This window comes from Pseudoalteromonas sp. NZS100_1, from assembly GCF_015864285.1.
In the GTDB taxonomy this organism is placed as follows: domain Bacteria; phylum Pseudomonadota; class Gammaproteobacteria; order Enterobacterales; family Alteromonadaceae; genus Pseudoalteromonas; species Pseudoalteromonas arctica.
The window spans coordinates 1-91,431 of record NZ_JADYXN010000019.1 but is presented as its reverse complement, the minus strand read 5'-3'; the positions used below and the strand labels follow the sequence as shown (position 1 = coordinate 91,431).

Sequence of the window (91,431 nt, the reverse complement as noted above, 5' to 3'; positions counted from 1 at the left end):
TTGTTCTATATTCACAAAAAAATCCGTAGTTAGTTTCCTAACTACGGATTTTGCATGATCGTTTGGATCGGTCAACCGGTCATTTTCTTAACTGATCGGCATTAAGCGCATGCGCTCCTTTTTTAATACCTTAAAGTTAAGGATTAAGCAGGTAGTTTTTCTAGCCATACTTTTAACCAAGGCTCGGTTACTGGCCATGGTTCAAAATCTTCACATGCATCTATTTCTAGGCGGTTGCCCACAGGCTTTGCTTGTAAATCGCGTAGTAGCTCGTCAAAGCTTCGCCCTGCGCCACAAAATGTATCGCCGTAACATCTGTCACCCATTGCAATTACACCAAACGGTTTATCGGTAAGCATTGGGAAAGTGCTATTCATTGCAAAGTACAATCCTGCCAAATTACTCGGTACATCACCTTGGCCTGTTGTGGAGGTAACAATTAAAATATGCGATGCATTTTTTATATCATCAAGTGATGCTTCAGTAATTACTGTAGCAGTATGACCCGCTTGCTCAATTGTGGCAGCAACTTCGTCGCTTAAACGCTCTGCACCGCCATTAACGCTGCCTACAAAAATACTAATATGTGCCATTAATAATCCTTTTCTTGCTCTGGCCAACCTAGCTGCTTACATATTTCAAGCATGTCTTCACCTAGTGGCGCTTTAATTGTTATTGATTCATTACTATAAGGGTGCACAAAACTAAGCTCTGTTGCAAATAACATTAAGCGTCTTAGCTCAAAATGCTCTCTAAAAAATTGATTATGCTGGTTATCACCGTGATTTACATCACCAATAATAGGCAGTGATAAGTGCTTTAAGTGTCTGCGAATTTGATGCTTGCGCCCTGTTTTTGGAAAACACTCAACCAACGAGTAACGCACTGTTGGGTACTTACCAATAGGAATAGGCAATGCAACTTGGTGCAAGCAATTAAACTGGGTTTGCGCTTCTTGCGGTGCTTTGTCTTGATCTGCAAATTTATCGGCTATTTTATCAAGTTCTTCTTTAAGCGGTTTATCTAGAAATACTGACTCTGGCGCAAAGCCGCGCACTAAGGCTAAATAGCGTTTAGCAATAGTACCTTCAATAAATAGCTGGTTCATATCGCGAGCAGCTTCAGAGCTCAGTGCAAACAGCAATACGCCCGACGTAGGTCTATCGAGCCTATGTACTGGAAATACATGTTGCCCTAGCTGGTCACGCAACATTTGCATAGCAAACTGGGTTTCGTGTTTATCTAAAAACGAGCGATGCACTAATAAGCCTGAAGGCTTATTTATAGCCACATAGTTTTCATCTTGATACAAAATAGTCAGCTCGCCATATTCAATAGGCGCCGGACGCTCACTCATTTGGTTCTCCTAAAAAGGAATCAAGGGCTGTTAGCAATTCAATTATTTCATCGCTCCCTGCTTTATTCACAAGTGTCATTTGCGCCATAGGGGCAATAGCAAAGTTACGAGGCAGTGGTTGTTTATGTGTTATTAATTGCTGTATTTTATTAATAAATACAAATTGTAACCACTGCTCAAATGCCATTGTATCGTGACAAAAAGGAGTATTTGAAAGTAGTGCCTCAGCGTCTATTGGCTCACTTTGCCAAAGCGCATGTTTTTGTAAAAGTGCGGTTAGCTGCACTAAATAAGTTTGGGTTTGCTGGTACATAACCACCCTCTTTTATATATGTAATGCAATTATACCCTGTTCCCTCATAGGCGGCTATGACGTATAATTAACGTAATTTTGCAGTAAAAACAGTTGAGAAAACAATGAGTGATCAAATAGCTACATTAGGTCAGCTTTTAGATGGTGCGGGTACTCAGTGGCGTGCTTTTGATATTGGCAGGCACATTACTAAACTCGATAAAAAACAATTTTTAGCTATTGAACAAGCTCAAGTGCCTTACCCTTATCCTCTTGCTGGTCATGCTTGGCTCGCTATCCAATTTTGGGATACTAAAGCCAGTAAAGAACCTTATGTATGGTTTTTAAAGTTTCCACTTGATGAGCAAAGTATGCTTGTAAGTGCTAGCCGCGATCACTTTGCTGATATGGTTATTCAAGCGCTCGGCACTGAAATCACAGGTGAGCAAGCCGATAGAAAACTTGATAATAACCCTTATGTTTTTACACCAAACGCAAATAAATTAGCGGCATTTAACGCCCAAGTAAAAGTACTATTAAAACAGCCTGCGTCGCAGTATTACGAGCATGCACAGTTATACTTTAGCGGTAAAATTGGTTTTGATAATTGGCAAGGTGTTGCACTGCAGGGTATTGCCGATTTTGCACTACGCTTAGACAGCGATACAAACTTAAGTAATTTGCAAAAAGCATGGGCGCATTTACCTATTGAAGTACTACAACCACTCAGTGCCATGCTTGAACACGTTGAAATACCAACATCAATGAGTGAGTTACTTGTTGATTACACACAGGCCGCAATTAGTAATAACGATACATTAGCTATAACCGCAGCACTAAGATCTGTTTCAAAAGGTCAAGCTCAAGGGTTATGCGCTCAATTAGTTGATACTGTACTAAGCTCACAGGTAAGGCACGACTCTGACGTGTTACTAACAATAGCTGGGCGGTGTTTTAAGCAATTAGAAAACCCTGAACGCTTACATGTATTTATGGATAATTGCGCACATCATCAAAAAATTGATGAGTTGTTTCCTAGTATTTTTGCTGACTTAGTTGCAATACCGACTATTCGCCCGCATTTATTAGGCTTATTACGTAAAGAAAATCGTAGCGAAACCCTCGCGCGTGCAATTGGAAGGTTATTCTCTTAAATGGCAAGTTTATGGACGTTCATACTTATTGGTAGTGTAATTTACTTATTTTGGCTTAACCGAAAGGTTGCTGAAGCGGCGAACGTTCATGCTAAACGTCAAAGTGAGCAATTGCAGGTGCAGTTGATGAGTGTTGCATGCACAAAACGCCGCTTTGGTTTTTTAAAGAACGGCAAGCCAGGCATCAAAAGTGAATTTATATTTGAATTTTCAAGCGATGGTGAAAATGCTTATCAAGGTGTGTTAATTATGGAAAATGAGTTTTTGAAAAGTGTGGTTGTTCCACCGCATAAAATATAAAACTTAATATACTTTAGGAGTATTTGCCTTAAATTAATAAACTTAATTCAACACAAAAAACTAAGGCGTAACTAAAGTTACGCCCCAATTGGACTGCATCCTGCTAGATATCCATTATCTTAAATCCGTATTATCATCCCCTGAACGAGTAAACAACCTTGTTTACCCTCACATTGCATCCTGCAATATCCATAGCCACCTTGGCAAACCCACGAAATCTATCGTTTGGCTACATACTGTAGCATCATCCCTGGTAATCCTTTTAAGTAGCTCCTGCCACTTTTTGCATCCTGCAATATCCATAGCCATCTTGGCAAACCCACGAAATCTATCGTTTAGCTACATCCCGTAGCATCATCCCTGGTAATCCTTTAAAGCAGCTCCTGCCACTTTTGCATCCTGCAATGTCCACTTGCCATCTTGGCCGTCCTACGTAAACTAACGCTCCTGCTACTTCCTGTAGCGTCATCCGTGATTATCCTAAAGTAACTCCTAGCTACTAAGTGCTTCATGCACTTCCTTATTCTTCCTTGTATCCGTTTTAGCTTGTCCTTTATGCTTCCTGCTAGCGTCCGCTATGTTGCCTATTCCGTATCCTTGGCAGTAACTCAATCATTGAGCTATGTCGTCTTGACGAAGAGAAGTTTAAAGCAATCAGGGGGGAGAAATAGGACTTAACATTAAATAAATAAACGTCAAAAAAATGAAAAATAAAAATAAACTTTAAATAACAATAGCTTGAATTGAAAAAGGCTACTTATTAATAGCCTTTAACTGACAATGCTCACGATAATGTGAGATATATCTCACGGCCTTATGTCCGTTTGGGCGCATTGGCTTACATCATAATTTTAAATAGTTGGCTCAATTATTGATTTAAACAGTAACTCGCCCTCTACTTGGTTAAAAGTAAGGTGTTTAAATGCTTCAAACTTTTCGGTTTTAAAAAATTCAGTGTGTTCTCTACGCGTTACAAATACAGCCATCCCCGTTGACTCAGCGTTACATTTAACTAAATCATCAAGCCCTCGTAGTAAGTAACGACCAAACCCTTGCCCATGAAAATGTGGATCTACGGCAATAAAAGCTAAAAAGTAGTAATTGCCTTTCTCTTTAAGGGCATCTCTAATTGTTTGTTCTTTATCTATTAATTGATTTGTTTGTAAGTAGCCCGCACTCAGCATTAATTTTAAACGCCAGTGCCAATAACGCTGCGCTTGTAATTGGCTATTAGATTCAAATACACACGCTACTGCTTTTAATTTATCGTTGCGGTATAAACCAATTAATGGCTGCTTTTCTTGCCAAAAACTACTGAGCTCTTCGCGAATTAATGATCGTAATTTTTTTTCGTATACTGATTTATTTTCGTCATTGTAGCTAAGCATGTTTTGTAATACAGGATCGTCATGATAAGCCTGATAAATTAGGCTTGCTGCAGTGCTAATATCTTCTGCGGCTAAATACTGTACGCTGAACGTATCAGCTGACGTGGTTACACTCATTGTATTTCCTTTATTATTTTAGCTGTAGACTGTTTAACTTTATACCTAACTATATACCTAAAATTATTAACCGTAAATTCAGCGAGAGTTTAACTAGCTAGGAGTAGAGTTAATCCTTAGAATAAGTTTTCATTTAGTTAATACCAATTGCATTAAATGAGTGTTCTATTTATAGCGCTAAGAAAATAGCACAATAACAAGGCGAAAATTATGACATATAGTTGTTCTATATGAGTAATTTTTAACGCAGTAAGTGAGCTATTTAATACGCTAGAATGAGCATGTTTTTAATAAAACTGGTATAAGGAGCAATATCATGGATACGACTAAACACGACATCAATACACTATTTGCACAGCTTGGATTACCTAATTCTGATGAACAAATAGATGCATTTATTGCCTCACATGAATTAGAAGACACAGCACTACTCCAAGAAGCTTCTTTTTGGGATGAGGCACAACAGCACTTTTTAGCTGAATCGCTTGCACAAGACGGTGATTGGAGTGAAGTAATTGACGAGTTAGATGTACGCATTCGTCAAAGTAAGTAATTTTATTTAATGTACCCTCCCTTATTTATTGCTAACATAGCATCTGCGCAGCATTTATATGCTGCGTATTTATTTTATTAAAGAGTTATATATCTAATGAATTCAGTTGTATTTGATGCAATCAAAGCCCTTCTCGATGAAGGCAAAACCCCTACTGTAGCACTAACTAAAAGCCGTTTGGCGCAACCGGTTCCTATGCCGATGATTATTGCAGCAGTAAGCCAATATAAAAACAATCCTGATTCAATAAATAACTTCATGAGAAACCCACAGCAGTCAGATAGTACTGAGCTTAAAACAAGTCAATTAGATAGAATTGAGCAAAAACTCGATAAACTTCTTGCACTGCTAGAACAAAAATAATTTGAGACTATAAATGTTCGTTGTTGATTTAACTTTTGATTGCTACCAAGACACCACCCTAGAACAAGCCGAACAAGCAATAAATCGCTTAGTAAATGCACTGCGTTTTAATGGTCAAATAATGGGGGAAGAATTTCCAACCGTTTTAAAAGATGGATTTTTTATTACCCGTGTTATGTGCCCTACTGAAGATGCAATGCACCCGCTAAATAACAGCCCGTTTGTTAAGCACAGTATCGAAAAGTTACATAGTGCGGGGCTACTTGCGCCAAAAGTAAAAGTGATTGGGCAAGATATTCACTCCAACGGCGCTGATTGCTGTAAAGAACCATCAAGTTATATTTTATACACAACCTATGTGCATACGTGTAGCCCGCTTTATTGTGGTGATGACTTTTTGCCTGTGCCGTTATTTCGTATTCCGGCAATTGCTAATGGTGACTATAAAACGCTTATAAAATGGCAAGAAGATTGGCAAGCCTGCGATCAAATTCAAATTAATGGCGCAACCCGTTGTGAGTTTCCGGCACTTGAAGAAATATCGAGTATCCAAAGCGACTTATACAGACGCGGAAAAGACATAACAAAGCGAATTAGTTTTTTAACTGAAAAGCCAACCTATTATTATTTATACCGTGTAGGCGGCGTAGATAAAGCGTCTGAACTTGAACGAAAATGCCCTAGCTGCAATGGTGATTGGAAATTACCTGAATCGTGGTTTGGGTTATTCGACTTTAGGTGTGAGCCGTGTGGCTTAGTGTCTAATATATCGTGGGATTTTCAGTAACCATTAGGGCGTGTTGACCTTTGTGGATTGAAATTTGTTCAATCTAGGGACGATTTAATCGCGGCGCGAGGTTTGTAACCTAGTGGGCTAAGTAAAAACCGAGCAACAAAGAGTAAATCGTCCCTAGAAAGAACCCAAAGGGCAGCGCATGTTTGGCATTTATGCTTCGTTATCGCCTATTTATGGGGAATAACCACACTACATAGGCTCTGCCTTGCCTAAAAACCAAACATACAGCTGCAAAATCAATCACGAAAGGTCAACACGCCCTAGTAATGGCTCTAAAAATCAGCTTAGTGATAACGCTAAGCTGATTTATTAGATGCATTTTAAACCTCTAATGCCTTTAAAAAAGCATTAATGTTAGGTGCAAGTACATGGTGTGTTTTTTTGCCTACGTGCTCTAAACATACTTCACCAGTGTGCACCAATACACTCACTAGTAAATCATCTTGATCTGTTAAACCAATAAATACCGTTTCTGGCTGCTTGAGTTTGCGTTTCATTAAAACGTGACCCGTTATATTTTGCTGTAACAAATTAAAGTCTTCTTCGTTCCATGCTTGTAGTAATTCAACCTGATGCCCATCAATACTTGCTGAAATGCTTCCACCGTACATATGCCCATATAGCTCGCTAAGCTCTTTTGGAAACTCAAGCTCAAGTGCACTGGCTAAATCATTAAGCGAACCTGCAGGTTGCTGTCGCGCGCCCTGCCATTGAATGTTTCCTTGCTCGTCAACCTCACCAACTTCACATGGGCTTGGCCATTGTTCGTCGTGCGCAATAAGTGGGTACTTTGTAGTGTTTTTCAGGATATTTTCGCTAAATGTTTGATGAAGTTGTTCTATAAGCAATGCAACAGACATACTGTGAAACTCATTTAAATTAGATATAATGTCCCTATTGTAACTATTTAAGAGCAAACATGACAGATTACAGCAATTCTCCAGACCTTAAAGGTAGCGTATTAGGCCAATCTACTGAGTATGTAGATGTGTACACGCCAAGCTTGCTTTTCCCTATTGCGCGCAAACTAAATCGTGATGCTTTAAATATTGACGAAGCAGAGCTTCCATTTAAAGGCCAAGATATTTGGACAGGTTACGAGCTTTCATGGCTAAACAATAAAGGTAAACCGCAAGTTGCCGTAGCCTTATTTACCTTTGAGTGCCAAAGCAGCCATATTATTGAGTCAAAGTCGTTTAAGCTTTACTTGAATAGCTTTAACCAAACCCGATTTGAAAGCATTGATATAGTAAAACAGCACTTAATTGATGATTTATCAAACGCGGTTAACAGCCCTGTCAAAGTGACTTTATATAATCCTGATGATTACAATTGCTTACCGTGTACAGCGCTGCCAGGTGAATGTATTGATGACTTAGATATTGAAATTAATAATTACGATATTGATGCTAATTCACTTAAAGCAAAAAGTGATAACGTAGTTACTGAAACGCTCTACAGCCATTTACTTAAGTCGAACTGTTTAATTACCTCACAGCCTGACTGGGCAAGTGTGATTATACGATACACAGGCGAGCAAATATGTCGCGAATCGTTACTGCGTTACTTAATTTCGTTCAGAACACATAACGAATTTCATGAACAGTGTGTTGAACGTATTTATAGCGATTTAACAACACACCTTAATATTAAAGAGTTAGAGGTTTACGCGCGTTATACTCGTCGCGGCGGGCTTGATATAAACCCGTATCGCTCTACGCATTATAACGACACGCCATTTGCAGTTAAAATTAATCGTCAGTAGGTTATTTTAAACTGGAATATGAGTATTAAAAAAGGAGCCTAGGCTCCTTTTCTATTTGTATATTTAATTAATACCAATTCGCTTAATTAAGTGAGCTATTTTGAGGCTGGGAAAACGTGTTGATAGCTAGGCAAAAAATTCGCTATTTAGTTGTTCTCGGCAATTGCTCCTGCATTGCTCTACCTTCTGCATCCATGCAGTCGTAAATGAGAATCTTTTAACGCAAGTAGCGACACGTTTAGCCCCGCAAAATGATTAAGTATTATTGCGGATTGGTATAACTTCACGCTTAGTGGGTATAGGCATACCACACACATCAACGTAGTTATGTGCTTTAACAAACCATGGTTCAACACGGTTTTTACGAGCGCTGATTAAGTTTTTAAACACCGGTGAGTTTGTTTTCATCACTTTAAATATACTTTTATCGCTTTGTATATCGCCAAGCACTTGTATATTGGTAATTGGGTTAAATGCTTTTACTTCAGTTGGTGTACGCGCTAAACGATTTAAATGCTCTATACCTTCGAGCACTCGACCAAACACCGTAATGTTTTTATCAAGGTAGCGCGGGCCTTGCCCTATGGTTACAAAAAACTCCGTACTCGCACTATTTATATCGTTATCGCGCGCCATGGCAAACACGCCACTACAATGCACTTGCCATGTTTGCGTATGGGCTGAATTTTGAGCTACTGCAAAGCCGTTTAAAAAGCCTGTAACTGGTGCATATCCGTCGCCATTTAACTCAGTAATTAAAAGTGGTTTGTTTGTTGTTAAATAAAACTCAGCGGGAACTGTTTTATCTGCCGTTTTAATTAACTTTTTACCCGAGCTGTCGCCACCTTGCGCTACAAAACCTTCAACAAACCGATAAACGCTGGTATTTTTATAAAACCCTTCTCGCGCTAACTTTTTAATATTTTGAACGTGCTTTGGGGCAAGTTGTTCATTAAGCTCAATATACGCATCGCCCGTTGGCAGCGTTATCTTTAAAATATTTTGAGCGTTCACTACTCGCCAGTCATTATCTGCTGCACTAGCAATTACTTCACTCGCGCTCAATAAAGGTAGCTCTTGTTTAGCAACATCATCACCTAGTTGTTGAGCACAACCGCTCAATAAAACACTAAGCAGAGCTGGCAATATAATTTTTTTCATCGCTTATATCCTTATAATTATTATAGTTTTGGTTATTCCCAATCAAACTTATATAGCACATCAACATTTTGATATAGGCCGCTTGTTATCTCTATGTATAACTGTGAAAGTAACTGATATCGCACAGCCACTTCACTGAGCGAATCAAATACACCCACGCTATATTTAACTTGCAAACTGGGTGCTACGTATCCTGATATTTCTACTTTGGTACTATCACCACTACCTGATGAGCTTAAACTTACATCTGACAACCCAAAGGTTTCACCTACCTTAGAAACAACCCCTTCGCTGCGGCTAACCCCTTGAGAAAGTAATAACTGTGTAAGCATAGCATCGCTTGACGAACTTTCTCCATCGCCTAAAGGTTGGCCATTAAGTAAATATGCAAGTGCTTGTGCTTGATCCATCGCAGGCTCAGAAAATATCTTGAGCGTTGGTTGTTCAACATTACCTGTGAGCGTAACCCCTGCAATCACACCATTTGCAGTCGTATCTGGGTTACGTATTGCTTTAATATTTAAAAATGGTTGTTCAATTGAACCGCTAAAACCTACTTGCCCGGTGCTGATTATTAAATCTTGCCCAAAGGCTAAGTAAGTACCTTCAATTAAGTTAAGCTCACCTGTGGCTATAATTGGCGCACCTTGACTCATTTTTATCGCTAAATCACCCGCAACTTTTGATTCCAAGCCAAACGACTCTACTTTTACATCGTTTTTAACAATCACTTTTAAATCTATGTCGTAATCAAACGGGACTGTCTCGGTGGCCTCAGTTTTTTGATCAACAATAATTTCATCATCGCTAACTTGCACCGCGCCCTCAGGAAGCTCTTCAATCATTATACGACCGTAAGGCACAACTACCTCACCAGCAAGCTTGAGTGCATTATTAGCCAAGCCTATTTTTAAATCCGGCGATACTTTAAAAGTGACCCCTTGCTGCGCACGTACATAAAACTGCTCGCCAACTACCGCAACATTTACAGCAGGTTGCGCACCTTGCCAATCAACGTCACCGGTGAGATTTATTTTACCGCCTTGATTGTCGTTTAAGTTGCCTTTTATTGTGGCTGTTGTTTTATCAAACAATACGTTTATGTTTGATTTTTGCAGCGCTATAGGTAGTTGCTCGCCCTCTAAACTAATATCGCTCACATTAAGTTCGCCATTTAATAAAGGATCTTTTAACGTACCAGCTAACGCCACTTTCCCGCTAATATCACCTTTTAACTGCTCAAGGGTTTCAAGAAAAGGTTGTAAGTCTGAAAGGAGTATTTTATCGATATTAATGGTGCCATTAAGCGCTTGCGTATTTTGTATATCATCGATATTAATTTGTGTGTTTATTTTCCCAAGCACACTTGATTCTAAATTAGCTTCAAGCTTGCCAATTTGAGAATCCGAAAACGCACTAATGCTTAATGTTTCAATAGGTAATTTAAAACGATCTTCTTCAGAGGTAAGTACCGCTGTTAAATCAGTAGAATCGATATTTGCACGTAATGTTTTAAGCGCACCGCTTTGCCAGTTAAGTGCCACATCGCCAGCTATATTACCGCGAGTACGAATATTGTCAGGCAAAAAGTGCTTAAGTTCTTCAAGTGCTAAGTTGCTTAGTTTAGCATTTAACTGACCGAGATTTTTTGACTGCGCTAAGGTGTCTATGCATAATTTACTTTGCTCAGATGCCCAACAATGTGCACTCACATCAAAGTCGCCACTTTGCGTATTAACCATAATGGCAATATTTTTAGTATTACTAAAACTAAGCTTTTTATCGCTGAGCGTTACATTACTAAGCTCGCCATTCCAAGTGGTATTATTAATTTTGCCATTAACTTCAAGCTCTACACTGCCTTGCTCGGCATTTATAGATGCCGTAAGTTGGTGATCTGTTTTGTCGCCGCTAATATCAATTTTAACGCTATTAATTTGCTGTTCGGCTACAAGCACCGAACCAACACTTACCGAAACATCGGTTTGCCAATCGGCTGCGGTATCTAACTGCCCTTTTACTGATAGTTTATTAATGTTTATTTCATCAAAAATAAAGCGATCGAGTATTAGTGCTAAATCAACAGAGGGCGTTAACCTTTCCCCCCTTACTTTTAAATTTGCGTTGCCGTCAGCAGTAAATGGAATATTAGCTTTTTCATCACTTCTTAGCGTTACTTTGCCATCAACCCGCCAAGTATCATCAACTTGCCCGCTTAGTGCTAATTTATTGGTGCCGCTACTTAAATAAAAGCTATCAATATTAGCTTTTAACGTGTTGTCTAGCTTAAAGTTTGAGGCAAATTCTAGTGGCACGTCGTTAAGTAATCCGCTTAACTTTGTATTATTCATTTGTAGCTGCCACTTGTCGTCAGCTACATTAAACGAGCCTTTAAACTGTCCTGAAATATCACTGGTAGCGGCATCAGTTAAGTACTGCGCTTTTAAGTTAGCAAGCGTGCCATTAAAGTTAGCCTGTATGCCTTTTTGCCAATCAACATTGGCTTCTATAGTTGCACTGCTTTCGTTCGCTTTAATGCTTAGCGCTTGTAAAGTTGCTTTGGTGAGACTGCCTTTTAATTGGGTATTTAAGTCAACAGCTGGGTACGCGCCTAGTTGGCTATTCGCCTGTAGGCTAAGCTGATAGTCGTCAGCATTACCTTGTGCGTTAAGGCTAACATTTCGTACTTTAAGTTCATTACTTTGTGCATCAATAAGCCACAGCTTAATTTTTCCATTTAACTCAAATGGATAGTTTTTTTGCTTTAAATTTGCCGTTGCCGTTAAACTAAGCGGATATTGCCCCTGTGTTTCTAAATTTAAGTTTAGATTTGATAAGTCGCCATTCAACTGCAAATTGGCTTGGTGCTCGTCACTTTGTAAAACAACATCCCCTTTCACGGGCAAATTCCCTGCAAGCTCAGCATTAAGATGCGTATTAAGCTGCCACTGTTCATACTTTGCTGAGAATGACTCTAAATTAATAACCGCATCTTCCACACTTAATTGCAGCGAGATGTTTTCAATAACATGTTGGGCTTCGTTTTGCTCAATCGTAATTTTAGCTATTTCAAAGTCTTCAACAACTAAATCAAGTGGCGAAGTAAATTCTATATTAGGCAATGCGAGTAGGTGCGTTAAAGGCGCTTGAGTATTTTGCGCCGTTTGTGTTTTCGCATCTTGTTCTTGCTCTTTTAAGGCAAGAAGTATGGTGGGAATATTCAGGCTTTTAACCGTCAGCTTTGAACCCTCTGCTTTTGCTGAGAGTTTAAAATTATTAACGCTTACGTTTGCACTTGGATGCTCTAGAGTAAATTTATTGATCGCAATGTTTTTTACAGCAATATTAAAAGGTAAGCTGATTTTTTCGAGCGGCTCTGCAGCGGCTTCTTCTTGTGACTCTGCAGTTTTTGGTAATGTTAAATTTATAGATTTAGCACTTAAGTTATCTATACAAATTCCATCGCACTGCCACCAAAACAAATCAATTTTCAACTGTTGTGCATTAAAATCCAGCCCATTGTTAGTAAAGCGTACATTAAAGGCATCATTATAAATAAAACGGCCATCTTTAATTTCAATATGTAGTCCATCTACCGCTTTGTTTGCACTATAAGCAATAAATTGATTACCAGGTGCGGTAAATAACAAACAAAATAGTGCAACAACTAACGTGACAAAAATAGCACTTACGGCGGCTGTTATCTTTTTTAATACTGACATTAAATTTCTGGCCCTATGGTAATACTTAAACGTGTGCTTTTACTTTCTTTTGTTAATCCCCAAGCGTGGTCTATACGCACGGGGCCAACGGGAGTTAAATAGCGAAAACCAAAACCAGCACCTACTTCAAAATCATCAGAAAAATCATTAGTCGCAGTACCACCATCAACAAATAAAGCTGCTCGCCAATTTTTAGCAAACTGGTAGTTATATTCCATCGTGCCCGATAGTAAATACTTACCACCTATTAGCTCGCCGTCATCGTTCTCAGGCGAAATTGATTGGTACGCAAAACCACGAACGCTTTGATCGCCACCTGCGTAAAACCGAAGTGAAAATGGCACGTTGTTAATATCATCAACAAGCATTGCTCCTACATTCGCTTTTAAAAACACCAAGTGGCGGTCAAAATAAGTGCGTAGCCATGCATGTTGCATTTGCACCCTAATCAGATTAGTACTCGAAAGCACATCATCTAAGCCAAACTCAGCAGATATAAGCCACTGCTCTCCCCAATAAGGAGTCGTGCCGCCTTTTGATTTTTTGCGCGCGTAGCTAATGCCAGGCATTAACATTTCGGTACTTTCTTCGTCTTCATCACCAATACGGTAGGTTTCTTGGTCGCGGCGTAAAAATGCAGTACGCACCCACTTATTTTCGGTCAACCATTGGCGCTGAACTTGCCCCGTTAATATTTCACTATAAGTGTCGTTTGTGAGCTCATCTTCTAATTTATAACCGACAGAGAATCGCCATAAATCATCATTAGGATCATCAACCGGAATTGTATAAGCCATGGAAATATCTTGCTGCTTTTGTGCCACATTTAAATTAGTTTCGAGGTAATGGCCGTCTTCTGTGATCCACGGTTTACTCCATTTAAAACGCACCTTGGGCCCTAAGTCAGTACTAAAACCACCGCCAATTTCATAGCTGTTAGCTGGCTTGGGTAATACTTCAACTTTAATCGGTACTTGGCTGTTTTTGCGCGCTGCAATGTCAGCATAAACACGTATACTGGCAAAATAAGGGGTACTTGATAAATCCAAGTTATAGTCAGCAATATGTGTTGATTTATAAGGTTGGCCCTGCGAGAAAGGCGCTATAGAGCGTATGTATTTTTCAGCGGGTGTACTACTGGCAATTTGTATATCGCCAAACTCATACCTAACTCCGGTATCAATTATGAAAGTAATAACAGCACTATTTTTTTTAAGCGACACTTCTAATTTGCGCGCTGGCCACTTAGCATCAAAATAACCAAGCTCCAGCAACATAGATTCTATTTTTTTATGAGCAGAGTCATATTTACCATGATTTAAAACATCACCTTGCTTTAAGTGATTGCTTTTAATCAATGCCTGTAATTGGGTATCGCTTTGACCATCACCGTTTAGCGTAATATTAATTGCTTCTATGCGAGTTGCAGGCCCCCGTTCAACTTTAACAATTAGTTCGCTGTCGTCTTTATCATAAATAACCTCGACGGTCGGGCTATAATAGCCAAGTGCTTTGATGCTATTTTGTACTTGTTTTTGAGCATAACGGCGAAGTGTACGGGTTGGCTTCTCGCCAATTAACTGCTTGAGGTAAAGAGCTACGTTATTTTCTAAATCGCCACTTAACCCTTCAATTTCGTAATCTTCTATGACTTTTTCTGCCGCATAGCTATTTGTCGCAATTAAAGCGCTCACAACACACATGCAACGTAAAAACTTAATAAACAAGTAAATATCCTTACTTTTAATATCTTACAAAAAACTAGTTAATTACCCGCATATTAGCATAGCCATAATGAGCAACACATTAACTTAATAACAATCTAACGCGTAAATTTAACTTTGAATAAATATCAGCATAATTAAAATTAGTACGCGTTAAGACAATATTTTAGTTACAATAGTGCCTACGAATAAAAAATTAATTTTAAATGAGTTTTTAATGCAATTCCCTGATGATGATAACGGCCAACTTTTAGCCGAAATAGCCGCTGCTGGCATTGATTTAAATAAAATGCACCAAGTCGATTTTTTTATTTTATTTGAACAAGAAGCCGATGCTGAAAAATTTGCTAAAGAAATAGTCTCTGATGCATTAGTTCAAAATGCTGAGCTCGAAAAATGCAAAGACACTGGCGTTTGGGAAGTAATCACTCAAGTACAAATGGTGCCAGAGCACACCCTTCTAGGACAAGCAGAGCAATACATTGAAAGTATTGCTAATAGCTTTAATGGATACGGTGATGGCTGGGGATTAATGGACGGTGAAGAAGCTTAGTTGCCTTTTAATTGTATTAGTTCAATGTACTCTATCAGTTAAGCTTAGCGGCTTAACTGATTTGCCTTTCTAAAACCCCCTTTATAGTCAAATAGTTTATCAGCCACTTTCCAACCATACTTTTTGCTTTTTCGTGCAATAACAAAATCCGGTGGTACTAATTCAAATTGTGCGTTTACTACTTGCTCTGCAGTCTTAAAATTAATAGGTGTTTGCCCAAGTCCTACTCGTAGACCAAATTGCTTATTAAATATAAATTGCCCGCCTTTATTTGCGAGGTTATATACCTCATCGCAACTTGCGCCATCTTCATCAAAATACGTTATTTTAATTAAATCGTCTTTAATTTGAGTTACCGATAACCCACTACATCGAAGCACAAGTGCGTCTTTTAAGTTTAATGCATTACGTAGCTTATCATCAGGGTCAGCCATTACCGCGCCGCAATCATGGCATTGTCGTGCAGCAATATCATTTTGAGCGCCGCACTGCTCGCATTCTTTAAATCTAAAACGATAATCGCACTGCTCTTTATGGCCACTATCGTCTTCTAACAACCCTTTACATCGCCTGCCAAAGTGCTCTATTACTTTTCCAGCAGAATCAGTTTTACCCCAAAATATATTAGCAAACCCACAGCCAGGACAAAGTACCTGCACAGGCTCATTATCACTATCGCCTTTTTTATCGCCTACTTCTGGGTGAAATAAATTAAAACCATTGCCGGCATAATCTATTACTAAGCAATCCGTTTTTGATTCAGATAACCTCAAGCCTCGCCCCACAATTTGCTGATATAAACTAACCGATTCTGTAGGGCGTAAAATAGCAATAAAATCAACGTGCGGCGCATCAAAACCTGTAGTTAATACCGAAATATTAACTAAATACTTTAATTGCTTAGCTTTAAATTGCTTAATGATTTTATCGCGCTCAGTGTTTGGCGTATCACCTGTTATTAGCGCGCTTTGATGAGCTGGCAAATAGCTTAATATTTCCTGAGCATGCAATACCGTGGCGGCAAAAACCATAACACCTTCACGCTGCTCACTGTATTGAATTACTTGCTGTAATATAGCTTTCGTTGCGCGCTCACTGTTTTTTAAAAGCGCATTCATGTCATCAGTTGTATATTGCCCAAATGCATTGCTATCTAAGGACGAAAAATCATAATGGCTAATTGCTGCATCAACTTCGTTAGGCGGCGTTAAATAATTATGTTTGATCATATACCTGAGCGGCAATTCAAAAATACAACTTTTAAACGGGCTTTCTTTAGTCCCTTTAACAAAGCCATGATAATGATGATGGTATATCCACCCCGTTCCTAGCCGATAAGGTGTTGCTGTTAAACCCAATACTTTTAACTGAGGGTTATATTCTTTTAAACTACTTATTACTTTTCCGTACTGGCTTTTTTTATCCCCATTTACTCTGTGGCATTCATCAATAATAAGTAACGAATAATGCTCATTTAATTTATTTAAATTACGAGAAAGTGATTGCACACTGGCAAAGGTTACTTGATGGTTTAATGACTTTTCTTTTAAACCTGCTGAAAATATACTCGCCTCTAAACCAAAACTTTTATATTTTTGCGAATTTTGCTCTACCAACTCTTTTACATGAGCAAGTACTAATATTTTTTGCTTAGCAATACGGGCAAGTTCAGCAATAACCAAACTCTTACCTGCGCCGGTTGGTAGCACAATAACGGCAGGATCATTACTCTTTCTAAAGTGTAAAACGGTTCGTTCTACGGCTTCTTGCTGGTAAGGTCTTAGTTTATAGCTCATGGGAAAACAAATAGGTTTGAGTGAAGAGATTTTAGCAAATAATAGCTGGGAGTTTTAAACTTTAATTATATTTTATTGAGGGGGAAACAAAAAAGAGAAGCCGAAGCTTCTCTTATATTTAGCTTTAAGCTAAAAACTTCTCAAGCTCAACACCTTCAAACGCTTTAGGACGACGGCCACGGCCTGTCCATTCAATAGTCTCACCATTAAGTTCCATGCGGTACTTAGGCTTAACTTTAGTACGTTTGTCAGATGCTCCATCTTGTAAATCTTCTAGCGTAAGTCCTTTTTCTTTTAAAAGATCCAAAACTTCCTGTTTCGCTTTTTGCTGCTGGGTATATTTTGAAATTGCATCATTGATAAGCTGTTGGGCTTTTTCAAGATCCGTTAATGATGCTGTTTTAATAAAAGATCGGACTTCTTTCATTTATATCTCGCTAAATTGTGTGATTAGATTTATTTAAATATTCTTTTTTAGTATAAGGGTATTTTTCAAAAATAACTACGACACATAATTTATTAATGTATATAAAATTTATTTATAAAAAAACCGCGATTAAAATCGCGGCTTTTATCATTTTATATAAATAATAATTAGAACTTAGTAGTAAAGCTTAACTGGAAATAACGACCAGTAACATCATAAGCTTCACCAACAGTGTTTATACCTGATGCTCCACTTACAGAACTTTGGTTTGCTACAGGAGGTTGCTTATCAAAAACATTTCGAACTGACAAAGTAACGTCTGTTCCAGACGTGATGTTATAAGTACCTGATAGATCATGATAAATAACAGTCGGGAAGCGATTAAACTTTTCTAAAGGAGCACCAGTTGAGAAATTTTGGTTTCCTTCAATATTACTATCATTTGAACTTGCCCAGTACTTCATGCGCCATGATACTGCAAAGTCATCAACTGCATAGCCTAAATTTAAATTTGCACGATTAGTAGGAGTTAATACTTCACCTCTGTAATCTATCTCTTCACCAGATTCAATTGATGTTTCAGCATACTCATACAAATGATTCCAAATCAAGTCAGCTGATAATTGCCCGTAAGCAAATTCTTGTTTATAGCTTAATTCAATATCCAAGCCTTTTGTGCTTAAATCATTTTCATTGCTAGTACCAGAGCTAACTTCTGTCAAAGCACCTCTTGTATCACGTATTGCCCCACCACATGTCGCATCAAAGTCTGATGGATTAACACCGTAGCACCGGTTTAATACCGTTGTTCTAGCAGTGGTAGCAATAGCGTTATCTACAGCAATATCGTAGTAGTCAAGCGTTAATGAAAATTCATCAGTCACTTGCCAAATAGCGCCAACACTAAATGAATCAGATGTTTCTTCTTTTACATCTTCATTACCACCAACATAACCGCCAGTGCTTTGACGTTCAATAGTTGTTAAATTGAATGCGCCTTCAGTAGCAACTCGATTAGCCACTTCAGCGATAGAAAGACAGTTAGCCGCTACATTTCCGGTAGATGATGCAGTAATTGCATCACATGGATCTGCAACACCTGAAAATGTTTCACCTCTACCACCGAATAAATCAGCAATATTTGGAGTTCTAATAGCTCGCGCTGCTGATGCTCTTAATTTTACTGTATCTGTAGGAGAGTATTGTACACCTGCATTCCATGTTGTTTGTCCACCAACAATTTCATGATCTGAATAGCGAGCGGCTAAATCTAGTTCAACATTTTCGAGAACTGGTAATACAGTTTCAACAAAAACATCGTTAGTGTAGAAGCTACCATTCGTAGGCTCAGATTTATTTGTACTTGAAGCACCAGTTTGCGCTAAATCACCTGGAGAGTATGAACCTTTTTCAAGACGATGTTCTGCACCAACTGCTAGACCAACCATACCACCTTCTAGCTCAATTGGTAATTCACCTGAAAGGGTTGTTGAAAATATAAATTGCTCAACTTGACCTTGAGATTTTGCAGGTGATCTTACATATGCAACAGCTTCATCAGACAAAGTTCCTGCACCGAACAAATCTAAAGGCACACATCCTTGAAGTACTGCTAAATCATTAGAACATTGGACGTTACCTTCTGCGTTAGTGTATACATCTAATGCATTTGCAGCACGTTCAACATTTATTTGACCACCATTTTCTTGGCGCTGGTCAGTTTTACCCCATGAAATATAAGAGTTTAAAAGCCAGTTGTCATTAATTTCCCAATCTATACCTGTCGCAATACGGATAGTATCACGCTCTAAATCTGTTGAACGAGCACCAAACTCAACCATACGGCGAACTAACGTTGGAATATTATTATCCATTGTTAAATCAGGATTATCAGACATTAAATTTTGGCGTAAAAGGTCTGGAACTAAAGGGCTTCCCAGTTTAATCCCACCAACGCCACCACGTGAAGGTAGATATACATCATCCGTAGTAAAAGGAGTTGGTTCAATAGTCGAGTTGTATGTTTTAGATGAATTCCAGTTTACTTCCGTGAAAGAGTGAACACTATCTGAAATATCTTGTTTAAAATTAACTGCTGCGTATTTACGCTCAAGCGGAGTAACTAACTGTCGGTAAGAAGCACGATTGAATGAATTCTCATCACCTACATAAGGTGTCCCATCTGCATTGTATGCGCCAACACGGCCTTGAGGCGGATATGAAGAATTCTGAATACCAACATATTCACCACCCTCATCATTCAAAAATATAGCTTCATCATATCTTGAGAAGTCTCGATCGGATGACTTCAGACCTTTATCATCATCATATCCAGCAGCAATTGTTACACTACCTGAATCCCAACTATTACCAGCAGTAAGGTTTAAAGAATATTTTTCGCGATCAGACTCATCTGAAACACCTGTTTGAGCGTTAACTTCAACACCTTCAAAATCGCTTCGCGTAATAATGTTCACAACACCAGCAACAGCATCTGAACCATAAATCGCTGAAGAAGCACTTTTAAGAATATCAATACGTTCAATCATTGATGCTGGTATTGCATTTAAGTCAACCGCATAACCACTTGATGGAGAAACGCCTGATACAAAGCGACGACCATTCACTAATACTAATGTTCTTGAAGAACCTAAGTTACGTAAAGATGTAGTGTTAAGACCAACGCCTGTAGTACCAAATGCACTATTTGATTGGTTTGAACCAGCAATAGTGACCGGGGATTGATTCAAAACATCAGCTACATTCAATGCGCCCATTTGAATAATATCACTTCGGCCAATTGATGTGATTGGCACGGTTGTTTCAATATCAGTGCGCTTTATGCGTGAACCCGTTACTTGAATACGCTCTACTTTTTCAACACCTTCGTTTGCAGCGATTGTGTTCATAGAAAAAACAGCTGTAGATGCTGCACCAAAAGCAATCGCTAAGCGAACAGCTTTTGAAACTTGATTATTTAACATTGGATTCTCCCTAGAATACTATTTTAATTGTTTTGCCTTCAAAAACGGTCTGTAATTAATCACAGTACCTATTTTGATTCGAATAGTAGTCCTAACTTATGCAAAAGGTCAACACTTGGCTAACCAAATAAAACTCTTTATTTACAAAGCTTTAAAGTAACAAAAAACAAACACAATGCTCTTTTTGCATTATTGCATTATTGCAAAAACTTGATTTAGAATAAGTGCTATTTACTGAAGAAATCATATCTAAGTCTCGCCTCAAACAAGTTACTTACTTCCTTATTGTGGCGAATTATGTAGGTGTAAAAGCATGCAAAAAATAAATTACCTACATAAAATTAACAAAAATGATTGAGACAACTATAGCTATTCAACTATCTGAAAAAGTACTACTTGGCCTTTCTAAAAAAGAAAAAATCCATAAAGCTATATGTTCATTGATTTCAAAAATCGCACACCGATGGCAGGCTAACTAAAATAGCTGAGTCACTTTTTGTAGTAATTACTATTAAATATGTATAAATGCTTAGTCTGTATTTCAGAAAGTCGGCGAGGTAGGAGTGTTAATAACTCCTTATATAGATAAAGACGCTATGCGAGTGACGCAAGCTTAATACTGAAACGAAAAAATGAAAGAGCTGCTGTTATGCGTGATGTAATGTGATGCTGCTGATAGCTTTAAAACTCAAAGATATTAAAGCACCACCCTATTCATCAGATTAGAATATAATAAATTTAGAATAGGCTTTTAAAGGATACGAAGACGTTGTTAACGTAGCTTTGAAGTACGTAACCTCTTTATCAAAAAAAGTAATTGGCGTATCAGATATGATCAAGGTTGAGGCCTGTACTACCCAAGAATATATCCAATCACCACATTTTCAGCTTAAGTAATGAAAGATAATCTTTTGTTGGTATCCATTATGTTTTTAAACTTCTGAAGAACCGCTAAGTAAATCCAACAATTTCCAGTCTAAAGAAACGTAATATCAACTAGATGTAAAAATTTTTGCCTAGTTATAGCGAAATTTACTTATCGTTAAATAAACCCCATATATAAGCCGGTTCGTATAAAAACATATTAGGGCAAGTAAAACATAAAAAAGCCTACTGAAATTTCAGTAGGCTTTAATATTAAACACTTTCGTTTATAAACTTATTTACTAAAGATATTAGAAACGTAAGTTTAGTCCTAAGTTGAAACGTCTGCCGTATACGTCGAAAAACTCACCATCATCGTATGTGCCAGGGTTTCTAGGAGGTGTAATATCAAATAAGTTTGAAACACCTAATCTTACTTCAAGCATTTCGCTAACAGTATAACGACCATTTATTGACCATTCTGTATAAGAAGGAACATCATTATAGTTGTTATTTTCAGCAGTCCACTCTCTGTCTAATACTGTTGAATGACGGTATTTACCAATCATACCTACGTATAAATCATCGTAAGTATAGCCTACCGTTAGGTTACCCTGCCAACGAGGGTATCTTACTTCACCAACTGTAGGTGTTGGTTCATAGCCTTCGCTAGAAACATCTGTATTAAACTCTCTATGCTCAAGGTAACTTGCTAGTAAACGGAAGTTAAATGAACCGTAGCTCGTTTCATACTTGTATGTACCTTCTAAATCAACACCCTTAAGAGAGTAAGATGCTAAGTTATATGGTCCATTACGAACCTCAGAAATATCAAGAGTCGTAGGATCACGGTCAACTAAGTCACAAGCACTATTATCTAAACTAGACGCTTCGTAACAATCATCAATAACACGCTGTGCACCTAAAGAGTTAATTGCATCTTCAACGTCAAAACTCCAATAATCTGCAATTAACGTGATATTTTCAGTTGGGGTATAAATTACACCAAATAATGTATCGTCAGACGTTTCTTCTTGAAGGTTTGCATTACCTGAATTCACACTTGGCGGAGTAACACTACGCCAATCATCAGATGGTCTCCAATCTCCAACTGTAGTACCTGGATTTGGAATGCCTGCAGCTTGACAGTTAGCAATTAAGTTTGCTTTTTTGCTATCACTCGCTGTAGATATATTAGTTTGGTCACATGGATCGCCATAAGACGCGAATGACTGAGTACCAGCAGAATAAAGTTGAGATAATGATGGAGCACGAACCGACTTAGACTTTGTACCACGGAAACGAAGTTCATCGTTCATTGCATAGTTAAAGCCTACCTTCCAAGCTACATTATCGCCCACTGAAGAGTAATCCATGTAACGAGCGGCTAACTCAAGGCTTAATGAATCAACAAATGGTGCATCCACTAATAATGGAACTGACATTTCAACACCAATTTCATCAACTGTAAATTCACCATCCCATGCTTTTACAAAGTTACCAAACACTAAATTATTCTGCATTGCTGCACCAGGTTCATTAGAACCAGTTTCTTTACGATGCTCAGCACTTAAAGCAAAAGAAACACCACCGGCAGGCATATCAAAAGCATAACCTGAAATAACACCACCAATAACTTGCTGCTGTTTAACTTTAGAAATTGATGCTGAGGTAGTAACGTAATCTAAAGCTTCTTGAGATGCACCATTAAGACCGAACAGGCTCAATGCCTGACAACCATCTAACGCACCAACTAAAGAACCATCTGAATCACGGTCTGCACAACGAATTGCTCCGTCAATTTCTACCGCGTCAATAGCCTTGTTAAAGTTCTCAGTAAGGAATTCACCGTTCCATGTAGTGTCGTTTTTATTGCGACCGTAACTAAAATATACTTCGTAATCGAACTCTTCTAGTAGTAACCCTTGGAAAGAAAGAGTTGTATTAAGTGTTGTACGATCATCTTCATAGGTACGATTACCGAAACCCGAAGCTAGCTTATAAATTGTAACTGAATCTCTATTAGCTTCATCTAGCTGTGCTTTAGCAGCTGGGTCTAAAAATGCATTATCTGAACGAATCGATTCAGCAAGGAAAATTGGGCTACTTTCTGCATAAGCACTTGCTTTTGAAAAAGAAACTTCAAAATTCATTGAATGATCGTCAGCATAATTATTTACAATGTTTGTAAAAACATTGAAACGATTAAGTGGTGTTGCAAGATCTTGATGTTCAATAAATTTGTAACCATTAGAGAAGCCGTCACCAAAATATCTAAGTTGATTATTCGGTGCAGGTCTTGTTACACCACCAACTATAACGGGACTAAATTCACCATTATCACCAAATACAACATGGCCATCAGGTAGGAATGCATCACCTGCGCGATCGTAATAGCCTAGTGTTTGCAAACCGGCAAACTCACCTGTAGCTAAAATATTCTGTGGAATTCCATCTGTGTCAGAAACATTATCAGGGTTTAACATTCCAGAAACTGGGTTACGAAGAAAGTCACGGTCTTGAGCTTCAAGCTGTTCTGTTTCTGAGTAAGATAAGCTCGTAATAAAACTTATTTTGTCGCTTTCACCACCAAATGTGAATGAAAAAGACTCTTCTTCACCACCACTTTGTTCTGTAATAGATTTTTTGTAGTTGAAGTCCATAGTATCTTGAGACTTTTTCAAAATAATATTAACTACACCCGCAATTGCATCTGAACCATAAACTGCTGACGCGCCGCCATGAACAATATCCATACGTTCAATCATTTCAGTCGGAATGCCGTTTAAATCTACCGCAGGATTATCTACAGAAGCACCTACGTATCGACGACCGTTTACAAGTACTAAAGTACGACCTTCTCCAAGCTGACGAAGATCTGTAGTATTTATACCCGCACCAAAAATAGTGTTAGTAGTTGTTGTAGGTGCAGAGCCTACGCCAGATGAAGGCAGTTTTTGTAACAAATCTGATATGTTTGTGATGCCGGCATTAGATAGCTCTTCGCCGGTGATTGTAGTTACAGGAGTAGGTGAAACCTCTGAAAAACGCTTAATACGCGAGCCTGTAACCTCTATACGTTCTACTTTTTCAACGCCTTCTTCTGCCGCAATTGAATTTGCCGAAAAAACAGCTGTTGATGCTGTACCAAAAGCAATCGCTAAGCGAACTGCCTTTGAAATTTTATTGTTTAACATTTGATTCTCCCTAGAATACTATTTTATTATTTATGCTTAATTTTTAAAATTAATGCGCAATAAAGCCACTTAATAAGACTAAAAATGCCTATATGAAGGTACAGTAGGACTTTATTGTGTGACGGATGATAGTACTAGAGAAACAAAGAGGTCAACACATTATTAACTTTAAACCAGCAAAAATAACAAATGTATCTTTCACCATTACATTAAAATCAACAGTAAGCAGCTGATTTTATTGAAAAAGTATTATGTGTATATTTAAAGCTTATATCACCTTAAAATAAAACACTTAAATAACAACAACTTGAATGTTTGTAAAGATTTGTAACAAAGCATCACTAAAATATATAAAAACATTCATATTTAGTAGACTTATCTAAAGCTGCAGGTTTAAAAAAGTGTCTCTTTTATTTAAGGTGAAATAAAAAACAACCTTACTATCAATTAGATAACCTCACTTTTATACCTTAACAATAAGATATATATGCGATTACTTTAATCTTTTCGAGTATATGACTTATAGTATGCTTGTAAAATTTATTATAGGAATGGACCCAATTAATGTGTAAACATACATAATTACTTACTCCTTCCTTATTTTGCAATCTGAGTTGTAAATTTTATGTTTTTTAACTTAGATATGTGGAAAAACCTTTTGAAGTAATCACTTAAATTTTATCCTGATCTTTTTAGGATAAGCAGATTATAACCAAGCTACCTGTTTGGCTTTTATGTAAATACCCACTACTGCCTGCATTTAATTTGTTTGAGAAATTCAGTTTAGAGCTATTGGGTACACATGTCAGATTATAAGTTTGGTTATATTATTTTGTAATTTGGCCTACATCGTGTTTAACCTGATTTATTGAGCTAGCCAGCTGCAAATCATAAATAAACTTTCTTTAATATGTCGTAAAAATATTCATTATCATTTTTATACTCGAAAAGAGCATCGACTGATGAGTGTTTGTTTAATGAGAGGAAATTATGAACTCAATTGTGAAGGTAGTGCTTGAACATTTGGTTGTTAACTGGCCAATATTACTTCTTAATACTTGTTCTAATGATATTTGAACCATCTCTTTATTTACTAATTTGATAACATTCATCTGAGTATCACATTAACCGGTAAATCAAAGTTAAAACATCCAAAATCATCAGATAAGCTACATGTATCTGATACGGCCTTAACTGTTAATATTGAATGTACTTAAGAAGAGTTACCCCCTATTAAGTGTAATGCGGAATACCCTCTATATTCATATTTACAGATACTTTTGCCGGGAGCCTCTACAATGATTATCGCTAGAAATAGAACAACTATAGTTTATAGTTACTCAGAATAAATAAGCTATAAATTATAAATAACGACAAACACTTAAAAACTTATTGCGATTAAAATCAACCACTTAAATAAACCAAGAGATGAATCATATATAATAGTTTTGTAAAAAATACGTTATTGAAATACGAGAAAACACCAACTAAATACAAAGTTACCACGTTAACAAGGTTTAGCAGATAGTCGAAATCCAATGAAATAATGTAGCCTGGAGGAGGGGTAAGTTTAATAGCAAATAGTTTACTTAATATAGATAACCTGTCCGCATTATTATTAGTACTAACACATCAAGATTTCAAAAATAAGTTAAAGTATTGCAATTAAACTTAGTAGTAAAATTAGTTCCTATCTTGGTAAATATTTCCTCTTTTGTTAATTTCTCTCATTGCCTCTTGGTTTTTTTTGCGTCTTTCTTCTGCCAACTCTTTTGACATGCATGTACGCTTTTTAATATTACTACCTGTCACCGCTATTTTTTCGCATACCATATTTTCATTACTGCTTAGAGAGTCTTCACTCAGTGAACTACAACCAGATAGAAATAGTAAACTTGAAATGATTATTACGATTAGCTTTTTCATTTTATTCCCTTAAAGTAAAAGCGCTAATATTATGAATATTAGCGCTTTATTATTGTTTTTCTGAACTCTAGAACTTAGCGTTAAGAGTCAAGAATATATGACGACCAGTTGTATTGTAAGTACGAGGGTCTGTATTATCGTTAAACCCTGTTGCTGCATACGGAGGATCTTCATCAAATACGTTATTAATACCAACAGTAGCTGTGTAGTTATCAAGGAAGTAACTAAAGCGAACATTGTGTATTACTTGTGAGTCAACGGTTCTAATAACATCATAAGAATCAAGAGTACCACCGATATTAACGGCTTCAGTTCTAAATGAAGAGTTAACATCAGCTAAATCATCAGGGTCAATATTTGTAAAGTTTTCTTCAACTTCACCAATGTAACGCAATGCATAAGTTGCAGACCAATTCTCTTGAGCTAACGATACATTGAAGTTAGTTTTCCACTCAGGGAAGTTACCATCACCACTATTTCGGCGGTAGTAGCCAGCATTTTGAAGTGTTGAACCGTCGGCTTGAGTTATTGTGTAGTCGTCATAGTAAGTTGCATCTAAGCTTGCTGATAATGAACCAATTGACGTATCAGTTGTATAAGCAACATTAAAGTCGTAACCAGATGACTCTACACCACCAACATTTATGTTTCTGTTATCAATGTCACTTGAGTTACCAGCTAAAATACCTGATGTATAACGAGTTATTTGATCACAGTATGTACCGCTTTCAGCACACTTGTTTAAAATTAACTGCTCGCCTACAGAGCTAATTGCATTTTCCAGCTCGATATCCCAGTAATCGATTGTGAAAGATAAACCATCAACAAACTCAGGGCTATAAACTACACCAACTGTAAATATATCAGCTTCTTCTGGTTGCAACTCTGGGTTACCACCAAGAGTAGAAGATAATTGGTCACCAATAGGTTCAAAACCAGCTGCTGGTACGCCGTCAGCTATACAGAATGATGTAGGGTTAGTAGCACACGGGTCCGAAACTTCAGGGCTATTATCTGATGCGCCAGAGAATAAATCAGAAGTTGAAGGTGCTCTAAATGCAGTAGATGATGTTCCTCGGAACATAAGGCCGTCCATAGGAGACCATTTAATTCCTACTTTATGGTTTGTAGTATCGCCAAAAGTATCATAATCAGAATAACGAATTGCTAAATCTAGCTCTAACACTTTTGCAAAAGGTGCGTCATATAATAGCGGTACATTAAACTCAGCATAAGCCTCATCTACAGTGTAGCTGCCTGATGTTTCTTGACGGCTAGATCCAGATGTAATTCCTAATGCTATTAGTGCATCAGGGAAATCACCACCTTTCTCTTCACGATGTTCTAGACCAAATGCCATACCTAAACTACCTGCTGGTAATTCAAATGCACTACCAAACACACTACCACTAATAATTTGCTGTTCGTTTGAACCAAAATCGTGAGCTTCAAACGAAATAAAATCTAACATTTCTTGAGTAACTTGAGTATCAGTTCCTGGGATACCAAATACATTTAATGATGTACAACCAGCGATAGGATCATCTACAGTTCCACATACAATGCTACCGTCAACGTCTTGGAATGAAGGACCTACGGCTTGTGAAACTTTTTCAAAGTTTACGCCACCAGCTCGTTTAGTTGTAGAATCACTTGAACCAAAGATGTATGAAACTTCATAACCCCAATCGTCATTGATATCGCCTTCAAAACCAACTACTGCGCGAACTGTATCTACGCGAAATTGAGTATCTCGACCGCCAGTTTCAACCATACGACGGCGCCAATCAGAAATCTCAACTGAGTCACCATTTCTGTCTTTAGGACCAAATTGTTGGTTATAGTAGTTATCTGCAGAATAATTTGCATTTGTCACACCAAAGAACGCAAGTGGTGCTAGAGGTAATGGAGCAAGCTTAGTATCTGAAATACGGCGGTTTAAACTAACTTCTGAAAAGAAACGAACATGATCAGAAAACTCATAGTTACTCTGAACAAATACGCCATATCGCTCAGCCGGAGTTAAGTGAAAGTTTACAGGCGCAAAGTTGTAAGTATCTTTATCCCAATCCCAACAATCATAACCAGTTGGATTAGAAAAATCGCTTGGATCTGATTGACCAGGACCATTAGCTGCACCGTGAGTAAAAGAAGAACAATCTTCACCAGCTACTGAACCATCAATACCGTTGTAACGACCCCATGGTGGAGCTGAAGAACCACCTTTAGAAAGCTCACCTGTATGATCCATGTCTAAAGAAAATTTAGACCAGTCTCTATCACCAGAAGACTGAGAACCCTGCTGAACGTAATATGCACTAGCTACCACGCTGCCTTTATCGCTTGTTAAACCTACAGTAAAATCGTAGCTTTTAGTTTCGCCATCACCGCCATGTGTCGAAGCATCGTAACTTGCTGTAGCTTCAAAACCTTCAAAATCATCACGTGTAATAACGTTAACTACACCGCCAATAGCATCTGAACCGTAAATTGCAGAAGCACCATCTTTTAGAATTTCAACTCGCTTGATAATTGCTGTAGGGATTGTACTTAAATCTACAGAAGAGTTTGCACCACTACCCGACGCAACCATTCTACGGCCGTTTAATAATACTAGCGTTCTTGAAGAACCCAAACCGCGTAAAGATACACGCACCGCGCCTGAGCCACCATTATTAACAGAAGCATTAGTACCCGCACCAGCAACTGAAGGAATTTCTTGAAGAATGTCACCTACGTTACCAATACCTGAAGCAATTAGGTCATCGCGTGTTAATATTTGTACTGGATTCGCACCTTCCATATCAGTTCTTTTGATACGTGAACCAGTTACTTCAATTCTTTCTACTTTATCGGCGCCTTCGGCTGCCATTGTATTACCTGAAAATGCAGCTGTTGAAGCTGCACCAAATGCAAGTGCGACACGCACTGCTTTAGCTACTTGATTGTTTAACATTTGATTCTCCCTGGTGTCACTACTTTATAGTAGTAATCATTATTTATTTTAGTTACATAAGATTAACAGTAACTAAAGCAAATAATAAACAAAAACCACCAAAAAGCCAACAAAAAGTTAACAAACCTTTGCAGAAAAAGAAATATTTGCGAATATAATAATCAAAATCGCAATAAACTAGAATAAATAAGATGTGGACAGTATGAAAACACAGATATGTTGCTATTTATGGTGTTATTAAAAAAGTTCCTCTTGTAAATTTAACCCAAAATAAACACTTGAGTGCGAAACAAGATCAACCATTTCAATTAACGGTACAATCTGTTTTTCTACATAAGTTGCATAGTCATAGCTATGAAAGCCTTGATATAGTTCAACTCCAGCAGTTGTGTAAACAAATGTAACAAATTCACCCCTATTGACCGTAAATTCGCTATTTTTTTTCTGGTGTTTCTTAACTGCCTGAATATGAGGAGGGATATTCTTTTTATAATCGATTAAGTTTTGACCTAATCTCTTTTTAAATATGAGTAAATCATCAAACTCACCTTGGTATAGCTTTGTTGTATAGTCTTTTACAAGGTCATTTATGTTTAAATTTCCATCAAAAAGACTAGTAAATAGATCGAACTGAAATTGTTGAGCAAGTTTTGTCCAATCACTTCTTACTGTTTCTAATCCTTTAAATACTAGTTTTGATTCGTTTGGTTTAATTAATTTACCGACATAGCGCTTTTTAGAGCCAACTAGCTTCCCCCTTATGGTTGGCAAAAAGAAAGGGCTATAAAGAGATTCAAATTCTATTTCTAAATGACTTGTTAAGTTGTGCGTTTGTTTAATCTCGTTAATCCAATCTGTAGTTATCTTTTTAGCTAAAAACACGCCAATTTCATTACACTCGTCGTGGGTTAAATTATCATCCAACTTAATAAATGTAGAATCGGTATCGCCATAAATAACGCTATAACCAAGTTCCTCTATCCACCTTTTAGTTTGTAGCATTATTTCGTGCCCTCTTAACGTAATAGAGCTCGATAACCTAGGATCGTAAAACCGACATCCTTTTGAGCCTAGAACGCCATATAAACTATTCATTATTATTTTGATTGCTTGAGAGAGCATTTGGTCTTGGTTGTCTTTGGCAAGCTGCCTTTGAGACGCTAAGCTTTTAACGAGTAGAGGGAGATGGTGTTTGTCTCGCGAGAATACGGCTTCATTAAATCCCTGCACACTATGTTCAGGATTTTGCAGACCTTCTATTAGTCCGAGAGGATCAATGTAGAAAGTTTGCATAATACTGGGGTACAAGCTTTTAAAATCTAAAACAATGACATTTTTATAAAGCCCAGGAATAGACTCCATTACATAACCGCCTGGGCTTTCAAATGTAAGTCCATGATCGCCCATATTAGGGGCAACATAACCGCTGCGATGCAGTAGTGGTAAATACATATTAATAAAAGCAGCGACAGAGCCGCCCTTTTTTTCAAGCTCTAACCCCGTAAGCTTTGTTCTTACAATAGAAAAATCGAGTAGCTTTAATTTATCAAAAATTTTATTTACCAAAATACAATCTTGTCGATTATATTTTGCTAAAGAAAGTTTCTCTTCGTTAAATTGCCTAATAATTTCCTGCAGACTATTACCCGAATCGATTAATTTAGACTCACCCAACACTTGATTTGAAACATTAGCTAAAGAAAAACTCTCAAAGCTATATGTACCATTTTTTAAAGTGTCTATTCCATCAACCACACATCGCCCAGGGATCGATACTCGAGTAAAGTGTCCTTTGCGAACATATAAAGGTTGATCTCCCCTACCCAGTAATAACTTAATGCCTAATGCTTCAGCTCTTTCATGAATAACCGAAAAATCGAACTCAATTACATTCCACCCAATTATGACATCAGGATCGCTAAGCTTAATAAAATGCTCTACCCCCCTTAACAGCTCAGCCTCATCTACACACCAAATAATATCAAACTCTAGGTTTTCAGCTTCTCTATCTGGCTCGCCAATCATTAAAACACAGTCTAAATTACAGCCCACAAGTCCAACAGAAAACAAAACGCCACTTTCGTTACATTCAATGTCTAACGACAGCTTATTAAGAGCTGGGGAATACTCATCATTTGCTTTTAATTTTGCCTCTGTTACTAATGTATAACCATTTTGATAAAAAACATTACCCGTTATCCAAGCTCCTCCTTTTATAAAACGTTCCATTAAGTAGCGCTCTATTGGTCTAATATCTTCTTCAAATAATACAACTCCACGTTGCTTTAAAGCTTTAGCAGCAGAATAAAAATGTTTAAGTGATTTGAAGTAACAGGCCGACATATCTTCTTGCTGAAAGTTTCTTAACCCAAGACTTTTAATATTAAAGATAAGTGACTCAGCTGCTAATATTTTATGCGCTATTTCAGCATCTTTACTTTTGATAAAAAACAGCGCATTTTCGTTAACTGATATAGTTTTTATAGGCCCTTTATCACTACAAAACCACGCTTCGTAGCAGATGCCGTTAGCAGTATCATAAGCATGAGAAGAAACAATAAAACCGGCTGTTAAGTACATTATTACTAAACCTTATTCATATATATGTAAGTTTTTACTTAATTCAAAATGCTTTAAAGCCATACATTCAACCTAAATAAACACTCAGATACTTTATTTGCTAAATTAATCTCATCACTTCTTGTAGTTACACTCTTATAACTCTAAAATCCATAGCACTGTAATTATATACATACTTTAGGTAAATCATCCCATGCTTTCTGACTCACTAAAAAAAACAATTAGGCAAGTACACCAGCATGTGGCTAGTAACCTAAACGATTATCGCCCTCGTAGCAGTCAAAACTACCTTGTAGCCGAAATAGCAAAAACGCTTGCTGGCGAATACCATAAAAAGCAGCGCATTTGCGTAATTGAAGCAGGCACCGGTACAGGTAAGTCTCTTGCCTATTGTTTAGGCGCATTACCGCTTGCCTTAGCGCAAAAAAAGAAGCTAGTTATTTCTACCGCAACGGTTGCACTGCAAGAACAATTAATAGCAAAAGAACTCCCATTTTTTAAAAAGCATTCAGGCCTCGACTTTAAATTTGATTTAGTAAAAGGTCGCCATCGTTATATTTGTGCCCACAAATTACATAATGCTGTAAACGGCGATAGCCAAACACAAATGGACTTTATGCCAACGCTTACTTCACCATTGAGCGCAATGGAAACCAAGTGTTTGAATGAGCTATATAACGCCTATGTAAATAAAAAATGGCAAGGCGATAGAGACAGCTGGGCTGATACAGTACCCGACAGAGTGTGGAACTTAATAGCCTGCGATAAGCATTCTTGCCAACGCCAAATGAAAGCACACCAAACGTGCCCGTTTCAGCTTGCTCGTAATCAATTAATGCAAATGGATGTGCTGGTAATTAATCACTCTTTATTACTTGCTGATTTAGACCTAGGCGGTGGTAAAATTTTACCAGAGCCCGACAACACTATTTATGTTATTGATGAAGCGCATCATTTAGCGCACATCACACGCGACTTTTCATCAGCTGCTGCCACAATTAAAGGCACGATAGAATGGCTTGATAAGCTCACCAAGTTTAGCGGGAAAATGGCGAAGGTTTTAGTGGGGCAAAGAGCTATTGGGCAAAACTTTAAACTTTGCGACAGCATTAATGACGCTAATAAAGATTTAAAAGTAGTGCGTGATATTCTCGACAATGCCGATTTTGAGTACTCAAAAGACGATACTTACCGCTTTGAACACGGTGAAATTCCAGAGTCACTGCACAGTAAAGCTAAAGATATTAGCGAAGCCACGCAAGATGCGCTGCGCTGCTTAAACAAAATGCACGACACACTCACCCAAGATGTAAGTGACGGCGATATAAAACCTTACGTTGCCGACCCAATACTAGGCGAAAGTGGGCAATACATAAACCGATTAGAGCAACTCAATAAACTTTGGTTTAGTTACGCTAAAAAAGGTGAAGGTGCTCCGCATGCACGGTGGATAAAACGCCTTGAATATAAAAGCCATCACGATCACTTATTAAGCGACTGCCCTATTGAGGTCGGTTACTACCTAAAAGATAAATTATGGCGCGAATGCGCGGGCGCTGTTTTGTGCTCTGCTACATTAAGTGCACTGGGCTCGTTCGATCACTTTGCTTACGAAACAGGGCTTGCTAAAGAAGAAGGCGTTAAATTTATTAAAGTACCTTCTCCTTTTGATTACCCAAAACAAGCCACTTTACGTATTCCGGTATCTAAAGTAGAACCAACCGATAAAGACTTTAGTGATCACCTAGCTAAAACATTACCAGAGTACCTAAATGATAAAAAAGCGAACCTTGTACTATTCGCTTCTTATTGGCAAATGGACCACGTAACAAAGTTTCTTAGAACAAAAGGTTTTAACTTATTAGTACAAGGTGAAATGTCGCGAGAAGCGTTGCTTAAATTACACACCAAAAATGTAGACGAAGGCAAAGGCAGTATTTTATTTGGAACACAAAGCCTTTCGGAAGGCCTTGATTTACCTGGTAAATATTTAGAGAACTTAATAATTACTAAAATTCCGTTTGCTGTACCTACTTCGCCGATAGAAGAAGCGCAAGCAGAATTTGTACAAAGCAAAGGCGGTAACCCGTTTTTAACGATTACCGTACCAGACGCCGCAAAGAAATTGGTACAAAGCTGTGGTAGACTGCTGCGAAAAGAGAGTGATGAAGGCTGTATTACTATTCTCGATAGACGCTTAGTTACTAAGCGATACGGTAAAGCCATGCTCGACACCCTACCACCTTTTAAAAGACAAATAGATTATTAATGTTTGAACTCGCACTTGATCCAACAACCTGGGCTGTTTTATGTGCTGTTGCACTTGCCGCAGGTTTTATAGACGCTATCGCCGGTGGCGGTGGTATGTTAACTGTGCCCGCTTTATTAACTGCAGGCTTACCTCCACATTTAACATTAGGCACCAATAAACTAGCAGCAAGTTTTGGCTCCTTAACAGCAAGCTATACCTATTATAAAAAGAACTTATTTAGTCCTAAGTTTTGGGCTGCCTCCGTAATTGCTACTGCAATAGGTGCATTGATAGGGACTGTTATTGTTGATCATTTAAGTATCGACTTTTTAAACAAACTACTCCCAATTATTATTATTTTAGTTGCCGCCTATAGCTTATTTGGTAATTTAAGCACCACAGAAGGCGATGAACTGCCTAAACTCAACAAAGCGATGAAAATAAAACAATGGCTACAGGGTTTAGCATTAGGCTTTTTTGATGGTTTAGCAGGCCCAGGTACGGGGACATTTTGGACCGCTTCTAATGGCATGCTTTATAAAATGAACTTGCTACTCAATTGTGGTTTAGCGCGTTCAATGAACTTTGTTTCTAACTTTATATCGCTCATCACCTTTGTAGCACTCGGCCATGTGAACTTTTTACTTGGCATAACAATGGGCTTTTTTATTATGCTAGGCGCATGGTTTGGAGCACATTCAGCAATACGTTTTGGTAGTAAATTTATTCGCCCTGTATTTAATACTATGGTTATACTTTTAGCATTAAAACTAATTTACGAGGCTTACTTTTAATATGCATTCAATGGCTTTAGATAAACTACGCCAACAAGTTGCAACGCTAAAACAACAAGCTGAGCAATTTGATAAAGCTAAACTGTTTTCTAAAAACCGTTATATGCAGGCGCAACCGAGCTTGTTTGACCGCGCAGTTTTTAGTACAAAAAGCATGAACCTAGCCGATTACGTAATAGAAATTGAAGACGAAGTGTCAAGATTACCGCCAAGCGAGCATCGCCATGCTTATACCTACGCACTTGAACGCATTGGCGCACAAGTACAAGCCGTATTTAACGTTATTAAATCAACGCCTATTTGGGTTAAAGAAAACAAAAGCCATTATAAACCTCGCCCTAAGCAAACTGTTTATAAGCACGCTGTACAAAAAATAATGCAATCGTCGCACGAGCTTTACGACGAATTAAAGCAAAACCATGAGTTTGAACGTCGGTTAGTACTCATGATTGAAGAGCGAAAAATGCAAATGGATAAAGCCTCGCCTACTAAAGCACAAAAGCTTAACCTTGAAATATTAAGCACACATGCTCGATTGGGCCGCTGCAGAAAAGCAATTTCTGCCACTGAGGACAAAATACAACAAGTAGAAAAACAACAACTGCGTTAAGGCGCACTTTACTATGCAGCTTTATTATCATCCATTGTATTCAGACCTTATACTGCCAGAACGTCATCGGTTTCCTATTCAAAAATATAAGTTACTTAAAACCGAAATAGAAAGCCTCGGTGTTTTGGCAAGTGCCTTTCAAGAACCTAAAAAAGCAAACGCATCTCAACTTGCGCTATGTCATAGCCAACGTTATATAGATGACTTTTTAGCTGGGACTCTAGGGCGTGTTGATCTTTGTGGATTGAAATTTGTTCAATCTAGGGGCGATTAAATCGCGGCGCGAGGTTTGTAACCTAGTGGGCTAAGTAAAAGCCGAGTAACAAAGAGTTAATCGTCCCTAGAAAGAACCCAATGGGCAGCGCATGTTTGGTCTTTATGCTGCGTTATCGCCTATTTATGGGGAATAACCACACTTCATAGGCTCTGCCTTGCCTAAAAACCAAACATACTGCTGCAAACTCACCCACCAAAGGTCAACACGCCCTAGGCGATAAAGCAATTAAAAAGATGGGATTCCCCTATTCGCTACAACTTGTAGAGCGTACTCTTTTATCAATTGGCGGGAGTATTCAAGCAGCTGAAGCGGCTTTTAGTCACGATCTAACCTTTAACTTGAGCGGTGGTTATCATCATGCCTATAGCGATTTTGGCAGTGGTTTTTGTATTTTTAATGATTTAGCTATTGCCGCTACACATTTAATAGATACAGAGCAAGCTGACACTGTTTTAATTTTTGATTGCGACGTACACCAAGGCGATGGTACAGCCCAAATCACTCAAAACCATGACCAAATTATTACTTGCTCAATTCATTGTGAACAAAACTTTCCTCGAAATAAACAACAGTCTACTTACGATTTTGCATTACCCGCTAAAACAACCGACGATGAGTACCTTGCTACATTAGAGCAAGCACTCTATTTTTGCGTGCGCATACATAACCCTGATATTATTTTGTATAATGCAGGCGCTGATATTTACACTAAAGACGAGTTAGGCTTGTTTAATATATCGCTCAATGGCGTATATGAGCGCGACTTGTTTGTTCTCAACTTCTGTAAGCAACATCAAATCCCACTAATGTGCGCTTTAGGTGGCGGTTATCAGCGTAATTTGAGTTCACTAATTAATGTTCATAAACAACTATTTAAAGCCGCTATCGATTTATAGTAAGCCTTAGTATAGACTCAGTTAAACGGATTATTTTAAAGCGGTGGGAATATGCGATTACACGAAGACATACACAACTATTACGAAAAGATTGTAGTTGAAGAAATCATCAAACTTAAACTTGATGAAAAATATGATGAAGATGTAATGGCTGACTTTTGTTGTACGGTACTAAATCAGCTCCCGCCACGATATATTCGCTACGATGTAGATATGGCGTTTTATTTACCGCAATCAGAACGCATACATATGGAACAACGTGTGCAAACAGCAATAAATGTCGCCATTAGCCAAATATCAAAAAAGAAAGAATTAAATGACAAGCCCACTTGATCAAGCCCCTACACATATTAAACTTGCAGTAGATTTAATTATGATACTAGAGCAGCACGATGTTGCTCCAGAAGAGGTCTTAAAAGCACTCGATATTGTAAAAAGCGACTTTGAAAAAAAGCTAGAAAAGCCATAACTCTATTCTATTATTTGTATGTCGTGCTCGGTAACGCTACCTTCGTGCTTAGTGCAATCAATTTTAACTTCACCAAATGTACGTCTAGGCGAAGTTGAACGACGACAGGTCATATTTTGTGCTTTAACGCCAAATTGCGTTATATACAACGCAACTGTTTCGTCTATTTGTTGTTTTTGCTGCGTAGTCGCTGCACTGTAAAATACATCGTATTGCGCAGACCAATTTTCAACCCCCGCTTCTCTTGCAACACCTAGCCAGCCCATCCCTAGTTTAGTAGATTGCTCCAAGTATTGGCCTTTCAAAAACATAAACGCCAACGTGTATTGTGCGCTTTTATAGCCTAGCCCAGCAGGCTCTTTTAAATAATTGAAAGCGGCCTCAAACTGTCCTTTTCGATACGCTTTAATACCATTGTATTCATTCTTTTTCATGGTGGTATCACTGTAAAGGTTGATTGAGCTTGAATTACATCCACCCAAAAAAGTGATAAATACCATAGAAACTACTGAGAACGTTTTCATTCTTATCCTTAATTTATTATTTTTATATGCCGGTTCCGAATATGGCTTACAGTGTTTATAAACCCTGCTATTCTAAAATCCAATATGCATAATTAAAATACTATCATGACCTTAGCAAGCTTACTGCGATTATTTTTTCTGGCCGCTATATGGGGCGCTTCTTTTTTATTTATGCGAATGGCAGCTAACAGCTTGGGGCCAGCGGTATTAATTGAGTTTAGAGTAGGCTTTGCTGCAGTTACTTTATTTATTGTTGCCTTGTATTTAAAGCGCCGTTTAGCGTTTACTGAACACAAAAAACACTTTTTTATTATAGGCGCGTTTAATTCGGCTCTGCCGTTTTTATTTTTTGCCTATGCAGCACAAACTATAAGCGCTTCTACTTTATCAATTTTAAATTCAACAACCCCTATTTGGGGCGTAGTAGTTGGTATTTTATGGACAAAAACAAAGCCTACCAAAAGTATGGTGCTTGGTTTATTGCTTGGCTTGATAGGTGTTGCAATACTCGTTGGCCAAAATCACTTTGTATTAAATAGCCAATCAATCATAGCTATAGTAGCGGCATTAAGCGCTTCACTTTGCTATGCCATTGCATCGCATTACACTAAAAACGCGCCTAAACTGGCCCCATTCGATAATGCCCATGGCTCAATGTGGGCGTCGAGCTTTATGGTATTACCGCTTATCTTATTTATGCCAATACGAGAAATACCAAGCACCAACATTATGCTAGGTGTATTAGTACTGGGCGTAGTATGTACCGCCCTTGCTTATATTTTATTTTTTAAATTAATCGACGATATTGGCCCAACCTCAGCACTCACGGTTACATTTTTAATTCCATTATTTGGCATATTTTGGGGGCATTTATTTTTAGATGAGCAAATAGGGCCAAATACATTACTAGGCGCACTATTTGTAATTGTAGGCACTATGCTGGTTACTGGTTTTTTACCACGAAAAAGGCACTTAGCTAAAACAAGCTAAGTGCCTTAAAAGTACATACTACTTCTTACGTTAAGATTTACTGCTTATTCACTACTTTGGGATTGCTGAATAAGTAATAGCAGCTCTGCAGTGGCGGTTGCATCGGCAAGTGCTCGGTGATGGCTGGTTAAATTTAAATTAAAGTGCGATGAAAGATTGCCCAGCGAATACGACTTTAAGCCTTTAAACGCTTTGCGCGACTCAACCACTGTGCACATTTTTGGCATTTTAAAAAAGTGCCCTGCCATCTCGCATTCTTTTTTAATAAAGCCGTAGTCAAAATTAACGTTATGGGCTACAAAAATACTGCCTGCAAGTTTATCTAACAATGGCTGTGCTATTTCGGCAAATACAGGGGCATTGCGCACCATGCTGTCGCTAATACCGGTTAATGACGTTATAAATCCGGGTATGTGCCGCTGTGGATTTACAAGTGTCGTCCAGGTGTCTATCACTTTGCCGTGCTGTACTTTTATAAGGCCAATTTCGGTAATGCGGTTGCCGCCTTTTAAGCCGCCCGTGGTTTCTATATCGACCACACTGTAAATACGGTTAGAATCTACAAACCATTTAACGGCGGCAATGTGTACCTCAAAGCCCACATTTTTTAAGTTATCAATGGTGGTTAATTGGTTGCGCCTAAGTTTGTCGCCCGGTGCTTTTACTTCTTCAAAATGTACTTTGCCATTATTGATAACCATTAAATCGGGGTAGCCGTCTTTTAGTTGTAAATAATGCTTACTCATATTGGTTAAGTGAGTAATTAATGCATCAAGTGGGCTATTTAAAATGAGTGCTTCTAACGGTTGTAGTAGCTCTTTATGCCATCTAAATAAACCATTAGGTTGATCAAAGTATTGCGCTGCATTTTTGCATACTAAATTAAGTAATGCTTGCGACGTTTGGCACTGCGCTAAGCACTCATTTATTTGTGCTTGTTGCGCCTCATAAAAATTACCAAGCCTTAATACTTGCGGATAAATATCAAACTCATTACATGGCGGGTAAGGCGACTCTACAAATAACTCGTGCCAAAATACTAAACCAAACAAACTTTGCCAAAGCGTGTTTTCGGTATTAAATACAGCCATACCTTGGCGAGTATAATAATCGTTTACGCCCTGCTCTACTTCACCTCGATACAGTTCATCTATTTCTAGCACGCACTGGGTATCGCTAAGCATGGCACTTAAACGCGACCGTGTTTTTTTATTAAACTTACGCATTAAAAAATCGTCAGCAAAATAAAGTAAATCATCAGTAAGCGGATTTTCAATAATCGCTTCTAATCGTGCTTTTACCCACTCTTTATTACCAAGCCTGTATTGCTCTCTTATTTGAATTTCTTGTGCTTCGCTATCATCCACGCACCCTTCAAGTAAGCTAAAAGCAAGTTCGCTATCAACTGCCTTTAGTTGCCTATAAAGCCTTACTAATAATTTGTTTTTTAACGCAACAGCAATGGCACCGTGCGCAGCTTGCATTAAAACCTGCGGCGCTAAAACAATATAATCGCTCTCATCTGTTATATTTTTAAATGCTAACCGATAACGGTTTAATAAATAGTTCGATTGCGCTTCATCAAGTGTTTCAAAGCGCGACAAACTCTCGCTGTGCTCTTCGCGCGTAGCGGTTAAACCTAAATCTCGCATTACAAAACGATTTTGATGATTCACATCACCACTGCTTAATTTGCCTGCAAATAAAAACTCAAAATACTCGTAGTAATCACTGCGGTTATTAATTACATACTGGCTATAAAGTGGCGCAAGCTCGTGTGGGCATGTTTTAAAAAACTCACGGGCAATATCCACCAGCGCGCCTTTAGCGGCACTTTTTTTAAAGCTTATTTGCTCACTGTAATTACTTAGTAACTCCAGCAAAGCAGGTTTGGTTAAGTGAGCCAAAAGCTGTGAGTAATGCTGCTCGTTTGGCTCAAATAAAATACCGGCTTTTTTTAGCGTATAAATAGCCTGATGCGGCGAGGTTATTTCTTCATAATTAAGTGACTGCGCTTGCACCAAATAAGGCTTTCGCGAATACACACGCGCCAACATGCACTGGCTTTGCTCATCTAGCTGATTAATTTTACTAATAAATTCACTGTGTTTAGGCTCAAGTAAATGCATACATTTACTTGTTACAAACTCAATAAGCTCTCTAAAATGCGCTAAATAGTATTTTGCTGGTAATTCTTTTTTCATAATATCGCCACAACTGTATATAAAAACAGTATCTAGTATTTGCGCTTATTATTCAATCTTAAACTTGTAATCAATAATGGTTATATTAGGCATATATAAATAGTAGGCATTGCATTGGCTACCTTACGCAGAGGTAAAAATGAATGGATATACTGACGATATTCGTGCACTTACTTTTTAAAGTAAATATTTGTGGGATAGGTAGGGTTACCTTTGCGTTATTCATTTTGGGAAGAAGCGTATTATCGGCAGCAAGAAGCCAAAGGAAAATCCCATAACACCATTGGATAAGAATACTATTTAGGTGCTGGAAAACACATACGCCCTACGATGAATCAACTTACTTAACCGCATTGTAAAAGTAAGGGATCACCGCTTTTAAAATTTGCGGTGGAAAGTGAGCTTTAGTGCTTGCTGTCCACCTCAGGGCGTGTTGTTAAATTTCAATAACTACCAATCAGATCCATTTTCTTCAATATCGACTTCAATTCCAGAACTAGCCGCGGGGATATACAGTGAGTTCTGCTCAATATTATTCAATTCACCAGATACAAACTCATAATAAAGTTCTAACTCTACAGTAAATAATAACTCAACATTCTCCGTTCTTGTTGAATGTCCAAAGGTATATACATGCCCCTCTTCTCTGTCATACGTGCCATTATTAAAGTCAGGTCCTGTTACTGTAACCTCGATCTTCAAAGGTATTTCAAAAGTTAATGAACACTCTTCATCGTTAATTGATATTACAGAAGGATCTATTTCGCCAACTTCAAGTACACTGATACCATCTACTTCGGCATCTTCCCATGATGAGGAGTTATAAAAATCGCAGTCATCCATATATTCTGATATTTGCGTTTTCAATGCTTCAGACTGTTCAGCAATATACTCTTTAATCTTCACTGTTCTTACACTTGTATGCTCATTATATAAATCTAATAATTTTTCTAAGTTATCAATAGCAATGAGCCTATTATTACCTTCACAATAGGACTTCAAATCAACATCATCTGAAATAACATATAATTTATCATCTGGTTCGAGACAAGACTCAAGCGATAGTAATGATATTGCATCAGGAAACTCTGCCTTTTTCTTTCCTTCCCCAAACGGTGGCTTCATCTCAAAATAAAGCTCTAATAATTTCTCACTATCTATAGAGTCTGCTTCAACATATTCATAATTACAGGCTTGGTTATATGCATGAAACACATTACTAGCTTTTTCATACACTTCATCTTCAGCAACATCTGCAAATAGAGAGGAAAGTTGTTGATCTTCAATTGTTGAAAGTATGTTTGCTTTTCTCTTGAACTGCTTCAAGGAATTAAGAGAGTCCTTTATTGATAGTTTAATACGGTTATCTACTTCTCTCTCAACTACGCTCGTCAAATAATATTGAATTTCATTAGATTTACATAGCTTTTGTAATGACTTAAAAGATTGAGAGTGGAAATTAAAGTTTGATTTAACAAAATACTGAGTATCAATAAATATTTTTCGAGTTTCGAGCATACTGTGCCTTTTGAAATTTAATAAATTAGTCTACGACATTTGTCGCTTTATAAACCGACAAATGTACCTATATTCAATGTATTTACCTTAACCACCAAATAACCACATGTAAACAATTACTTAACTTCAGAACAGGTTATGTAATTGCAAAAAACACCAAGATGAGTGAGATCAGTAATGTTGGTAAACAGGCTCTGACCATAAAGTGCATATTATTTATTGAATATTCAGTCTGTGTTATTTAAAAGGCGGTTACTTAAATTAAAACCTTTAGAAAGGCTCAATTTATACCCGCTAAATCGTTATACCTGCACAAATGTATTCAGCCATAGCGCTTTACGATATTATGCTCCTTTATATTTAATTTAACTTTCAGGGCATATAATGACAACGCACACATCGCCTACTCACTCAGCCAACACAGCTGAAAACACCTCCCTTTTTTACGTAATTTTTATATCGGCCGTGGCTGCTATTGGTGGCTTTTTATTTGGTTTTGACTCGGGCGTTATTAACGGCACGGTGTCGGCACTCGGTAATGCATTTAATTCAAGCAGTGTGGCTACGGGCTTTAACGTAGCGTCTGTGTTACTTGGTTGTGCCTTAGGTGCGCTTGCTGCGGGGCCGCTGGCTGATAAGTTTGGCCGCCGTGCAATTATGATCATCACTGCGATTATTTTTGCCATTAGTGCGTTTGGGTCAGGCATTAGCGAAAGCTCTGCGGAGTTTATTTTTTATCGTTTATTTGGTGGTTTAGGGATTGGTGCAGCATCGGTATTAGCGCCAGCTTACATTGCTGAAGTTGCGCCACCCGCACTACGTGGTCGATTAGCTACATTGCAACAACTCGCTATTGTACTGGGTTTGTTTGCTGCTTTTTTAAGTAACTATTTAATTGCTGATGCAGCAGGCAGCGCGCAAAATATTTTAATGCTTGATATAGCCGCTTGGCGCTGGATGTTTTGGGCTGAGCTTGTACCTGCTGTACTGTTTTTAGTCGGTGTGTTGTTTATTCCGGAGTCGCCTCGTTATTTAGTGGCGCAAGGTAAAGTAAACGCTGCAAAAGCGGTATTTAGCAAAATTTCAAACGACAATGCAGATAAGCAAATAAGCGATGTTAAACGCTCCTTGCATAGCGATACAAAACCAAGTATTCGCGATTTATTTATTGATGGCAGTAAAAAAGTACACCCAATTGTTTGGGTAGGTGTGGCGCTGAGTGTATTTCAGCAATTTGTAGGTATTAACGTGGTGTTTTATTACGGCTCTGAGCTTTGGCAAGCCGCTGGGTTTGATGAGTCACAATCGTTATTTATAAATGTATTAGCGGGCACTACTAATATTGTATCGACCTTTATTGCCATTGCGTTAGTTGACAAAGTTGGCCGTAAACCACTGCTGCTTGTAGGCAGTATTGGTATGTTTATTAGCTTAAGCGCGCTTACTTATATATTTGGCAGCGCAGGCCTTGATGAAGCAGGCAAACTTGCGCTTAGCGATAACATGGGTACGTTTGCACTTATTATGGCAAATTTATTTGTGGTATTTTTTGGTTTAAGTTGGGGCCCTATTGTATGGGTATTATTAGGCGAAATGTTTAATAACCGTATTCGTGGTGCAGCGCTTGCTGTTGCTGCCAGTGCGCAGTGGATTGCTAACTTTGCAATCACCATGACCTTCCCTATTATGCTTGCCAATATAGGCCTTGCCGGTGCATACGGCTTTTATGCGTTATCAGCACTTATAAGCATCTTTTTTGTTGTTAAATACATTAAAGAAACGCGCGGTAAAACGCTCGAATCTATGTGATTTTTTAAAAGCGGTGATATTAGTCGCCGCTTTGCCTTTTTATAAAGCAGCGTTATCTAGGGTCTTATATGGACTCCCTGTATAAATAACCTAAAAGTTAAATAGCAATCTTTGCTCATTTATTTTAACTTTATAGCCATTGCTCTATTACCTTTTATTATAACTAATCTATTTAAATTCCTTTTTAGAATATCAATAATTAGCTATTGTCCGCCCATTCCAACTTTATGTGTCTACTAAAATGAAAAAACAGTTAATATCAGGCTTAGCTTTAACGTGTGCGTTAGGTTCGTTCAGTGCATTTGCTACTAATGGGTATTTTACACACGGCTACGGCATGACCCACAAAGGCATGGCTGGCGCAGGTGTAGCGCTGTCAGAAGAGTTAATGTCTGGCGCTAATAATCCTGCTACTTTTTTGCCAAACGGAACACAGCTATCTCTGGGCTTAGAGCTTTTTTCACCTGAGCGAAAATACACTGCATCGAAAGTAGATACTTTTTACCCTGACGCTTTTTATCTTGAAGCAAAAACACAAAAAAGCGATAACTCCGTATTCGCAATTCCAGAATTTGCTATTGGCCACCAATTAAATGAAAAAGTAAATATTGGCTTATTAGTGTATGGCAATGGCGGTATGAATTCTGAGTACGGCGCAGAGTCCGCTCCTGAAGGAACCTTTTATGGTGGTACGGCAGGCGTTGATTTAAAGCAGCTCTTTATTAGCCCAACAGTAAGCTATAAGTTGAATGAACAAACACGCCTTGGTGTATCCCCTATTTACGTGGTGCAGCAGTTTGAAGCACAAGGGCTTGAAAACTTTGCTCCTTTTTCGCAATCACCAGAAGCGCTTACAAATAATGGCACCGATACAAGCACAGGCCTAGGCATTCAACTAGGTATTAGCCAAGATATAAATTCGTCATTAAGCTGGGGGGCAAGTTACCGCTCATCAGTGTCTATGCAAGAGTTTGATAGCTATAAAGGTTTGTTTGCAGAGCAAGGCGGATTTGATCTGCCAAGTTCGTTTCAAATTGGTGCAGCTTATAAACTTACACCTAGTAATCAGGTGGTATTTGATTGGCAAAAAATAAATTACAGCGAAGTAAAAAGTATTTCAAACCCAGTCGATAACTTGATGTCAGCGCCTTTAGGAGCTAACGCCGGCGCTGGATTTGGCTGGAACGATATGACTATTTATAAGCTTGGCTATCAGTGGCAGCGTACATCGCAACAAAAAATTCGTTTTGGGGTGTCTTACACCGAGCAACCTATTCCTTCGTCGCAAGTTATATTAAATATTTTAGCGCCGGGCGTTCAAGAGTGGCATTTTACAACGGGCTTTAGCCATTCTTTTACCAACAAGGTACAATTAAACGCTATGGCTTTTTATTCGCCAGCTAAAAAAGTAACGGGCGCTAACTACTTAGCGCCAAATCAACAACTATCAATCGAAATGAAACAAACCGGTTTAGGTGTTTCTATTGTTTGGGAAATTTAAAAAATGGTAACAGAATTCACCCCCGTATCGGCTGCAATAGGCGGTGCATTAATTGGTATAGCGTGTACGTTATTACTGGTTTTATACGGAAAAATTGCAGGCATATCGGGCATTGTTAAGTCTGTATTTGCTAAAGCAAATTCGGGCTCGCGTTGGCAGTTATACTTTATTTTAGGATTGTTGTTGGCAGGTGTAGCTGTAAGAGTATTTGCTCCTTCTTTATTAGAAGGCGAATTACAGTTGCCGCCTTGGCTTATTATTGTTGCGGGGCTTTTAGTTGGCGCTGGTACAACTTTAGCTAATGGGTGCACAAGTGGCCATGGTGTGTGCGGCATGTCGCGCTTTTCTACTCGCTCTTGGGTTGCAACATGCACATTTATGCTTGTCGCCTTCATTACAGCAAACCTTGTAGGATAAATAATGAAAGCAATTATGATGGTTGTTATAGGCTTTATATTTGGCTTAGGACTTATTATTAGCGGGATGACAAACCCCGCTAAAGTGATTAACTTTCTTACCTACGGGAACCAATGGGACGCAAGCTTAATTATAGTGATGGCTGTTGCCATGCTAATAATGATGCTTACATGGTTATGGGTTGCAAAAAAAGAGAAGCCACTTATTTCAGGCACATTTAATTTAAGTGATTTAAAAAAAGTTGATTCGCGCTTAATTATTGGCTCAGTACTTTTTGGTTTAGGATGGGGTTTAAGTGGCATATGCCCAGGCCCGGGCTTGGTTCAATTGGTATCTCTTAAAATGGAGTTTTTATTGTTTTTTGCAGCCGTGCTAGGCGGTATGTGGTTAGCCAAAAAAGTATAATATTTGCTGCCGACTAAACTCGGCAGCTACTTTACCCAAACAAAGGTACATAACTTGCTGCAATATATATAAAACTATATTGAACAGGTTTAAGTTATGCTAAATAAAGCGCTGGAATTTTCTAACAGCACACCTTGGTTAAGCGCAGCGTCCTCCCTTTTACTTATAGCTATACTACTGTTTTTAATTCGTTTTTTTGTAATGTACTGGCTAAAAAAATGGACTTCAAAAACCAAATTTATATTCGATACTTTACTAATAGAGTCAATATCTAAGCCGCTAACACTGTGCACAATTATTGTGCTACTCACCATTTTAGAGCACGACACCTTCATTATTAGTACTTCTATTTCTCAACAGATCCCTTTTAATAGCATTAATATTGTATTAGCGCTGCTTGCACTTATTATGTTTTTAGACCGCTTTATTATTGGCACTATTAATTACTATGGCGAACAATCTGCCGTGGTTTTTAATTCCAAAAGCATAATTAAAGGCGTGATACGCGTTACATTATCGTCAGTAGGATTACTGGTGTTAATGGGCACGTTAGGTATTTCTATTACGCCTATTATTGCCTCGTTAGGAATTACATCACTGGCTGTTGCCCTTGCTTTGCAACCTACCCTCGAAAACTTTTTTTCTGGCGTGCAGCTAGTAATAGATAAACCTATAAGGGTGGGTGATTTTATTGAGCTTGAATCTAAGGAGCAAGGCTTTGTTGATCATATAGGCTGGCGATCTACATGGGTTAAAATGCTACCCAACAATATGATTATTATACCTAATAGCCAATTATCTAAGTCGCGTATTATTAATTACTTTTACCCTGAAAAAGAGCTAAGCGTGCCTGTTGATATAAGCGTGCATTACGATTCAGATTTAGAATTTGTTGAGCAAGTAACACTTGAAGTGGCTCGTGAAATACTTATTTCACACGAATGGGGTGTTGATGATTACAATACCTTTGTGGTTTTTCATACCTTTGACAGATCAAGTATTAACTTTACGGTTATGCTGCGCGCAAAAGAATACTTTAATCGCTTTTGGGTTAAATCTGCTTTTATAAAAGCCCTGCATAAACGCTATAAAAAAGAAGGTATTGTAATCCCCTTCCCTATTACGGCTATTAACACGACTCAAGAAGCAGCTAAATTTAATAGTGATAAAAAGGTGCAAGGCAACACTTAAAAAAAGCGCGAGTAACTCTCGCGCTAATAAGTATTAAAACTTGTAAGTTATTTGCCCAATAATTTCACGAGGGCTGCCAGGAAAGTGGCCGTTCCGCTCACTAAACCCACTTACAGCATATTCTTTATCAAACAGATTATTAATATTTACACTCAATAACACGTTATCAAAGCGACTCGTCCAGCTCATATCAAATACGGTAAATGGTTTTACTTTTTGACCACTTGTACTAAGTTGCTCACTTACGTAATTTGCACCAAAGGCAATTGATGAATCAATCGAATCCAGTGCGTAGCGAGTCCATAAACCTGCCTGGTGGCGTGGTGCATTAGCAAAGCGCGAACCATCTCCAAATGTATTTGAAAGCGTATCACCCGTTACGCCGTCTACCACTTGCGTATCGTTGTACGCGTAGTTAGCCGTTACGGTCCAGTGCTGCGACAAATCGCCAACTAAAGTTGTTTCAAATCCTCGGCTTTCTACTTCACCTATATTTAAAAGTGCAGCAATGCCATCCCCCGCGCCAGTATCGTCAGGGTTGCTCATTACCACGTTTTCTTTATTAATTTGGTAAATTGCAAAGGTGCTCATTATTTTGCCGTCAAGCCATTGGTTTTTCATACCCAGTTCGGTTTGCTTGCCGGTTTCTGGTTCTAAATTACCTTCGCCCTCTACATCTTCTTGGTCGGCTGACGATGTAGGGTTAAAGCTCTCTGAGTAGTTAATATATACCGATGTGTTTTCTACTGGCTGATAAGTAACAGCAACGCGCGGCGTTATGTCGTTATCTGAGTAACTAAAACCAGTTTCTTGATTAAACTCTTTAAAATGGTCATAGCGCAAACCTGCAATAATTGTCCACTGCTCGCCTACGCTAATTACGTCTTGTGCATACACACCAAATCGGTCGGTATCAACGCCATCGCGGTTCATGTCGGTAAGGTTATAAGTGCTTGGGTCGGTTTCACCGTAGTTTAAATTAAAAATATTTAAATTAGCGACGCCATCGGCCTCATATCGGGCACGTAAGTAGTCATATTCGGTATCAACGGTGTGGTAATCACCACCAAATAAAAACTGATGGGTTAATTGTCCTTGTCCAAAGTTATAAACAAAGTCGGTGGTTAAGCTTGCTTCTTTATTGGCACGAAATTGCTTACGGTATTCTCGTTTGATGGTTTCGTCATCAATGTTTGCTTCGCCATCACCATTTACATCTACCCAGCTTTGCGACTCATGGTAGGCTTGGTCTCGCTCGTTATCCATGTAGCGAAACGTAGTACTTAAAGAAAAATCATCATTAAAATAATGGCTAAGTTCTGCTTGAAGCACCAAAGCTTCCATATTTTGATAATCAACCGCTTCATTAGCGTTATAACTTGGGTCAACTAAAAAGTTGCCGTTGTCATCTACCGGTACGCCCCGTAAGCGGTTACCGCCCAGGTCTTGTTTTATGTAGTCAACACTTGTGGTTAAGGTTGTTGAATCACTTAAATCAAATAACAATCCGCCTGTTAGCTCGGTATTAGCTGAGTCTGCATTGTTACGATAGCTGTCTTGCTCTTCATAATAACCACCCAATCTATAAGCCATTGTATCGTTTAAACCACCCGTCATATCGAGTGATGCACCACGGGTGTTGTAATTACCCAAAGTAAGCTTTAATTCGCGTTTTTGTGTGTAGCTTGGCTTTTTAGTTACGTAATTAATCATCCCACCAGGTTCGCCACCGCCATACAAAGCAGAGGCAGGCCCTTTTAATACTTCAACACGTTCTACATTAAATAACTGCGGTACACCAAAGCCCGAATATGGGTCGCCACGCACACCATCGTAAAATACATTTGCGTCATCTCTAAAACCACGAAAAGTTACGCCTGAGTAGCTATATTCGCTCACTCCCGCAATAGATCGGTACAAATCGGTAATGTCACGCGCTGCTTGGTCAATAATAAGTTGCTCGGTTAATACCTGCGCAGATTGCGGAAGCTTAATAAGATCTAAATTAGTTTTAGTCCCAATTTTACTTTCGGTTTCTAGGTAAAATTGCTGGGCACGGCCAGTTACTTCAATAGTTTCAATGTCGTCGTTTTGTTGTGAAAAAGCTATATTAGAAAAAACAGATAAAGACGCAGCAATACTTAATGCCAAATAATTAGGGTTAAACATGATAATTCCTGGGAGAAGTGTAGATAGCCAACAACCTAAATGATAACTTTTATCATTTTCATAATCAACACAAGGGCGGGTTTAATACATCTAAATATTAGAACTAATATTACTTAAAACAGAGCGCTAGCCCTTTTATTGCAGTTAAAATAAAACCCCTACTGCACTAAATGCGGTAGGGGTTATTAAGTAGTTCTTAAATTAGTTTTAGCGTGTAATTTACCCAGCAATATTGCTAATTTGAATTACTGGAGACACGTTAGTAAAGTTAACTAAATCAGCGGCTATTGCCTCTTGATGAGGTGCAAAGGCTTGCTGAAAAGATTCTACCGATTCAAACACTAAATGCCCCATAGCAATATAAGTTGGCGCTTCGCCCGGTGCGCCACCTGCTAAACCTGCATCTGCACTACTTGATATAAGCGCTTTACCAACTAACTCTGCAACTAGGGGTAAATGTGTTTTACAGTAGTAGTCCATATCGAAAGTAGCACTTTCATTATTTGGGTATAATACGCTTACTTTAATCATTACATTCTCTCTTTTATTTACTAAAAAATTTAAAGCGTCTTTTGAAACAGTATGAATCATACATAAGTAAAAAGCGCATAAGTGAGCAGTCGCTCAATTATGTAGCATTCATGCTCATAGCGCCAGTAATTTGATTGCAGTGCTTATTTTAATTAAGGTGATACTTCGCTAATTTACTTAAGTGCGGGTCGTTTTTTTAAAAGGTTTGGGCGGCAAAGACTCTACAAAGTTAACGCACGTATTTACCCAATATGCTAAATCAGAATCAGACTCAAAACCTTCAGGCAAAATATAAACCAAGCCCTTAACTGGTTTTACTGTAAGGTCGCTCTTCTAATCCTCTGTCAAACGCCATTTTAGTATCTCTTTTTTTAATAAACACATTACACACTTAATAACGGTAATAGCACTTAAACCTAAGTGAATAAAATAATAAAAGGTGGTTGGGAAAGGTATACAAAGAGTAGGTATAAAATTATTTTGGACTTACAGTTTATATCAAACCGCACTAATCAAAGCTGATTGAGCTGACACTAGTGCGGTTCAAAAGTAAGTATAAAACTAACTAATTCAATTTTAATAAACCAAAATGCTTATGCAGACAGTTGCACTTGAGCATCTGCTGCAGATACTTTTTTCATGCTGCCTTGTTGTTCAAGACGAATATGCCAGCTAAACGCTTCTTCAAGTAAATGAGGGGTGTGCCCACCACGCTCACAAGCGCGATTGTAGTAATCTAACATATCGTCACGGTAATCTGGGTGCACGCAGTGCTTAATGACTTGTATTGCTCGCTCACGCGGCGCTAAACCGCGTAAATCAGCTAAGCCTTGCTCGGTTACTAAAATATCAACATCGTGTTCGTTATGATCAACATGACTGGCCATAGGCACTACGCTTGAAATAGCGCCATTTTTAGCAATCGATTTAGTCACAAATATTGCTAAATGAGCATTACGAGCAAAATCACCAGAGCCACCAATACCATTCATCATTCGTGTGCCACAAACATGTGTTGAATTTACGTTGCCATACATATCAAACTCAAGCGCGGTGTTTATTGCAATAATTCCCAAACGGCGCACTATTTCAGGATGGTTAGAAATTTCTTGAGGGCGTAACACTAGCTTGTCTTTGTATTGTTCTAAATTATTAAATACTTGCGCATTACAACGCTCCGATAAAACAATTGAGCTGCCCGATGCAAAACTAAGCTTACCTGCATCAATTAGGTCAAACGTCGAATCTTGTAGTACTTCAGAGTACATTGTTAGGTCTTTAAAGTCAGAATCGAGTAGTCCCATCATCACAGCATTTGCAATGTTACCAATGCCTGCTTGTAGCGGTCCTAAATTAGCTGGCAATTTATTTTGAGCCACTTCTTCTTTAAAAAAGTTAACTAAATGGCGCGCAATAGCGGCGGTGTCTTCATCAGGGTCGGTAACGGTAGAAAACGAGTCGCTTTGGTTAGTAAAAACAATACCAACAATTTTTGCAGGATCGATAGGAATTGCAGTGCTGCCAATTCTATCATCTACTTTAACTAACGGCATTGGTTGACGAGTAGGACGATACGAAGGAATATATATGTCATGCAAACCTTCAAGATTCGGGTTATGCAGCATATTAATTTCAACAATGACTTCTTTGGCAAAAATAGCAAAACTCGCTGAATTACCAACCGATGTAGTCGGCACAATATGCCCTTTTTCGGTAATGGCAACGGCTTCAATAACAGCCACATCAGGCATGGTTAATTGATGGTTACGTAAATGCTCAACTGTTTCAGATAAATGCTGATCAATAAACATTACTTCACCGTTATTAATCGCTTTACGTAAAGTGCTGTCTACTTGAAAAGGCATACGACGCGCTAAAATGCCCGCTTCTGTTAATAGCTTGTCGAGATCATTACCTAATGACGCACCCGTCATTAAATTTATTTTGATTGGATTTTTTTTGACTTGCTCAATTAATGCTCTGGGTACTGCTTTAGCTTCTCCGGCGCGAGTGAAACCGCTCATCCCTACAGTCATTCCATCTTTAATAAATTGGCTTGCTTGTTCTGCCGGCATCACCTTGTCGTGCAGGTTACTATTGCGAATACGTTCCAAGTGCATACTGAGCTCCTCTCTAAATTTGACATTATTCTAATCCTAACTTCGTACTACACAATCTAGACTTAAGTCGTATTTACGAACCGAGGATGAGCAACATGTTTAAAAGGGAGGCTAATTTACTTTTAATTAATACTATCATGTAGTTATTAGTAATATTTTTAACAAAAATGACATAACAATCTATAAAGTAATTTATAAAGTAATCTATAAATAAATAGTATTATTTAATTAGAGGAATTCTTTTTGAGGAATTAAGTTTATTAGTTCAAACACCCAAATGAGGAATTTGGGTGGCAGTCTTACCAGCCACATCTCGGCACACACGTCACAAACTGTGGCTGCTCCCTTCCGGGCCTGACCAGGTTCGCCTGCTAGTGTTGCGAGAGGACCAATAAGACTACCATTGAGGGCCTTGGTTGGCGCGGGAGGGATTATCTCTACTTTTGCTCTGTTATTCAAGGGATAATCTAAAAAGAAAGTGCGATTGCATACTTCATATACAATCGCGGCGTATTTAGCTATTTTAGTGCGTATTAATTGTTCTCTAACTGCGCTTTTATATTACGTAATGCTGCTTTTACTTTTTTCATGTTTTCTGGACCCATACGTAAAAGCTGCTTTTGTGCATCTGGTAATTGCTCCCACTCCGAAAACGCATACTGGTAAGTTACTGAATCACGAAGTAACGGCAAGTCACCTTCAGGCTCTGGCGTATCAAGTAATAAATCGATTGCATCGGTTAGCGTTTGATTAAATTCGTCATCGCCGTAACCAATTTCACTGTATGCATTATTAATAAGTGGCTTGTACTCTTCGTACATGCGAACGGCTTGCGCTGCACTCATACTGGTAAATATTTTCACATACGGTGTATAACGCTCGTAGCTGTTAGGGTTAATCGTTAAGATATCACCTTCATTCACGCTAAATTTTTCTTCTGGCTGTACAACAGGCATGTGTTTTTTAGCTATTTTTCCTTTTGCTAAGTTATCTACATATACCACACCACGACGAATAACATCGTCGGTCACCATTAAGCTCATTACTGAGTCGCTTAGGTACTCGTCCATTTTAGCAACAACAACTGCATCACTTTCGTTAAGCGTTGGTAGTGGCTCTACTTCTGGCACAGGCTCACTTGGACTTTGTGCTGGTACTTCAAGCTCTGCTGGCTTTTCTGGATTTACAGACGGCGCATCTACCACGGGGTCGTTCTCGGGTTTAAGCTCCATCATAGGTTGTTCTTTAACTGTGGGCTCTACCTCAGTGCGTGTTGCTTGCTCGTCACTGGGTGTTAGCAATACGAAGGCGGCCGCACATGCTACGACTATTAAAATAATAACGGCGAAAAGAATATTGTTATTAGGTGGACGTTTTTGAACATCTGATGCTTCTGGTTTATCTGACATACGAACTCCATAAAAATTAAAATGCGATATCACTTAGAGTACGCTAAGTGGATTAAATTCATTCTTACACAAATACTATTACATTTTATAATACGGCAATTATAGCAAAGTAAGTTAAGTACTAAATTGGGTGATTAAACAATGTAATAAGTATTAGGGCAGTTATCCTTTGATTCTTCTAGCTTAAAGACTTACAGTTAATAAATAAAGTAAAGACGTAGAACAGTTTAACCACCAATATGAAAATCAAGCAAGTTGATCCACAAAAACCTAAAATTGCCTTATTACTCACAGGTGGTGGCGCACGTGCTGCTTATCAAGTGGGTGTCCTTAAAGCGCTAGCTCATAGTATGCCTCGTACTGCTCCATTGCCATTTAGAGTAATAAATGGCACCTCTGCTGGGGCTATTAACTCAGCTGCGTTAGCATGTTACGCCTCCTGTGCGCATTTGGCTGTACGAAAGCTTGAATCAGTTTGGAAAAACTTTTCAACCTCTATGGTCTATAAAAGTGATTTTTTAAGCGTATTTGGTCATATTGCGCGTAATATTTTAACGAGCTTTCAGTCAGAACATATTAACCATCCACCAGCGAGTTTGCTAAATAATCGCCCTCTACGTGGTTTGCTCAATGAGATTTTAGACTTACACCGGATAGAGCGTAACTTACACCGAAATTATTTAGATGCGCTTTCAATTACGGCTTCTAGTTATACCACGGGCGACTCTGTTGCGTTTTTTCAATCAAATACACAAACACCATGGCAACGCGCTAAACGCGAAGGCCAAGCTACGCGTATTAACGTTGAGCATTTAATGGCATCAAGTGCGATTCCTATGGTGTTTCCAAGCGTAAATATTTATAACCATTACTTTGGTGATGGCTCAATACATCAACTTTCTCCGCTGAGTCCGTCGATTCATTTAGGGGCTGAAAAAATATTTATTATTGGGGTCGACCAGCCTAAAGAGCTTCACCCACCGGGTTACTCCCCTCATTATCCTGGCTTATCTGCTGTTGCAGGGCATTTACTCGACAGTGTATTTACCGACACAATGCAGTCGGATTTGGAGCGTTTGGAACGTGTAAATCGCACTTTAGGACTATTACCTGCACGCGATAAACACCAAGAGCTAAAACAAATAGATACCTTTGTTATTAACCCTTCGCAAAACTTTAATGCTATTGCTGCGCAGTATTACGACGATATGCCGTGGGCGATTAAAGTATTGCTGCGTACAATCGGTGTTAAAAAACATTCGCAATCGAGTTTAACCAGTTACCTATTGTTTGAAAAACGCTACACCCAGCATCTAATGCAAATTGGCTATGAAGATGGCATGGCGCAGTTACCTAAAATGCGTGAGTTTTTAGAGTTAGATTAAGCCCAAACAGGCACGTTATTCTATTCCGTCGAGCAGGTAGTGCTCTACCCGCTCTACTCGCCTTGGTTTACCTTGTAGTACTAAAACGTCGTTAGCTAACAAGGTTGTTTGCGCTGATGGCGTGTCTATTTCGGCTCCTTCTCTGCGCAGTGCTTTTACGAGTACTCGACGTTTTTCTAAATTTAGATCTTCAATTGTTTTATTAACCGCATAAGCTTTGCTTGGCAGCGCAACTACATGTAAGTATTCTAATCGTTCACTTGAGGCATCTTCGCTATCTTTAAAATACCCTGCGTAAAAGCTTTGCATTAACGGATAACGATTACGGCGCTCTTTACTTACTCTACGCACAATACGCGTCATCGGTACGCCCGACATAGACAACACATGCGACACGAGCATTAAGCTCGCCTCTAACGACTCTGGCACTACTTCGGTTACGCCTAGCCCTTTTAAATAATCTAACTGGCTATCGTCACGGGTACGAATGAGTATTTTAACGTTGGGCGCTATTTGTTTTATGGCATCAATAACAACTTGTGCGTGATCAAGCTCTGTAAAAGTAATAATAACCAAGCGAGCTCGCTCTACTCCTGCGCATTTTAAAATATCTTTTTGTTTAACATAGCCAAATATAACAGGCTCACCCGCCGCTTTGCCTTCTTGTACTAAAATTGGGTTACTTTCAATGGCAACGTAGTCTATTGCTTCGGGCTTTAAAAAACGCGCTATAGTTTGCCCAACTCGCGAAAAACCACAAATAACAACATGGTCGCTATAAAGTGTACTACTTTGTGGCTCACTCTCCAGCGCTAAACTAGGGAGATCGAGTATACCCAAACGCTTTAAAATAAATGGCGTTTTATCAATCAAAAATGGTGTAAATGCCATTGATAACACACCAAGGGCAATTAAAAATGAAACTTGCTCTGAGTTTAATAACTGATGCTGGCCAGCAAGTGCGATAAGTACAAAACCAAACTCCCCCATTTGCCACAGCATAATGCCACAGGCGAGCGAGTCTTGGTTTCGCTCATGCATTAGCCGCGCACTAAGTGCGACTACTGTAATTTTTAATACGAGTAACCCAAGCAATGCGCCAATAATTATTACTATATGCGCCAGTACAAATAAAATATCCAACTGCATACCCACAGTTACAAAAAACAGCCCCATTAAAATATCGCGAAATGGACGTATATCGGCCTCTAACTGATGCCTGTAATTGCTCTCACCTAACATCATTCCCGCTAAAAAAGCGCCCAATGCCATAGACAAGCCAAACATATACGTTAAAAAGCCCGCAAATAAGGCGACTAATATAGTGGTAAGCACAAACAACTCATCGGTTCGTACTTGCGCTATTTCTTTAAACACAATGGGCAATACCCATTTACCAATTGCCCAAAGAAGCACGCATACAAATGCGCCCTTACTTAGGGCAAACGCTAAAGCCCAGCCAATACTTTGAGAGTCGCTTGATGCAAATAAAGGAAGTATTATTAATAGAGGAACAACAGCAATATCTTGAAAAAGCAGTACACCAACGGCCAATTGCCCACGGCGCTGATTAAGCTCACCCGTTTCTTTTAATAGCTTAACCACTACAGCCGTAGAAGAAAGCGCCATAATTGTACCAATGGTAAAACTGGTGAGCAGGGAAAAGTCTAAACAATATAAAATAATAATGAAGAGTAAGCTGGTTATACCTACTTGTAACGAGCCCAGCCCAAATACTAGGCTTCGCATTGCCATTAGCCGCGAAATAGAAAATTCTAACCCCAAACTAAATAACAAAAACACAATCCCAAGCTCTGCTACAAACTCTATTTCATGAGATTGCGCTAGCCAACCAATACCATGACTACCGGCTAAAACCCCCGTTGCTAGGTACGCCAAAATAGGCGGCAAGCCAATGCGTTTAAAAAACCACACAAAAAGAACTGCTGCCACTAGCAAGCCAAAAATTTGAACGTTAATACTCTGCAAATTCGGCCTCACGCGTCAATTAAACCAAGGGACTTACTTTAAATATAGCAACCTTCTGTTTTTCAGCCAGTTTTAAAATATGGCACAAAAATCGCTTAGTAATTGCAAAGTAACACCCTCGGGGGAGAATTTAATGGAAAACGTCCATATTTTGACGCAGCGTGTGTCTGGTCGCGGTGATTTTTTGCCGTTTTCGGCTGAACATTCGCCAACAAATGAAATAACAGAAACACATAAACTCGTTACAGAGCTACAAACTAGCTTAGTGATTGAGGATGTTTTAGCTATATACGCAAAATTTACAAAACAATTGTTAAATTTCTCTGGTTTACAGTTTCAGTCAACACTGGGAACTACACAAACATCACAGAGTGATACAAATAGTACACCCTATATTTTTGATTTGGCGATTGGTAAAGAACACTTAGGGCAACTAATTTATTTTAGTAAATTCCCGCTTGGTCAAGCCATTGAGAAAAAGCTACATACTTTGCATACTGCGCTGGTTTATCCACTTCGTAATGCGATGATGTATAGCCGAGTATTAAAGCTTGCCACAAAGGATGCATTAACCGGCTTAAATAACCGTAGTCAGTTTAATGACTTTTTACTGCAAAAACTTGAAAACTGCCGTCGTTACCAGCGTCCATTTAGTTTAATGCTGCTTGATTTAGATAACTTTAAACAAGTTAACGACAACTTTGGCCATAAAATTGGTGACGATACACTTAAAGAGTTTTCAAAAGTACTGTGTAGCAGCATACGCGGCACTGATTCGGTATTTAGATTTGGTGGTGATGAGTTTGCTTTACTTATTGAAGACCCTGAGTTTACAACGAATAAAGTGATTGCTGAGCGGATAATGTGCTTAGTAAGAAAATCGCCCCTAATGTCTAAGTATAAAGTAACAACCAGTATTGGTTTTACTTTAGCTAACAGCCAAGACAGCGAAACTGAAATATTTGCTCGCGCCGATAAAGGTTTATACAAAGCAAAAGCATCTGGCAGAAACTGCGCAAAAGCATATTAGTCTTTACTTAACTGCATTAAATAAAAAGCCTAGCTTCCCCCGCTAGGCTTTGCACTTACCAAATTATAAATAAACAACGCGGCACAAAAACCAAAAAAGAATCCGCTAATTAAATTAAGTAATGCAGTAATAGTAGCAAGCGGTGTAAATAATACTAAAAGCAGTGGCAGGCTCACGCCTAAAATAAAAAACAATCCACCTTTACCTAACCAATAAGCTAATAAAAGCACTGCAGATACAATTCCACCCGCAACTGCATAACCTAGCGTAACTATATTTAGCTCAAGTAAAATATTAGCAATAATAGCTATAACGGCCGTTATTAGCATACCCACTGGCGCTTTAGTAACTAACGACAAACCAACATGCGGTTGTTTACTCATTTATTTACACTCCCAAAAAATACCATTTTCATCAATATGCTTAGCACTTATAAAATAACCAACCACTTGAACTAATTCATCATTATAAAAAATAAGCGGCACACTGGCGCGAAGCCAGGGCGCTATTTTTGCATCTTTAAACCAATGCTTAACTGTATTACTACCAGGCTTTTTAAGTGGTTTAATGCGTGCGCTATTGCAATCAAAACGCACTATTACTTGCTCATTAGCGTGTGGAGGTCTTACTCCACAACCGGTGCTTTTAATTAATAAGCGCCCGTCTGCCAGTTTTAGCTGTGAATGATTCAGCTCAATATCTGTTAACACTTCACTTGGTGTTACAAAATACAAATAACCTTGATGACGACGTATTTGCCCATCGAGCAAATCAATACGCATTTGTGCATCGTTTTTTGCGCACATTGCTTGATTAATAATTTGCTCGAGCTGCTTTTGCGATGGCATCACTTGTGTAAATAGTGCAAGCCACGCACGTACTATATTTGCAATGCGCGCTGCGCTGTATTCGCTTATCTGGCCAATGCAAAGTGCTTGATGCTCGTTAATACACTTATTTAAATCAAGCTGAGTATATTCATCAAGTAATGTTTGTTGCTGCTGTAGTAGCTCAATACTTCGTGCAGTGCATTGTTCAAACCCATTAAAGCGCTCAGCTAACACAGGTACTATTTTCGATCGTAAAAAATTACGGTCAAAGCTTTCATCTGTATTAGAGTCATCGGTTATGTGGTTAATATTAAACTGCGCTGCAAACGCTTCTATATCGCTGCGCGTTACACTTAACAATGGCCTAAAACATATACGCCCACTTTGCAGCAAGCGCTCTTTATACATAGAACCAAGCCCTTTTAAACCTGAGCCACGCTTTAAGCGCAGTAAAAACGTTTCTACTTGATCGTTTAAGTGTTGGCCCAGTAAAATAATACTGTCTTGTGGGCTTAGCTCATCAAGTGCTTTATAACGGGCGTCGCGTGCTTGGGCTTCAAGACTCGTGCGCGACTGCTGCTCAATTACAACTTTCGCAGCTTCAAAAGGCACATTAAGCTCAATGCATACGTTTTTGCAAAAGTGTTGCCAGTCATCAGCATACTGGCTCAAGCCATGGTGGACATAAATAGCCGATACATTAATTGCAGGGTTATCTTCTTTTAAAGTGCGCATTAAATGCAACAACACCACAGAATCAACGCCACCAGAAAGCGCCACTGTAAAAGCGGTGTTACCTTGCTCAATATAGCTATTTAATGATTTTTTTAATTGCTGATAAATTGCTGATGTATGCATATGGGCGCACTTTTATATAAAAACTCTGAACATTTTAAAGCAAAAAAGCCGCATAAGCGGCTTTTTTTAACATTTAATGTGTTTAGCAATAACCAAACGACATTAAACGTTTGTAACGTTGATCAAGCATTTCTTCAAGCGTAAGCGCTTGTAGGTCTGCTAAGTCACGTTTAAGGCGAACTTTTAAGTTACGTGCCATCGCATCGTAATTGCGGTGCGCGCCACCTAGAGGTTCATCAATTAAGTTACTGATTAAGTCTAGCTCTTTAACACGCTCTGCGGTTACACCCATTGCTTCTGCTGCAAGTGGTGCTTTGTCGGCGCTTTTCCAAAGAATAGACGCACAACCTTCAGGCGAAATTACAGAGTAAGTACTGTATTGCAACATGTTAACTCTGTCGCCCACACCAATCGCTAATGCACCACCTGAACCGCCTTCGCCAATAACCGTACATATTGTCGGCACTTTAAGTGTCGCCATTACTTTTAAGTTACGCGCGATTGCTTCAGATTGACCACGTTCTTCAGCGCCAACACCTGGGTATGCACCCGGCGTGTCGATAAAAGTCATGATTGGCATTTTAAAACGCTCAGCCATTTCCATTAAGCGTAATGCTTTACGGTAACCTTCTGGCTTTGGCATACCAAAGTTGCGTTTAATTTTTTCAGCAGTGTCACGGCCTTTTTGTTGGCCAATAACCATTACTGGTTCGCCATCTAAACGCGCAACGCCTCCTAAAATAGCCGGATCGTTAGCAAAAGTACGATCGCCAGCAAACTCGTCAAATTCCGTGAAAATGCGCTCGATATAATCTCGAGTGTAAGGACGCAACGGATGACGTGCTAACTGTGATACTTGCCAGGCGCCTAAATTAGAAAAAATCTCCTGTTTTTGCTTGGCGCTTTTTTCTTTTAATTTGCTGACTTCCTCTTCTAACTCAAGGTCTAATTCGCCAGCGCGGCTTATATTTTGTAATTCTTCAATTTTTGCTTCTAATTCTGCAATTGGAAGCTCAAAATCAAGATAATTGAGGCTCATGCTCTAAACTACCTAATTAGTTAAATTCTAGTTCTACGTCTTGCGCCGCCATGAGTGATAACTTATGAATTAAGTCGTCGCTCGGCGTAACACACCATTCGATCCCAAGAGTTAATTGCGCCAACGCATCTGGACGTTGGTAATAAACCTTGATCGGACACGTTCCCATTTTATAGGGTTCGAGTACTTTTTGTAATTTATCGAAGAAACCTGCCTCGACTTGCACCATGTTCAGCGTCATTTTAATCGCTTTAATGCGTTTTTCACGCGCTTGAGCAATGGTGTTTATTTCTCTGGCGGTCATTGTAATACCACCGGAGAAGTTATCAAAGCTGACCTGTCCAGATATTACCAAGATATTGTTAACTTGGAGCATATCTTGGTACTTTTCAAACTCGTCTGAATACAAGCGTACATCAATCCGTGCACTCTTGTCATCTAAAGTTACTAAGGCCCAACGATTTCCTTTTTTATTAATTAATACCCTAGAGGCAATCACTAAACCAGCAGCGGTTGCAAATACATCACGGTTAGTTGGCTGTAAATCAACTATTTTTCCGCTGGTATAATGCTTAAGTTCACGGCGGTACTGATTTATCGGATGCCCAGTTAAATAAAGGCCTAGCGTTTCTTTTTCGCCTTCTAACCACTCGTTATCGGTGAGTCCTGTGGCTTTAATAAAGGCTTGTTCAACCTCATCAGGCTCGGTGGCTAATAAACCAAACAAATCACTTTGCCCTAACAGCTCAGCTTTATTATGTTGGTCAGCCGCACGCATTGCATCCTTTAAGCTAGCTAGTAATGTAGCACGCCCTGGTTGTGTTTTTTCAGGCCCTAATTTATCAAGCGCACCTGAATAAATTAATTTTTCGGTTACGCGTTTATTTAAGCGTTTTAAGTCAACTCGGGCACAAAAATCGAATAAATCTTTAAACGGACCACCTTTAGCACGCGCTTCTAGTATTGCATCAACCGGTGCTTCACCCACGCCTTTAATTGCGCCAATGCCGTAAACAATTTCGCCTTGCAGGTTTACTGTAAACTTAAACTCGCCTGCATTTACGTCTGGCGGCAATAAGGTGAGCTTCATGTTTTCACATTCATCCACCAAAATAACTATTTTATCGGTGTTATCCATGTCGGCCGACATAACCGCAGCCATAAACTCTGCAGGATGATGCGTTTTCATCCACAGCGTCTGATACGATACTAATGCATATGCCGCTGAGTGAGATTTATTAAAACCATAACCTGCGAACTTTTCTACCAAGTCGAAGATTTTTATTGCGAGTTCGCCGTCAATGCCGTTATTTCTTGCGCCATCTTCAAATGTTGAACGCTGCTTTGCCATTTCTTCGGGTTTTTTCTTACCCATTGCACGGCGAAGCATGTCGGCGCCGCCTAGCGTGTAACCTGCTAGCACTTGCGCAATTTGCATTACTTGTTCTTGATACAAGATAATGCCGTAAGTTGGCTCGAGTATTGGTTTTAAGCTTTCGTGCTGATACTGCGCATCTGGGTATGAGATTTCTTCTCGGCCCAATTTTCGGTCGATAAAGTTATCTACCATGCCTGATTGCAGCGGACCCGGGCGAAACAAGGCCACCAATGCAATCATATCTTCAAAACAATCGGGTTTTAAACGGCGTACTAAGTCTTTCATACCGCGCGATTCTAGCTGGAATACAGCAGTCGTTTCAGCGCGAAGTAGCAACTCAATACTTTTTTTATCATTCAGTGGGATGGTATTTATATCAACGAGGTCTTTACCTTGGCGCTCCATGCGCACGTTGGTCATTTCGACCGCCCACTGCAATATAGTCAGTGTACGTAAACCCAAGAAATCGAACTTAACTAAGCCTGCAGTTTCTACGTCGTTTTTATCAAACTGTGTGACCGGAAACTTACCTTCGTCATCGCAATAAAGTGCAGCAAAGTCGGTAATAGTGGTTGGCGATATTACTACGCCACCCGCATGTTTACCGGCGTTACGTGTACACCCTTCTAGAATGCGACACATATCGATTAAATCTTTTACTTCGTTATCGCCATCGTAGGCTTCTTGCAAGCGCGATTCTATATCAAACGCTTTAGCAAGTGTCATCCCAGGATCGCCTGGAATCATTTTTGAAATACGATCAACAAACCCGTAAGGGTGCCCAAGCACTCGCCCTACATCGCGTATTACCGCTTTTGCAGCCATGGTACCAAAGGTAATAATTTGCGATACGGCATTTCGCCCATACAAAGCCGACACGTGATCAATTACTTCGTCTCGTCTATCCATACAGAAATCGACGTCGAAATCGGGCATTGACACACGTTCTGGATTCAAAAATCGCTCAAAAAGCAAGTCGAATTCAAGTGGATCCAAATCGGTAATTTTAAGGGCGTATGCAACTAACGAACCTGCACCTGAACCACGACCAGGCCCAACCGGAATATTGTTATCTTTACTCCACTGAATAAACTCCATTACGATTAAGAAGTAACCTGGGAATCCCATTTGGTTAATTACGCCAAGCTCTATATCAAGTCGCTCATCGTATTCAACACGTTTTACTTTTCGCTCTTCTTCGTCGGGGAATAAAAACTGCAGTCGCTCTTCAAGACCATCTTCTGACACTTTAACTAAAAACTCATCAATCTTGAGTGAGCCAGTTGGGTAATCAGGTAAAAAGTAAGTCCCTAGCTGAACCGTTACATTACAACGTTTAGCTATTTCTACTGTGTTTTGTAGGGCTTCTGGAATGTCGCTAAACAGCTCAGCCATTTGCTCTGATGTTTTTAGGTATTGTTCTTCAGAGAATCGTTTAGGCCTGCGTTTATCGTCAAGCGTGTAACCATCAAAAATAGCAACGCGAATTTCGTGCGCTTCAAAGTTTTCAGGCTTTAAAAACACTACTTCGTTGGTCGCTACAACAGGTAACTGCTCTTTTGTAGCAAGCTCTACCGCCATGTGTAAGTAGTCTTCTTCAAGCGGTCGGTTAGTGCGAACAAGCTCAAGGTAATAGTTATCGCTGAAATGCTGCTTATAAAAGCTAACTACCGACTCAATAACACTTGGATTATTTTTTAGTAACGCCTTACCTAAGTCACCATCTTTAGCGCCAGAGAGAATAATTAAGCCCGTTTTATGCTCCACCAGCCATTCTCGGTCAATCACTGGGCGATGAAACACATGCCCACGTTGATACGCTTTAGATATTAATAAGGTAATGTTTTTATAGCCGTCGTTGTCTTTGGCTAATATAGTTAAGCGGCTTGGCTCGTCAGGAAATTCTGGGCTACGAACCCAAAAGTCAGCACCCACAATAGGCTTAATACCGGCGTTATGTGTTGCGCCATAAAAACGCACTAAGCCACAAAAGTTCATTTGATCGGTAATCGCAATAGCGGGCATTTGCAGCTCTTGCGCTTTAGCAACTATTGGCTTTGTTTTAGCAAGGCCGTCAACCATCGAAAAATCTGAATGAACTCTTAAATGAACAAAATCAGGAGCAGCCATGCTTAACCCTCACCATTGGCTTGCGCCAATACACGCTGCACAGGTTTAAAGCTTTTACGATGCTCATCAATCGCGCCGTACTGCTCAAGCGCTGCAAAATGTGCTTTTGTTGGATACCCTTTGTGCCCTGCAAAGCCATATTCAGGGTGGCGTTTATCAAGCTCAATCATTTCGTCATCGCGTGCTACTTTAGCTAAAATAGACGCCGCTGAAATTTCGGCCACTAAGCTATCGCCTTTAACAATAGCTTGCGCTGGCATAGTGAGTTTTGGCAAACGATTACCATCTATAAATACAAATTCAGGTTGCGTACTTAATGCCTCTACTGCACGGGTCATAGCGAGCATAGTCGCGTGCAGAATATTTAACTCATCAATTTCTGTTGGATTGCAGCGCCCATAGGCATAACACAATGCTTTTTCTTTTATTTCAATCGCAAGCGCTTGGCGCTTTTTATCTGTTAATTTTTTAGAATCCGCTAAGCCAGCAATTGGTTTAGTGGGATCTAAAATGACGGCGGCAGTAACTACATCACCAACAAGCGGGCCGCGCCCTACTTCATCTACACCGGCAATTAAGGATACATTAGGTCTATCAATTTGCATTTATTAACTCCGCCACAGCATTAGCTGCTTGTTCGCTGGCATTTAATCTAATTTTTTCGTGAATAGCTAAAAAGCGTGCTTTTAGCTCAATGTTATCGGTATTAAGCATTGGGGTAAGCGCATTGATTAAATTAGCCACATTACACTCACTTTGTAAAAACTCAGGCACTAGCTCTTCGTCTGCTAATAAGTTAGGCAACGAAAAATACTTAATATTAAACGTAAATAAAGTTTTAAATATCCAATAGCTCAAAGGCTTTATTTTATAGCCCACTACCATTGGCTTTTTATAAAGCATGCCTTCGAGTGTTGCAGTGCCCGACGCTAATAAAATAGCATCAGCAGCTTGCATCGCTAATTTTGATTGTCCATCAAGCAGGTTAACATTAAGGTTTGGCGCGGTAGCGTTTAATATATCAGTAAACTGCGCTTTGCGTTTTTCGTTAACCAGTGGCACCACAACTTTAAGATTGGGGTTTTTAGCTTGCAGCTCTGCAGCTGTTTTAATGTAAGTTTCGCTTAGTAAACCAACTTCTGAGCCTCGGCTACCAGGAAGTAACGCCAGTACTTTGTCATCAAGGCTTAAGCCGAGTTCTGCACGTGCTTTAGTATCGTCGTGCTCAAGCGCTATATCGTCAGCCAAGGTATGTCCTACAAATGTACATGGCACTTGGTGTTTATCGTAAAACTCTTTTTCAAATGGCAGTAACGCAAGCACTAAGTTAGTGGCTGCACTTATTGTATGTATACGCTTTTCGCGCCACGCCCAAACAGATGGACTTACATACTGTACTGTTTTAATGCCCGCATCTTTAAGTGGCTTTTCAACGCGTAAGTTAAAATCGGGTGCATCTATACCAATAAATACATCAGGTGGGTTATCTACAAAATGCTGCACGAGTTGTTTACGTATTTTAAGCAACCGCGGTAAACGCCCAAGTACCTCAACAAGCCCCATTACTGAAAGCTCATCCATGTCGTAAAGTGTTTTACAGCCTTGCGCTTGCATTTTAGGCCCTGCTATCCCTTCAAAAATAGCATCCGGGAAGTGCTTTTTAAGGGCTTTAATTAAGCCTTCGCCTAAAATATCGCCCGACAGCTCACCTGCCACAATACCAATTCGTAGTTGTTTTTTATCTTTATTCATTTGATTTTATTTCACAAGTAAACCAGGCGTTCATGCTTGTTAGTTTACCGTGTTTTACTGTTTGGTTAAATGCTTTAAATAACTGGTTTTTTATCACTAAATTTAATTTATTGTATTGTTTGTTTTTAATACTGATGTAGCATATAAAATATATATTAAGTTTTACTAATATACATATTGACAAAAATTGCACAAACGTAAATAATATTACAAACTTTCAGTAATTACTGAAAGTTCATTAAAACTTAACTTTGCCAATTAAATGTTGCCCTGTTAATCCGTCACTCTCAAGGAGCCAATAATGATAGATGAAACCTTTGTGGATCTATCGCGATTACAGTTTGCTGTTACCGCTCTCTTTCATTTCTTATTCGTACCGTTAACGATAGGTATGACCTGGATTTTAGTTATTATGGAATCGGTTTATGTAATGACCGGTCGCGAAATTTATCGTGATATGACTAAGTTTTGGGGAAAATTGTTTGGTATTAACTTTGCAATTGGTGTGGCCACAGGCCTTACCATGGAGTTTGAGTTTGGTACTAACTGGTCTTATTATTCCCATTACGTAGGTGATGTTTTTGGGGCTCCCCTGGCAATTGAAGGTTTAATGGCATTCTTTTTAGAATCGACCTTTGTTGGTATGTTCTTTTTAGGTTGGGACAGACTCTCTAAACGCCAACATTTAGGTGCAACCTTTTTAATGGCCATTGGTACTAACATGTCGGCGCTGTGGATTTTGATTGCCAACGGTTGGATGCAAAACCCAGTAGGTGCTGAGTTTAATTATCAAACCATGCGCATGGAAATGACTAGCTTTGCAGAGCTTGTGTTTAACCCTGTAGCACAAGTTAAGTTTATTCATACGGTATCGGCAGGTTATGTAGCTGCATCAATGTTTGTATTGGGTATAAGTAGTTGGTACATATTAAAAGGCCGCGACCTTGCATTTGCTAAGCGTTCGTTTTCGGTCGCTTCTGGTTTTGGTTTAGCGTCAATTTTATGTGTAATTTTACTAGGTGACGAATCAGGCTACGAAGTAGGCGAAGTTCAAAAAGTAAAACTGGCAACAATTGAAGCCGAATGGCACACAGAAGAAGCCCCTGCTGCGTTTACCGCATTTGGTTTCCCTGATTCAGAAGAGCAAGTAACACATGCTGCGGTTAAAATACCTTACGCACTTGGGTTAATTGCAACTCGCTCGCTCGATGAGCAAGTAACCGGTATTAACGACCTAGAAAAACAACACGAAGTACGAATCCGTAACGGTATGATAGCTTATAAATACCTTATGATGCTCCGAAATGGTGAAGACACGCCTGAAAATATAGCGACATTTAACACTCTAAAAGATGATTTAGGCTATGGCTTGCTGCTTAAGCGCTACACACCTGATGTTGTGGATGCGACCGAGGAGCAAATTCAAAAAGCCGTTAAAGACTCTTTCCCTAAAGTAGGCCCTATGTTTTGGTCATTTAGGATTATGGTTGCCTGCGGTGTAGCCATGTTGGGTGTATTTATATTGGCATTTTACTACAACGCACATCGCGTTATTGAGCAAAAACGCTGGTTGTTATGGGCTGCCGTATTGAGCATCCCACTACCTTGGATAGCTATTGAATTTGGCTGGATAGTTGCTGAGTATGGACGTCAACCTTGGGCTATATCTGAAATACTGCCGACCTTTTTAGCCACGTCGTCATTAACAGTGAACGATATTTTAATTAGCTTAACTGGATTTATTGTTTTCTATACTGGTTTAGCCATTGTTGAAGGTTGGTTGATGATCCGCTTTGTTAAGCAAGGACCAAGCTCGCTACATACTGGTAAATATCATTTTGAATTGCCAAATAAAACTGATCAAACTGAAGGAGAGCAATCATGATTTTTGATTATGAAACATTAAAAATGCTTTGGTGGTTGATCATTGGTGTGCTGCTTATTGGCTTTGCTATTACCGATGGCATGGATATGGGCGTTGCTATGTTGCTTCGCCTAGTTGGTAAAACAGATTCAGAGCGCCGTACGGTAATTAATACCATCGGTCCACACTGGGATGGTAACCAAGTATGGTTTATTACCGCAGGCGGCGCGTTATTTGCAGCGTGGCCTATGGTTTATGCTGCCGCATTTTCGGGCTTTTACTTTGCCATGATGCTAGTACTCTTTGCTTTGTTTTTTAGACCACTAGGGTTTGATTACCGCAGTAAAGTAGACTCAAAACGCTGGCGTAATAACTGGGATTGGGGTCTGCTTGCAGGCAGCGCAATTCCAGCATTAGTTTTTGGTGTTGCTTTTGGTAACTTATTTTTAGGCGTACCATTTAATATTGATAACTTAATGCGTGTTAGCTACCAAGGTTCATTTTTTGGTTTACTTAACCCGTTTGGTTTGCTTGCTGGTTTAGTGAGTATCACTATGCTAATTGCTCATGCGGGTATGTGGTTACAGCTTCGTACAGCTGATGCAGTAGCAGAACGCTCGGGCCAATATGGTCGTTATTCACTGATTGTGTTTGTTATACTGTTTGCAGGCGCTGGTTTTTGGGTTGCTAATTTAACGGGTTATCAAATTGTATCTATGCCTGATACACAAAGCCATGCAGATCCTTTAGCTAAAGTAGTAACAACAGCGCAAGGTGCTTGGTTAAGTAATTACAGCGATCGCCCGTGGACAATGACCTTCCCTATATTAGCGTTTGCAATGGCATTAAGTGCTCTTATATTTTCTAAATTGAATAAGCCAGCACTTGGGCTTATTTCAACAAGCTTAATGTTAGTAGGCGTAATTATGACGGCAGGTGTTTCACTGTTCCCATTTATTATGCCATCAAGCAATAATCCTAATATTAGCTTAACAATTTGGGATGCGGTATCGAGCCATAGAACGCTAAATGTAATGTTTGTTGCAGTATCTATTTTTGTACCACTTATTTTAACCTACACCACCTGGTGTTACGTAAAAATGTGGCGCAGAGTGACAGTTGAAGAAATTGAAAATAACACTCACGGTAGCTATTAAGGAGACTAAACTATGTGGTATTTCGCTTGGATTTTAGGTGTACTTTTGGCCTGTACCTTAGGTGTGATAAATGTAATGTGGTACGAGTTTCATCAAAATAAAAACAGCATTGCTGATGATGAACAACCTATGCATGATTTATTAAACGAGGCTAACTCGACTAAAGATGACGACTAACCCTCGACCAGATCGCGCGCAGCAGCAGTCACTGCGCGCTTTTTTAAAGTTACAAAGTAAACCCGCTGCAGTGTGGTTAAAGTTAAGCATTGCACTGGGTACTTTTAACGCATTACTGATGATTGCAGGTGCTTATTTACTGGCTCAAGCTATTCATAATGTAATGTTTGAAGGCAGCAGCTTAAGCGGCGTTACACACTTACTGTGGCCCTTAGCAGCTATTACTTTACTGCGTGCAATATTTTTAGCATTAAGCGAACGCTTGAGTGCATATGCTGCACTTAAAATAAAATCGGCAATGCGCCAAACACTTCTAAATAAGCTCAGCTTACTTGGGCCAAGCTATATAGAACAACACGGCCAAGGCGCTACACTCAATACCTTACATAATGGTGTAGAAGCTCTTCACGACTATTATGCTAAATACCTACCTGGTGCTGCTTACAGCGCGCTTATCCCGCTGGCAATATTGGTTGTTATTTTTCCGACAGATTATAAAGCTGGGCTGATATTTTTATTAACCGCCCCGCTCATTCCTTTTTTCATGATTTTGGTAGGCTCAAAAGCCGAAGCTTTAAACCAAAAACGCTGGAAGCAACTTGCTGTACTGGGCAATTACTTTTTTGACCGCGTACAAGGTTTAACTCAACTCAAGCTATTTAATGCAACACGTACCGAGCTTAAACAAATAGCTAAAATTTCAGATGATTTTAGACACGCTACACTCGATGTTTTAAAAATCGCGTTTTTATCATCATTTGCACTTGAGTTTTTAGCCACCATTAGCGTGGCATTAGTCGCAGTAATTATTGGTTTTAGACTGTTTTTTGGCACTCTTGATTTTGCTACTGGCTTTGTGGTGCTACTTTTAGCGCCTGAACTTTATTTACCACTGCGCCAGCTAGGTAGCCATTACCATGCACGTTTACAAGGCATTAGTGCCGCTGCCGATATGGTTGCGATTTTAAATGCACCACTGCCAAGTGACGAAAATGCGTCAGTGACTACAAGCACGCCTGAAAACAATTTAACTTTAAATACAATTAGCTCAATAAGTATTACCGACCTTAATTTTATATACCCAGATAGTAACGAAGGCATTAAAAATATAAGTTTAACACTGCCAAATAAAGGATTAATTGCTGTTGTAGGCAGTAGTGGCTCAGGTAAAAGTACGTTGTTTGATTGCCTATTAGGGTTTCACCCTGAGGTGATTAACCACCTATCAATTAATGATCAGAGTTTAAGTACAACCGATATAACCTACTTGCAAAATAACATTGCGTGGATACCACAAAAAGCGACGCTGTTTTACGACACCATTGCTGCCAACATTAAATTGGCCAAACCAACTGCCACACAGCAAGAGCTTGAACATGCAGCAAAGCAAGCTGGTGTATTTGAATTTATAAATACCCTACCCGATGGTTTTAACACACTGATAGGTGAGCAAGGGGAAGGGCTTTCTGGCGGGCAAAAGCAACGCATCGCACTCGCTCGTGCATTTATAAAGCTAGCACCGGTTTTAGTGCTTGATGAGCCTACAGCGCACCTTGATAGCCAAACAGAGCTGCTTATTCAAGATGCTATTAATGAATACGCTAAAAATAACTTAGTATTAGTCATTGCTCATAGACTCAATACCGTTAAACATGCCAGCAATATCATTGTTATGCACGATGGAAAAATAGCTGAGCAAGGTCACTTTGAAACACTTGCAGCGCAAAATGGTGCATTTGCTGATTTATTAAAAACGGCTAAACAAGGGGTTGCGCATGCATAATTTTATTCGCTTATTAAAGCTTTGTGCTCCTCATTATAAAGCTATGCTATTGGGTACATTTTTAGCAACGATTACGGTATTAGCCAATGTGGGCTTGTTGGCTATTTCTGGCTGGTTTTTAGCATCAATGGCGGCTGCAGGTCTTGCGGGCGTGCAAATGAACTACTTTACTCCAGCAGGAACGATTCGTTTTTTAGCCATTGTACGAACTGCATCGCGCTATGGCGAACGCCTAGTTACTCATAACGCCACATTTTTATTACTAAGTGAAATACGTACCAATGTATTTGCAACGTTAAGCAAGCTTAACAATGTTGATTTAGCAATGAGCCGCAGCGCTGATCTAGTTAACCGATTACAAAACGATGTAGACGCACTCGACAAGTTTTATTTAAACGTTTTACTTCCTATGCTGGTCACTCTTTTAAGTGTGCCAATCATCATGCTGTTTATGTCGGCCTATAATGGCAACGTCGCCCTTATTTGCTTTACTGGCATTATACTTATTGGTGTGGTTATACCTGCCCTACTCAGCGCAAAGCTCACTAAAAACAGCCACAAAGAAACACAACTTAGTGCACAACTTCGCTCTGAGCTTTCAGATACACTCACAGGACTTAGAGAGCTTAGTATTTATCAAGCCCGTTCGCAGCAACTTAATAAGTGCGACGAATTAAGCGAGCAGTACAATCAGCAATTATTTATTCGCCACAAAGCACTGGCAAACTCAGATGGGTTAAGCTTGTTGGTTGTTCAATTAGCAATGCTTGCTAGCATAGTAACCATAGTTCCATTGGTTTACACCAACAGTATGGTAAATGTAGAACTTGCTATGTTAAGTTTATTTGTACTGGCAAGCTATGAAAGCGTATTGCTACTACCCAATGCGTTTATAGAGCTTCCTAGTGTATTAAAAGCAGCAGAGCGGTTGTTTACACTTGAAGATAAAGCCGCTAGCTCACAAGTTAAAGATACACATGTAGACGTTGATGAAAGCTTTAGCGCGCAAAACCACACGCTAGCACTTAACAATATTAGCTACCAATATGGTGAGCAAACAGCGCTTACTAATATCAGTTTTGAACTAAAGCCCCAGCAAAAAGTAGCAATTGTAGGTAGAAGCGGCAGCGGTAAAACGACGCTTGTAAATTTACTGACTGGTTTATGGCCTTTACAACAAGGCAGCATAACGCTAAATAATCAAAATAGCGTTGTTGACTTACATTCGTTAAATAATGATATACGCGCAAGTGTGATAAATATACTCGCTCAGCAGCACCATATTTTTGATGGCACACTGAGTGAAAATTTACGTTATGCCGCGCCAAATGCAACTAAAGAGCAAATGATTGAAGCGCTCTCATTAGCGCAATTAAGCCCATGGTTTAATGAGCTAAAAGAAGGTTTAAAAACACGACTAGGCACTGGTGGACGTAACGTATCGCAAGGTCAGTCTAGACGTATAGCTATTGCACAAGCTTTGCTTAAAAGTCCGGCTATTTTGGTTCTTGATGAACCAACAGAAGGTCTTGATAATCAGTCTAAGCAAGGGGTAATGCAAGCAATAATGCATGTTATGAATAACGCGAGCGTGCTGACAATTACGCACGATCCCGCTCTACTTGCTCAAATGGATAATGTTGTATGGTTGGAAGACGGTCAAATAGTCGCACAAGGCTCTCATAAAGAGCTCAGTGTGGCTTATCCTGGTTATGTTTCGCTAACTACCCGGTTTTAAAACCTTTACTGATACATCAATAACGCCGACCTTAGGGTCGGCTATTTTTTTAAACATACTTTTTGATAAATCAATAATACGACCTCGCACATACGGGCCTCTATCGTTGATTCTTACCGTGACTGATTTGTTATTAGCGAGGTTGGTAACAACCACCGTAGTACCAAAATCGAATTCTAAATGGGCTGCCGTGGCGGCTTGTTGGCTAAAGCGCTCTCCGTTGGCGGTTGTTCTTCCGTGGTATTTATCAGCATAAAAAGATGCTTTCCCAACTTGAGTGATTTCTCCAGCAGATGATTTAACAATAGGCTGGCTACTACAAGCGGCTAAAACTGAAGTAATAAAAAGAGTGACTACTAACTTAGGTAAACACATAGGACGGCTTTTATTATATAAATTACCCGCATACTAACTCAATTACCCTGAGTATTAACTGAATTAGCTTAAAGCAGGGCAATAAAAAACCACCTTCGATTTATCATCTAGGGTGGTTTTTTTAATGCTTAAAGCAAACCCGCGAATTATCTTACGATGCCGCGCTCTGAGTTTTTAACAAAGTCGACCATCAATTTCACAGCAGGATACTTTGCGGCATCTTCACTAAGCGACTCAATAGCTTCTTCAGCACCTAAGCTTTTACGATAAAATGCTTTGTATGCACGGCGTACAGCCATAATTTCATCACTTTCGAAACCACGACGCTTCATGCCTTCTTTATTGATAGCTGCAGGACCTGCTGGCATACCAATGGTAGTAACAAATGGTGGTACATCTTTGTTAACACCTGAATACATACCAATAAAGGCATGTGCACCAATTTTACAAAACTGATGAACACCCGAATTACCACCAAGGATAACCCAATCGCCTACATGTACATGGCCGGCCACACTTGCGTTGTTAGCAAAAATTACGTTATCGCCAATTACCGCGTCATGTGCAACGTGTGTATAAGCCATAAACAAATTATTACTACCAATTTTAGTAACACCTTGGTCTTGAATCGTACCACGGTGAATAGTGGCACATTCACGGATAACGTTGTTATCACCCATGATTAAAGTGGTTGGCTCGTTGTTGTATTTTTTGTCTTGGCAGGCTTCACCCACAGACGCAAACTGAAAAATATGATTGCCAGAGCCAATAGTTGACGGCCCTTTAACAACAACGTGAGACTCAATAATACAGTTATCACCGATAACAACATCATTGCCAATATAACTATACGGACCAACTGAGACATTGTTGCCTAGTTTAGCGCCAGGTTCGATTATTGCTGTAGAATGGATCACTATTAAAACTCTCTTCTCGCACACATAATTTCGGCACTACACACTATTTTGCCGTCGACTCTAGCTTCTGCAGCAAACTTCCAAATGTTGCGACGTTCTTTTAAAAACTCAACATGAAGATGCATTGTATCACCAGGAATTACAGGTTGTTTAAAACGTGCGTTATCAACAGCAGCAAACAAATACAATTCGTTTTCGCTACGGTTTTCTACTGTTTTAAAACCTAATAAACCCGTTGCTTGCGCCATTGATTCTAATATTAGCACACCAGGAAAAATTGGCTGATTTGGAAAGTGCCCAGTAAAAATTGGTTCATTTATAGAAACATTTTTAATAGCATGTAAAGACTTGCCAGGTGTGAAATCAATAACACGATCAATTAATAGCATCGGGTAACGGTGCGGTAATAAACTTAAAATTTCTTGAATATCAAGGCTATTTAATTCGTTTGCCAAAATAGCATCCTTATTAGTGTTCAACGTTATGACTTAGCCAATGCTTCAAGCGCTTTAAGACGAGATTTCATGTCTGAAAGGTTACGCAAGTGAGCTATTGATTTACGCCATTCTTTGTTTGTTGTATGGGGCATACCAGATGAGTAAATACCTGGTTCGGTGATTGATTTTGTCACCATACTCATGCCGGTAATTATAACACCATCACATACAGACATGTGACCATTAATTGCAACCATGCCACCAATTTGACAGTTCTTGCCAATGGTAACGCTTCCTGCAAGTACAGTGCAGCCCGCTATTGCGGTGCCTGAATTAACTTCAACGTTGTGCGCTATTTGACACTGATTATCGATAATAACATTGCTATGAATGATGGTATTGTCCAGTGCACCACGATCAATTGTCGTACTTGCACCAATTTCAACTTTGTTGCCTATGATCACTGAACCAAGTTGAGGTATTTTAACCCACTGCCCGCGCTCATTTGCATAACCAAACCCATCACTACCTACAACACTATTTGCTTGAAACAAACAATCTGAACCAATTTCAACATCGTGATAAATAGTCACACTAGGCCAAAGCTTAGTGCCAGAACCTATTTTAACACGTTCCCCGATAAAACTGTTCGGACCAATTTGCGCGTTGTCACCTATAACTGCATGAGCTTCAATGACTGCGTTAGCACCAATAGCGGCGCTATCACTAACAATCGCTGTTGAATGAACAGTTGCACTTGGATGAATACCCGTCGAGGCTGAGCGTGGTGTTGTATCCATAAATTGCGCTAATTTTGCGTAACTTACATACGGATTAGCAACAATAATTTTGCTACCACTAAAGTACTCTGCATCGGCTTGGCTTACTATTACAGCACTAGCTTGAGTAGTCTCAAGTTGCGATCGATATTTTGAGTTCGCTAAAAATGCAATATGCCCAGAATGGGCATTTGCAAGTGTCGCTATTTTTTTTATTTCTAAAGCGCCATCACCCTGAAGTTCGGCGCCTAGAAGTTCCGCAATTTGCGAAAGCGTATAATTTTGCATAGAGTGATTATTTCTTACTAACAGCGGCTACAACTTTAGATGAAAGATCAGTCACTTCTTTAGGGTTAAAGTAAATAGTAGTGTCTTTTACTTTAACTTCGTCGAAGTCGCCGTCTTTAGCAATCTCTTCAATTGTTTTGATGATTACACCTTGAACTTTAGCAAGCTCTTGGTTTTGACGCGCTTTAATCTCTTGCTCTAAAGGGCGACCTTGTTCAGCAAGATTTTTTTGCATGCCCTGAATTTTTTCACGTAGAGTATCTTTTTGAGCTTGGCTCATAGTGGTACTTTCACGTTTAAATTTTTCAGCTTCAAAACGAATATCGCCTTGTAACTTTTCAAGCTCTTGACGACGTTCAGCAAACTCAGTTTGTAAAGACTGTTCAATTTTAGCCATTTGAGGAATTTGCTTGTAGATTTCCTGCATATCAACAATACCTACTTTGTGTGCAAATGCATTCACAGAAGTACCCATCATTAAAGTTGCTAAAACTGCTACAGCTGTTGATTTAAATAATTTTTTCACAAAAAACTCCTTTAGAAAGTGTTACTAATGTTAAAGCTGATGGTTTTCGTATCGTCATCTTCTTCTTTTTGCAATGGATACGCAAAACTGATCAGCATTGGACCCATTGGAGAGATCCATTGTAATGAAAGACCGGTTGAAACCCTAAAGCGCATTGGGTCTGAATAGTCATCTAATTTAGCACGCTCATCGGGTGCTAAGTTTTGATAGCGATCTACGTTAAACTCAGTATCCCATACGTTTGCAGCATCAACAAAGAAGCTAGTACGTACAGAACTGGTATTTTCTTCATCTAAGAACGGCGTAGGAACAATTAGCTCCAAACCTGCCACAGCCTTAGCGTTACCACCAATACGGCCTTGTGGTATTAGAATATCAAACTCTGATGAACCACCAATGCTACCGGTTGTTGTACCGTCTGCACCTGGCGTACCCGGAATAGACTGCGGTATACGCGACACAGCACGTGGTAATATTGTATTACGGTCAAAGCCACGTAGTTCCATTTCCGTTATACGGAAGTACTCTTGGAATGGAAGTGTTTGCTCATACCCGTTTGTAGAACCATAACCATTACCATAACCAAGTGCTGCACGCGTTGAGAATACCCAACGGTGGTCATTTGATATAGGCCAGTAAAAACGCGAATCGTAGTTCAGTTTAAAGTACTGAAGATCTGAGTTAGGCGTTGTTGCTGTTAAGTTTAGAGTTTGACGCGAACCCGCTGTTGGGAATAAACCACGGTTAACGGTGATACGCGACCAGCCAACACTCAGCTCATACTTAGTAAAGTCAAAGCCTGCATCTGGGTTATCTGGATCTAAGAATGTTTCACGAAGTACACGCGTTTGCTCGTACTCTGCAATATCCGAAAGCTCTTCTTTAATCCAACGGGCGCCAAAGTTAACACGATTTACAGCATCAATTGGAAAACCAATATTTGTGCCTAAACCATAACTTTTCGATTTATATTCAACAAGACTGAATTTACTTGCATCGTAGTTTCTGTAAAAGATGCTACTGCCTTGCGATACACCATCTGGCGTAAAGTATGGGTCTGTGTACGATAAGCTTAAGCTTTCAGAACCTGTAGACGTATTAAGGTTTAAACCAATTTGGTTACCTGTGCCTAAAAAGTTAGATTCTGTTACACCAATATTAAACTGCAGACCTAAGTAAGAACCATAAGCAAGACCAGCATTAAAGCTACCTGCAGATTGCTCTTTTACAGTAAAGTCTACATCTACTTGGTCATCCACACCGGGTACAGGCACTACGTTAAAATCAACAGTTTCCATGTAAGGTAGACGTTGAATTTGCAGTTTTGAACGCTCAAGGTTTTGATTAGATAACCATGCGCCTTCAAGTTGTGTCATTTCACGACGAAGTACTTCATCTGCCGTATTTTGGTTACCACCAACAATAATACGACGAACGTATACACGCTTACCTGGATTAACCGATAGTGTTAATTGTACTTCTTGCTTTTCGTCGTCAATTTCTGGAATTGTACGCACTTCAGCATTAGCGTAACCAAAACGTGCTAAGTAGCTTTTAATAAACTCTTCAGATGAAGTAACTACAGAACCGTTATAAAGCTCACCCGCTCTAAGTGGGATAACACTTTTAATTAAGTCTTCACGGCCAAGCAAGTCACCAATAAAGTCAAAACCTTTAACTTTATATTTTACGCCTTCAGTTAAGTTAGCTGTAACGTAAACCGATTCACGTTCAGGGCTCACTGAAACTTGCGTTGAGTCGATATTAAAACGCAGGTAACCACGGTCTAAATAATAACTACGAATTTTTTCTAAATCGCCTTCAATGGTTTGCTTTTGGTAGCGATCGCTTCCCATAAACTGCCACCAAGGTAAATCTTGCTGCGATTCAGCAAGTTTAAGAAGGTCTTCATTAGAAAAAAGTTCATTACCCACTAAGTTAATTTGGCGGATAGAAGCAGCATCACCTTCATCAAACTCTAACTTAAGTTTAACGCGGTTACGTGGCAGCTTAGTAATACTGATATCTACTTTAGCGTTATATTTACCAATGCTGTGGAAAAACTCAACTAAGCCTTTTTCGATACTATCGATAACGGTTTTATCAAGTGGTTCACCTTGGCGAATATCTTGCTGATCAAGAGACTCATTAAGCTGCTCGTCTTTAATGTCTTTATTGCCTTCAAACTCAATAAAGCTGATGGTAGGACGTTCCGTTACTTTAAAGATAACGTTGTTGCCATCACGAAGTGCTTTTATGTTATCAAAGTGCCCAGAACGATAAAGTGACTTTATTGTTTTTGAAATCGTATAGTCATCAACATTATCGCCTACGTTAATAGGAATATGTGTTAGCGCTGCACCTAGTGCTACGCGCTGCAAACCTTCAACTTTCAGGTCTTCAACAATAAAGGAATTTTGGCCTAGGGCTGCAAAACTTGCACCCAATAAACTTGTTATTGCCAAATGTTTTTTTATAGCCATTTTATTATCTTTATCCTTTACAACTGTATTACCGCATAACACCTTACTAGTGGTGCTTTACAATCGTTTTCTAATTAGTAATTTGCCACGCTGTAACTACAAACGCGATACATCATTGAACAAAGCGAAACATGTTAGAAAAATGAGTAACAAGGCACCCACTTTAAAACCAAACTCTTGTATCTTTTCAGAGACCGGCTTTTTACGAAAAAGTTCAATTATGTAATACATTAAGTGTCCGCCATCAAGCACTGGTAGGGGTAATAAATTAAATACACCCAAGTTAACGCTTATTAAGGCTAAAAAGCTTAAAAAGGCCACTAACCCATAGCTTACGCTAGTTCCAGCGCCTACTGCAATGCCCACAGGGCCACTTAAATTTTTAACCGAAACCTGGCCTGTAATTAAATTACCAATCATGTCGAAACTGAGTGTAATTAAGCGCCACGTTTCTTTTGTGCCTCGCACGATACTATCGAGCGGGCCGTAATGTCTAGTCTCTACATAACCATCAGGCCATTGCTGTACAACAGGAGCAACACCTAAAAAGCCTTGCTCAATACCGTTATTATCAATGCGTCCTTTCGGAGTTACTATAATGGTTTGTATAGTATCTTGTCTTTTTACACTAAATTGTAAAGATTTGTTAGCTGATTGCGTAATAAGATTAACTAATTGCTGCCAATTGCTTATTGTTTCACCGTTTACAGCCAAAATTGTGTCGTTAACTTGTAAATTAGCGTGTTCTGCGGCTGAGTCTTTAGTTACGGCGGCAATTGTTAAAGTTGCTTGAGGTCTAAATGGCACAATACCTAACGAACTCAGTGGTGGTACGTCTCGTTGGTCAAGCTTCCACCCCTCTAAATTAAGCGTTTTAACGCGTGGTTGAAGGTTTTTATCACGAACAATAACTTCAACGCTTTCTTCGCCTAAGTTAGACATAAGCGCAAACGTGGCATCTTGCCATGTCGTTATGTCATCATCACCAATTTTTATAATATGTTGAGAAGGCATAATACCCGCCTGCTCTGCGCGACTGCCTTCGGTTATGCTGCCAACAACTGGCTTAACCGATTGCACTCCTACCATATACATCACCGCAAGAGCAAAAATGGCAAACAGAAAGTTAGCCATTGGTCCCGCAGCAACAATAGCAATACGCGCTTGTACAGATTTAGAGTTAAACGATAAGTGACGTTGATTTGCTGGTACGTCATCAACTCGCTCATCAAGCATTTTTACATATCCGCCTAATGGAATAGCGGCAATCACGTATTCGGTATTATATTTGTCATGCCATTTTAACAGTGGCTTACCAAAACCAATTGAAAAACGCAGCACTTTAACGCCCATTTTTCGTGCAACCCAAAAATGGCCATATTCATGTATGGCCACTAAAATACCAAGCGCTAAAATAAATGAGCCAAGATTCCAAAAAAAATCAAACATATTAATGCGCCACTTTTGTTATAAATTCTGAAGCGCTAATACGCGCTAATTTATCACACTCTAAAATTTCATCTAGGCTTTGCACATTGGTGTAAGTTGCAGCTTCTAGCGTCTGTGCATTTATTTTGTATATATCGGTAAAACCAATTTTACCGTTTAAGAATGCGTCCACAGCTATTTCATTTGCTGCGTTAACCGTTGTTGTCGCACCCTGCCCTGCACTACACGCATCAATCGCTAATTGTAAATTTGGATAACGAGAAAAATCAGGTTTAGTAAACGAAAAATCACAAATGTCAGAGAAGTTTAACGGTTTAACACCCGCATTAATTCGCTCAGGATACGCAAGTGCATGGGCAATTGGCGTGCGCATATCGGGGTTACCCATTTGCGCTAAAATAGAACCATCGTGGTACTGCACCATTGAATGAATGATACTTTGTGGATGAATAACCACATCAATATCACTCGCATCACAATTGAATAACCACTTAGCTTCAATAAACTCTAAACCTTTGTTCATCATAGTTGCGGAATCTACTGATATTTTTTGACCCATCGACCAGTTAGGGTGTGCAACGGCTTCACTTACGGTTACATCTTTTAACGTATTTATATCACGCGTTAAAAATGGGCCACCAGAGCCGGTAAGCAAAATTTTACTTACGCCATGTTGCTGTAGTTTTTGATCGCCTTTGGCATTTTGTAACGAAGACGGTAGGCATTGAAAAATTGCATTATGTTCGCTATCTATTGGCAGCAAAGTGGCTTTATGTTGTTTAACTTTATCAATAAACAACTGACCTGACATAACTAAAGATTCTTTATTAGCTAGTAGTACTTTTTTACCCGCTTCAACAGCACTTAATGTAGGTAGTAAACCAGCTGCACCTACAATTGCCGACATTACAATGTCAACATCAGGATGAGCACATAAGTCACTCATTGCTTGCTCACCGTGCATAACAAGAGTTTGGCACTGAGTATTGGCTAAATACGCAGATAATTGCTCTGCGGCCTGCTGGTTAGCCATAATCGCATAAAGCGGTTCATGTTCAATACACAACTCCGCCATTTTCTTTGCATTCTGTCCTGCAGCCAAAACAAAAACATCAAATAGCTCTTTATTGCGCGACACAACATCAAGTGTACTTAAACCAATTGAGCCCGTTGCGCCTAAAATAACCAGCAATTGCTTTTGGCTCATAAACTAAGAGTCCACGCATAGCACATAACAAACATTGGAGCAGCAGCCGTTAAGCTGTCAATTCTATCTAAAATACCGCCGTGTCCTGGTAAACATCGACCGCTATCTTTTAAACCAGCTTCACGTTTAAACATGCTTTCCAGTAAATCACCTACCGCAGAAAACAACGCAATAAATGCTGTCATTATCGCGTACACAGGCCATACAACTAAATCAACATCGGTAAAGTGACAAAATGCTAATACAAAAATAATAGAAGCGACTACACCGCCTGCTAACCCTTCAATTGTTTTATTAGGGCTTACTTTAGGCATTAACTTATGTTTACCAAAACTTTTACCCGTAAAGTAAGCACCCACATCTGCGCTCCATACAATACCGAGTACCACTAAAATTAGCACCGAACCAAAATGAGTTGATTCAGCATATTGCGCGCTACGTAGTGTATTTAGTGCAAGCCATAACGGCACAAGCGTTAATAATCCTGCAATGCCGCGCATAACTAGGCCTTCATTCCACGCTTTAGCCATTTCTGGGTAGCGCCAAATTAAATAGCTAGCAACAATCCACCAAGCAAACGAAAGCGTAAATACGTAATTTGCATCACCGACTAGCTTGCCATTTTCCCATAATGATTCAATAGGCCAATGTAAATTAAGCAAGGCAAGTAAAGCGCCAATAAACACAACAAAGGCAGCACGTTTAAGCTTGTCGCAAAGGCCCATAAATGCAGACCATTCCCATGCGCCTAATAATACAATTGCACCAGCAAAGTAACTAAATAACGTAAGCGGTGTATAAAAAACCAAAGCCAATGCTAATGGAGCTAGCACTAGAGAGGTTAAAATTCGTTGTTTTAACAAAATGTGACCCTTATTCTATTTAGGTTTGAGCGAGTAATTGTTTTATTTGTTCGCCCGTACAACCAAAACGTCGCTCTCTGGCAACGTAACACGCAATGGCCTCAGCAAATGCTGCTTCATTAAAATCTGGCCAAAGTGTCTCGGTAAAGTAAAGTTCTGCATAAGCAACTTGCCATAGTAAAAAATTACTAATACGAACATCGCCACCAGTGCGAATAAGTAAATCAGGTTCTGCCTGATCTGCCATGCTCATATGCTGTGCTAAGCGCTCTTCTGTAATATCTTCTGCGTTTAGTGTGCCCTGCGCAACTTGCAAAGCAAGTTGTTTTGCCGCATTGGCAACATCCCAACGACCACCGTAATTAGCTGCAACATTTAAACGCAACCCGGTGTTATTTTCAGTCAGCTTATGCGCAGCGTCTACCTTGCTACGTAATCCTTCAGAAAATCGTGATAAGTCTCCAATAATGGTCAGTTTTACATTGTTTTTATGAAGCTTTTTAACTTCCTTTGTTAAAACAAATAAGAAAAGCTCCATTAAAGTGTTTACTTCGTCTTCAGGGCGGCGCCAGTTTTCACTACTAAAAGCAAATAAGGTTAACGATTGTATCCCTAATTTAGTACAAAACTGAACAGATTGACGAACTGCGTCTACGCCTTTTTTATGCCCATACACACGAGGTCTATTTCTAGCTTGCGCCCAACGTCCGTTCCCATCCATGATGATAGCAACATGTTTGGGTAAACATTGCTGTGAAATTGTGTCAGCATCTAGAACCATAAATATCGAGTATTCCATAAAAAAACGCCGCCTAGTATACCCTAGACGGCGTTTCAAAACTAATAAAATTAGCTGTTTAGATTTCCATCAATTCTGTTTCTTTAGCAGCTAATAAAGTATCCATTTCTTTAATAAACTTATCAGTAAGCTTTTGAATCGCATCATCCGATTGACGCGCTTCATCTTCAGATATGTCTTTATCTTTTAATAAACCCTTTACATCGCCATTAGCATCACGACGAATGTTACGAATAGCAACACGACCGCCTTCAACTTCGCCACGTACAATTTTGATTAGGTCTTTACGACGCTCTTCTGTAAGTGGAGGAAGTGGTACGCGAATAACAGTACCTGCCGACATAGGGTTTAAACCTAAGTCAGATGCCATAATTGCTTTTTCAACAGCTTGCGCTAAAGACTTATCAAATACACCAATAGCAAGTGTACGAGAATCTTCAATTGTTACGTTAGCAACTTGGTTTAAAGGCGTTGGTGCACCGTAGTACGACACCATAATGCCATCTAGGATTGCAGGATGTGCACGGCCAGTACGAATTTTAGATAATTGGCTACCTAGTGCAGTTACACTTTTTTGCATGCGCGCTTGCGCGTCTTTTTGAATATCGTTAATCACGGTTTAATCCTAATTATTTGATTATTTCATCTGAGGCTTGTGAAGAAATAAGTGTACCTTCTTCTTCACCCATAATTACGCGTTTTAGCGCGCCTGATTTATTCATGTTAAATACGCTCAATGGCATATTGTGATCGCGGGCTAGAGTAAATGCCGCTAAATCCATAACTTTTAATTCTTTTTCAATGATTTCATTGTAGCTTAAGTGGGTATAAAGCGTCGCATCTGGGTTTTTAACAGGGTCATCACTGTATACGCCATCAACCTTAGTCGCTTTAATTACTGTATCCGCTTCAATTTCGATACCGCGTAAACATGCTGCAGAATCGGTAGTAAAAAATGGGTTACCAGTACCCGCTGCAAAAATGACTACGCGACCAGTTTTCAATAAACTAATTGCTTCAGCCCAGTTATAAGCGTCACATACACCATTAAGCGGAATAGCCGACATAAGACGACAATTTACAAATGCACGGTGTAGCGCATCACGCATTGCAAGGCCGTTCATAACAGTTGCAAGCATACCCATGTGATCGCCTACTACGCGATTCATACCTGCTTCTGCAAGTGATCCACCGCGTAAAAAGTTACCTCCACCAATAACTAAACCCACTTCTACGTCGAGCTCTACTAGCTCTTTAATTTCTTGTGCCATACGGTCTAAAACTTTAGGATCGATGCCGAAGCCTTCGTCTCCCATTAAAGCTTCACCACTTAATTTGAGAAGAACACGTCTAAAAATAGGTTTGCGATTGATAGTCATAGTATTGGGGCCAACTTTTATTGAATTATGGATAAAAAATAACCGCGCTTATGTTAAACATAAAAGCGCGGTTATTTTAAAGAATTTCTAGCTGCGAAGCAAAACCAAATAGTACTTTAATTGCATCTAATTTCATTATCCTTCACAAATAGTAATCTTACTTAGCTTTAGCAGCAGCAATTTGAGCAGCAACTTCAGCAGCAAAATCTTCTTCTTTCTTCTCGATACCTTCACCAACTTCTACACGTACGAAGCTAGTAACTGTTGCGTTTTTCTCTTTAAGAATATCGCCAACAGTTTTCTTAGGCTCCATGATGAAAGCTTGACCAGTAAGAGAAACCTCACCAGTGAATTTTTTCATGCGGCCAACAACCATCTTCTCAGCGATTTCAGCAGGCTTGCCTTCATTCATCGCGATTTCGATTTGTACTTGCTTTTCTTTAGCAACAACGTCAGCTGGTACATCTGAAGGTGTTAAGTATTCAGGGCTAGATGCAGCAACGTGCATTGCAACGTGCTTAAGTGTTTCTTCATCAGCAACACCCGCAACAACAACACCGATACGATCGCCATGACGGTACTCAACTAGGTTTTCACCCGTTACGTACTGTAAACGACGTACATTGATGTTTTCGCCAATTTTAGTAACTAGCTCAACACGGTCTTCTTCAAACTTAGCTTGTAAGTCTTCGATAGAGATAGTGTCAGCAATTGCAGCGTCAGCAACTTTGTTAGCAAATGCTAAGAAGCTTACGTCTTTTGCAACGAAATCTGTTTGACAGTTAACTTCTACTAGTACTGCAACACCCGCGTTTTGCTTGATGATGATAGTACCTTCAGCAGCAATGTTACCTGCTTTTTTAGCAGCTTTAGCAGCGCCACTTTTACGCATGTTTTCAATCGCTAACTCGATGTCGCCATCAGTCTCAGTTAACGCTTTTTTACAATCCATCATGCCAGCGCCTGTGCGCTCGCGTAATTCTTTAACTAGGGCAGTAGTTACAGCCATTAGTAAATCCTCAAATCTGAAATCAGGTTAGATAAGCGGGTTACCCGCTCGACAAGAATAGCAAGTCTTCACCTTAAAAAGATGAAGACTTGATGACAGCTAATTACTCAGCTTCAACGAAATCGTCTTTCTCAGCTTGAGCAACGATGTTATTCTCGCGACCTTCAGTAATAGCAGCTGCAACAGCGCTAGTGTAAAGGCTTACAGCACGGATAGCATCATCGTTACCAGGTACGATGTAATCAACACCGTCTGGGTTAGAGTTAGTATCTACGATTGCAACAACTGGAATACCTAGGTTGTTTGCTTCACGGATAGCAATGTGCTCGTGGTCAGCATCGATAACGAAAAGCGCGTCTGGAAGACCGCCCATGTTTTTGATACCACCAAGGCTCTTTTCAAGCTTTTCCATTTCGCGGTTAAGCGTTAACGTTTCTTTCTTAGTTAATTTCTCGAAAGTTCCGTCTTGGCTTTGTGCTTCAAGGTCTTTAAGACGCTTGATTGATTGACGTACAGTTTTCCAGTTAGTCAACATACCACCTAACCAACGGTGATTTACGAAGAACTGGTCGCTTTCTAAAGCAGCTGATTTAACTGCGTCGCTTGCTGCGCGCTTAGTACCAACGAAAAGAACTTTACCTTTGTTTGCTGCAGCACTTGATAAAAACTTAAGTGCGTCGTTGAACATTGGTACAGTTTGCTCAAGGTTGATGATATGTACACGGTTACGTGTGCCGAAGATGAAAGGCTTCATCTTAGGGTTCCAGTAACGTGCTTGGTGACCAAAGTGAACACCAGCTTGAAGCATATCGCGCATTGAAACGTTTGCCATTTTATAGATCCTCTATAGTTGTTTAGGGTTAGGCCTCCACATATCCCATAGCACCAACACCGAAGTAATTAAACTTCAAATGCACCCAAGTGTATGTGACGATACGTGTGTGTGTTAAAATAAAATTGTGTTTGCCTTAAATACAAAAAATCATTTAAGAATTTATTTGTAAAAAGACGGCGCGCTTTATACCATATTAAAATTAAATACTCAACGTCGCGTGCAAAATTTGTTCGGCGATAAATGTTAAAAACTCAACTTTGGAGCCTCAATGAGCGCTATTATCAAGACCCCTGAAGAAATAGAGAAAATGCGCGTAGCTGGGCGCTTAGCGGCCGATGTACTTGAAATGATCGGCCCTCATGTAGTGCCAGGTGTTACCACCGATGAGCTAAATACACTTTGTCATGATTATATTGTTAATGTGCAACAAGCAATCCCTGCTCCGTTAAATTATCATGGCTTTCCAAAATCAGTTTGTACGTCAGTTAATCATGTTATTTGTCACGGAATTCCAAATGACAAAGCATTAAAAGAAGGCGACAGTGTAAATATCGACGTAACTGTCATTAAAGATGGTTACCACGGCGACACATCTAAAATGTTCCACGTTGGTACACCAAACATTCAAGCTAAGCGTCTTGCAGAAGTAACACAAGAAAGCTTATACCTTGCTATTAAAATGGTAAAACCAGGTGTGCGCTTGGGTGATATTGGCTCAGCAATTCAAAAATATGCAGAGAGCTTTAACTACTCAATTGTACGTGAATATTGCGGCCACGGTATCGGCGCAGGATTTCATGAAGAACCACAAATAATGCATTACGGTAAAGCCGGTACTGGCGAAGCCTTAAAAGCAGGTATGTGTTTAACTATTGAACCTATGGTTAATGCGGGTAAACGCCAATGTAAGCTTCTTAAAGATGATTGGACAGTAGTAACACGCGACCGTAGTTTGTCTGCACAGTGGGAACATACTTTATTAGTGACTGAAAATGGTGTTGAAATTTTAACGCTACGATCAGATGATACTATCGACAGGATTATCGAACACTAATAAAAACCGAACCATTTGATAAAAATACTTATCAAAATAAAGGTTCAACAAGGAGCCAGCCCACGTGGCATTACCCAACAAAGTAAAAAAGTTGCTTAGCGATGCTGAGCAACTTAATGATTATCGCGATTGTTCTAGCTATTTTTATAAATGGCTACATAACGAGTTTTCTAAACAACCGGTTGGGAATTTAATTAATGCCCGGGCTGAGTTTATTGACCGCCTACTCATAAAGCTGTTTCATGTTTACGACTTAGCGCATGAGCCTGATTTAGCGCTAATTGCTGTAGGCGGATACGGACGTGGCGAGCTACATCCCTACTCCGATATCGACTTTTTATTGCTTGTAACTAAACCGCCAAGTGAAGAAATATGCGAAAAAATAGGCCAGTTTGTCACCATGCTATGGGATCTCAACTTAGAGATTGGCCACAGCGTGCGCACCATAGAACAAGCCATTGAGCAAAAACGCGAAGACGTTACTTTTGCCACCAGCTTGCTCGAAAGCCGCCTTATTTTTGGTAACCACATTGAGTTTGAAAAACTCAAGATGCATATTCTTGAAACACCCGTATGGCGCTCTGGTGAATTTTTTACTGCTAAAGTTCAAGAGCAAAACTTACGCCACAGAAAGTGCCACGGCACCGCGTATAACCTTGAGCCAAACATTAAAGAAAACCCCGGTGGTCTGCGCGATTTACAAACCATTATTTGGGTTGCAAAAAAGCACTTTAGAACAGAAACCCTGCAAGAATTAATAAGCCACGGATATTTAACTCACGAAGAGTTTCAAGAGCTTTCAGAGTGCCTAGAAAACCTATGGAATATTCGCTTTGCGCTGCATTTAGCAGCAGGTCGAGCCGAAAACCGTTTATTGTTTGATCATCAACCGCAAGCCGCCGAAATTTTAGGTTTTGGTAGCGACGGTAAAGCGTCTGTTGAGCGTATGATGAAACGCTTATTTAGAATAATGAGCCGCGTGCGCGAGCTTAACCAAATGCTACTTTCATACTTTGAACAAAGTATAATGCCCGAAAGTAGTGAAAAAACGGTGATAGAACTCGACAGAAACTTTGAACAAGTGGGCCATCAAATACGCGTAAAAGATCCGTCGGTATTTTTTAGGCGCGACCAACTCTTTGTATTGTTTGAGCACATAGCCGATAACCCAGCAATAACCCATATTTACCCAAGTACTATTCGTACTATTCGCCAGGTGCGCCGTCGTTTATTGGGCGATTTGCAAGATTACGCAGCCTGTCGCGAAGCCTTTTTACGCTTAGTTAAACACCCTAATGGCATGGGACGCGCATTTACGCTTATGCACAAGCACGGCATGCTTGCCGCCTACTTACCACAGTGGCGTAATATATTTGGGCAAATGCAGTTTGATTTATTTCATGCCTATACCGTAGATGAGCACACCCATAAGTTAATCAAAAATATTTACGAATACTTTGATAAAACAGGTATTAGCGAGTTTCCTATTTGTAGTGAAATAGTCACTCGAATGGATAAACCAGAGCTACTTTATTTAGCGGGTATATTTCATGATATTGCTAAAGGCCGAGGTGGCGACCATTCAGAACTTGGCGCTGTTGATGCCATAGCTTTTGCTAAATTGCATGGTTTTTCATCGGCTGATGCTAAACTAGTAGCATGGCTTGTAAGTAATCATTTACTTATGTCGGTTACCGCACAGCGTAAAGATATTAACGACCCAGCTGTAATAAAAGACTTTGCAACACGTATTAAAACAGAGCGCCAACTCGACTATTTATATTGTTTAACGGTTGCCGACATACGTGCAACCAACGACAACTTATGGAACGATTGGAAAAACACCCTACTGCGTGAGCTTTATTTACACACGCAACGCGCACTGCGCTTAGGGCTCGAAAACCCAATGGATCAACGCGACCAAATTCGCGACAAAAAGCATCAAGCTAAACAGCGTCTTCTTAATTTAGGTTATCAAGAGGAACAAATTGATTTAATTTGGAGCCGCTTTAAAGCCAACTATTATACCGCTTTTAGCGAACAGCAAATATCATGGCAAACCGAGCATTTATTAAATAGCCCCGATTTAAGCCAACCCAGTGTTATTGTGTCTAACAAAGCGATGCATGGCGGTACGCAAGTATTTGTGTACAGCCCTTACTCTGGCGCACTATTTGCCCGATTAGTGAGTGTGATTGGCTCTAAAAAAGCACAAATACAACACGCCCAAGTACTAACCACAAAAGACGGTTATATACTGTTTAGCTTTGTAATACTTGAAGTGAGCGGCGACCCTATAGCCAGTGGTAGAGCGCAATCAATTAAACGTGGGCTTGAGCAAGCACTAAGCGATCCGCGTAAAAAAATTCGCTTTAAAAAGAGCCGAACTCAACGCTTTAAAGATTTTAATATTAAACCTAAAATTGTACTGCGCCCACATGCACGCAAAGACCGTAGCTTAATAGAAATTCAAGCCGTCGATATACAAGGTTTACTAACCAAAATAGCCGAAGTTTTCCAAGCGCATTTACTACACATTCACGCAGCCCGTATTACAACGGTAGGTGAACGTGCCGAGGATTTCTTTGTTGTATCAAATAACGAATACCAAGCGCTGACTGATGAAGAGCAAGCAAAAATTCATCAGGCATTACGTAAAAAATTCAACGCCGAAACAGAATAGAGGACACACATGTCAGATTTAAAAACGATGATCGAAAACGCATGGGACAACCGCGATAGCATTAGCCCAAGCACAGTATCAAACGACGTAAAACAAGCTATTATCGACGCACTTGATTTACTTGATAGCGGCGCAGCACGTGTTGCTGAAAAAATATCGGGTGAATGGGTTGTACACCAGTGGCTTAAAAAAGCAGTGTTACTGTCGTTTCGTATTCGCGACAACCAACCAATGAACGATGGCGTAAACCAGTTTTACGACAAAGTACCGCTTAAATTTAGCGACTACACCCCAGAGCAGTTTCAGCAAGGCGGTATGCGCGTAGTACCAAACGCAGTAGCACGTAAAGGCAGCTTTGTAGGTAAAAACGTTGTACTTATGCCATCGTACGTAAACATTGGCGCATACGTTGACGACGGCACCATGGTTGATACATGGGCGACTGTAGGCTCGTGTGCACAAATTGGTAAGAACGTACATTTATCAGGTGGCGTTGGCATAGGCGGCGTTTTAGAGCCTCTACAAGCTAACCCAACTATCATTGAAGACAACTGCTTTATTGGCGCACGTTCTGAAATTGTTGAAGGCGTAATCGTTGAAGAAGGCGCTGTAATTTCAATGGGCGTTTACATCAGCCAAAGCACCCGTATTTATGACCGAGAAACCGGCGAAATTCACTACGGCCGCGTACCAGCAGGCGCAGTAGTTGTACCAGGCGCACTACCGTCAAAAGATGGCACTCACAGCCTATACGCTGCGATCATCGTGAAAAAAGTAGATAAACAAACACGTGAAAAAGTAGGCATAAACGCCCTACTCCGCTCAATCGATGAGTAATCGTAGGTTGGGTTGAGTGAAACGAAACCCAACGATACTTTGAAGTTAAGTGTTTTAGCTAAACTTTAATTGTATATAGAAAGCTCTAAGCCCTTTGGTTTGGAGCTTTTTTATAGTCTTAAACTTGGATAACCTTTAATTCATACATGTATAACCTCTGCAATATCCTCTAGTGATCCTAACTCTATAAAAAAAGGCTTTAAATCAAATTGACTTGAACTCCTATTTCTTAATATGCATCTATGTTCCCTTTGATATGCGTAACGGAGTTTTTCAAGTTAGTTGTCGCATCAAATTAAATTTTATGCCGCCCGCATTGCTTCTTTTTTCTCTGGATTTAA

At 39.3% G+C, this 91,431-nt stretch carries 72 protein-coding genes, 1 other RNA gene and 1 pseudogene; 30 read left to right on the top strand and 44 right to left on the bottom strand.

Annotation, left to right across the window (positions count from 1 at the left end):
* Positions 1–143: 143 nt before the first annotated feature.
* From I6F66_RS13515 to I6F66_RS13505, 3 genes are read right to left on the bottom strand one after another with little or no spacing between them, the layout of a single operon-like run.
* Positions 144–593 carry a flavodoxin gene (locus I6F66_RS13515; protein WP_010553680.1) on the bottom strand — a complete coding sequence of 150 codons (450 nt, stop codon included), beginning with the start codon at positions 591–593 and terminating at the stop codon, positions 144–146.
* Positions 593–1,357, bottom strand: a complete 765-nt coding sequence (truC, locus tag I6F66_RS13510; RefSeq protein ID WP_024593675.1) for a tRNA pseudouridine(65) synthase TruC — start codon at positions 1,355–1,357, stop codon at positions 593–595. The genes I6F66_RS13515 and truC overlap by 1 nt, the downstream gene beginning before the upstream one ends.
* Positions 1,350–1,670 (bottom strand): YqcC family protein, encoded by a 321-nt coding sequence (locus I6F66_RS13505; RefSeq protein ID WP_165728588.1) that lies wholly within the window; start codon positions 1,668–1,670, stop codon positions 1,350–1,352. Before I6F66_RS13505 ends, truC begins: the two co-directional genes overlap by 8 nt.
* 104 nt (positions 1,671–1,774) lie before the next feature.
* Between I6F66_RS13505 and I6F66_RS13500 the strand changes: the two genes are divergently transcribed.
* Both I6F66_RS13500 and I6F66_RS13495 read left to right on the top strand, forming a co-directional pair.
* Positions 1,775–2,803 (top strand): DUF3549 family protein, encoded by a 1,029-nt coding sequence (locus I6F66_RS13500; protein WP_197119530.1) that lies wholly within the window; start codon positions 1,775–1,777, stop codon positions 2,801–2,803.
* On the top strand, positions 2,804–3,103 hold the full coding sequence (locus tag I6F66_RS13495) for a DUF3301 domain-containing protein (protein WP_002963032.1): 300 nt from the start codon (positions 2,804–2,806) through the stop codon (positions 3,101–3,103).
* A gap of 851 nt (positions 3,104–3,954) precedes the next feature.
* Here I6F66_RS13495 and I6F66_RS13490 read toward each other — a convergent pair.
* A complete protein-coding gene (locus tag I6F66_RS13490; protein WP_197119529.1) occupies positions 3,955–4,608 on the bottom strand; it encodes a GNAT family N-acetyltransferase in 654 nt (217 codons plus the stop codon).
* A 316-nt stretch (positions 4,609–4,924) separates the two neighbouring features.
* On the opposite strand from I6F66_RS13490, the gene I6F66_RS13485 reads away from it, so the two are divergent.
* The 3 genes from I6F66_RS13485 to I6F66_RS13475 all read left to right on the top strand — a co-directional run bounded on the left by I6F66_RS13485 (position 4,925) and on the right by I6F66_RS13475 (position 6,311).
* Positions 4,925–5,161, top strand: a complete 237-nt coding sequence (locus I6F66_RS13485; RefSeq protein ID WP_197119528.1) for a DUF2789 domain-containing protein — start codon at positions 4,925–4,927, stop codon at positions 5,159–5,161.
* Between the two features lie 96 nt (positions 5,162–5,257).
* The gene (locus tag I6F66_RS13480) at positions 5,258–5,524 is read left to right on the top strand and encodes a hypothetical protein (RefSeq protein ID WP_010553684.1); all 267 of its coding nucleotides are present in this window, start codon (positions 5,258–5,260) and stop codon (positions 5,522–5,524) included.
* A 13-nt stretch (positions 5,525–5,537) separates the two neighbouring features.
* Positions 5,538–6,311, top strand: a complete 774-nt coding sequence (locus I6F66_RS13475) for a Zn-ribbon-containing protein (protein ID WP_165741318.1) — start codon at positions 5,538–5,540, stop codon at positions 6,309–6,311.
* A 329-nt stretch (positions 6,312–6,640) separates the two neighbouring features.
* Here the strand turns inward: I6F66_RS13475 and syd are convergent, their stop codons facing one another.
* Positions 6,641–7,180 carry a SecY-interacting protein gene (gene syd, locus I6F66_RS13470; protein ID WP_197102652.1) on the bottom strand — a complete coding sequence of 180 codons (540 nt, stop codon included), beginning with the start codon at positions 7,178–7,180 and terminating at the stop codon, positions 6,641–6,643.
* A gap of 59 nt (positions 7,181–7,239) precedes the next feature.
* Between syd and queF the strand changes: the two genes are divergently transcribed.
* Positions 7,240–8,085 carry an NADPH-dependent 7-cyano-7-deazaguanine reductase QueF gene (queF, locus tag I6F66_RS13465; RefSeq protein WP_197209363.1) on the top strand — a complete coding sequence of 282 codons (846 nt, stop codon included), beginning with the start codon at positions 7,240–7,242 and terminating at the stop codon, positions 8,083–8,085.
* 255 nt (positions 8,086–8,340) lie between these two features.
* Here queF and I6F66_RS13460 read toward each other — a convergent pair whose 3' ends face one another.
* The 3 genes from I6F66_RS13460 to I6F66_RS13450 are packed head-to-tail and all read right to left on the bottom strand — an operon-like array spanning position 8,341 to position 14,695.
* Complete coding sequence (locus I6F66_RS13460; protein WP_197119526.1) at positions 8,341–9,246, bottom strand: peptidylprolyl isomerase; 906 nt, start codon at positions 9,244–9,246, stop codon at positions 8,341–8,343.
* A 32-nt stretch (positions 9,247–9,278) separates the two neighbouring features.
* Entirely contained in the window at positions 9,279–12,968 is a 3,690-nt protein-coding gene (locus I6F66_RS13455; RefSeq protein WP_197209362.1) for a translocation/assembly module TamB domain-containing protein, read from the bottom strand.
* Positions 12,968–14,695 (bottom strand): autotransporter assembly complex family protein, encoded by a 1,728-nt coding sequence (locus I6F66_RS13450; RefSeq protein ID WP_197209361.1) that lies wholly within the window; start codon positions 14,693–14,695, stop codon positions 12,968–12,970. The genes I6F66_RS13455 and I6F66_RS13450 overlap by 1 nt, the downstream gene beginning before the upstream one ends.
* A gap of 214 nt (positions 14,696–14,909) precedes the next feature.
* Here I6F66_RS13450 and I6F66_RS13445 point away from each other — a divergent pair, with 214 nt between their 5' ends.
* Positions 14,910–15,245, top strand: coding sequence for a ribonuclease E inhibitor RraB (locus I6F66_RS13445; RefSeq protein WP_165725436.1), 336 nt, complete (start codon positions 14,910–14,912; stop codon positions 15,243–15,245).
* 44 nt (positions 15,246–15,289) lie between these two features.
* On the opposite strand, the gene I6F66_RS13440 is transcribed toward I6F66_RS13445, so the two are convergent.
* From I6F66_RS13440 to I6F66_RS13410, 7 genes are all read right to left on the bottom strand, one after another.
* Entirely contained in the window at positions 15,290–17,041 is a 1,752-nt protein-coding gene (locus I6F66_RS13440; protein ID WP_197119524.1) for a DEAD/DEAH box helicase, read from the bottom strand.
* Positions 17,042–17,165: 124 nt separating this feature from the next.
* On the bottom strand, positions 17,166–17,468 hold the full coding sequence (locus tag I6F66_RS13435; protein ID WP_007586043.1) for an H-NS family nucleoid-associated regulatory protein: 303 nt from the start codon (positions 17,466–17,468) through the stop codon (positions 17,166–17,168).
* 167 nt (positions 17,469–17,635) lie between these two features.
* The gene (locus tag I6F66_RS13430; RefSeq protein WP_197209360.1) at positions 17,636–20,452 is read right to left on the bottom strand and encodes a TonB-dependent receptor; all 2,817 of its coding nucleotides are present in this window, start codon (positions 20,450–20,452) and stop codon (positions 17,636–17,638) included.
* Between the two features lie 1,175 nt (positions 20,453–21,627).
* Positions 21,628–24,513, bottom strand: a complete 2,886-nt coding sequence (locus I6F66_RS13425; protein WP_197176617.1) for a TonB-dependent siderophore receptor — start codon at positions 24,511–24,513, stop codon at positions 21,628–21,630.
* Positions 24,514–26,196: 1,683 nt separating this feature from the next.
* Positions 26,197–26,439: a hypothetical protein gene (locus I6F66_RS13420; RefSeq protein WP_024593662.1), complete on the bottom strand. Its 243-nt coding sequence runs from the start codon at positions 26,437–26,439 to the stop codon at positions 26,197–26,199.
* Between the two features lie 67 nt (positions 26,440–26,506).
* Positions 26,507–29,395: a TonB-dependent siderophore receptor gene (locus tag I6F66_RS13415; protein ID WP_165728577.1), complete on the bottom strand. Its 2,889-nt coding sequence runs from the start codon at positions 29,393–29,395 to the stop codon at positions 26,507–26,509.
* 237 nt (positions 29,396–29,632) lie between these two features.
* Positions 29,633–31,975 carry a DNA polymerase II gene (locus I6F66_RS13410; RefSeq protein ID WP_197209359.1) on the bottom strand — a complete coding sequence of 781 codons (2,343 nt, stop codon included), beginning with the start codon at positions 31,973–31,975 and terminating at the stop codon, positions 29,633–29,635.
* Between the two features lie 193 nt (positions 31,976–32,168).
* Here I6F66_RS13410 and dinG point away from each other — a divergent pair, with 193 nt between their 5' ends.
* The 7 genes and pseudogenes from dinG to I6F66_RS13375 all read left to right on the top strand — a co-directional run bounded on the left by dinG (position 32,169) and on the right by I6F66_RS13375 (position 37,272).
* Positions 32,169–34,244 (top strand): ATP-dependent DNA helicase DinG, encoded by a 2,076-nt coding sequence (gene dinG / locus I6F66_RS13405; RefSeq protein WP_165725432.1) that lies wholly within the window; start codon positions 32,169–32,171, stop codon positions 34,242–34,244.
* Positions 34,244–35,020, top strand: coding sequence for a TSUP family transporter (locus I6F66_RS13400; RefSeq protein ID WP_010553699.1), 777 nt, complete (start codon positions 34,244–34,246; stop codon positions 35,018–35,020). The genes dinG and I6F66_RS13400 overlap by 1 nt, the downstream gene beginning before the upstream one ends.
* 1 nt (position 35,021) lies before the next feature.
* Positions 35,022–35,630, top strand: a complete 609-nt coding sequence (locus tag I6F66_RS13395) for a primosomal replication protein (protein ID WP_197209358.1) — start codon at positions 35,022–35,024, stop codon at positions 35,628–35,630.
* Between the two features lie 13 nt (positions 35,631–35,643).
* Positions 35,644–35,904, top strand: coding sequence for a hypothetical protein (locus I6F66_RS13390; protein WP_231611880.1), 261 nt, complete (start codon positions 35,644–35,646; stop codon positions 35,902–35,904).
* A 212-nt stretch (positions 35,905–36,116) separates the two neighbouring features.
* Positions 36,117–36,803, top strand: a pseudogene (locus I6F66_RS13385) (histone deacetylase); the annotation flags it as partial.
* Positions 36,804–36,854: 51 nt separating this feature from the next.
* Entirely contained in the window at positions 36,855–37,136 is a 282-nt protein-coding gene (locus tag I6F66_RS13380; protein WP_024590772.1) for a late competence development ComFB family protein, read from the top strand.
* Complete coding sequence (locus tag I6F66_RS13375) at positions 37,120–37,272, top strand: DUF2496 domain-containing protein (RefSeq protein ID WP_007584045.1); 153 nt, start codon at positions 37,120–37,122, stop codon at positions 37,270–37,272. Before I6F66_RS13380 ends, I6F66_RS13375 begins: the two co-directional genes overlap by 17 nt.
* Positions 37,273–37,274: 2 nt before the next feature.
* Here I6F66_RS13375 and I6F66_RS13370 read toward each other — a convergent pair whose 3' ends face one another.
* Entirely contained in the window at positions 37,275–37,796 is a 522-nt protein-coding gene (locus I6F66_RS13370; RefSeq protein ID WP_165728573.1) for a sel1 repeat family protein, read from the bottom strand.
* A gap of 105 nt (positions 37,797–37,901) precedes the next feature.
* Here I6F66_RS13370 and I6F66_RS13365 point away from each other — a divergent pair, with 105 nt between their 5' ends.
* Entirely contained in the window at positions 37,902–38,786 is an 885-nt protein-coding gene (locus tag I6F66_RS13365) for a DMT family transporter (RefSeq protein WP_197209357.1), read from the top strand.
* A gap of 44 nt (positions 38,787–38,830) precedes the next feature.
* Here the strand turns inward: I6F66_RS13365 and I6F66_RS13360 are convergent, their stop codons facing one another.
* Both I6F66_RS13360 and I6F66_RS13355 read right to left on the bottom strand, forming a co-directional pair.
* Entirely contained in the window at positions 38,831–40,990 is a 2,160-nt protein-coding gene (locus tag I6F66_RS13360; RefSeq protein WP_231611879.1) for an exonuclease domain-containing protein, read from the bottom strand.
* 450 nt (positions 40,991–41,440) lie between these two features.
* On the bottom strand, positions 41,441–42,508 hold the full coding sequence (locus I6F66_RS13355; protein WP_197176593.1) for a PIN domain-containing protein: 1,068 nt from the start codon (positions 42,506–42,508) through the stop codon (positions 41,441–41,443).
* Between the two features lie 384 nt (positions 42,509–42,892).
* Here I6F66_RS13355 and I6F66_RS13350 point away from each other — a divergent pair, with 384 nt between their 5' ends.
* The 5 genes from I6F66_RS13350 (at position 42,893) to I6F66_RS13330 (ending at position 47,831) form a co-directional block, all read left to right on the top strand.
* A complete protein-coding gene (locus I6F66_RS13350; RefSeq protein ID WP_166379107.1) occupies positions 42,893–44,317 on the top strand; it encodes a sugar porter family MFS transporter in 1,425 nt (474 codons plus the stop codon).
* 241 nt (positions 44,318–44,558) lie between these two features.
* Complete coding sequence (locus I6F66_RS13345; protein ID WP_197142396.1) at positions 44,559–45,818, top strand: OmpP1/FadL family transporter; 1,260 nt, start codon at positions 44,559–44,561, stop codon at positions 45,816–45,818.
* A 3-nt stretch (positions 45,819–45,821) separates the two neighbouring features.
* Positions 45,822–46,235, top strand: coding sequence for a YeeE/YedE family protein (locus I6F66_RS13340; RefSeq protein WP_165740903.1), 414 nt, complete (start codon positions 45,822–45,824; stop codon positions 46,233–46,235).
* Between the two features lie 3 nt (positions 46,236–46,238).
* Positions 46,239–46,640: a DUF6691 family protein gene (locus I6F66_RS13335; protein WP_165740904.1), complete on the top strand. Its 402-nt coding sequence runs from the start codon at positions 46,239–46,241 to the stop codon at positions 46,638–46,640.
* 96 nt (positions 46,641–46,736) lie between these two features.
* Positions 46,737–47,831, top strand: coding sequence for a mechanosensitive ion channel family protein (locus tag I6F66_RS13330; RefSeq protein ID WP_197119497.1), 1,095 nt, complete (start codon positions 46,737–46,739; stop codon positions 47,829–47,831).
* Between the two features lie 33 nt (positions 47,832–47,864).
* Here the strand turns inward: I6F66_RS13330 and I6F66_RS13325 are convergent, their stop codons facing one another.
* The 5 genes from I6F66_RS13325 to I6F66_RS13305 form a co-directional block, all read right to left on the bottom strand.
* A complete protein-coding gene (locus tag I6F66_RS13325; RefSeq protein ID WP_165740906.1) occupies positions 47,865–50,000 on the bottom strand; it encodes a TonB-dependent siderophore receptor in 2,136 nt (711 codons plus the stop codon).
* A gap of 219 nt (positions 50,001–50,219) precedes the next feature.
* Positions 50,220–50,531 (bottom strand): EthD family reductase, encoded by a 312-nt coding sequence (locus I6F66_RS13320; RefSeq protein WP_007584064.1) that lies wholly within the window; start codon positions 50,529–50,531, stop codon positions 50,220–50,222.
* 593 nt (positions 50,532–51,124) lie between these two features.
* A complete protein-coding gene (locus I6F66_RS13315; RefSeq protein ID WP_165728563.1) occupies positions 51,125–52,651 on the bottom strand; it encodes an acetyl-CoA hydrolase/transferase family protein in 1,527 nt (508 codons plus the stop codon).
* Positions 52,652–52,948: 297 nt separating this feature from the next.
* Positions 52,949–53,045: signal recognition particle sRNA small type (gene ffs, locus I6F66_RS13310), an RNA gene on the bottom strand.
* A gap of 139 nt (positions 53,046–53,184) precedes the next feature.
* A complete protein-coding gene (locus tag I6F66_RS13305; protein WP_101164364.1) occupies positions 53,185–54,060 on the bottom strand; it encodes a DUF3014 domain-containing protein in 876 nt (291 codons plus the stop codon).
* A 239-nt stretch (positions 54,061–54,299) separates the two neighbouring features.
* Between I6F66_RS13305 and I6F66_RS13300 the strand changes: the two genes are divergently transcribed.
* Positions 54,300–55,445: a patatin-like phospholipase family protein gene (locus I6F66_RS13300; RefSeq protein WP_165728544.1), complete on the top strand. Its 1,146-nt coding sequence runs from the start codon at positions 54,300–54,302 to the stop codon at positions 55,443–55,445.
* Between the two features lie 15 nt (positions 55,446–55,460).
* Here the strand turns inward: I6F66_RS13300 and I6F66_RS13295 are convergent, their stop codons facing one another.
* The gene (locus I6F66_RS13295; RefSeq protein WP_197176585.1) at positions 55,461–57,434 is read right to left on the bottom strand and encodes a monovalent cation:proton antiporter-2 (CPA2) family protein; all 1,974 of its coding nucleotides are present in this window, start codon (positions 57,432–57,434) and stop codon (positions 55,461–55,463) included.
* A gap of 133 nt (positions 57,435–57,567) precedes the next feature.
* Between I6F66_RS13295 and I6F66_RS13290 the strand changes: the two genes are divergently transcribed.
* A complete protein-coding gene (locus I6F66_RS13290) occupies positions 57,568–58,464 on the top strand; it encodes a GGDEF domain-containing protein (protein ID WP_024590733.1) in 897 nt (298 codons plus the stop codon).
* 29 nt (positions 58,465–58,493) lie between these two features.
* Here I6F66_RS13290 and I6F66_RS13285 read toward each other — a convergent pair whose 3' ends face one another.
* The 6 genes from I6F66_RS13285 to lpxB form a co-directional block, all read right to left on the bottom strand.
* Positions 58,494–58,847: a hypothetical protein gene (locus tag I6F66_RS13285; protein WP_165728542.1), complete on the bottom strand. Its 354-nt coding sequence runs from the start codon at positions 58,845–58,847 to the stop codon at positions 58,494–58,496.
* On the bottom strand, positions 58,848–60,152 hold the full coding sequence (tilS, locus tag I6F66_RS13280) for a tRNA lysidine(34) synthetase TilS (RefSeq protein ID WP_165728541.1): 1,305 nt from the start codon (positions 60,150–60,152) through the stop codon (positions 58,848–58,850).
* 82 nt (positions 60,153–60,234) lie between these two features.
* On the bottom strand, positions 60,235–61,191 hold the full coding sequence (gene accA, locus I6F66_RS13275; protein WP_007581016.1) for an acetyl-CoA carboxylase carboxyl transferase subunit alpha: 957 nt from the start codon (positions 61,189–61,191) through the stop codon (positions 60,235–60,237).
* A 16-nt stretch (positions 61,192–61,207) separates the two neighbouring features.
* Positions 61,208–64,699 carry a DNA polymerase III subunit alpha gene (gene dnaE, locus I6F66_RS13270; protein ID WP_197209356.1) on the bottom strand — a complete coding sequence of 1,164 codons (3,492 nt, stop codon included), beginning with the start codon at positions 64,697–64,699 and terminating at the stop codon, positions 61,208–61,210.
* A 2-nt stretch (positions 64,700–64,701) separates the two neighbouring features.
* Entirely contained in the window at positions 64,702–65,304 is a 603-nt protein-coding gene (gene rnhB, locus I6F66_RS13265) for a ribonuclease HII (RefSeq protein ID WP_010553737.1), read from the bottom strand.
* Positions 65,294–66,451 carry a lipid-A-disaccharide synthase gene (lpxB, locus tag I6F66_RS13260; protein WP_197119488.1) on the bottom strand — a complete coding sequence of 386 codons (1,158 nt, stop codon included), beginning with the start codon at positions 66,449–66,451 and terminating at the stop codon, positions 65,294–65,296. Before lpxB ends, rnhB begins: the two co-directional genes overlap by 11 nt.
* 301 nt (positions 66,452–66,752) lie before the next feature.
* Here lpxB and I6F66_RS13255 point away from each other — a divergent pair, with 301 nt between their 5' ends.
* From I6F66_RS13255 to cydC, 5 genes are read left to right on the top strand one after another with little or no spacing between them, the layout of a single operon-like run.
* Complete coding sequence (locus I6F66_RS13255; RefSeq protein WP_197142631.1) at positions 66,753–68,336, top strand: cytochrome ubiquinol oxidase subunit I; 1,584 nt, start codon at positions 66,753–66,755, stop codon at positions 68,334–68,336.
* Complete coding sequence (gene cydB / locus I6F66_RS13250; RefSeq protein ID WP_231611878.1) at positions 68,333–69,472, top strand: cytochrome d ubiquinol oxidase subunit II; 1,140 nt, start codon at positions 68,333–68,335, stop codon at positions 69,470–69,472. Before I6F66_RS13255 ends, cydB begins: the two co-directional genes overlap by 4 nt.
* A gap of 12 nt (positions 69,473–69,484) precedes the next feature.
* Entirely contained in the window at positions 69,485–69,649 is a 165-nt protein-coding gene (cydX, locus tag I6F66_RS13245; RefSeq protein ID WP_008133888.1) for a cytochrome bd-I oxidase subunit CydX, read from the top strand.
* Positions 69,639–71,432, top strand: a complete 1,794-nt coding sequence (gene cydD, locus I6F66_RS13240) for a thiol reductant ABC exporter subunit CydD (RefSeq protein ID WP_197209355.1) — start codon at positions 69,639–69,641, stop codon at positions 71,430–71,432. Before cydX ends, cydD begins: the two co-directional genes overlap by 11 nt.
* Positions 71,425–73,170, top strand: a complete 1,746-nt coding sequence (cydC, locus tag I6F66_RS13235) for a thiol reductant ABC exporter subunit CydC (RefSeq protein ID WP_197209354.1) — start codon at positions 71,425–71,427, stop codon at positions 73,168–73,170. The genes cydD and cydC overlap by 8 nt, the downstream gene beginning before the upstream one ends.
* Here the strand turns inward: cydC and I6F66_RS13230 are convergent.
* The 14 genes from I6F66_RS13230 to rpsB form a co-directional block, all read right to left on the bottom strand.
* A complete protein-coding gene (locus I6F66_RS13230) occupies positions 73,153–73,545 on the bottom strand; it encodes a septal ring lytic transglycosylase RlpA family protein (protein ID WP_197209353.1) in 393 nt (130 codons plus the stop codon). The genes cydC and I6F66_RS13230 overlap by 18 nt on opposite strands.
* Before the next feature lie 146 nt (positions 73,546–73,691).
* The gene (lpxA, locus tag I6F66_RS13225; RefSeq protein ID WP_007580998.1) at positions 73,692–74,462 is read right to left on the bottom strand and encodes an acyl-ACP--UDP-N-acetylglucosamine O-acyltransferase; all 771 of its coding nucleotides are present in this window, start codon (positions 74,460–74,462) and stop codon (positions 73,692–73,694) included.
* Between the two features lie 2 nt (positions 74,463–74,464).
* Complete coding sequence (fabZ, locus tag I6F66_RS13220) at positions 74,465–74,917, bottom strand: 3-hydroxyacyl-ACP dehydratase FabZ (protein WP_007580997.1); 453 nt, start codon at positions 74,915–74,917, stop codon at positions 74,465–74,467.
* Between the two features lie 26 nt (positions 74,918–74,943).
* A complete protein-coding gene (gene lpxD / locus I6F66_RS13215) occupies positions 74,944–75,966 on the bottom strand; it encodes a UDP-3-O-(3-hydroxymyristoyl)glucosamine N-acyltransferase (protein ID WP_007580995.1) in 1,023 nt (340 codons plus the stop codon).
* 7 nt (positions 75,967–75,973) lie between these two features.
* Positions 75,974–76,492 carry an OmpH family outer membrane protein gene (locus tag I6F66_RS13210; RefSeq protein ID WP_007580993.1) on the bottom strand — a complete coding sequence of 173 codons (519 nt, stop codon included), beginning with the start codon at positions 76,490–76,492 and terminating at the stop codon, positions 75,974–75,976.
* 11 nt (positions 76,493–76,503) lie between these two features.
* Positions 76,504–78,975, bottom strand: coding sequence for an outer membrane protein assembly factor BamA (gene bamA, locus I6F66_RS13205; RefSeq protein ID WP_197209352.1), 2,472 nt, complete (start codon positions 78,973–78,975; stop codon positions 76,504–76,506).
* Between the two features lie 96 nt (positions 78,976–79,071).
* The gene (gene rseP / locus I6F66_RS13200) at positions 79,072–80,424 is read right to left on the bottom strand and encodes a sigma E protease regulator RseP (RefSeq protein ID WP_197209351.1); all 1,353 of its coding nucleotides are present in this window, start codon (positions 80,422–80,424) and stop codon (positions 79,072–79,074) included.
* A gap of 1 nt (position 80,425) precedes the next feature.
* A complete protein-coding gene (gene ispC, locus I6F66_RS13195) occupies positions 80,426–81,631 on the bottom strand; it encodes a 1-deoxy-D-xylulose-5-phosphate reductoisomerase (protein ID WP_165728531.1) in 1,206 nt (401 codons plus the stop codon).
* The gene (locus I6F66_RS13190; protein ID WP_007580986.1) at positions 81,628–82,494 is read right to left on the bottom strand and encodes a phosphatidate cytidylyltransferase; all 867 of its coding nucleotides are present in this window, start codon (positions 82,492–82,494) and stop codon (positions 81,628–81,630) included. Before I6F66_RS13190 ends, ispC begins: the two co-directional genes overlap by 4 nt.
* A 19-nt stretch (positions 82,495–82,513) precedes the next feature.
* Positions 82,514–83,293, bottom strand: a complete 780-nt coding sequence (locus tag I6F66_RS13185) for an isoprenyl transferase (protein ID WP_007580985.1) — start codon at positions 83,291–83,293, stop codon at positions 82,514–82,516.
* 58 nt (positions 83,294–83,351) lie between these two features.
* Positions 83,352–83,909: a ribosome recycling factor gene (gene frr / locus I6F66_RS13180; protein WP_007580984.1), complete on the bottom strand. Its 558-nt coding sequence runs from the start codon at positions 83,907–83,909 to the stop codon at positions 83,352–83,354.
* Positions 83,910–83,922: 13 nt separating this feature from the next.
* The gene (gene pyrH, locus I6F66_RS13175) at positions 83,923–84,672 is read right to left on the bottom strand and encodes a UMP kinase (RefSeq protein WP_007580982.1); all 750 of its coding nucleotides are present in this window, start codon (positions 84,670–84,672) and stop codon (positions 83,923–83,925) included.
* A 157-nt stretch (positions 84,673–84,829) separates the two neighbouring features.
* Positions 84,830–85,681, bottom strand: a complete 852-nt coding sequence (tsf, locus tag I6F66_RS13170; protein ID WP_007580981.1) for a translation elongation factor Ts — start codon at positions 85,679–85,681, stop codon at positions 84,830–84,832.
* A gap of 103 nt (positions 85,682–85,784) precedes the next feature.
* The gene (rpsB, locus tag I6F66_RS13165; RefSeq protein WP_007580978.1) at positions 85,785–86,513 is read right to left on the bottom strand and encodes a 30S ribosomal protein S2; all 729 of its coding nucleotides are present in this window, start codon (positions 86,511–86,513) and stop codon (positions 85,785–85,787) included.
* A gap of 271 nt (positions 86,514–86,784) precedes the next feature.
* Between rpsB and map the strand changes: the two genes are divergently transcribed.
* The 3 genes from map to dapD all read left to right on the top strand — a co-directional run bounded on the left by map (position 86,785) and on the right by dapD (position 91,090).
* Positions 86,785–87,570: a type I methionyl aminopeptidase gene (gene map, locus I6F66_RS13160; RefSeq protein ID WP_007376820.1), complete on the top strand. Its 786-nt coding sequence runs from the start codon at positions 86,785–86,787 to the stop codon at positions 87,568–87,570.
* Positions 87,571–87,634: 64 nt separating this feature from the next.
* Positions 87,635–90,253: a [protein-PII] uridylyltransferase gene (gene glnD / locus I6F66_RS13155; RefSeq protein ID WP_197176566.1), complete on the top strand. Its 2,619-nt coding sequence runs from the start codon at positions 87,635–87,637 to the stop codon at positions 90,251–90,253.
* 9 nt (positions 90,254–90,262) lie between these two features.
* Positions 90,263–91,090, top strand: a complete 828-nt coding sequence (gene dapD, locus I6F66_RS13150) for a 2,3,4,5-tetrahydropyridine-2,6-dicarboxylate N-succinyltransferase (protein ID WP_197142634.1) — start codon at positions 90,263–90,265, stop codon at positions 91,088–91,090.
* The last annotated feature ends 341 nt before the right edge of the window (positions 91,091–91,431 follow it).

Excerpts from the sequence above, each read along its gene's own strand:
- I6F66_RS13515 (WP_010553680.1), bottom strand. The coding sequence starts at position 593 with ATGGCACATATTAGTATTTTTGTAGGCAGCGTTAATGGCGGTGCAGAG.
- truC (WP_024593675.1), bottom strand. The coding sequence starts at position 1,357 with ATGAGTGAGCGTCCGGCGCCTATTGAATATGGCGAGCTGACTATTTTG.
- I6F66_RS13505 (WP_165728588.1), bottom strand. The coding sequence starts at position 1,670 with ATGTACCAGCAAACCCAAACTTATTTAGTGCAGCTAACCGCACTTTTA.
- I6F66_RS13500 (WP_197119530.1), top strand. The coding sequence starts at position 1,775 with ATGAGTGATCAAATAGCTACATTAGGTCAGCTTTTAGATGGTGCGGGT.
- I6F66_RS13495 (WP_002963032.1), top strand. The coding sequence starts at position 2,804 with ATGGCAAGTTTATGGACGTTCATACTTATTGGTAGTGTAATTTACTTA.
- I6F66_RS13490 (WP_197119529.1), bottom strand. The coding sequence starts at position 4,608 with ATGAGTGTAACCACGTCAGCTGATACGTTCAGCGTACAGTATTTAGCC.
- I6F66_RS13485 (WP_197119528.1), top strand. The coding sequence starts at position 4,925 with ATGGATACGACTAAACACGACATCAATACACTATTTGCACAGCTTGGA.
- I6F66_RS13480 (WP_010553684.1), top strand. The coding sequence starts at position 5,258 with ATGAATTCAGTTGTATTTGATGCAATCAAAGCCCTTCTCGATGAAGGC.
- I6F66_RS13475 (WP_165741318.1), top strand. The coding sequence starts at position 5,538 with ATGTTCGTTGTTGATTTAACTTTTGATTGCTACCAAGACACCACCCTA.
- syd (WP_197102652.1), bottom strand. The coding sequence starts at position 7,180 with ATGTCTGTTGCATTGCTTATAGAACAACTTCATCAAACATTTAGCGAA.
- queF (WP_197209363.1), top strand. The coding sequence starts at position 7,240 with ATGACAGATTACAGCAATTCTCCAGACCTTAAAGGTAGCGTATTAGGC.
- I6F66_RS13460 (WP_197119526.1), bottom strand. The coding sequence starts at position 9,246 with ATGAAAAAAATTATATTGCCAGCTCTGCTTAGTGTTTTATTGAGCGGT.
- I6F66_RS13455 (WP_197209362.1), bottom strand. The coding sequence starts at position 12,968 with ATGTCAGTATTAAAAAAGATAACAGCCGCCGTAAGTGCTATTTTTGTC.
- I6F66_RS13445 (WP_165725436.1), top strand. The coding sequence starts at position 14,910 with ATGCAATTCCCTGATGATGATAACGGCCAACTTTTAGCCGAAATAGCC.
- I6F66_RS13440 (WP_197119524.1), bottom strand. The coding sequence starts at position 17,041 with ATGAGCTATAAACTAAGACCTTACCAGCAAGAAGCCGTAGAACGAACC.
- I6F66_RS13435 (WP_007586043.1), bottom strand. The coding sequence starts at position 17,468 with ATGAAAGAAGTCCGATCTTTTATTAAAACAGCATCATTAACGGATCTT.
- I6F66_RS13430 (WP_197209360.1), bottom strand. The coding sequence starts at position 20,452 with ATGTTAAATAATCAAGTTTCAAAAGCTGTTCGCTTAGCGATTGCTTTT.
- I6F66_RS13425 (WP_197176617.1), bottom strand. The coding sequence starts at position 24,513 with ATGTTAAACAATAAAATTTCAAAGGCAGTTCGCTTAGCGATTGCTTTT.
- I6F66_RS13420 (WP_024593662.1), bottom strand. The coding sequence starts at position 26,439 with ATGAAAAAGCTAATCGTAATAATCATTTCAAGTTTACTATTTCTATCT.
- I6F66_RS13415 (WP_165728577.1), bottom strand. The coding sequence starts at position 29,395 with ATGTTAAACAATCAAGTAGCTAAAGCAGTGCGTGTCGCACTTGCATTT.
- I6F66_RS13410 (WP_197209359.1), bottom strand. The coding sequence starts at position 31,975 with ATGTACTTAACAGCCGGTTTTATTGTTTCTTCTCATGCTTATGATACT.
- dinG (WP_165725432.1), top strand. The coding sequence starts at position 32,169 with ATGCTTTCTGACTCACTAAAAAAAACAATTAGGCAAGTACACCAGCAT.
- I6F66_RS13400 (WP_010553699.1), top strand. The coding sequence starts at position 34,244 with ATGTTTGAACTCGCACTTGATCCAACAACCTGGGCTGTTTTATGTGCT.
- I6F66_RS13395 (WP_197209358.1), top strand. The coding sequence starts at position 35,022 with ATGCATTCAATGGCTTTAGATAAACTACGCCAACAAGTTGCAACGCTA.
- I6F66_RS13390 (WP_231611880.1), top strand. The coding sequence starts at position 35,644 with ATGCAGCTTTATTATCATCCATTGTATTCAGACCTTATACTGCCAGAA.
- I6F66_RS13380 (WP_024590772.1), top strand. The coding sequence starts at position 36,855 with ATGCGATTACACGAAGACATACACAACTATTACGAAAAGATTGTAGTT.
- I6F66_RS13375 (WP_007584045.1), top strand. The coding sequence starts at position 37,120 with ATGACAAGCCCACTTGATCAAGCCCCTACACATATTAAACTTGCAGTA.
- I6F66_RS13370 (WP_165728573.1), bottom strand. The coding sequence starts at position 37,796 with ATGAAAACGTTCTCAGTAGTTTCTATGGTATTTATCACTTTTTTGGGT.
- I6F66_RS13365 (WP_197209357.1), top strand. The coding sequence starts at position 37,902 with ATGACCTTAGCAAGCTTACTGCGATTATTTTTTCTGGCCGCTATATGG.
- I6F66_RS13360 (WP_231611879.1), bottom strand. The coding sequence starts at position 40,990 with ATGAAAAAAGAATTACCAGCAAAATACTATTTAGCGCATTTTAGAGAG.
- I6F66_RS13355 (WP_197176593.1), bottom strand. The coding sequence starts at position 42,508 with ATGCTCGAAACTCGAAAAATATTTATTGATACTCAGTATTTTGTTAAA.
- I6F66_RS13350 (WP_166379107.1), top strand. The coding sequence starts at position 42,893 with ATGACAACGCACACATCGCCTACTCACTCAGCCAACACAGCTGAAAAC.
- I6F66_RS13345 (WP_197142396.1), top strand. The coding sequence starts at position 44,559 with ATGAAAAAACAGTTAATATCAGGCTTAGCTTTAACGTGTGCGTTAGGT.
- I6F66_RS13340 (WP_165740903.1), top strand. The coding sequence starts at position 45,822 with ATGGTAACAGAATTCACCCCCGTATCGGCTGCAATAGGCGGTGCATTA.
- I6F66_RS13335 (WP_165740904.1), top strand. The coding sequence starts at position 46,239 with ATGAAAGCAATTATGATGGTTGTTATAGGCTTTATATTTGGCTTAGGA.
- I6F66_RS13330 (WP_197119497.1), top strand. The coding sequence starts at position 46,737 with ATGCTAAATAAAGCGCTGGAATTTTCTAACAGCACACCTTGGTTAAGC.
- I6F66_RS13325 (WP_165740906.1), bottom strand. The coding sequence starts at position 50,000 with ATGTTTAACCCTAATTATTTGGCATTAAGTATTGCTGCGTCTTTATCT.
- I6F66_RS13320 (WP_007584064.1), bottom strand. The coding sequence starts at position 50,531 with ATGATTAAAGTAAGCGTATTATACCCAAATAATGAAAGTGCTACTTTC.
- I6F66_RS13315 (WP_165728563.1), bottom strand. The coding sequence starts at position 52,651 with ATGCACTTGGAACGTATTCGCAATAGTAACCTGCACGACAAGGTGATG.
- I6F66_RS13305 (WP_101164364.1), bottom strand. The coding sequence starts at position 54,060 with ATGTCAGATAAACCAGAAGCATCAGATGTTCAAAAACGTCCACCTAAT.
- I6F66_RS13300 (WP_165728544.1), top strand. The coding sequence starts at position 54,300 with ATGAAAATCAAGCAAGTTGATCCACAAAAACCTAAAATTGCCTTATTA.
- I6F66_RS13290 (WP_024590733.1), top strand. The coding sequence starts at position 57,568 with ATGGAAAACGTCCATATTTTGACGCAGCGTGTGTCTGGTCGCGGTGAT.
- I6F66_RS13285 (WP_165728542.1), bottom strand. The coding sequence starts at position 58,847 with ATGAGTAAACAACCGCATGTTGGTTTGTCGTTAGTTACTAAAGCGCCA.
- tilS (WP_165728541.1), bottom strand. The coding sequence starts at position 60,152 with ATGCATACATCAGCAATTTATCAGCAATTAAAAAAATCATTAAATAGC.
- accA (WP_007581016.1), bottom strand. The coding sequence starts at position 61,191 with ATGAGCCTCAATTATCTTGATTTTGAGCTTCCAATTGCAGAATTAGAA.
- dnaE (WP_197209356.1), bottom strand. The coding sequence starts at position 64,699 with ATGGCTGCTCCTGATTTTGTTCATTTAAGAGTTCATTCAGATTTTTCG.
- rnhB (WP_010553737.1), bottom strand. The coding sequence starts at position 65,304 with ATGCAAATTGATAGACCTAATGTATCCTTAATTGCCGGTGTAGATGAA.
- lpxB (WP_197119488.1), bottom strand. The coding sequence starts at position 66,451 with ATGAATAAAGATAAAAAACAACTACGAATTGGTATTGTGGCAGGTGAG.
- I6F66_RS13255 (WP_197142631.1), top strand. The coding sequence starts at position 66,753 with ATGATAGATGAAACCTTTGTGGATCTATCGCGATTACAGTTTGCTGTT.
- cydB (WP_231611878.1), top strand. The coding sequence starts at position 68,333 with ATGATTTTTGATTATGAAACATTAAAAATGCTTTGGTGGTTGATCATT.
- cydX (WP_008133888.1), top strand. The coding sequence starts at position 69,485 with ATGTGGTATTTCGCTTGGATTTTAGGTGTACTTTTGGCCTGTACCTTA.
- cydD (WP_197209355.1), top strand. The coding sequence starts at position 69,639 with ATGACGACTAACCCTCGACCAGATCGCGCGCAGCAGCAGTCACTGCGC.
- cydC (WP_197209354.1), top strand. The coding sequence starts at position 71,425 with ATGCATAATTTTATTCGCTTATTAAAGCTTTGTGCTCCTCATTATAAA.
- I6F66_RS13230 (WP_197209353.1), bottom strand. The coding sequence starts at position 73,545 with ATGTGTTTACCTAAGTTAGTAGTCACTCTTTTTATTACTTCAGTTTTA.
- lpxD (WP_007580995.1), bottom strand. The coding sequence starts at position 75,966 with ATGCAAAATTATACGCTTTCGCAAATTGCGGAACTTCTAGGCGCCGAA.
- bamA (WP_197209352.1), bottom strand. The coding sequence starts at position 78,975 with ATGGCTATAAAAAAACATTTGGCAATAACAAGTTTATTGGGTGCAAGT.
- rseP (WP_197209351.1), bottom strand. The coding sequence starts at position 80,424 with ATGTTTGATTTTTTTTGGAATCTTGGCTCATTTATTTTAGCGCTTGGT.
- ispC (WP_165728531.1), bottom strand. The coding sequence starts at position 81,631 with ATGAGCCAAAAGCAATTGCTGGTTATTTTAGGCGCAACGGGCTCAATT.
- I6F66_RS13185 (WP_007580985.1), bottom strand. The coding sequence starts at position 83,293 with ATGGAATACTCGATATTTATGGTTCTAGATGCTGACACAATTTCACAG.
- pyrH (WP_007580982.1), bottom strand. The coding sequence starts at position 84,672 with ATGACTATCAATCGCAAACCTATTTTTAGACGTGTTCTTCTCAAATTA.
- tsf (WP_007580981.1), bottom strand. The coding sequence starts at position 85,681 with ATGGCTGTAACTACTGCCCTAGTTAAAGAATTACGCGAGCGCACAGGC.
- rpsB (WP_007580978.1), bottom strand. The coding sequence starts at position 86,513 with ATGGCAAACGTTTCAATGCGCGATATGCTTCAAGCTGGTGTTCACTTT.
- map (WP_007376820.1), top strand. The coding sequence starts at position 86,785 with ATGAGCGCTATTATCAAGACCCCTGAAGAAATAGAGAAAATGCGCGTA.
- dapD (WP_197142634.1), top strand. The coding sequence starts at position 90,263 with ATGTCAGATTTAAAAACGATGATCGAAAACGCATGGGACAACCGCGAT.